The 111,601-nt window shown below is 64.4% G+C and carries 103 protein-coding genes and 2 pseudogenes (1 of these 105 running past the window's edge); 42 read left to right on the forward strand and 63 right to left on the reverse strand.

Features of this window, described 5'->3' with window-relative positions:
* Positions 1-118: the 5' portion of a response regulator gene (locus ACQKPS_RS19660; protein ID WP_427605412.1), read on the reverse strand. Its footprint begins 599 nt before the window's first position; the window shows 118 of its 717 coding nt (coding positions 1-118); the start codon lies at positions 116-118; the stop codon falls past the left edge of the window.
* 76 nt (positions 119-194) lie between these two features.
* On the reverse strand, positions 195-842 hold the full coding sequence (locus ACQKPS_RS19665; RefSeq protein WP_254480212.1) for a TetR family transcriptional regulator C-terminal domain-containing protein: 648 nt from the start codon (positions 840-842) through the stop codon (positions 195-197).
* Positions 843-948: 106 nt separating this feature from the next.
* Here ACQKPS_RS19665 and ACQKPS_RS19670 point away from each other — a divergent pair, with 106 nt between their 5' ends.
* From ACQKPS_RS19670 to ACQKPS_RS19685, 4 genes and pseudogenes are all read left to right on the forward strand, one after another.
* Complete coding sequence (locus ACQKPS_RS19670; protein ID WP_427605413.1) at positions 949-1,704, forward strand: enoyl-CoA hydratase-related protein; 756 nt, start codon at positions 949-951, stop codon at positions 1,702-1,704.
* 149 nt (positions 1,705-1,853) lie between these two features.
* Entirely contained in the window at positions 1,854-2,039 is a 186-nt protein-coding gene (locus ACQKPS_RS19675; protein WP_313202192.1) for a hypothetical protein, read from the forward strand.
* A 129-nt stretch (positions 2,040-2,168) separates the two neighbouring features.
* Positions 2,169-2,843: a cysteine hydrolase family protein gene (locus tag ACQKPS_RS19680; protein WP_313202193.1), complete on the forward strand. Its 675-nt coding sequence runs from the start codon at positions 2,169-2,171 to the stop codon at positions 2,841-2,843.
* A 12-nt stretch (positions 2,844-2,855) separates the two neighbouring features.
* Positions 2,856-4,217, forward strand: a pseudogene (locus tag ACQKPS_RS19685) (purine-cytosine permease family protein).
* Between the two features lie 42 nt (positions 4,218-4,259).
* Here ACQKPS_RS19685 and ACQKPS_RS19690 read toward each other — a convergent pair.
* The 7 genes and pseudogenes from ACQKPS_RS19690 to ACQKPS_RS19720 all read right to left on the reverse strand — a co-directional run.
* Positions 4,260-5,657: pseudogene (locus tag ACQKPS_RS19690) on the reverse strand (MFS transporter); the annotation flags it as partial.
* 47 nt (positions 5,658-5,704) lie between these two features.
* Positions 5,705-6,142, reverse strand: coding sequence for a type II 3-dehydroquinate dehydratase (gene aroQ, locus ACQKPS_RS19695; protein ID WP_283722927.1), 438 nt, complete (start codon positions 6,140-6,142; stop codon positions 5,705-5,707).
* A 3-nt stretch (positions 6,143-6,145) separates the two neighbouring features.
* Positions 6,146-6,964: a shikimate dehydrogenase gene (gene aroE / locus ACQKPS_RS19700; RefSeq protein WP_427605414.1), complete on the reverse strand. Its 819-nt coding sequence runs from the start codon at positions 6,962-6,964 to the stop codon at positions 6,146-6,148.
* Entirely contained in the window at positions 6,961-8,193 is a 1,233-nt protein-coding gene (locus tag ACQKPS_RS19705) for a CaiB/BaiF CoA transferase family protein (RefSeq protein ID WP_427605415.1), read from the reverse strand. The genes aroE and ACQKPS_RS19705 overlap by 4 nt, the downstream gene beginning before the upstream one ends.
* Positions 8,190-8,645, reverse strand: a complete 456-nt coding sequence (locus ACQKPS_RS19710; protein ID WP_099813535.1) for a MaoC family dehydratase — start codon at positions 8,643-8,645, stop codon at positions 8,190-8,192. The genes ACQKPS_RS19705 and ACQKPS_RS19710 overlap by 4 nt, the downstream gene beginning before the upstream one ends.
* Positions 8,642-9,040, reverse strand: coding sequence for a VOC family protein (locus ACQKPS_RS19715; RefSeq protein WP_176509352.1), 399 nt, complete (start codon positions 9,038-9,040; stop codon positions 8,642-8,644). Before ACQKPS_RS19715 ends, ACQKPS_RS19710 begins: the two co-directional genes overlap by 4 nt.
* A complete protein-coding gene (locus tag ACQKPS_RS19720) occupies positions 9,037-9,984 on the reverse strand; it encodes a ketopantoate reductase family protein (protein ID WP_427605416.1) in 948 nt (315 codons plus the stop codon). The genes ACQKPS_RS19715 and ACQKPS_RS19720 overlap by 4 nt, the downstream gene beginning before the upstream one ends.
* A gap of 93 nt (positions 9,985-10,077) precedes the next feature.
* Between ACQKPS_RS19720 and ACQKPS_RS19725 the strand changes: the two genes are divergently transcribed.
* Positions 10,078-10,989: a LysR family transcriptional regulator gene (locus ACQKPS_RS19725; protein ID WP_254480218.1), complete on the forward strand. Its 912-nt coding sequence runs from the start codon at positions 10,078-10,080 to the stop codon at positions 10,987-10,989.
* Positions 10,990-10,998: 9 nt separating this feature from the next.
* On the opposite strand, the gene ACQKPS_RS19730 is transcribed toward ACQKPS_RS19725, so the two are convergent.
* Together ACQKPS_RS19730 and ACQKPS_RS19735 are read right to left on the reverse strand one after the other, a co-directional pair.
* Positions 10,999-12,183, reverse strand: a complete 1,185-nt coding sequence (locus ACQKPS_RS19730) for a M20 aminoacylase family protein (RefSeq protein ID WP_254480219.1) — start codon at positions 12,181-12,183, stop codon at positions 10,999-11,001.
* Between the two features lies 1 nt (position 12,184).
* Positions 12,185-13,489: an MFS transporter gene (locus tag ACQKPS_RS19735; RefSeq protein ID WP_283722932.1), complete on the reverse strand. Its 1,305-nt coding sequence runs from the start codon at positions 13,487-13,489 to the stop codon at positions 12,185-12,187.
* Between the two features lie 373 nt (positions 13,490-13,862).
* On the opposite strand from ACQKPS_RS19735, the gene ACQKPS_RS19740 reads away from it, so the two are divergent.
* Positions 13,863-14,993, forward strand: coding sequence for a porin (locus tag ACQKPS_RS19740; protein WP_427605417.1), 1,131 nt, complete (start codon positions 13,863-13,865; stop codon positions 14,991-14,993).
* Here the strand turns inward: ACQKPS_RS19740 and ACQKPS_RS19745 are convergent.
* Positions 14,970-15,908, reverse strand: a complete 939-nt coding sequence (locus ACQKPS_RS19745) for a LysR family transcriptional regulator (protein WP_254480222.1) — start codon at positions 15,906-15,908, stop codon at positions 14,970-14,972. The two genes, ACQKPS_RS19740 and ACQKPS_RS19745, sit on opposite strands and share 24 nt — an antisense overlap.
* A 128-nt stretch (positions 15,909-16,036) precedes the next feature.
* On the opposite strand from ACQKPS_RS19745, the gene ACQKPS_RS19750 reads away from it, so the two are divergent.
* Complete coding sequence (locus ACQKPS_RS19750) at positions 16,037-16,750, forward strand: GntR family transcriptional regulator (RefSeq protein ID WP_427605418.1); 714 nt, start codon at positions 16,037-16,039, stop codon at positions 16,748-16,750.
* A gap of 7 nt (positions 16,751-16,757) precedes the next feature.
* Here ACQKPS_RS19750 and ACQKPS_RS19755 read toward each other — a convergent pair whose 3' ends face one another.
* From ACQKPS_RS19755 to ACQKPS_RS19770, 4 genes are all read right to left on the reverse strand, one after another.
* Entirely contained in the window at positions 16,758-17,708 is a 951-nt protein-coding gene (locus tag ACQKPS_RS19755; RefSeq protein ID WP_283722935.1) for a PDR/VanB family oxidoreductase, read from the reverse strand.
* Between the two features lie 57 nt (positions 17,709-17,765).
* Positions 17,766-18,827 carry a Rieske 2Fe-2S domain-containing protein gene (locus ACQKPS_RS19760; RefSeq protein ID WP_427605419.1) on the reverse strand — a complete coding sequence of 354 codons (1,062 nt, stop codon included), beginning with the start codon at positions 18,825-18,827 and terminating at the stop codon, positions 17,766-17,768.
* Between the two features lie 116 nt (positions 18,828-18,943).
* Entirely contained in the window at positions 18,944-19,654 is a 711-nt protein-coding gene (locus ACQKPS_RS19765; RefSeq protein WP_427605490.1) for a murein L,D-transpeptidase catalytic domain family protein, read from the reverse strand.
* A gap of 92 nt (positions 19,655-19,746) precedes the next feature.
* Positions 19,747-20,781: a L,D-transpeptidase gene (locus ACQKPS_RS19770; protein WP_427605420.1), complete on the reverse strand. Its 1,035-nt coding sequence runs from the start codon at positions 20,779-20,781 to the stop codon at positions 19,747-19,749.
* 200 nt (positions 20,782-20,981) lie between these two features.
* Here ACQKPS_RS19770 and ACQKPS_RS19775 point away from each other — a divergent pair, with 200 nt between their 5' ends.
* Positions 20,982-22,502 carry an NCS1 family nucleobase:cation symporter-1 gene (locus ACQKPS_RS19775; RefSeq protein ID WP_254480228.1) on the forward strand — a complete coding sequence of 507 codons (1,521 nt, stop codon included), beginning with the start codon at positions 20,982-20,984 and terminating at the stop codon, positions 22,500-22,502.
* Between the two features lie 322 nt (positions 22,503-22,824).
* On the opposite strand, the gene ACQKPS_RS19780 is transcribed toward ACQKPS_RS19775, so the two are convergent.
* The 9 genes from ACQKPS_RS19780 to ACQKPS_RS19820 all read right to left on the reverse strand — a co-directional run bounded on the left by ACQKPS_RS19780 (position 22,825) and on the right by ACQKPS_RS19820 (position 29,702).
* On the reverse strand, positions 22,825-23,445 hold the full coding sequence (locus tag ACQKPS_RS19780) for a hypothetical protein (protein ID WP_254480229.1): 621 nt from the start codon (positions 23,443-23,445) through the stop codon (positions 22,825-22,827).
* A complete protein-coding gene (locus ACQKPS_RS19785) occupies positions 23,445-24,143 on the reverse strand; it encodes a hypothetical protein (RefSeq protein WP_254480230.1) in 699 nt (232 codons plus the stop codon). Before ACQKPS_RS19785 ends, ACQKPS_RS19780 begins: the two co-directional genes overlap by 1 nt.
* A 1-nt stretch (position 24,144) precedes the next feature.
* Entirely contained in the window at positions 24,145-24,906 is a 762-nt protein-coding gene (gene pstB, locus ACQKPS_RS19790; RefSeq protein WP_050437214.1) for a phosphate ABC transporter ATP-binding protein PstB, read from the reverse strand.
* 75 nt (positions 24,907-24,981) lie between these two features.
* The gene (gene pstA, locus ACQKPS_RS19795) at positions 24,982-25,875 is read right to left on the reverse strand and encodes a phosphate ABC transporter permease PstA (protein WP_427605421.1); all 894 of its coding nucleotides are present in this window, start codon (positions 25,873-25,875) and stop codon (positions 24,982-24,984) included.
* Positions 25,875-26,840: a phosphate ABC transporter permease subunit PstC gene (pstC, locus tag ACQKPS_RS19800; RefSeq protein ID WP_054883790.1), complete on the reverse strand. Its 966-nt coding sequence runs from the start codon at positions 26,838-26,840 to the stop codon at positions 25,875-25,877. Before pstC ends, pstA begins: the two co-directional genes overlap by 1 nt.
* Before the next feature lie 73 nt (positions 26,841-26,913).
* Positions 26,914-27,942, reverse strand: coding sequence for a phosphate ABC transporter substrate-binding protein PstS (gene pstS / locus ACQKPS_RS19805; RefSeq protein WP_254480232.1), 1,029 nt, complete (start codon positions 27,940-27,942; stop codon positions 26,914-26,916).
* Positions 27,943-28,146: 204 nt separating this feature from the next.
* Positions 28,147-28,638 carry a GNAT family N-acetyltransferase gene (locus tag ACQKPS_RS19810; RefSeq protein WP_254480233.1) on the reverse strand — a complete coding sequence of 164 codons (492 nt, stop codon included), beginning with the start codon at positions 28,636-28,638 and terminating at the stop codon, positions 28,147-28,149.
* 358 nt (positions 28,639-28,996) lie between these two features.
* Positions 28,997-29,410: an alternative ribosome rescue aminoacyl-tRNA hydrolase ArfB gene (gene arfB, locus ACQKPS_RS19815; RefSeq protein ID WP_313202209.1), complete on the reverse strand. Its 414-nt coding sequence runs from the start codon at positions 29,408-29,410 to the stop codon at positions 28,997-28,999.
* Between the two features lie 67 nt (positions 29,411-29,477).
* On the reverse strand, positions 29,478-29,702 hold the full coding sequence (locus ACQKPS_RS19820; RefSeq protein WP_254480235.1) for a hypothetical protein: 225 nt from the start codon (positions 29,700-29,702) through the stop codon (positions 29,478-29,480).
* Between the two features lie 171 nt (positions 29,703-29,873).
* On the opposite strand from ACQKPS_RS19820, the gene ACQKPS_RS19825 reads away from it, so the two are divergent.
* From ACQKPS_RS19825 to ACQKPS_RS19860, 8 genes are all read left to right on the forward strand, one after another.
* On the forward strand, positions 29,874-30,023 hold the full coding sequence (locus ACQKPS_RS19825) for a hypothetical protein (RefSeq protein ID WP_254480236.1): 150 nt from the start codon (positions 29,874-29,876) through the stop codon (positions 30,021-30,023).
* A 14-nt stretch (positions 30,024-30,037) separates the two neighbouring features.
* Positions 30,038-31,501, forward strand: coding sequence for an MFS transporter (locus ACQKPS_RS19830; RefSeq protein WP_254480237.1), 1,464 nt, complete (start codon positions 30,038-30,040; stop codon positions 31,499-31,501).
* 81 nt (positions 31,502-31,582) lie between these two features.
* Positions 31,583-31,963 (forward strand): termination factor Rho, encoded by a 381-nt coding sequence (locus ACQKPS_RS19835; protein WP_254480238.1) that lies wholly within the window; start codon positions 31,583-31,585, stop codon positions 31,961-31,963.
* Between the two features lie 153 nt (positions 31,964-32,116).
* Positions 32,117-33,340, forward strand: a complete 1,224-nt coding sequence (locus ACQKPS_RS19840; protein WP_254480239.1) for an SfnB family sulfur acquisition oxidoreductase — start codon at positions 32,117-32,119, stop codon at positions 33,338-33,340.
* A gap of 12 nt (positions 33,341-33,352) precedes the next feature.
* Positions 33,353-34,723 carry an LLM class flavin-dependent oxidoreductase gene (locus ACQKPS_RS19845; protein WP_254480240.1) on the forward strand — a complete coding sequence of 457 codons (1,371 nt, stop codon included), beginning with the start codon at positions 33,353-33,355 and terminating at the stop codon, positions 34,721-34,723.
* Complete coding sequence (locus ACQKPS_RS19850; RefSeq protein ID WP_254480241.1) at positions 34,720-35,385, forward strand: methionine ABC transporter permease; 666 nt, start codon at positions 34,720-34,722, stop codon at positions 35,383-35,385. The genes ACQKPS_RS19845 and ACQKPS_RS19850 overlap by 4 nt, the downstream gene beginning before the upstream one ends.
* 22 nt (positions 35,386-35,407) lie before the next feature.
* On the forward strand, positions 35,408-36,178 hold the full coding sequence (locus tag ACQKPS_RS19855; RefSeq protein WP_176509326.1) for a MetQ/NlpA family ABC transporter substrate-binding protein: 771 nt from the start codon (positions 35,408-35,410) through the stop codon (positions 36,176-36,178).
* Between the two features lie 3 nt (positions 36,179-36,181).
* Positions 36,182-37,195 carry a methionine ABC transporter ATP-binding protein gene (locus ACQKPS_RS19860; RefSeq protein ID WP_254480242.1) on the forward strand — a complete coding sequence of 338 codons (1,014 nt, stop codon included), beginning with the start codon at positions 36,182-36,184 and terminating at the stop codon, positions 37,193-37,195.
* A 22-nt stretch (positions 37,196-37,217) separates the two neighbouring features.
* Here the strand turns inward: ACQKPS_RS19860 and ACQKPS_RS19865 are convergent, their stop codons facing one another.
* Positions 37,218-37,751: a cupin domain-containing protein gene (locus tag ACQKPS_RS19865; RefSeq protein WP_283722945.1), complete on the reverse strand. Its 534-nt coding sequence runs from the start codon at positions 37,749-37,751 to the stop codon at positions 37,218-37,220.
* Positions 37,752-37,900: 149 nt separating this feature from the next.
* Here ACQKPS_RS19865 and ACQKPS_RS19870 point away from each other — a divergent pair, with 149 nt between their 5' ends.
* From ACQKPS_RS19870 to ACQKPS_RS19885, 4 genes are read left to right on the forward strand one after another with little or no spacing between them, the layout of a single operon-like run.
* Entirely contained in the window at positions 37,901-39,688 is a 1,788-nt protein-coding gene (locus tag ACQKPS_RS19870) for a thiamine pyrophosphate-requiring protein (RefSeq protein WP_313202217.1), read from the forward strand.
* 19 nt (positions 39,689-39,707) lie between these two features.
* Positions 39,708-40,214: a (2Fe-2S)-binding protein gene (locus tag ACQKPS_RS19875; protein ID WP_254480245.1), complete on the forward strand. Its 507-nt coding sequence runs from the start codon at positions 39,708-39,710 to the stop codon at positions 40,212-40,214.
* Positions 40,211-41,212, forward strand: coding sequence for an FAD binding domain-containing protein (locus ACQKPS_RS19880; protein WP_427605422.1), 1,002 nt, complete (start codon positions 40,211-40,213; stop codon positions 41,210-41,212). The genes ACQKPS_RS19875 and ACQKPS_RS19880 overlap by 4 nt, the downstream gene beginning before the upstream one ends.
* On the forward strand, positions 41,209-43,410 hold the full coding sequence (locus tag ACQKPS_RS19885) for a xanthine dehydrogenase family protein molybdopterin-binding subunit (protein WP_427605423.1): 2,202 nt from the start codon (positions 41,209-41,211) through the stop codon (positions 43,408-43,410). Before ACQKPS_RS19880 ends, ACQKPS_RS19885 begins: the two co-directional genes overlap by 4 nt.
* A 1-nt stretch (position 43,411) precedes the next feature.
* Here ACQKPS_RS19885 and xth read toward each other — a convergent pair whose 3' ends face one another.
* The 3 genes from xth to ACQKPS_RS19900 all read right to left on the reverse strand — a co-directional run bounded on the left by xth (position 43,412) and on the right by ACQKPS_RS19900 (position 44,899).
* Positions 43,412-44,203 (reverse strand): exodeoxyribonuclease III, encoded by a 792-nt coding sequence (gene xth / locus ACQKPS_RS19890; RefSeq protein WP_427605424.1) that lies wholly within the window; start codon positions 44,201-44,203, stop codon positions 43,412-43,414.
* The gene (locus tag ACQKPS_RS19895; protein ID WP_060512040.1) at positions 44,200-44,442 is read right to left on the reverse strand and encodes a hypothetical protein; all 243 of its coding nucleotides are present in this window, start codon (positions 44,440-44,442) and stop codon (positions 44,200-44,202) included. Before ACQKPS_RS19895 ends, xth begins: the two co-directional genes overlap by 4 nt.
* A gap of 199 nt (positions 44,443-44,641) precedes the next feature.
* Positions 44,642-44,899, reverse strand: a complete 258-nt coding sequence (locus tag ACQKPS_RS19900; RefSeq protein ID WP_054883808.1) for a hypothetical protein — start codon at positions 44,897-44,899, stop codon at positions 44,642-44,644.
* Between the two features lie 250 nt (positions 44,900-45,149).
* On the opposite strand from ACQKPS_RS19900, the gene ACQKPS_RS19905 reads away from it, so the two are divergent.
* The 5 genes from ACQKPS_RS19905 to ACQKPS_RS19925 are packed head-to-tail and all read left to right on the forward strand — an operon-like array spanning position 45,150 to position 50,907.
* Positions 45,150-46,691 carry an ABC transporter ATP-binding protein gene (locus ACQKPS_RS19905; RefSeq protein ID WP_427605425.1) on the forward strand — a complete coding sequence of 514 codons (1,542 nt, stop codon included), beginning with the start codon at positions 45,150-45,152 and terminating at the stop codon, positions 46,689-46,691.
* Positions 46,692-46,703: 12 nt separating this feature from the next.
* Positions 46,704-47,804, forward strand: a complete 1,101-nt coding sequence (locus ACQKPS_RS19910; protein WP_427605426.1) for an ABC transporter permease — start codon at positions 46,704-46,706, stop codon at positions 47,802-47,804.
* Between the two features lie 25 nt (positions 47,805-47,829).
* The gene (locus ACQKPS_RS19915; RefSeq protein WP_427605427.1) at positions 47,830-48,756 is read left to right on the forward strand and encodes an ABC transporter permease; all 927 of its coding nucleotides are present in this window, start codon (positions 47,830-47,832) and stop codon (positions 48,754-48,756) included.
* Between the two features lie 52 nt (positions 48,757-48,808).
* A complete protein-coding gene (locus ACQKPS_RS19920) occupies positions 48,809-49,891 on the forward strand; it encodes a BMP family ABC transporter substrate-binding protein (RefSeq protein WP_427605428.1) in 1,083 nt (360 codons plus the stop codon).
* 50 nt (positions 49,892-49,941) lie between these two features.
* Positions 49,942-50,907, forward strand: coding sequence for a 2-oxoglutarate and iron-dependent oxygenase domain-containing protein (locus ACQKPS_RS19925; RefSeq protein ID WP_427605429.1), 966 nt, complete (start codon positions 49,942-49,944; stop codon positions 50,905-50,907).
* Between the two features lie 6 nt (positions 50,908-50,913).
* Here ACQKPS_RS19925 and ACQKPS_RS19930 read toward each other — a convergent pair whose 3' ends face one another.
* From ACQKPS_RS19930 to ACQKPS_RS19975, 10 genes are all read right to left on the reverse strand, one after another.
* Positions 50,914-52,200 (reverse strand): M24 family metallopeptidase, encoded by a 1,287-nt coding sequence (locus tag ACQKPS_RS19930; protein ID WP_427605430.1) that lies wholly within the window; start codon positions 52,198-52,200, stop codon positions 50,914-50,916.
* Between the two features lie 126 nt (positions 52,201-52,326).
* Entirely contained in the window at positions 52,327-53,745 is a 1,419-nt protein-coding gene (locus ACQKPS_RS19935) for an aldehyde dehydrogenase family protein (protein WP_427605431.1), read from the reverse strand.
* Positions 53,746-53,759: 14 nt separating this feature from the next.
* Positions 53,760-54,854: a quaternary amine ABC transporter ATP-binding protein gene (locus tag ACQKPS_RS19940; RefSeq protein ID WP_427605432.1), complete on the reverse strand. Its 1,095-nt coding sequence runs from the start codon at positions 54,852-54,854 to the stop codon at positions 53,760-53,762.
* Positions 54,851-55,891 carry an ABC transporter permease subunit gene (locus tag ACQKPS_RS19945; protein ID WP_283722958.1) on the reverse strand — a complete coding sequence of 347 codons (1,041 nt, stop codon included), beginning with the start codon at positions 55,889-55,891 and terminating at the stop codon, positions 54,851-54,853. Before ACQKPS_RS19945 ends, ACQKPS_RS19940 begins: the two co-directional genes overlap by 4 nt.
* Positions 55,892-55,947: 56 nt before the next feature.
* Complete coding sequence (locus tag ACQKPS_RS19950) at positions 55,948-56,919, reverse strand: ABC transporter substrate-binding protein (RefSeq protein WP_283722959.1); 972 nt, start codon at positions 56,917-56,919, stop codon at positions 55,948-55,950.
* Positions 56,920-57,084: 165 nt separating this feature from the next.
* On the reverse strand, positions 57,085-58,746 hold the full coding sequence (locus ACQKPS_RS19955) for a GMC family oxidoreductase (RefSeq protein WP_427605433.1): 1,662 nt from the start codon (positions 58,744-58,746) through the stop codon (positions 57,085-57,087).
* 63 nt (positions 58,747-58,809) lie between these two features.
* Complete coding sequence (locus ACQKPS_RS19960; RefSeq protein ID WP_254480259.1) at positions 58,810-59,802, reverse strand: flavin reductase; 993 nt, start codon at positions 59,800-59,802, stop codon at positions 58,810-58,812.
* A 22-nt stretch (positions 59,803-59,824) separates the two neighbouring features.
* Positions 59,825-61,153 (reverse strand): LLM class flavin-dependent oxidoreductase, encoded by a 1,329-nt coding sequence (locus tag ACQKPS_RS19965; protein ID WP_254480260.1) that lies wholly within the window; start codon positions 61,151-61,153, stop codon positions 59,825-59,827.
* A gap of 319 nt (positions 61,154-61,472) precedes the next feature.
* The gene (locus tag ACQKPS_RS19970; protein WP_186603088.1) at positions 61,473-62,381 is read right to left on the reverse strand and encodes a LysR substrate-binding domain-containing protein; all 909 of its coding nucleotides are present in this window, start codon (positions 62,379-62,381) and stop codon (positions 61,473-61,475) included.
* Between the two features lie 119 nt (positions 62,382-62,500).
* Positions 62,501-64,342: a potassium transporter Kup gene (locus tag ACQKPS_RS19975; RefSeq protein ID WP_427605491.1), complete on the reverse strand. Its 1,842-nt coding sequence runs from the start codon at positions 64,340-64,342 to the stop codon at positions 62,501-62,503.
* Between the two features lie 506 nt (positions 64,343-64,848).
* On the opposite strand from ACQKPS_RS19975, the gene ACQKPS_RS19980 reads away from it, so the two are divergent.
* From ACQKPS_RS19980 to ACQKPS_RS20000, 5 genes are all read left to right on the forward strand, one after another.
* Positions 64,849-66,702, forward strand: coding sequence for an ABC transporter ATP-binding protein (locus ACQKPS_RS19980; RefSeq protein ID WP_254480261.1), 1,854 nt, complete (start codon positions 64,849-64,851; stop codon positions 66,700-66,702).
* Between the two features lie 297 nt (positions 66,703-66,999).
* Positions 67,000-68,226 carry an MFS transporter gene (locus ACQKPS_RS19985; RefSeq protein ID WP_254480262.1) on the forward strand — a complete coding sequence of 409 codons (1,227 nt, stop codon included), beginning with the start codon at positions 67,000-67,002 and terminating at the stop codon, positions 68,224-68,226.
* Positions 68,227-68,437: 211 nt separating this feature from the next.
* A complete protein-coding gene (locus ACQKPS_RS19990) occupies positions 68,438-68,986 on the forward strand; it encodes a winged helix-turn-helix transcriptional regulator (protein WP_254480263.1) in 549 nt (182 codons plus the stop codon).
* A complete protein-coding gene (locus ACQKPS_RS19995) occupies positions 68,983-70,131 on the forward strand; it encodes an HlyD family secretion protein (RefSeq protein WP_254480264.1) in 1,149 nt (382 codons plus the stop codon). The genes ACQKPS_RS19990 and ACQKPS_RS19995 overlap by 4 nt, the downstream gene beginning before the upstream one ends.
* Positions 70,132-70,184: 53 nt before the next feature.
* Positions 70,185-71,690: a DHA2 family efflux MFS transporter permease subunit gene (locus tag ACQKPS_RS20000; protein WP_254485578.1), complete on the forward strand. Its 1,506-nt coding sequence runs from the start codon at positions 70,185-70,187 to the stop codon at positions 71,688-71,690.
* A 25-nt stretch (positions 71,691-71,715) separates the two neighbouring features.
* On the opposite strand, the gene ACQKPS_RS20005 is transcribed toward ACQKPS_RS20000, so the two are convergent.
* The gene (locus ACQKPS_RS20005; RefSeq protein ID WP_254480265.1) at positions 71,716-72,129 is read right to left on the reverse strand and encodes a winged helix-turn-helix transcriptional regulator; all 414 of its coding nucleotides are present in this window, start codon (positions 72,127-72,129) and stop codon (positions 71,716-71,718) included.
* A gap of 79 nt (positions 72,130-72,208) precedes the next feature.
* Between ACQKPS_RS20005 and ACQKPS_RS20010 the strand changes: the two genes are divergently transcribed.
* Positions 72,209-73,285, forward strand: a complete 1,077-nt coding sequence (locus tag ACQKPS_RS20010) for a catalase family peroxidase (protein WP_427605434.1) — start codon at positions 72,209-72,211, stop codon at positions 73,283-73,285.
* Positions 73,285-73,884, forward strand: a complete 600-nt coding sequence (locus tag ACQKPS_RS20015; RefSeq protein ID WP_427605435.1) for a cytochrome b — start codon at positions 73,285-73,287, stop codon at positions 73,882-73,884. The genes ACQKPS_RS20010 and ACQKPS_RS20015 overlap by 1 nt, the downstream gene beginning before the upstream one ends.
* A 51-nt stretch (positions 73,885-73,935) precedes the next feature.
* On the opposite strand, the gene ACQKPS_RS20020 is transcribed toward ACQKPS_RS20015, so the two are convergent.
* The 15 genes from ACQKPS_RS20020 to ACQKPS_RS20090 all read right to left on the reverse strand — a co-directional run bounded on the left by ACQKPS_RS20020 (position 73,936) and on the right by ACQKPS_RS20090 (position 89,169).
* Positions 73,936-74,922, reverse strand: coding sequence for an amidohydrolase family protein (locus ACQKPS_RS20020; RefSeq protein WP_427605436.1), 987 nt, complete (start codon positions 74,920-74,922; stop codon positions 73,936-73,938).
* A complete protein-coding gene (locus ACQKPS_RS20025; protein WP_254480269.1) occupies positions 74,919-75,491 on the reverse strand; it encodes a 3-hydroxyanthranilate 3,4-dioxygenase in 573 nt (190 codons plus the stop codon). Before ACQKPS_RS20025 ends, ACQKPS_RS20020 begins: the two co-directional genes overlap by 4 nt.
* Positions 75,492-75,511: 20 nt before the next feature.
* Positions 75,512-75,937 carry a RidA family protein gene (locus ACQKPS_RS20030; RefSeq protein WP_027609336.1) on the reverse strand — a complete coding sequence of 142 codons (426 nt, stop codon included), beginning with the start codon at positions 75,935-75,937 and terminating at the stop codon, positions 75,512-75,514.
* The gene (locus ACQKPS_RS20035) at positions 75,930-76,724 is read right to left on the reverse strand and encodes a 2-keto-4-pentenoate hydratase (protein ID WP_427605437.1); all 795 of its coding nucleotides are present in this window, start codon (positions 76,722-76,724) and stop codon (positions 75,930-75,932) included. The genes ACQKPS_RS20030 and ACQKPS_RS20035 overlap by 8 nt, the downstream gene beginning before the upstream one ends.
* Entirely contained in the window at positions 76,721-77,749 is a 1,029-nt protein-coding gene (mhpE, locus tag ACQKPS_RS20040; RefSeq protein WP_427605438.1) for a 4-hydroxy-2-oxovalerate aldolase, read from the reverse strand. The genes ACQKPS_RS20035 and mhpE overlap by 4 nt, the downstream gene beginning before the upstream one ends.
* Entirely contained in the window at positions 77,746-78,678 is a 933-nt protein-coding gene (locus tag ACQKPS_RS20045; protein WP_427605439.1) for an acetaldehyde dehydrogenase (acetylating), read from the reverse strand. Before ACQKPS_RS20045 ends, mhpE begins: the two co-directional genes overlap by 4 nt.
* Positions 78,679-78,688: 10 nt before the next feature.
* The gene (locus tag ACQKPS_RS20050) at positions 78,689-79,498 is read right to left on the reverse strand and encodes a 2-keto-4-pentenoate hydratase (protein ID WP_427605440.1); all 810 of its coding nucleotides are present in this window, start codon (positions 79,496-79,498) and stop codon (positions 78,689-78,691) included.
* 15 nt (positions 79,499-79,513) lie between these two features.
* A complete protein-coding gene (locus ACQKPS_RS20055; protein ID WP_427605441.1) occupies positions 79,514-80,974 on the reverse strand; it encodes a 2-hydroxymuconic semialdehyde dehydrogenase in 1,461 nt (486 codons plus the stop codon).
* 127 nt (positions 80,975-81,101) lie between these two features.
* Positions 81,102-81,821: an SDR family NAD(P)-dependent oxidoreductase gene (locus ACQKPS_RS20060; protein ID WP_427605442.1), complete on the reverse strand. Its 720-nt coding sequence runs from the start codon at positions 81,819-81,821 to the stop codon at positions 81,102-81,104.
* Positions 81,818-83,053: a dienelactone hydrolase family protein gene (locus ACQKPS_RS20065; RefSeq protein ID WP_254480276.1), complete on the reverse strand. Its 1,236-nt coding sequence runs from the start codon at positions 83,051-83,053 to the stop codon at positions 81,818-81,820. The genes ACQKPS_RS20060 and ACQKPS_RS20065 overlap by 4 nt, the downstream gene beginning before the upstream one ends.
* Before the next feature lie 94 nt (positions 83,054-83,147).
* Positions 83,148-84,491 carry an OprD family outer membrane porin gene (locus tag ACQKPS_RS20070; protein ID WP_427605443.1) on the reverse strand — a complete coding sequence of 448 codons (1,344 nt, stop codon included), beginning with the start codon at positions 84,489-84,491 and terminating at the stop codon, positions 83,148-83,150.
* A 129-nt stretch (positions 84,492-84,620) separates the two neighbouring features.
* Positions 84,621-84,935, reverse strand: coding sequence for a Zn-ribbon domain-containing OB-fold protein (locus tag ACQKPS_RS20075; RefSeq protein WP_027609345.1), 315 nt, complete (start codon positions 84,933-84,935; stop codon positions 84,621-84,623).
* Positions 84,923-86,104, reverse strand: a complete 1,182-nt coding sequence (locus ACQKPS_RS20080; RefSeq protein WP_254480279.1) for a thiolase family protein — start codon at positions 86,102-86,104, stop codon at positions 84,923-84,925. Before ACQKPS_RS20080 ends, ACQKPS_RS20075 begins: the two co-directional genes overlap by 13 nt.
* Positions 86,101-87,465 (reverse strand): MFS transporter, encoded by a 1,365-nt coding sequence (locus ACQKPS_RS20085; protein WP_254480280.1) that lies wholly within the window; start codon positions 87,463-87,465, stop codon positions 86,101-86,103. Before ACQKPS_RS20085 ends, ACQKPS_RS20080 begins: the two co-directional genes overlap by 4 nt.
* Before the next feature lie 90 nt (positions 87,466-87,555).
* Positions 87,556-89,169, reverse strand: coding sequence for an ATP-dependent acyl-CoA ligase (locus ACQKPS_RS20090; RefSeq protein ID WP_427605444.1), 1,614 nt, complete (start codon positions 89,167-89,169; stop codon positions 87,556-87,558).
* 114 nt (positions 89,170-89,283) lie between these two features.
* Here ACQKPS_RS20090 and ACQKPS_RS20095 point away from each other — a divergent pair, with 114 nt between their 5' ends.
* Positions 89,284-90,189 carry a LysR family transcriptional regulator gene (locus ACQKPS_RS20095; RefSeq protein WP_427605445.1) on the forward strand — a complete coding sequence of 302 codons (906 nt, stop codon included), beginning with the start codon at positions 89,284-89,286 and terminating at the stop codon, positions 90,187-90,189.
* Between the two features lie 34 nt (positions 90,190-90,223).
* Here ACQKPS_RS20095 and ACQKPS_RS20100 read toward each other — a convergent pair whose 3' ends face one another.
* Positions 90,224-91,234 carry a zinc-dependent alcohol dehydrogenase family protein gene (locus ACQKPS_RS20100; RefSeq protein ID WP_427605446.1) on the reverse strand — a complete coding sequence of 337 codons (1,011 nt, stop codon included), beginning with the start codon at positions 91,232-91,234 and terminating at the stop codon, positions 90,224-90,226.
* Positions 91,235-91,394: 160 nt separating this feature from the next.
* Between ACQKPS_RS20100 and ACQKPS_RS20105 the strand changes: the two genes are divergently transcribed.
* Both ACQKPS_RS20105 and ACQKPS_RS20110 read left to right on the forward strand, forming a co-directional pair.
* Positions 91,395-92,309, forward strand: a complete 915-nt coding sequence (locus ACQKPS_RS20105) for a LysR family transcriptional regulator (protein ID WP_283722977.1) — start codon at positions 91,395-91,397, stop codon at positions 92,307-92,309.
* A 152-nt stretch (positions 92,310-92,461) separates the two neighbouring features.
* Positions 92,462-93,961, forward strand: a complete 1,500-nt coding sequence (locus ACQKPS_RS20110) for a sensor domain-containing diguanylate cyclase (RefSeq protein WP_427605447.1) — start codon at positions 92,462-92,464, stop codon at positions 93,959-93,961.
* Positions 93,962-94,026: 65 nt separating this feature from the next.
* Here ACQKPS_RS20110 and chrA read toward each other — a convergent pair whose 3' ends face one another.
* Positions 94,027-95,397, reverse strand: coding sequence for a chromate efflux transporter (gene chrA, locus ACQKPS_RS20115; RefSeq protein WP_427605448.1), 1,371 nt, complete (start codon positions 95,395-95,397; stop codon positions 94,027-94,029).
* Positions 95,390-96,331 (reverse strand): chromate resistance protein ChrB domain-containing protein, encoded by a 942-nt coding sequence (locus ACQKPS_RS20120; RefSeq protein WP_427605449.1) that lies wholly within the window; start codon positions 96,329-96,331, stop codon positions 95,390-95,392. Before ACQKPS_RS20120 ends, chrA begins: the two co-directional genes overlap by 8 nt.
* Positions 96,332-96,542: 211 nt before the next feature.
* Between ACQKPS_RS20120 and ACQKPS_RS20125 the strand changes: the two genes are divergently transcribed.
* Positions 96,543-97,403 carry a CAP domain-containing protein gene (locus tag ACQKPS_RS20125; RefSeq protein ID WP_254480288.1) on the forward strand — a complete coding sequence of 287 codons (861 nt, stop codon included), beginning with the start codon at positions 96,543-96,545 and terminating at the stop codon, positions 97,401-97,403.
* 24 nt (positions 97,404-97,427) lie between these two features.
* Here the strand turns inward: ACQKPS_RS20125 and ACQKPS_RS20130 are convergent, their stop codons facing one another.
* The 4 genes from ACQKPS_RS20130 to ACQKPS_RS20145 form a co-directional block, all read right to left on the reverse strand.
* Positions 97,428-97,931: a glycine zipper domain-containing protein gene (locus ACQKPS_RS20130; protein ID WP_283722981.1), complete on the reverse strand. Its 504-nt coding sequence runs from the start codon at positions 97,929-97,931 to the stop codon at positions 97,428-97,430.
* 132 nt (positions 97,932-98,063) lie between these two features.
* Positions 98,064-99,476 carry an efflux transporter outer membrane subunit gene (locus ACQKPS_RS20135; RefSeq protein ID WP_427605450.1) on the reverse strand — a complete coding sequence of 471 codons (1,413 nt, stop codon included), beginning with the start codon at positions 99,474-99,476 and terminating at the stop codon, positions 98,064-98,066.
* Positions 99,460-100,626: an efflux RND transporter periplasmic adaptor subunit gene (locus ACQKPS_RS20140; protein WP_427605451.1), complete on the reverse strand. Its 1,167-nt coding sequence runs from the start codon at positions 100,624-100,626 to the stop codon at positions 99,460-99,462. Before ACQKPS_RS20140 ends, ACQKPS_RS20135 begins: the two co-directional genes overlap by 17 nt.
* Positions 100,619-103,816 (reverse strand): efflux RND transporter permease subunit, encoded by a 3,198-nt coding sequence (locus ACQKPS_RS20145; protein WP_427605452.1) that lies wholly within the window; start codon positions 103,814-103,816, stop codon positions 100,619-100,621. Before ACQKPS_RS20145 ends, ACQKPS_RS20140 begins: the two co-directional genes overlap by 8 nt.
* Positions 103,817-104,089: 273 nt before the next feature.
* On the opposite strand from ACQKPS_RS20145, the gene ACQKPS_RS20150 reads away from it, so the two are divergent.
* Positions 104,090-104,398, forward strand: a complete 309-nt coding sequence (locus tag ACQKPS_RS20150; protein WP_254480293.1) for a hypothetical protein — start codon at positions 104,090-104,092, stop codon at positions 104,396-104,398.
* A 35-nt stretch (positions 104,399-104,433) separates the two neighbouring features.
* Here the strand turns inward: ACQKPS_RS20150 and ACQKPS_RS20155 are convergent, their stop codons facing one another.
* Positions 104,434-105,204, reverse strand: coding sequence for an IclR family transcriptional regulator domain-containing protein (locus ACQKPS_RS20155; RefSeq protein WP_427605453.1), 771 nt, complete (start codon positions 105,202-105,204; stop codon positions 104,434-104,436).
* A gap of 146 nt (positions 105,205-105,350) precedes the next feature.
* Here ACQKPS_RS20155 and ACQKPS_RS20160 point away from each other — a divergent pair, with 146 nt between their 5' ends.
* The 5 genes from ACQKPS_RS20160 to ACQKPS_RS20180 all read left to right on the forward strand — a co-directional run bounded on the left by ACQKPS_RS20160 (position 105,351) and on the right by ACQKPS_RS20180 (position 111,392).
* Positions 105,351-106,160, forward strand: coding sequence for a shikimate dehydrogenase family protein (locus ACQKPS_RS20160; protein WP_427605454.1), 810 nt, complete (start codon positions 105,351-105,353; stop codon positions 106,158-106,160).
* Between the two features lie 4 nt (positions 106,161-106,164).
* A complete protein-coding gene (locus tag ACQKPS_RS20165; RefSeq protein ID WP_427605455.1) occupies positions 106,165-107,892 on the forward strand; it encodes an FAD-dependent oxidoreductase in 1,728 nt (575 codons plus the stop codon).
* The gene (locus ACQKPS_RS20170; RefSeq protein WP_283722989.1) at positions 107,877-108,197 is read left to right on the forward strand and encodes an NIPSNAP family protein; all 321 of its coding nucleotides are present in this window, start codon (positions 107,877-107,879) and stop codon (positions 108,195-108,197) included. Before ACQKPS_RS20165 ends, ACQKPS_RS20170 begins: the two co-directional genes overlap by 16 nt.
* A 34-nt stretch (positions 108,198-108,231) precedes the next feature.
* Positions 108,232-109,902 carry an FAD-dependent oxidoreductase gene (locus ACQKPS_RS20175; protein WP_427605456.1) on the forward strand — a complete coding sequence of 557 codons (1,671 nt, stop codon included), beginning with the start codon at positions 108,232-108,234 and terminating at the stop codon, positions 109,900-109,902.
* A gap of 164 nt (positions 109,903-110,066) precedes the next feature.
* Positions 110,067-111,392, forward strand: coding sequence for an MFS transporter (locus ACQKPS_RS20180; RefSeq protein WP_427605457.1), 1,326 nt, complete (start codon positions 110,067-110,069; stop codon positions 111,390-111,392).
* Positions 111,393-111,601 lie beyond the last annotated feature (209 nt).

A 111,601-nucleotide genomic window follows, 5' to 3' on the forward strand; every position in this document is an offset into this window, starting at 1 on the left:
TTTCGGCCTGTTCCGCCGTAGCGGCACAGTGGACGGTATAGCCTTCCTGGGACAGGTAAGCCTGGAGCAAGTCACGAATCAGCGGATCGTCATCGACGACCAGTACCTGAGAGGTCATTGCGGTGAGTCCTGAAGCGCCCGCAGGCGATATTTTTATTAGAGTGAGCCAAGACTAGCGATTGCTGAACGGTCGATCAACAGCCCTCGCTGGCAGTACTGAAGCGTTGCCGACCGCCGGCCTGCAGGCCATCGACCCAGGCCTCGCAGATCTGCACGCCCTGGGCCGGGGTAAAGGTGCCCGGGTTCAGCCCGGACTCCAGCCACAGGCCATCGAGCAAGGCGCTGAGGCTGATGGCGGCGAGGTCGGCATCGAAGTGTTGCCAGCCCTCCTCCCGCGCAAGCTCGGCAAGCAGCGTGCGCAGTTCGCGGCGGTATTCGCCATAGGAGTGGTCGTGCACCTGGTTGATCGCCTCGGCGGTCTTCACAGCGCCCCAGAACGCCAGCCACGCATCGAGCAGCTGCGGGTCGAGCAGTTCGGCGCTGAACGAGCCCCGGAAGAACGCCGACAAGCGCTCGCGGGCGTTGGGCGCGGCCTGGGCCATGGCCTCGCGCAGCAGGTGCATGACCCGGCCGGTGACCGCCATGTAGGCTTCGGCGACCAGCTCGTCCTTGCCCGAGTAATGGTGGCTGATCAGGCCTACCGAGACCCCGGCTTCGGCGCAGATCTTGCGGATCGATGCGCCCTGGAAACCATGGCGCTTCAGGCAGGCCAGGGTGGCCTCGACCAGATTGGCCTTGCGCAGTTCGGGCAGCATACGGCTGAAGCGGGCTTCCTGGGTCATCGGGGGGCTCTCGTGGATCGCACAGTTGAACGACTGTATAGCAACTCGCCTCGGTCGCGATACCCTGTTTATACTCGGCCACCCGGACAAGAACAGAGGCACTGCGATGACCGACCTGATCCAGCAGCAGCTCGACGAAGGCCTGCTGACCGTGCGCCTGAACCGTGCGGACAAGCTCAACGCCCTGACCAACGCCATGTACACGCGGCTGGCAGAGCTGTTCGAGGCCGCCAACAGCGACCCGCAGGTCGAGGTGATACTCATCACCGGCAGCACCGAGTGCTTCACCGCTGGCAACGACCTGCCGGACTTTCTCGACCAGCCCCCGACCGACCTGCAAAGCCCGGTGTTCCGCATGATGTGGGCGGTGCTGGCGCTGGACAAGCCGCTGATCGCGGCGGTTGCAGGGCCGGCGATCGGCATCGGCACCACGCTGTTGTTGCACTGCGACCAGGTGCTGGTCAGCCGTGACGCCAAGCTGCGCACGCCGTTCGTGGCACTGGGGGTATGCCCGGAGTTTGGCGCGAGCCTGCTGCTGCCGCAGATGCTGGGGCATGCGCGGGCGGCGCAGCTGTTGCTGTGCAACCAGGCGCTGAATGGTGAGCAGGCGGTGCAGTGGGGCCTGGCGAGCGAACTGTTCGACGATGGCGCGCAATGCCTGGCCGCCGCGGTCAGGCTGGCGCGGCGCCTGCAGCAGTTGCCGGCCGATGCACTGCGCATCAGCAGGCGTTTGCTCAAGGATGGGCAGCGCGACGCGCTGGCCGCCACGGTGGCCAAGGAAGGCCTGCTGTTCATCGAGCGGCTCAACAGCGATGAAGCCAGGGCAGCCTTGACTGCGATGGTATCGCGCAAGACGGGTTGATACGCTTGGTAGCACAGTATTACGGCATACCACATGCCACTCGGTAACACTGCCAAGCCGACCGTTCAAAGTCGCTGCTCCTGGCGCATCTGCGGTGATGGCCCGAATTTTGCTGCCATGGCTGAACGATTAACGCGAGTGTTCTGCTCATGGCCAGCCTCCCCTCCATCATTGCCAAGTTTCGCCCCCGCCGCCCTGGCCGGGTGCGCGCTTTGCCATGCGGGGCCATGAACGGCTACCTGCGCCGAGCGGCGGCACCGTTGCAGATCACGCTGCAACGCCTTCCCGCCGCTGTCGCCGCCAAGCAGAACGGTTTCTGGCAGATAGTCGGCTGATTTCTTCCACGAGCGTTGCGCTCGACCCTCGCAGGCACCGTTGTCACGGCGCCCGCGCACCTGCATCCGCAGCACCGCCTGGCGAGCCCTTTGTGGCGCGCCCGGGGTGCTGCACCTGGAAGAAACCCTATGACTCAAGACACCGCTATTCTCGTGATCGACCTGCAGCAGGAGGACAGCTTCCCCCTGCCGCGCCTCGACAGTGTGATCGACAACGCGGCCGCGCTGATTGACGGCGCCCGCAGCCGCAACCTGCCGCTGTTCTACACCCGCCACATCAACGATGCGCTCGGCCGCGACCTGGCATTCGGCGAGCCGGTCGACGCACAAGGCCGGCCAACCACCTACCGTGCCGGCACCCCGGCCATCGAGATCATCGACGCCCTGGCACCGCAGGCCGGTGACACGGTGATCGACAAACAGCGCTACAGCGCCTTTCACGGCACGCGCCTGGCCCAGAGTTTGAAAAGCCGCGGCATCAAACGACTGGTGGTGATCGGTGTACTGACCGACGTGTGCGTGATGAGCAGCCTGTTCGATGCCTACCAGCACGACTTCCAGCTGGTGCTGGTCGCCGACGCCTGCACGGCGACCACGCTTGCCGCCCACTACTCGGCGCTGTTCATTCTCTCCAACTGGCTCTACGGGCTGGAAATCTTTTCCACCGAGCAGTTGCTGCGCAGCTGGAACAACCAGCCGGCCGCCTCTGTGCTCAGCGCAGAACCCGACCATCTCGCCTTTGCGCCAGAAGCGTTCGTGCAGACGATTGCGCGCTTCGAACGCCAACTGACTACCCAGCACTGAGCGGAGAACGACATGAAAGTAGAGAAAAGAAGCATCGACTTCATCCCGGAAGCCGAACGCCATGGCGAGCCGCGCTCGCTGTTCTTCGTCTGGTTCGGCGCCAACGCCAACATCACCACGGTGGCCGCCGGAGTGCTGCCGATCAGCCTGGGGCTCAACCTGTTCTGGAGTGCGCTGTCGATAGTGCTCGGCGCGTTGATCGGCGCAATCTTCATGGCGTCGCATTCCGCCCAGGGCCCGCGCCTGGGGATCCCGCAGATGATCCAGAGCCGCGCGCAGTTCGGCGTGTTCGGCGCCATCGTGCCGTTGCTGTTCGTGATGCTCATCTACCTGGGCTTCTTCGTCAGCAACACGCTGCTGGCCGCCCAGGCCATCGCCAGCGCCAGCCCGCTCGGCAACGGCGGCAACATTGCCCTGCTCGGCGCCCTGTGCTTCCTGGTGGCGTTGTTCGGCTACCAGCTCATCCACCGCCTGCAGAAGCTGCTGTCGCTGCTGTCGATCGCGGTCTTCGGCATTGCCACCCTGCTCGCCCTGGCGCTGCCGATGGAAGCAGGCCAATGGTCTGCGCAAGGCTTCAACCTGGCCACCTTCCTGGCCTCGGTGAGCATCGCGGTCACCTGGCAGCTGTCCTACGCCCCTTACGTAGCCGACTACTCGCGCTATTTGCCGACCCGCACGTCCACCCGCCAGGTGTTCTGGTACAGCTACGCGGGCACCGTCATCGGCGGTAGCTGGATGATGCTGCTGGGCGCCGTGCTGGCCAAGGCCGTTGCCGGCTTTTCCGACAACGTCGGCCTGCAGCTGCTCGGCGTGCTCGGTGGCGGGACGTTGCTGGCGGTGGCGTTCGTGCTCTACGGGCAGATCGCGATCAACGTGTTCAACCTGTATGGCGCGTTCATGTCGACGGTGACGGTGATCGAACCGTTCGCGGCGCTGAAAGTCACCCCCGGGGTGCGCGCGGGCTTCATGCTGGTGATCTGTGCCCTGGCGACAGCGTTGTGCACCCTGGCCTAGGACGACTTCATCCAGTTCTTCCTGAACTTCATCTTCTTCATGAGCTACTTTTTGATCCCCTGGACCGCGATCAACCTGGTGGACTACTACGCGCTGCGCAAAGGGCAATACCTGATAGCCGACATCTTCGACCCCTCGGGCATCTATGGCCGGGTCAACTGGATTGCGGTGGGCGTGTTCCTCGCCACCATCGCCCTGGAGATCCCGTTCATGAACACCTCCCTCTACGTTGGGCCGGTCGCCGCCTCGTTGCAGGGCATCGACCTGGCCTGGGTGGTGGGGCTGCTGTTCCCGGCAGCCTGCTATTACCGCCTGATGAGCAGGCGCAGGAGCCTGGCAGGCGGCACTGTGAAGTCCTGACAAGCGCTGTTGTTGCGGCCACCTGGGTGGCCGCAATGCCCGTCAGGTGCGCAAGACCTGCTCACCGGCATTGCCCGGCACGCGCATGGCATCGACCAGTGCGAGGCAGGCAATCAGCGCCACCCCGAGCAACGCCCAGTGGAAGTCGCTGACCGTCATCCCGCCCTCGCCGCCGCGCACCATCATCGCTAACCGCAACAACAGCGCCACCACGGCAACCCCCAGCGCCATCGCCAGCTGGAAGAACATGCTGAACAGCGTCGACGCCTCGCCCATCAGTGGTTTGGGCACCTCGGAGAAACCGACGGCATTGTAGGTGGTGAACTGCATCGAACGTGACAGCCCGCCAATGAATAGCACCAGCGCCATCCAGTACCACGGCATGCCCTGCTGCAAGCCCAGGCAGGCCAGAATGCTGCACACACCGATCATGCCATTGGCCAGCAATACGCGGCGGAAACCATAGCGGCGCAGCAAACCGGTGGTGAACGGCTTCATCGTCAGGTTGCCAGCGAAGATCGCCAGCACCAGCCAGCCGGCTTCCACCGGTGACAGGCCGAAGCCGACCTGCAGCATCAGCGGAATGAGGAACGGCAAGGCGCTGATCGACAGGCGGAACAGCGTACCGCCGACGATGCTGGCCCTGAACGTGGCGATGCCCATGGCTGCCAATGGCAACAGCGGCGCCGGGTGGCGCTGGCAATGGCGCATCGCCAGCCAGCTCAGCACGCCGCCCACTGCCACCAGTGCTGCCCCGCCAGGCAGGCTGCCGGCGGCCAGCGAACCGAGCATTTCCAGGCCGATCAGCCATGCCGCGCAGGCCGAGGCGAGCAAGCCGAAGCCGAGCAGGTCGAAGCGGCGTGCTTCGCTGGGGCGGCCAGCGGGAATCAGCCACCACGCTGCCGCAATGGCCAGCACGCCAAGCGGTATGTTCAGGTAAAAGATCCACGGCCACGACAGGTGGGTGACGATAAGACCGCCGATGGGCGGCCCCAGTACCGGCGCTACCAGCCCGGGCCAGGTGATCACCGCGAGCATTTTTACCAGGTCCTGCTTCTCGGTGGTGCGCAACACCACCAGGCGGCCGACCGGCACCATCAGCGCCCCGCCGATGCCCTGCAGCACCCGTGCGACGACGAAGGTTTCCAGGTCGGTCGCCAGGCCGCAGAGCCACGACGCCAGGGTGAACAGGCCGATGGCCCCGGCAAACACCTGCCGCGCGCCAAAGCGGTCGGCCACCCAACCGCTGAGCGGGATGAACACCGCCACCGCCAGCAGGTAGGCGCTGATGCCGATGTTCAGGCTGACCGGGTGCTCGGCGAAGTCATGGGCCATCTGCGGCAACGCCGTGGCGATGACGGTGGCGTCGAGGTTCTCCATGAAGAAGGTAATGGCGACCAGCAAGGCGATGAAGGTGGTGTGCCGAGGCGCGTTCACAAGTCCCTCCGGTGATTGATGGGTCCGCTACAGACACTCCGCGCAGGCCATCAGATCATGTCAAGCGCCGCACGCAATGCAAGCAGGTAGGTGTCGACGCCAAACCCGCAGATCTGTCCGCGCACCACCTCGGCAAATACCGAGTGATGGCGGAACGGCTCTCTGGCATGGATGTTCGACATATGCACTTCGACCACCGGCGCCTCGACAATCGCCAGTGCGTCACGAATGCCGTAGCTGTAATGGGTCCAGGCCCCGGCATTGATCAGCACGGCGTCCACCCCGTCCTCATGGGCCCGATGGATGCGTTCGCACATGGCGCCTTCGTAGTTGGTCTGGAAGCACTCTACCCGTGCGCCAAGTTCCTCGCCCAGGGCCTGCAGGGCCTGATCGATGTCGGCCAGGGTGGCCGTGCCGTACTGGCGCGGGTCGCGCTTGCCGAACATGTTGTGGTTGATGCCGTGCAGCATCAGGACATTGGCGGCCATGGCTCACTCCAGGGGGATGGTCAGGCGGTCGATCACGGCACGGGTTTCAGGCCGTACCCCGCGCCACCAGGCAAATGCCTCTGCCGCCTGCTCCACCAGCATGCCGACGCCATCGGCCAAGCGCGCCACACCTTCTTCCTGCGCCATGCGCAGGAAGGGTGTCAGGCCTTTGCCATAGGCCAGCTCATAGGCCAGGCACGCGCCGCCCAGCACGCCAGCAGGCAGCGGCGGCAACTCGCCGGTCAGGCTCGCGGACGTGGCGTTGACGACGATATCGAAGGCTTGCCCGTCGAGTTCTTCATAACGGCTGATGCGCAGCCGGGGGTGATCCAGTTCGTTGCGCAAGGCCAGTGCCTTGGCCATGTCGCGGTTGGCGATCACCAGCTCACGCGGCCCGGCCTGCAGGAACGGCAGCAAGGCGCCGCGCACCGCGCCGCCGGCCCCGAGCAACAGCACCCGGCGCTGGCGCAGCGGCTCACCGAGGTTCTGCTCGATATCCCGCAGCAGGCCTATGCCATCGAAGTTCTCGGCGTAGATGCTGCCATCCTCGAACTTCAGCGCATTGGCCGCCCGTGCCAGCTGCGCACGCTCGCTGCGCCGGTCGGCCAGTTCGAAGGCGCGCAGCTTGAACGGCGCGGTGATGTTCATGCCCAGCCCGCCCTCGCTGCGCAATTGCAGCACCTGGGTCTCGAAGCCCTCCAGCTCGCCCTCGATGGCGCCGTACTCCAGGGCCTGGCCAGTGGCCTCGGCGAACAGGCCATGGATCAAGGGGGACTTGGTGTGGTTGATCGGCCGGCCGATCACTGCATAGCGGTCGCTCATCGTGCATCTCCGTGGGTGAACAGCACACCGTCTGCCTGCATGGCGGTGATTTCTTCTGGGCTGAAGCCAAGTGCCGCGGCCACTTCAGCGTTGTGCTGGCCAAGGTCCGGAGCCACCTGGTGGATCGTGGTGTCGCAGTCGGAAAAGCGAAACGGCAGGTTGGGCAGGCGCAAGGTGCCGTAGCGCGGGTGCTGCTGTTCGATGACCATGTTGCGGGCCTGGATCTGCGGGTCGGCCAGCACCTCGTCGATGCGCTGCACCTTGGCGCTGGGGATGTCGATGCCATCCAGCAGCTGCAGGATATCGGCCACCCGGCGCGCGCCGACCCAGTCGCGGACCACGGCCAGGATCGCCTGGCGGTGGGCGTTGCGACCGTTGAGGCTGTGGTAGCGCGTGTCGCTGCCAAACCCGCTCGGGCCGCCGTTGGCTTCGAGCATGGCGGCAAAGCGTTGCCAGGCATCGTCGACCTGGGCGGCGATCACCAGGTCGCCATCGGCAGCGCGGAACACGCCGTACAGGGTCGAGGTGGGCATGTCATGGCCGGTCTGCTCGGGCAACACGGTGCCATCGGACAATGTGTAGCACTGCACCGCGTACTCATGCATCGACACCAGCGTGTCGTACAGGGCCATGTCGATGTGCTGGCCGCGGCCGCTGCTGACCCGGCCCAGCAGCGCCGCGTTGATCGCCGCCACGGCATGGATGCCGGTGTACATGTCGCCCAGCGAAATGCGCAGCAGCGGCGGTGCTTCGCCGGGCACGCCGACCATCTGCATGATCCCGCTCTTGGCCTCGGCGATCAGCCCGAAGCCGGCGCGGTGGGCGTCCGGCCCGGTATGGCCGTAGGCGGAAATCGAGCAGTACACCAGGCGCGGGTTGCGCGCCGCGAGTTCGGCATAGCCCAGGCCCAGCTTGTCCAGGGCGCCGGGGCGGTAGTTCTCGATGAACACGTCGGCCGAGTCAGTCAGGCGCTGCATGAAGGCTTTGCCGCGCGGGTCCTTCATGTTCACGCTGACGCCCTGCTTGCCCATGTTCAGCTGCAGGAAGTAACCGCTCTGCTGGTCGTCCAGGGTGAATGCATGCTGGCGACCGGCATCGCCGCTGCCCGGCCGCTCGACCTTGATCACCTCTGCGCCCAGGGCTGCCAGGCAGCGCCCGACATAAGGCCCGGCGAGGAAGTGGCTGTAGTCGATGACGCGGATACCCGCCAATGGCAATGCCTGGCTCATGCTTCGGCCCTCCGCGGCACCATCAGCCGGTGCTCGCCGCGCTGCACGACTTCGCCGTGCTGGTTGATCAGTTCCGAGGGCAGCACCACGATGCCCCAGCCCGGGCGGCTTTTGCTCGGGCGCATCGCCCCCACGCGCATGCGCACATGCAGCACATCGTTGACCTTGATCGGCAGCACGAAGTCCCAGGTCCAGCCCAGCGACATGCCCGGCAGGAATCGGTAGTCGCACTGGGTCTTCAGGCCATCGGCAATCGACAGCCCGAACAGGCCGTGGGCGACCAGGCAGCCGAAGTGGCTGGCGTTGGCGTACGCCTCGTCGACGTGCACCGGGGTGTGGTCACCGGTCAGGTCGGCGTAGGCCAGGATGCGTTCGCGGGTCACGGTGTAGGTGGGGCTGATGCATTCATCGCCTTCGCGGGCGTCGTCCCAGTATTTTTCCACCACGCTCATGCCTGAACCTCCGCACGGGGGTCGATGGCCAAGGCCTGGGCGACGCAGGCCGCTGGCAACGCCTGGATGAACTCCACGGCCAGGCCGTCGGGCAGGCGCAACCAGTTACGCCCCTGGGGCATCTCGCTGACGCCGAAACGCTGGGCCGCCGCCAGGGCGGCTTCGAGGTCCTCGCACATGATGCCCAGGTGGGCCATGCGCCCTTCCGGGCCGGCGAAGTCCGGCTGGTGGATGAACTGCAGGCCACCCAGCGTCCAGTACTGCGCGGGCCGCTCGACGTCGCCCTGCACTTCGCGCATGGTCATGCCGCACACTTCGCTGAAGAAACGGATATGCCACTGGATGTCGCGCACCCAGAACGCGACATGTTCGAGGTAGGCTTTTGGCTGGCTCATGGGTTTTCCCTCTTCTGATGATCGGCCATGGCGCGTTCGATGCCCTTGATGCAGGCCACCAGGGTCGCGTTGACCGGCGTGGCCACGCCATGGCGCTGGCCCCAGCGCACGACGGAGCCGTTGATGAAGTCGATTTCGGTGATCGAGCCTTTTTCCAGGCTTTGCAGCATCGAGGTGCGGAAACTCGCCGGCAGGCCTTCGGCGGCCAGCGTCCAGGCAGCCTCGGGGCTGGTCAGGCTCAGGCGGATACCGGCGCGCTCGGCCACGGCGATGGCCTCGGCCACGGCGGCCTTGGCGGTGCTCTCCAGCAGCGGTTCGCTGTACAGCTGGCCGTAGCTGAGCATGGTGATGCCGCTCAGCGCGCCGGTGGCGACGTTGACCAGAAGCTTGTCCCACATGGTGCCGAGGATGTTGTCGCTGACCGTGGTGGCCAGCCCGGCACCGTTGAAGGCTGCGGCAATGGCCTGCACACGGGGCGTGAGCTGGCCGTCCAGCTCGCCGATGAAGGTCTGCTTGCCCGCCACACCGGCACGGATCGAACCCGGCGCCAGCAGCACGCCGCCGACGTAGGTCTTGCCCGCCAGCACCCGCTCGCGCCCTACCGCCTCTGCCAGGATGTCCTCATGACCCAGGCCGTTCTGCAGCGACAGCACCAGCGTCTGCGGCCCGATCAGCGCGCTGGCACCGGCAATCGCCTCGGCGGTGTGGAACGATTTGACCAGCACCACCACCAGGTCCGCCACGCCGACGTCTTCGGCATCCATTGCGGCGTTGACCCGCACCTGGCGCTCGCCGCGTTCGTCCTGCACCTGCAACCCGTGCAGGTTCATGGCCTCGACATGCGCACGGCCACGGTTCAACAGCCAGGTTTCATGCCCCGCCTCGCTCAAGGCCGCGCCAATGGCGCAACCCAGGGCACCGGCACCGAGAATGCAGATTTTCACGTCGCAGACCTCCTGTGGTTTGCGACTACCTTATGCAGCGAGGCTTATTTGGGCTATACAATGGCCTCAATAGCACTATTGAGATTCGCAATAATGACCCCGCTCGAGCCCTTGCCGGAACCCAAGCTGCTGCAGTTGTTCGAGGTGCTCTACCAGTGCCGTAGCGTCACCCGCGCCGCCGAGCAGCTCGGCCAGAGCCAACCGACCCTGAGCATCTGGCTGGCGCGCCTGCGCGAGCAGTTGCACGACCCGTTGTTCGTGCGCACGCCGGGCGGCATGGCCCCTACCCCGCGGGCCGACCAGCTGATAGGGCCGTGCCGGGAAGTGCTGGAGTCGCTGCGCCGCCTCAGCGACTGGGCGCCGCAGTTCATGCCGGCCACCGCACAACGGCGCTTTCGCCTGTGTGTCAGCGATGCCAGCCATATCACCTTGCTGCCCAGCATCCTCAACCATTTGCGCAGCCATGCGCCGGGCATTCGCCTGGAAGCGGCGCGGATCGATGGCAATACCGAGAGCGCGCTGGAATCCGGTGAAGCGGACCTGGCCATCGGCTTCGTACCCGGGCTTGGCGCGGGCATGTATCAACAGGTGCTGTTCGAACAGGACTGGGTGTGCCTGAGCAGCGCCCAGCATCCGCGGTTGGGCGATGGCATGAGCGTGGCGCGCTACCGTGCCGAGGGGCACGTGCAGATCAGTGCCGGGACCGGGCAGAAGCTGCTCGAAACCGGCCTGGCGCGGGCCGGGATCGAGCGCAGGACCATGCTCGAACTGCCCGGCTTTCTCGGCTTGGGCATGATCGTCGGGACCACCGACCTGGTCGCCACGCTGCCGCGGCACATCGGCCAGACGCTTGCCGACATGCACGGGCTGCGGCTGCATGACTGCCCGTTTGCCGTGGAGCGCTTTAGCGTCAAGCAACATTGGCATGCGCGCTACCACCAGGACGCTGGCAATCGCTGGATCAGAGGGGTGATCCGCGAGTTGTTTCAACAGCCTCAAGCCTGATGCTGAACCTCAGCGCAGGTAGTCCCGTACCCATTTCACCCAGCAATCGGCGCCTATCTTCACCAGCGCATCGTTGAAATCGTAGTGCGGGTTGTGCACCGAGCAGCCGTGGTACTCGCCGGTACCGTTGCCCAGCATGAAGTAGCAGCCTGGCCGCGCCTGCAGCATGTAGGCGAAGTCCTCGGTGCCCATGACTTTTTTCGGCATCGTGTCCAGCAGCGCACCGTCGGCGAACAACGGCCTCAGGCTTTCACGCAGCAACGCGCTCTCCTGGTCGCTGTTGCACAGCGCCGGCGCCAGTTGGGTGAAGTGCACATCGATCTGCACGCCGAAACTTTCCGCGTGGCCTTTGACCAGGGCGTCGATGCGGCGGTTGATCTTCTGCTGCGTCTCGGCCGTGTCGGTGCGCACGCTCAGCAGCATGCACGCTTCATCGGGGATGATGTTGTAAACGGTGCCGGCCTGGATCATGCCAATGCTGATGACCGCGTATTCCTCGACGCTCAGGTTGCGCGACTTGATGGTCTGGATGGCGCTGATCAGGCTGTTCAGCGCCATCACCGGGTCGACCGACAGTTCCGGCATCGCACCGTGGCCCCCCTTGCCGGTGATGCGAATGCTGACACGCTGCGAAGACGCCATGGTTGGCCCGGCCTGGACCACGCAGGTGCCCACCGGCAAGCCGGGCATGTTGTGCAGGGCGTACACCGAATCACACGGAAAACGCTCGAACAGGCCATCGTCGAGCATGGCCTTGGCCCCGGCCAGGCCTTCTTCATCCGGCTGGAAGATCACATTCAGCGTGCCATCGAAATCGCGCGTGGCAGCCAGTTGCGAAGCGGCGGCCAGGAGGATTGCGGTATGCCCGTCATGGCCACAGGCATGCATGCGACCGGGGATCTTGCTGGCATGGGCGAAGGGGTTTTTCTCGGTCATGGGCAAGGCGTCCATGTCGGCGCGCAAACCGATGCTGCGCGGGCCATTGCCCACCTTCAACACGCCGACCACACCATGCCCGCCCACGTTGCGATGGACCTCGTAGCCCCACGCCTGGAGCCTGTCGGCCACCAGCGCGGCGGTGTCGGGGGTGTCGCCGCCCAGTTCCGGCGCGGCGTGGATCTGTCGGCGCAGCGTGACGAACTCATCCAGTGCCGCGGCCTCGCACTGAGGCGGTTTGCTCGGGAACGTACCCATGTCACTCGCATCCTTTGTTTTCAGGGAAATAGCGGAGGCAGGCCAGGCTGACCACGCCGCCAGCCAGGAGGAAATAGGCCGGCGCCATCGGGGTCTGCAGCGCGGCGATCAGCCAGGTGGCCACCAGTGGCGCGAAGCCGCCGAAAAGGGTCACACCGAGGCTGTAACTGACCGAGGTGCCGAAGGAGCGCCGGGCTTTCGGGAAGCCCTCCATGATCAGTGCGAAGAACGCGCCCGCACCGATGCAGGTCGGCAAGATCAGCACCGCGACGCACATCATGGCCAGGCCCATGTCGCGTACCTGCCCAAGCAGGTGGAACACTGGCAGGATCAGCACCACCGGCGTGGCCACCGTCCAGGCCAGCAGGCGCTTGCGCAGCTGGTACCGGTCGGCGAACTTGCCCGCCAGCGGGCAGATGACCGCCATGCAACCGCTGCTGATGCAGGCGATGGCCATGGCGCTGCCAGGCGGATACTGCAACGTGGTGGTGAGGTAGGTGGGCATGTAGAACACCAGCAGGTACATGCCGATGGTCGAACTGGCCATCAGGCCGATGCCCAGGGCGATGCGCTTGAGCAGTTCGGCATCGAGCCCTTGTCCGCCATGCGCCACTGGCGTCGCCTCGTGGGTTTCTGGCAGGCGCGTACGAATGTACCAACCGACCGGGCCGATCAGCAGCCCGACGATGAAGGGTAGCCGCCAGCCCCAGCTTTCCAGGGCCACGGGGTCAAGCGACTGGTGCAGCGCAAAACCGAAGGCGGCGCCCACCAGGGCGGCATACCCCTGGCTGGCGGCCTGCCAGCTGACATTCCGGCAACGGTTGCTGACCGCACTCGATTCCATGAGGAACACCGATGCCGTCCCGACCTCCCCGCCCGCCGACAGGCCTTGAATCAGTCGACCGAGCACCAGCAACAGCGTGGCGAAAATGCCAATTTGCGAATAGGTGGGCGCAAAGGCGATCAACGCGGTGCCCAGGGTCATCAGGCCGATGGTGAGGCTCAAGGCGGCCTTGCGCCCATGCCGGTCGGCATAGCGGCCGATGACCATTGCCCCGATGGGGCGCATGAGGAAACCCACACCAAAGGTGGCCAGCGACATCAATAGCGACGCCGTCGCCGATTCGGCGGGGAAGAAATGCTTGCCGATCAGCACGGCGAAGAAGCTGTAGATCGTGAAGTCGTACATTTCCAGCGCATTGCCCAGCGAACAGGCGACCAAGGTCTTGCGCGAAGCACGGCCCCCTTGTGCGGCGCTATGCGCGCCGGGCTGCACGGCGGTCGATGCGGGTAGCGGTGTTGTCATTGTGTTCTCCGATGGCAAAACGCGGCGTGCAACGACTATCGGCCAATCGGGCACGCAACACACTTGCAGTTTCGGCATACACCTAACCGAGGGTTAATCGCCCTGCGCAGGCGTCGGCCAATATGCCCTGAAGTGGCGCACCGTTCGGCCTGCCTGTACCCGCTGCCCCGTTAACGCACACTGACCGGCACAGCGCACGGCACCTGGTCGGGTGTTCCCAGCCGCTCTGCAGCCGGCGTCGCCGCCGGACGTGGGCTGCGCCAGTAGCTGATTAACCAGGCGGCATAGGGTTGCCGAATAAGCAATCGCACTGAAACGATCTGTTCACCGACGCTACGGGCCACCCCATCAGTGAGTTGGCCTGGAGTCGTGAATGAACACTCGCACTACCTCGATGCTGTTGATGATTCAATGTGCCGGCCTTGCCGTGCAGGCGCACGCCGAGGGCTTCCCGAGCCTGGGCCGGATTGCGCCAGGCTTCGGTTACTACGGGGTGGATAACGGCTTCGATGACAAGCTCAAGGTCTACGGCACCGTGGACGCCTTCACCAGCTATCACGATTCGCAGCACCATTCGGGTTTTCGTCTGGCCGGTGGCGGCGCATGGACCAACAAGCTCGGGCTGTATGCCAGGAAGGCGGTGGGCACCGATACGGTCCTGGAACTGGATGTCGAAGAGGGCTTCAACGTCAACGGCAAAGCCTTGGAAGGCACCTGGGACACGATCGGCAGCCTGCGCCTGGCCACACTGGCCTTGCGCTCGAGAACCTTGGGCAAGCTTGAGTTCGGCAAGACCTACAGCATGGGCACCCCGACCTACGCCGACCCGTTCCTCGCCACGTATGGCTCGCCCTACACCTTCCTGGCCCTGCCTGCCGCCGGCAAAGGTGCCTACAACCTGGACCTGCGGCCGAAACATACCCTGGCCTACACCAGCCCGACCCTGAACGGTTTCAGCCTTGGCACCGCGGTGACCTTCGGCTTCGATGATGCCGCCAGCCAGGGGCGTACCGTGCGCGGTGGCGGCGCCAGGCTGCAATACCGCACCAGCACGCTGATGCTGCTGGCCTCCTACAACCTGTATTACAGCGACCCTTGGGACGACGCAGGCACCTCACGCCAGACCGCCAACCATTACAAGAGCCTGTCGACGTTCTACGATTTCGGCCCGCTGGCCACCAGCCTGACCTGGCAACACCAGGCCGTCGACCAGCCCGGCACCCCCAGTACCACGCTGTACACCTTCGGCATAATGGCACCGGTTGGCCAACGGGACGTGCTGCGCCTGGCCGTGATGCAGCGCCAGGTCACGGCGCGCGACAAGAATGCCCAAGGGGTGATGCTCGGCTACGATCATTTCATCACCCCGCGCTGGGCTGTTTATGGACGGGTTGGCAAGATCTTCAACCAGCCTGCGTCCTCGGTCACCTACGCTGGCACCCCGCTGGACCAGGTGGGCGACGACCCCGGCAACCTCGCCCTAGGCATGTACTATCACTTCTGACGGCGCCGGGCGGGTTTGCCTGAGCACCTGCCCGCGCAAGCTGTGGAACAGTTCCTGGGCGGGTGCGGTCAGGCTGTGGCGGTCGATGCACACCAGGTTGACGGGGTAATCGGGAATCAGCTCCTGCACTGCCACGGCCAGGTACTCGCCATCGACGCCAAAGGCAAACCCCCGGTCCACGGCCAGCTCACTGATGGTCATCAACGATTCGGTGTTCTTCAACAGCTTCAGCGCCATCATCACCGACGTGCATTCAACCGTGTTCTGCGGCACCCTCAGGCCGTTGCTCTCGAACAGCTGGTGAAACTGCGATGCCTGGTCCGAGAGCTCATCCAGGCTGATCCACGGGGCGTACTGCAAGGTGCGCAGTGACTTGGCGAACTTCTGCTGGTTCGACGCATGGCAGATCACCCGGCCCTTGATGCTGCCAAGCGCTTCCCAATCCAGGTTGAGCCGGCTCAACGGCTGCTGCGAGGTGATGGCGAAATCCAGGCTGCCATCGCGCAGCCGCTGCAGAATCTGACTGGGGCGCAGGTCGGTGATGGTGATCTTGACCCGCGGGTACTTGCGCCGGAACGCCAGGATGCTGTCATCGACCCCGTCCAGCATCGCCGTCAGCGACGTCACCCCGATGGACACTGCGCCCACCGCGGCGTCCTGGATGCTGGCCGCTTCGATCTGCAGGCGGCGGATGCTTTCCACCACCAGGTTGGCATGGCGGATGACGCGCTTGCCTTCCTCGGTCAGGGCCATGCCTTTGGATGAGCGCTGCAACAGGGTGAAACCGACCTCGCGCTCCAGCTCCTTGATCGAACGGCTCAGGGCAGGCTGGGTGACGTGCATGAGCTTGGAAGCTTCGAGAATGCTGCCTGCGTTATGGATGGCGACCAGCGCCTTGAGTTGGTGAAGTTTCAAACGTCTTTACCTTGTTGTCAGCGGGCCAGTTCCATGCCGCGCACAGATTACCGCAAGCACCACCTGCGCAGTGCAACGTCCGTGCCGCTTGCGCTACCATGGCGGCCCCTTCGATGAGGTCGCGTGCAATGAGCAAACACGGCCAGACCATCCTGGTCGCCCTGCGCAAGATGATCGCCTCCGGCGAGCTGGCCGGCGGTGAACGGTTGATGGAAGTCCCGACCGCAGAACGTTTCGGCGTTTCCCGCATGCCGGTGCGTATGGCATTCCGCACCCTGGAACAGGAAGGCCTGCTGGTGCGCCATGGCGGCAAGGGCTTCCAGGTGCGTACGCTGAGCGTCGATGACCTCACCGGCGCCGTGGAAGTCCGCGGCGTGCTTGAAGGGCTGGCGGCACGGCTGTGCGCCGAACGTGGCCTGGACGCACAGGCCATGGCCACCTTGGTGCAATGCCTCGAAGAGGGCGACGCCCTGTTCGACAAGGGCTACATCACCGAACAGGACCTGGCGGCCTATCATGACCTCAACGTGCGCTTGCACCAGGTGATCGTGGCCGGCAGCGGCAACCCGGCCATTGCCGAGGCACTGGCGCGCAATGACCATCGCCCGTTCGCCTCGGTGTCGGCGCTGGCCTTCGACCGCGACGACATGGCCCGCGAGTACCGGCGCTTCAATTACGCCCATATGCAGCACCACTCACTGGTCGATGCACTGCGCAACCGCCAGGGCGCCCGCGCCGAAAACATCATGCGCGAACACGCCAATGCCACGCTGCGCTATGCCGAAGTGTTCGGCGCGTCCAGCATGGCAAGTGGCGTCCAGGTGATTTCCAGGGGCGACTAGGCGCACGCTACAGGTCCAGCACCAGCATGGGCGTCCTGGCCCGTGAACAGCACGGGGTGAACTGGTCATTGGCGGCCTGCTCGGCTTCGGTCAGGTACAGATCGCGATGCTCCGGCACGCCTTCCAGCACCCGGGTCAGGCAGGTACCGCACACCCCCTGCTCGCACGACACCGCCACCGGCACGCCGTGGCTCTCCAAAACCTGAACCACCGTCTTGTCCGCGGGTATCTCGAACACCTGGCCGGTGCTGGCGAGCCTGACCGAGAACACCACGTCAGCCGCGGTATCGACTGGCGCAGCGGCGAAGTATTCGCGGTGCAGCTGGCTGTCCTGCCAACCCTGACTGCGGGCACTGTCCAGTACCTGCTGCATGAAGCCAGCCGGGCCGCAGACATACAGGTGGTCCTGCGCGCCGGGCACTGCCAGTACCTGGGCCAGGTCGAGCCGGGTCTGCGGGAGCGCGTCGAAATGCAGATGGACCCGGCCGGCGAACGGTGTCGCCGCCAGGCGCTGGAGAAATGCCGCACGCTCGCTGGAGCGGGCGCAGTAGTGCAACTCGAAGTGATCGCCTTGCAGCCACAGTTGCTCCGCCATGCACAGGATCGGGGTGATCCCGATGCCGCCGGCAAACAGCACGCTGCGGCGGGCGCCGGGCGCCAGGGCAAAGAGATTGCGCGGCTCGCTGATCAGCAGCCGCTGCCCCGCTTCGACCTGCTCGTGCAGGCAGCGGGAGCCGCCGCGTGATGCAGCATCGTTGAGCACGCCGATCAGGTAGCGGTGACGTTCCTGCGGGTGATTGCACAAGGAGTACTGGCGCACCAGGCCGCCGGGCAAGTGCACATCGATGTGCGCCCCGGCACTGAATGCGGGTAGCGGCTGGCCTCGGGCGCAGCGCAATTCGTAGCTGCAGATACCTTCGGCTTCACGGGTTCGGGCTGTAACGACGACTTCAATCATGGCTCACCTTGCATGGACGGCCACCGCGATGGCCGGTCGGGGCATCGACGGGGACGGTTACTGCGCGGTTGCGATCAGCGCTGCAGCGGCGCCGGCCTGCTCTTGGGCGACCAGCCGCTCGAGCAGGCGTCGCGCCTGCACGCCGCCCGCATCGATATTGAGCTTGAGCAGGTTGCGCTGCGGGTTCGCCAGCAGGTTGGCCTGTTGCTGTTCAAGCATGTCGAGGTCTTCGCTGAAGATCTTCCCCTGCCCTTCGCGAATGCTGGCGGTCAGCGCCTGATCCTGAGGGTTGAAGTTGCGCGCCATGCCCCAGAAGTACCAGATCGAGGTCTCGGTCTCCGGGGTGATGAAGTCGACCACGATGCTCGACGCTTTGTCCTGGGCCGCCGCGTGGTAGCCACCCTTGCCGGCGAGTGCCACGCCCACTTCGATCAGGACATGGCTGGGCGGGGTGAAACGGCAGATCTGCCAGCGGTCGACCGGCTGGTCGTCGGGCAGCTGGTTGCCCCGCAGCGCCATGCGCCAGAACGGTGGCGCCATGATGTTCTGCATGTGGCGGGCAGTGACCACCTCGTCGCCGTTGACCGTGGTGACCGGCGGCGCTTCGTCGATTTCCTTCTGGCCGATGCTGGAGGCGTGGACGTAGGTTTCGTGGGTCAGGTCCATCAGGTTGTCGATCATCAGGCGATAATCGCAGTTGATGTGGAACAGCCCGCCGCCGTAAGCCCACTCGTCACTCTCTGCCCACGGCAGGTGGCACAGGCTGGCGGGGTCGGCCAGTGCCTGATCGCCGGGCCAGACCCAGACAAAGCCATAACGCTCGACCGTTGCATAGGCCTTGTTGCATGGGAAGCCCCGTACCCGCTGGCCTGGCATCTCGACGGCCTTGCCATCGCCGCCCATGACCAGGCCATGGTAACCGCAGACGAGGTTGCCATCCTCGACATAGCCCAGGGACAGCGGTGCCCCACGGTGCGGGCAGAAATCCTCGACGGCGCGGATCAGGTTTTGCTGACCGCGGTAGAACACCATCTTCTCCCCGCAGATCTGCCGGCCCAGGGGTTTTTCGGTGATTTCGTCAGGGGTGCAGGCGACGTACCAGGCGTTTTTCGGGAACATCCGATTCTCCGATTGATTGTTTTTGTGGATCCATTAACAACCAGAAACCGGAAATCAGTCAACAGAAAAGTGGCTTATGGATATTTATGGATCCACAAGCCACTTAAAAAGCGTGATTACTTGCTGGCGATCGACGGGTTTGCCAGCGGGCAGCTCCGGGCGTTGAGAAACCGCGACTGCTTCAGCCACTCCTGCTGCGGGTAGTAGGCAAACACGTAGCTGCCGCGTTGCAGCGTGTCGATCAGCTTGCCGGCGATTGCCGGCCGAACGGCCGGGCAGCCCTGGCTGCGCCCCAGGCGACCGAGGCCGGGTACCACCTTGGGGTCGGCATAGGCGGCTGCATGCATGACAATCGCCCGCGACATGCTGTTGTCGTTGAACCCAGGCTCGAGCCCCTGCAGGCGCAGCGAGCGGCCGTGCTTGCCGCTGTAGGTCTGGCCGGTTTCATACAGGCCGAGGGAGGACTGGTAGCTGTTGGGGGCGTTGGAGAACGTCGTCGGCACATCGGCGCCGCTGTTCTTGCCGTGGGCCACCCACTCCTCGAACAACAGCTTGCGCGCGCGCAGGTCGAACACCCACAGGCGCTTGTCTCGCGATGCCTTGGAGTAATCGATCACGGTCAGCAACTTGTCCCCCTCGCTGTGGCTGGCACAGGCATAGGCGGTGAGTGCCAAGTCCAGGGTCGACAGGCTGGCATTGGGCGCCAGTTGCTGCAGTTCGGCGGCGCTGGGCAGGGGTTGCGCGTGGGCAGCTTGCCAGGCGCTGAAGAAAAACAGGCCGATACTGGCCATGGAGAGCCGAACGGCTCCCCGCAAGGGATCGAACATCGACATGGTTACCCCGGTAACGGCCGGTCAGCAAGAAGCGCTGGCTTGCGGCCAAAAGCCACCACTTTGCTTGAATTCTTTGGGCTTGCCGATCATTTCTTGACCAATGGCTTGAGTTTTTCACTCTCATCGGTGCTGATCACCGTGAAATTGCCATCGCTGCGGGTATCCCGGGTCGACGCCCAATCCGTGATCACCAGCATCGTGCCAACATCCATCGCCGCGCGCAGGTGATGGCGGAACTCCGGGTTTATGTCCAGTTGCCCCAGCTGTTCATAGGGGGTATCGCCATACTCGGGGTTGCTCAAGCCCACGACCGACCAACGCAAGGGTAGCGCACCGTCGAGCGCCAGGGCGGACGGTTTTTGCAGCAGCGAATACACCGCCATGCCACTGCGGTGCTGGCCGTTGGCAAGCGAGAGTGCTGGCGCCGAGCCGATCAGCTGGCCACCGCGATAGACATAGGCGCGCAGGTCGGCGCGGCTGATCAGGATCGACAACGGCCCCGACGTCGGGTCCGGGTCGTTCCAGAACTGCTGGTTACTCAACATCAGCGGGCCCTGGGGCTTGCCTGCGCTGACCGTTGGCGCCAGCACGCCAGGGTGGTTGACCTCCACCGGAGCACTGTGGGTATCGGAGACGATGACGGTGGTCGAGCTGAAGCCGGTGACCTCGTACAGCTTCTTGGCAAACTCCAGCGGCAGGCGCACGCAGCCATGGGAAGCCGGGTAACCCGGCAGATGGCCCGCATGCAAGGCGATACCGTCCCAGGTCAGCCGCTCCATGTACGGCATCGGTGCGCTGTTGTAGAGGCTGGATTTGTGCTCGACCTTCTTCTGCAGAATGCTGAACACCCCGGTCGGAGTCTCCCGCCCCGCCTTGCCGGTGCTCACGGTGCTGACGCCAATGGCAATGCCATTGCGATAGACGTAGGCGCGTTGCTCGGTGAGGCTGACCACTACGGTCACCGGCCCTGCCGGCGAGACCTGCGGGTACCAGAGAAACTGGCCGGGCTTGAGGCTTTCGAGCTGGCTCTTGAGTGCAGCCGGGGTAGGTACCTGGAGCGGCGCCGCCTCGACCACGGTGGCGGCAAGCAACAGACCCAGCGCGAGCGGTAAATGCAACATCGAACTGACCCTCATGGCATCCTGCGGTAACAACAGTGCACGAAAACGTGCACAAATTTCCCACCTCGAAGCGTAATCCACAACACGAATAACGGCGAGAACGCTCAGAGGGCGCGCAATCCAGCAGGTTCATGGGTTGGTACGAATCTTGTTTGTATACAAATACAAACATAAAAGTACACAACCATCATGGAGTCCCGATGGCGTCGATTTCCCGTTCCGATGTTGGCCAGCTTGCCGATCTCCCCGCCGAAACGGCCGGCGCCAGTGCGTCGCAGCTGAGCCCGCGGCTGTACAGTAACGACCTTGCACCGACCCGGGCGGCCAATCGCACCTGGGGGCGCTACAGCCTGTTCGCGCTGTGGACCAACGATGTGCACAACATCGCCAACTACTCCTTCGCCATCGGCCTGTTCGCCCTGGGCATGAGCGGTGCGCAGATCCTCGCCGCCTTCGCGCTCGGTGCGCTGGTGATCTACGGCCTGATGAACCTGTCCGGCTACATGGGGCAGAAGACCGGCCTGCCCTACCCCGTCATGTGCCGGATCAGCTTCGGCATCCATGGCGCGCAGATCCCGGCCCTGATCCGCGCGGTGATCGCCATCGCCTGGTTCGGCATCCAGACCTACCTCGCCTCGGTCGTCCTGCGCGTGCTGCTCACCGCCATCGCGCCAGACCTCAGGCCCTACGACCAGAACTCGATCCTCGGCCTGTCGACCCTGGGCTGGGTCACCTTCGTGGCCATCTGGTGCGTGCAGGTCGCAATCTTCGCCTATGGCATGGAGATGGTGCGCCGGTTCGAATCGCTCGCCGGGCCGATCATCCTGGTCGCCTTCAGTGCCCTGGCGGCCTGGATGTACTGGCGCAGCGGCCTGTCGATCGCCTGGTCCAGTGGTCACGCGCCGACCGGCGCCGGCATGTGGCTGAAGGTGTTCGGTGCTGCCGCGCTATGGGTGTCGCTGTACGGCACCATGATCCTCAACTTCTGCGATTTCACGCGTAACTGCCCGGATCGGCGGACCATCAGCGTTGGCAACTTCTGGGGCCTGCCAGTCAACATGCTGGGGTTCGCGCTGATCGCCGTGGTGCTTGCAGGTGCGCAATTCAGCATCGACGGCAAGCTGGTGCAAAGCCCCAGCGAAATCGTCGCCGCCATCCCCAACACCGCCGGCCTGGTGCTGGCCTGCCTGGCCTTCCTGCTGGTCACCGTGGCGGTGAACATCATGGCCAACTTCGTCGCCCCGGCCTTCGTCCTCACCAACCTGGCGCCGAAGGTGCTGAACTTCCGCCGCGCAGGCTTGCTCAGCGCCACCCTCGCGGTGGTGATCCTGCCTTGGCACCTGTACAACAGCCCTGCGGTGATCGTGTACTTCCTCGGCGGCCTGGGCGCCCTGCTCGGCCCGCTGTACGGCATCATGGTCACGGACTACTACCTGGTGCGCCGTAGCCGGGTGAACCTGCCGCAGCTCTACAGTGAAAACCCTGAGGGCGACTATCACTACCGCAGTGGGGTCAACCTGCGTGCCGTGGCAGCGTTCATCCCGGCCGCGCTGATCGCCATCCTGCTGGCGCTGGTGCCAGCGTTCGAGACGCTGTCGCAGTTCTCCTGGTTCTTCGGCGCCGGGCTGGGTGGGCTGATCTACTACGCCATTGCCGAGCGCGGTGCGACGTTTGTGGAGGTTTCTGGCGAAAGCATTGCCGTGGACGCCGCGCAGCACTGAGCAGGGCTGGTAAAGCAGGCGCCTGCCTTGAGTTCAGAGGTGAGGCATAGATCGAGCGCCGCCCGCGCGGCGCATCGCGAGCTGCGCTCGCTCCTACGTTTGTTTCGGGCCAATTATTCCTGCGGGATTTGCGCGCGTACGCCTTGGCGCATGGCGCGATATCGTGTCGTATCAACAAGGCGGCCGCGCGCGTCTGTCACAGGCGTTACTGGCCCGAAACAAACGTAGGAGCGAGCGCAGCTCGCGATGCGCCGCGCGGGCGGCGCTCGATCTCACCAGCGCTAAAAATGCTGCGGCGAACACAAAAAGGCCCCAGAGACGATCAGGATGCCAGCGCCTGCTCACGCCGCCGTACCGGAGCCGCAAACCGCTGCGGTTGCTGCCAGGCCAGCTGCGCCTGCACCTGCTCCGCCGCATCCAGCACCTTCTGCGCCCAGCTGCCGTCTTGCGGGTCGACCACGACCACCCGGAAACCGTGGTCGAAGCCCTCGATCCCGACCCCTTCGGAATCGTCGACGTGCAGGTCGATGTCGAACGCCGGCGGGTACTTCGAAGGGGCATTCTCAAGCCGGTGCTGCGCCAGCACATGTTGATGGCGGTCACTGTTGACCACGCCGTCGACGTGAATACCGTAAAGCATCAGCCAGCGGCGGATATAGGCCGGTGTGCGGCCCGACGAGGTGTAGATCCAGATGCTGCAGCCCTGGCGGCGCAGGTCGCGCATCAGCGACCGCGTACCGCGGCGCAGCGGCTCGCCCAACCAGCGGTGGACGAACGCCGGCAGCTTGCTGTGTTCTTCATCGGCGTGGTGCGGCAGGCAGGCGAGCGTGTCATCGATATCGAAGGAAATACGCATCTGCGGGCGCCTGAATGTGCGCCCGATGGCTTGCCACGCGCGTCGGCCACCGGCCTTGCCTTGCTCCAGCATCGAATACCTTTCCATCATCGGCTCCCCTGGCGGGCCGGCACACAGGTGCCGGGCAGGAAGAACTTTTCGGGTTCAGGCGCCTTCGCTTCGAGGAAGGCGGCGTACTTTTTCTTGATCTTGGGCAATTCGTACAAAGCTTTCACACCATGCTTGGCGGAGTTGCGAATGACCGAGGACGGGTTGAAGTAACCCTCGGCGTTATCCAGCGTCAGCACGAACGGCGGCAGCCCGGCGCGCATCAGCAGATAACTGACGAGGAGCGACCCGGTGCGATTGTTGCCTTCGATGAACAGCTGCGGCTTGCTGAGGATGCGTACATAGACACCGGCAGCGCGCTTCCAGATCGACTCGCTGCGGTACGCCCAATACCAGTTGTACAGGTCCTTGATGCCGCCTTCCACGTTGTTGAAAAAGCGTGCCTCGGTGGCCGCCAGGTGCGGGCCGAACTCGCGGCGGCGCGCCGGGTCGCTGCCGCACAGCACGGTGGCGTTGATCTCCAGCATCAGGTTCAGCTGCTGCAGGTCGAACAGGTCAACGCCCCGTGCGACATAGTCGTCAATCAAGGCATAGCCTTCAAGCACATTGAGCAGCACCTCGTCGGTGAACGGATCACGCGGTTCGGTGAAATGCTGGCTGAGTTCGCCAAAGCGGCCCTGCACTTCGCGCAGTGCGCGCTCTACCGCTGGCAGGTCAAGACGACAGGTCGCACCCATTTCAGCTGAACTTGCCGCTGATGTAGTCACTGGTCAGCTGTTCACGCGGATTCTGGAAGATCTGCGTGGTCGGGCCCATCTCCACCAGGTATCCGGTACGGGTGCCTTGGGAGATGTCGACCGAGAAGAACGCCGTGGTGTCGGCGACACGGATCGCCTGCTGCATGTTGTGCGTCACCAGGGCGATGGTGTAGTCCTTCTTCAGCTCGACCATCAGCTCTTCCACGCGGCGGGTGGCGATCGGGTCGAGTGCCGAACAGGGCTCATCGAGCAACAGCACCTCCGGCTCGGTGGCAATGGCACGGGCGATGCACAAGCGCTGCTGCTGGCCGCCAGACAACGACAGGCCGCTGACCTTGAGCTTGTCCTTGACCTCGTCCCACAGCGCGGCGCCTTGCAGGGCGTGCTTGACGCGGTCGCCGATGTCGCCCTTGTAGCGGTTCAGGCGCAGGCCGAAGGCGACGTTGTCGAAAATGCTCATGGAGAACGGGTTCGGCTGCTGGAACACCATGCCGATGTAGCGGCGCACCACCACCGGGTCCACGCCCTTGCCGTAGACATCCTGGCCAAGGAAGTGCACATGGCCTTCGAAGCGGAAGCCTTTGACCAGGTCATTCATGCGGTTGAGGCTACGCAGTACGGTACTCTTGCCGCAGCCCGACGGGCCGATGAAGCCGGTGATTTCGTTCTTGCGGATCGGTACATGGCTGTCACGCACTGCCATGAAGTTGCCGTAGAAGATCTTGTCCAGCTTGCAGTCCATGACGATTGGCGCTTCGCTGACCATGGGAGCGGCTCTCTGTGCAGTTGATACGTTCACGGTCGAATGCTCCCTTTCTCAGTACTTGGGCTTGCCGAAAATGCGGCTAAGAATATTGACCACCAGCACGATCATCACCAACACCAGCGAGGCCGCCCAGGCGAGCTCCAGCTGGTTGTCGAACGGCATGCCGGAGAAGTTGTAGATCAGTACGGCAAGCGAGGCCGTGGGGTTCATGACGGCCAGGCTGCCATCGTGGTAGATCCAGTAGTTGCTGAACAGCGCGGTGAACAGCAGCGGCGCGGTTTCGCCTGCGGCGCGGGCCACGGCCAGCATGACGCCGGTAAGGATGGCCGGCATGCCGGTCGGCAGGGCGATCTTCCAGATCACCTGGGCGCGGGTGCAGCCCATGCCGTAGGCGGCGTCCTTCATGATCTTGGGCACCATCTTCATGGCTTCTTCAGCGGTCAGCACGACGATCGGCAGCATCAGCACCGCCAGCGCCACACCACCGGCCGGGGCCGAGTAGGTGCCGGTGGTCATCACCACCAGCGCATAGGCGAACACACCGGCAAGGATCGACGGCAGGCCGGTGAGCATCTTCGCAGCAAAGCGCGAGGCGTTGGCCAGCTTGCTCTCAGGCCCGAGCTCGGCGAGGAACACCGCCGCCAGGATACCCACCGGCACCGCGATGGCGGCGGCGATGCCGACCATGACGAAGGTACCGGCCAGGGCGTTACCGAAGCCCCCGCCCATCTCGAAACCGGTGGGTGGCAGTTCGGTGAACACTTCCAGGCTCAGGCGCGCACCGCCGCGGGTGATCAGCATGTACAGCACGGAAATCAAAGGCACACTGGCCAGCAGGGCCACGCACCAGACCATGCTGGTCAGCACCAGGCTGCGCAGGGCGCGGCCCTCGAAGCGGCGCTGCAGGCTGGGCAATGCGGCAGTCGCTGCAGTGAGGTCAGTCATTATTTGTTACCCCGCTGGGCGTAGAGCATGATCAGCGACCCGAACACGTTCACCAGCAAGGTGATGAACATCAGGACCAGTGCGGCATACATCAGTACTTCGATCTCGTTCGGCCCGGCTTCCGGGAAGTTCAGCGCCAGCAAGGCTGCCAGCGTGTTGGCCGGGGCAAACAGGGACAGGGTGATGGTGTTGGCGTTACCCACCAGCATCGCCAGGGCCATGGTTTCGCCCAGTGCGCGACCAAGGCCCAGCACCAGGGAGCCGAAGATGCCGGTGGCGGCCGACGGCACCATGACCTTGAGGATGGCCTCCCAATGGGTAGTGCCCATGCCGTAGGCAGCCTGCTTGGTCTTCATCGGTACGCTGGTCAGCGCATCCTGGGAAACCGCGGCGATGGTCGGCAGGATCATGATCGCCAGCACCAACGCCGCCGGCAGCAGGCCGGGGCCACTCAGGGAGGTGCCGAAGAACGGGATCCAGCCCAGCTCGCTGTTCAGCCAGGCGGTCAGCGGCCGGATGGCCGGAATCACAACGTAGATACCCCACAGGCCGTAGACGACGCTGGGGATGGCGGCGAGCAGCTCGACGATGGTGCGAAACACCGCGGCGAGCCTCGCCGGCAGGAAATCCTGGGTAAGGAAAATGGCCATGCTGACGCCGAAGAAACCGGCGATCAACAAGGCGATCAGGGCGCTGTAAAGCGTGCCCCAGATGGCGGGCAGAATGCCGTATTTGCCCTGGTTGACGTCCCACACACTGCCGAACAGCACGTCGAAACCGTGCTTTTCCATGCCTGGAAGTGCTTTGCGTCCTACTTCGTATACCAATGCGAATACCAGCGCGAGAATCAGCACCACACCGATGCGCGCAAGGGCACGGAAGGTGCGATCGACCAGGAAGTCCTTGGTGGACGGCGGCTGGCACGCGGAGTCTGGGTTATCCGGTATGGCAAAAGGTGTGTTCATTTAGCGGGTTCCGGGACTGAGGGCAGCCACCCCCGGCATGGTCGACACACCACGCCGGGAGCGCCTGGAGGTATTACTGGATGCTTTGCGAGGCTTTGCGCACTTCGTCGACCACCGATGGCGGCAGCGGGATGTAGCCCATCGAGTCGGCGATCTGCTGGCCTTTGGTCAGGCCGTACTCGACCATGTCACGCATGGCCTTGGCCTTTTCCGGGCTGCCGTTGTCCTTGCGGAAGATCATCCAGGTGTAGGAAGTGATCGGGTAGGACTTGGCACCTTCCGGGTCTGGCAGGTGGGCGATCAGGTTTTCCGGCATCTTCACCGCCGCCAGCGCCTCGGCACCGCTTTCGGCATTCGGCACGACGTATTGGCCAGCCTTGTTCTGCAGCGAGGCGAAATCGACCTTGGCCAGCTTGGCGAAGCCGTATTCGATGTAGCCGATGGCGCCCGGGGTCTGGCGAACGGTGGCGGTCACGCCGTCGTTCTTCGGCGACTTGATGAACTTGTCGGTGGCCGGCCAGTTGACGGTGTTGCCTTCGCCCAGGTCTTTCTTGAAGTCAGCATTGATGGCCGACAGGTGCTTGGTGAAGACCGCGTTGGTGCCGCTGGAGTCGGCACGCACGACCACGGTGATCGGCATGTCAGGCAGTTTCAGCTCAGGGTTGGCCGCGACGATCTTTGGGTCGTTCCACTGGGTGATCTTGCCGAGGAAGATGTTGGAGTACACATCGCGTGGCAGCTTCAGGCCTTTCGGGTTGCCTGGCAGGTTGTAGGCCAGGACGATTTCACCGGCGGTCATCGGCAGCAGCTGCACGCCTTCGCCGACCTTGGCAATGTCTGCTTCGCTCATGGCCGAGTCGCTGGCGGCGAAGTCGACGGTCTTGTTCAGGAAGTCCTGAACGCCTGCCCCGCTGCCCTTGGACTGGTAGTCGACGGTGACGCCAGCCGTGTTCTTGCTGAAGTCCTTGAACCAGGTCAGGTAGATAGGTGCAGGGAAACTGGCGCCGGAACCGGTCAGGCGAACGTTGTCTGCGGCAAAGGCCGAAGTGGCGCTGAGCGAGACGGCAACGGCGAGTGCAGCAGACTTCATCAGGCGTATCATGGAAAAAGCGCTCCGTGTGATGGCCGACACACTTTGCAGCAGCTGTGTTACAGCTTTGTGACTGTTGAATGGCAGTGAACCCTTCAACCCCCTCTAGAACGGGGGACACAGTCAACGGGCTGTCATTGCTTGGTAACCAAATGTGACTTGATACCTTGCCATCAGCTGCCTGCGCTGATCATGAAGCCGTGCAACTGACCGAGGTCAGAGCACCATGACCATTTCATGCCAGGCCATGCCACCGTGCTCCGATGGCGAAGGCCGCACATACTGGTAGCCCATCTTGCGGTACAGCTCGACGTGCTGTTCCTTGCACATCAGGTGGATGGTCTGCTTGCCCTGGGCCTGCATGCGGTTGATGAACTCGCGCATGAGCCGCTTGGCGTAGCCCTTGCCCTGGTGGGCCGTGTCCACCACCACCGACATGATCACCACGTTCGGCGCTTGCGGGTCGTGGCCGACCAGTTCCTTGAATGCCTCGTCGGACATCACCACCTCGTGGGCGCAGCCACTGTTGATGAAGCCGACGATGCCGTGGGGGTCCTGGAGCAGCAGGAAGCCTTCGGGGTATTGGCTGATACGCGTGCGGATCTTCTCCAGCGTGGCCGCTTCGTCGCCCTCGTAGGCACCGATTTCGATCGCGTAGCAGCGCTCGGCGTCAGCGATGACGGGTTGGCGGAATGAGGTGTTGCTCATGGGAAGGCTCCGGCATGTGAGGTGATGGGGTCGCCATGGTAATGCACGTTGGGGCTGGCAGGTGGCTGGCGGGCGACTTTCAGCGCCTGTGAGATCGAGCGCCGCCCGCGCGGCGCATCGCGGATGAATCCGCTCCTACATCTGTTTCGGGCCAGTCATTCCTGTAGGGTCACCGCTGTACGCCTTGTTTGCAGGGCTCAGGACATGCGCCATGGCGGGCAACCATGGCGTAACAGGTTCGGCACGTTGCAACAAATGTAGGAGCGGATTCATCCGCGATGCGCCGCGCGGGCGGCGCTCGATCTCACAGGCGCTGAAGATCTCAAGGCATGCATCTCTCAGTTACAACGGGTTCACTCTAGAACTCCACCTTGCCCCGCCCCGCCTTGACAGTACTCCGCCTGGCTTTTCCTTCCAGCCGGCGGGTCTTCGAACCGAGTGTCGGCTTGGTAGGCCGGCGTTTCTTCTCGACTTTGCCCGCAGTGATGATCAACTCGGCAAGGCGCGCCAATGCGTCAGCGCGGTTCTGTTCCTGGGTGCGGTATTGCTGTGCCTTGATGATCAACACGCCATCGCCAGTGATGCGGCTGTCACGCAGCGCCAGCAGCCGCTCCTTGTAGAACTCGGGCAGCGACGAGGCTCGAATGTCGAAGCGCAGGTGCACGGCGCTGGACACCTTGTTGACATTCTGCCCACCCGCGCCTTGCGCGCGGATGTAGGTCAGTTCGATGTCGGTGTCTGGCAGATGCACGTTGTTGGAGATGGTCAGCATGGCATGGCCCTAGTGATTGCCCTCCATTATCACAGCCTTCGCCGCCTGCCCAAAGAACAAATCAAACTCAATGCCGGGCCTTTTCATCAACCTCAGCCAAGCGCTTTTTGGTCTGGCGGGTCAGCTCTTCCTGCTCCTTGACCGATGTCGGCGTAATCACCTTGTCCACGGCCTCGGTATCGGGGTCCGGGTTTTCAAGCACCGGGTCCGGCGCCCTCTCGCCGCGCTGCGCCTCTTCAGAGGAAATCGGCCGGGGGACTTTGTCGCCGGTCTTGCCGTCGGTGTGCTTCATGGGTTGCTCCTCATGGCAGTGGTGTCTTCTAAGAAGAGCCCTGCGGCACGCAAAAGTTTGATCCAATCGCGCCCGGGCAAACGCCCCCCCGCAGCCATTGGCGAATCGGATTGAACAGCAGCGCACCTGCGCGCCCTAACGGTAGGCAAACATGCTTTCAGGAGACAGGCCATGATCGACCCCAACCACCCTGACCCGTATGTCGACGAAGTGCCGCACAATCCGGGCGAGCCCGTACCCAAGCCGCAACCCGAACCGCACCAGGAGGCGCCAGACTGGCCGGAGGGGCAGGTGCCGCCAGAAGAGCAATCGGACGGCTGATCAAAGGCATTGCAGTGACGACCCAAGCCTTGCAGGAGCGCGGCGCTGCCGCGCTGTACAGCACCGACATCCCCGCCCGCCTCGACCGCCTGCCGTGGACACGCTTTCATACCTTGCTGGTGCTGGCGCTGGGCATCACCTGGCTGCTCGACGGCCTGGAAGTCACCCTGGCGGGCTCGGTGGCGGGTGCGCTCAGGGACAGCCCGGCGCTGCACCTGAGCAACACCGACATCGGCCTGGCAGGCGCCACCTACATCGCCGGCGCGGTCATCGGTGCGCTGTTCTTCGGCTGGCTGACCGACCGCCTGGGGCGGCGCAGGCTGTTCTTCATCACCTTGTTCCTGTACATCGGCGCCACGGCGGCAACGGCGTTCTCGTGGAACCTGGGGAGCTTCCTGCTGTTCCGCTTTCTTACCGGCGCCGGTATCGGCGGTGAGTACACGGCAATCAATTCGACCATCCAGGAGTTCACCCCGGCGCGGTACCGCGGCTGGGTCGACCTGACCATCAACGGCACCTTCTGGATCGGTGCAGCGCTCGGCGCGGCCGGTGCAGTGTTCCTGCTCGACCCGGCCGTTGCCGGAGGTGACCTTGGCTGGCGCCTGTGTTTCGGCATCGGCGCAGTGCTGGGATTACTGATCATGCTGATGCGCCTGTGGGTGCCGGAGAGCCCGCGCTGGCTGATGATCCACAACCAGCCGCAACACGCCGAGCGCATCGTTGCCGACATCGAGCGGCATTACCATGAGCGCGGGATCGCCATCCCACCGCTGCAAGGCCCGCCCCTGAAGCTGCGCGCCCGCAACCACACGCCTTTGCGCGAGGTGTTCCACAGCCTGTTCGTCGAGCATCGGCGCCGCGCAGTGGTAGGCCTGACCTTGCTCACCGCGCAAGCATTCTTCTACAACGCGATCTTCTTCACCTATGCGCTGGTGCTGACCGACTTCTACCAGGTGCCGACAGCCAAGGTGGGCTGGTACATCCTGCCCTTCGCGCTGGGCAACTTCTGCGGCCCGCTGTTGCTGGGCAGGCTGTTCGACATGGTCGGCAGGCGCATCATGATCAGTTCGACCTATCTGGTTTCAGGGCTGCTGCTGGCCATCAGCGGCTACCTGTTCCAGCAGCAGCTGCTCGACCTGACCCAACAGACCCTGGCCTGGATGGTGATTTTCTTCTTCGCTTCGGCGGCGGCCAGTTCGGCCTACCTCACCGTGGCAGAAACCTTCCCGCTGGAAATCCGCGCCCTGGCCATTGCCGTGTTCTATGCCTTCGGCACCGGTCTGGGTGGCCTGGTCGGGCCGACCCTGTTCGGCGCGCTGATCGAAACCGGTGAACGCGCCTGCGTGCTGTACGGCTACCTGATCGGCGCGGCGCTGATGATCATAGCCGCCCTTACCCAGGCGCTGTGGGGCGTGGCCGCCGAGCGGTGTTCGCTTGAACAGGTGGCCAGGCCGCTGTCACAGATCAGCGAACCCTGAGCGCACCGTCCGTCCATTCAATGGCACTCCGGGCGCCCCAGGCCTTCAACCGTTCAAGTACACCACGCAGGAGTCAATGCCATGCCACGGGGCGACAAGGACAAATACACCGACAAGCAGAAGCGCAAGGCTGAGCATATCGAAGAGAGCTACGAGCACAAGGGCGTTTCGAAGGATGAGGCCGAGGCGCGCGCCTGGGCCACCGTCAACAAGCAGTCCGGGGGTGGCGAGAAGTCAGGCGGCTCGGGCAGCAAGACCTCCGCTGGCGAGAAGAAGACCGCCCGTTCGGACTCGGCCAGGCGTGCAGCGAAGTCACGCGAAGGGCACGCCCGGTCATCCAACAGCTCGCTGGAAAGCCAGACCAAGGCAAGCCTGCTCAAGGAGGCGCGCAGCAAGGACATCAAAGGTCGCTCGACCATGACCAAGGCCGAACTGGTAGCAGCCCTGCGCAAGCAGGCCTGACACTGTTGCACAGGCAACAGCCGGCCAACAGTTGGCGGCGATCCACACAGGAACGCTCGCCCTCGGCTGGCGGCGAGGCCTTGGTTTGCGGCACTCCCGGGGCTGGCACAACAGCTGCAATGTGAAGTCGTCCGACTACACATCGAGTTGTCCATGCCTAGCGAAATCCTCTCTGCAGCCTACGAAATCCGCCGCCCTGCAGCCCACATCATCGAAAACGACGGCGAGGCGATCGCCGTCGCCCATCAGGTCGCTGCGCTGCTGCGCGAAGGCGCGGCCGAACGCGATCGACAGCGGCAAGTACCGGCAGACATTGTCGACGCCTTCTCCAACAGCGGGCTGTGGGGCATCACCGTGCCACGGGCCTATGGCGGTGCCGAGGTCTCGTACGCCACGCTCGCGCGCGTCATCGCCATCGTTTCGGCCGCCGACCCTTCGTTGGGGCAAATTCCGCAGAATCATTACTGCCTGCTCGAAGACATCCGCCTGCAAGGCACCGCCGAACAACAACGCCACTTCTTCGGCCTGGTGCTGCAGGGCCATCGCTTTGCCAATGCCCTGTCGGAAACCGGCGGCAAGACCGTCCAGGACATTCGCACCCGCCTGGTGGCCGAAGGCGACGGTTTTCGCATCGACGGGCGCAAAGGCTACTGCACCGGCTCCTTGTACGCCCACTGGATCGGAGTATTGGCGCTGGATGAGCAGGACCGTGCACAGCTGGCGTTCGTCGAACGCGACACCCCCGGCCTGGTGATCGTCGACGACTGGAGCAGCATGGGCCAGCGCACCACCTCCAGCGGCACCGTGCTGCTCGACGGCCTGCGGGTGCCGGCGTTCAACCTGTTCCCCAGCTACCGCTCCTACGAAAGCCCGACCCTGGCTGGCCCCTTCGCCCAACTCACCACCGCCGCCATCGATGCCGGCATCGGCCGTGCGGCGCTGGACGACACCATCGCCTTCGTGCGCCAGCACGCCCGCCCGTGGATCGACGCCAAGGTCGAAAAGGCCAGCGAAGACCCGCTGACCATCATTCAGGTCGGCTCTCTGGAAATCCGCCAGGAAGCGGCCGAGGCGCTGCTTGAGCGTGCCGGCCTGGCCCTGGATGCGGCCAGGCCGGCGCCGGATGAAGACAACGTGGCCCTGGCCTCGGTGGCCGTGGCCAAGGCCAAGGTGCTCACCACCGAGGTGGCCATCGAGGCCAGCAACCGCCTGTTCGAACTGGGCGGCACGCGCTCGTCGCTGACCCGGCACAACTTCGACCGCCACTGGCGCAACGCCCGGGTGCATACCCTGCACGACCCGGTGCGCTGGAAATACCACCTGGTCGGCAACTGGGCCTTGAACGGCATCAAGCCTGCCCGCCATGACTGGAACTGAGGCAGCGCGACCATGACCAAGCAGATCCGCCTCAACGCCTTTGCCATGAACACCGTCGGCCACCTTTCGCCAGGGCTCTGGCGCCACCCGCGGGACCAGGCCACCCGCTATACCGATATCCACTATTGGGTCGAGCTGGCCAGGACCCTGGAGCGGGGCTGCATCGACGGGCTGTTCATCGCCGATGTGCTGGGCGTCTATGACGTGTATGGCGGCAATGCCGACGCGGCCTTGCGCAGCGCTGCCCAAGTGCCGGTCAATGACCCGTTGCAGTTGGTACCGGCCATGGCCGCCGCCACCCGCCACCTGGGTTTCGGCGTGACCGCGTCGGTGTCGTTCGAGCACCCCTACCCGTTCGCCCGGCGCATGAGCACCCTCGATCACCTGACCCAGGGACGCGCCGGCTGGAACATCGTCACCTCTTACCTGGCCAGTGGCGCACGCAACCTGGGGCAACCGCCACTCAGCCACGATCAGCGTTATGCACTGGCCGAGGAATACCTGCAGGTCTGCTACAAGCTCTGGGAAACCAGTTGGGAAGACGATGCGGTCCAGGCCGACCGGGCAACCGGGGTATATGCCGACCCGCGCAAGGTCCACGGCATCGACCACCAGGGCACCTGGTTCAAGGTGCCAGGTTTTCACCTGAGCGAACCTTCGCCGCAACGCTCGCCGGTGATCTACCAGGCCGGCGCCTCGAGCCGCGGCCGTGCCTTCGCCGCCGCCCATGCCGAGTGCGTGTTCGTCGCAGCCCCCAGCAAGGCGGTGCTGCGCAAGCAGGTGGCCGAACTGCGTGCGGCAGTGGCTGCCGCCGGCCGCGCGGCCGATGAGGTACAGATCCTCGAACAACTGACCGTGATCGTCGCGCCGACCGACCAGCAGGCGCTGGCCCTGCTCGACGAGTATCGCCAGTACGCCAGCGCCAGCGGCGCCTTGACCCTGATGGCCGGCTGGACCGGTATCGACTTCGCCGAATACGCCCCTGACCAGGTGCTGCGCGAAGTGCCCAGCGACGCCATCCAGTCCGCCGTGGAAGCCTTCACCCGCGCCGACCCGACACGCACCTGGACCACCGCCGAAATTGCCGATTACTGCGCCATCGGTGGTGACGGCCCAGTGCTGGTGGGCTCGGCACAGACGGTGGCCGATCAATTGCAGGAATGGGTGGAGGAAACCGGCGTCGACGGTTTCAACCTGGCCAGCGTGGTCGCGCCGGAAACCTTCACGGCCGTGGTCGACCTGCTGGTGCCGGAGCTGCAGGCCCGCGGGCTGTTCAAGCGGGCCTACCAACCCGGCACTTTGCGCAACAAGCTGTTCGGCCGCGGCGACCGCCTGGATGGATCGCACCCGGTCGCCGCCCTGCGCCGTGAGGCTCGCCGATGAACGAGCTGCTGAGCAACCTCGATTGGGGCGAAATCGCCCAGGCCTGCCTCGACACCCTGAGCATGCTGGGCGCGGCACTGGGCTTCACGGTGCTGCTCGGCCTGCCACTGGGGGTGTTGCTGTACCTCACCGGGCAACGCCAATTGCTCGCCAACGGGCCGCTCTACCGCAGCCTCTCCGTGGTGGTCAACGTGCTGCGTTCGCTGCCGTTCATCATCCTGCTGATCGTGCTGATCCCGTTGACCACGCTGCTGACCGGCACCTCCCTGGGGGTCAAGGGCACCATTCCGCCGCTGGTGGTCGGTTGCACGCCGTTCTTCGCCCGCCTGGTGGAAACCGCCCTGCGCGAAGTCGACCGTGGCCTGGTGGAAGCCAGCCAGGCCATGGGCGGCAGCATCCCCCAGATCATCCGCTACACCCTGCTGCCCGAAGCGCGCACCGGGCTGATCGCGGCCATCACGGTCACCGCCATCGTGCTGGTCGACTACACCGCCATGGCCGGCGTGATCGGCGGCGGCGGCCTCGGCGACCTGGCGATCCGCTTCGGCTACCAGCGCTTCCAGACCGACGTGATGGTGGTCACCGTGCTGCTGCTGATCCTGCTGGTGCAGGTGTTGCAGATGAGCGGTGACCGCCTGGTAAGACATTTCACCCGACGCTGAATCCCCTCAAGGTATCCCCATCATGAGAAAGACCCTCACTGCCCTCGCCGCCTTCATCGCCTTCAGCGCCCAGGCCGCCGAACATCTGGTGGTCGGCGCCACGCCGGTGCCCCACGCCGAGATCCTCGAATTCGTCAAGCCAGCCCTGGCCAAGGAGGGCGTGGACCTCGACATCAAGGTGTTCAACGACTTCATCCAGCCCAACCTGCAACTGGCGCAAAAGCATCTGGATGCCAATTACTACCAATACCGGCCGTTCCTCAACGACTTCAACCAGACCCGGCATACCGACCTGGTGCCGGTGGTCGGTGTACACATCGAGCCGTTCGGCGCCTACTCGGCCAAGTACAAGACCCTGGCCGAGCTGCCCGATGGCGCCAGCGTGGCCATCCCCAACGACCCGGTGAACACCGGCCGCGCCCTGGTGCTGCTGGCCGAGGCCGGATTGCTCAAGCTCAAGGACCCGGCCAACCCGCAGTCCACCCAGCGTGACATCACCGACAACCCGCGCCACCTGAAGATCCGCGAGCTGGAAGGCGCCATGCTGGCCCGCTCGGTCAAGCAGGTGGACCTGGCCTTCGTTTTCGCCAACTACGCTCTGGAGGCGGGTATCGACACCAACAGCGCGCTGATCGTCGAGAAAGGCAAGGACCTGTATGTCGAGTACCTGGTCGCCCGCCCCGACAACCTGCAGGACCCCGGTATCCAGAAACTGGCCAAGGCGCTCAACTCGCCCGAAGTGCGCAACTTCATCCTGACCCGCTACAAGGGCCAGATCGCCCCGGGGTTCTGAGCCATGAGCCGCTTTCAGCAGCAGCTGCAGCCAGCCCTGGCCCACGTGCAACTGCAGGGCATCCACAAGCGCTACGGCGGGGTCAGCGCGCTGGATGCTATCGACCTGGAAATACGCCGCGGCGAGGTGTTCGGCATCATCGGCCGCAGTGGCGCGGGCAAGTCCTCGCTGCTGCGCCTGCTCAACCGCCTGGAGGCGCCCAGCGCCGGCCAGGTGCTGATCGACGGCCAGGACATTGCCGGCCTGCAGGGCAAGCCGCTGCAGAGCCTGCGGCGCAAGGTGGCGATGATCTTCCAGCACTTCAACCTGCTGGCCAACAGCACCGTCTGGGAGAATGTCGAGCTGCCCCTGCGCATGGCCGGTGTGCCTCACGGGCAGCGCGCCGCCAGGGTGCGGGAACTGTTGCAGCTGGTGGGCCTGGCAGAGCGCGCCGGTAACTACCCGGCGCAACTGTCGGGCGGCCAGAAGCAGCGCGTGGGCATTGCCCGGGCGCTGGTGCTGCAACCGCAGATCCTGCTGTGCGACGAGGCCACCTCGGCACTCGACCCGCAAAGTACCGAGTCGGTGCTTGAGCTGTTGCGCGACATCAACCAGCGGCTGGGCCTGACCATCGTCCTGATCACCCACGAAATGCAGGTTATACGCGACCTGTGTGACCGGGTGGCCGTACTGGAACAAGGCCGTATCGTCGAAGCCGGTGAGGTGTGGCAGGTGTTCGGCAATCCCCAACACCCTGTCAGCCGCATCCTCCTGAGCGACGCCGCCCTGCCGCGCCAGGCCAGTCACCCTGGTCACCGCTATATCGACCTGCATTACACCGGACAGCAACACTTGCAGCCTGACCTGCCGGCTATCAGCGCGGCACTGGGCGAAGGTGTGAGCCTGCATTCGGCTGCCATCGAGCCCATTCAAGGCCGCTATCTCGGGCGCCTGCGCCTGGCGATCAGCAACGCGACACCGGCCGAGGTGCTGATGCAGCGGGCCAGCCGGCTGGCCGACCGGGTCGAGTGGGTTTGACAGCACAGGGCCATGCGCGCCCTCAGTCGTTTGAGGTTCGGTTATGCCAGTGGGTCATCTGCATGCCCGTGGCCGGATCCTGCGCGGGGACGGGGACGGCAGCGATGCGCGCCAACGCCTGTTGGTGCTTCGCCCGATCGGGACGCTGGATGTCGTACTGCTCCTGCCCGTGCGGATAGGCGCCGACCACCAGAAAGTCATCGCTGGCTTCCACACAGCGATGACCAGTACCCGCCGGCAACACCAGCACATCCCCCGCTTTGACACTCAGCGTCTGCCCCGCTTCGCCGCCAAGGGTGACCTGGGCATGCCCCCTGGCGACGCCCAGGGCCTCGTGGGCGTTGGGGTGAAAATGGTGGTAGTCGAAGATGCCGGCACGCCATAGCGGTGCCCACTGGTGGGCCGAGAACAGCGCCTCGAACGCACTGGCATTGTCCTCTGCAGGGTCAAGCTGAAACCGGTACAGCAGTACCGGAAACCGGCTGTTGGGTGTGGCCCCGTCATCGTCGAAAAGCAGGGTCTGCAAGTTGCTGCTGGTGGTGTCGATAGCGCTCATCTGCATGGGTCCTGATCAGTGGGTCGATGTGCCTGGGAAGCTTGCGAGCACGACGAGGTTCCGGTCAGCCGACAGACGCGAACACGGTTGAAACTTTCCCGAAGCCTGCCAAGTCCAGACCCCTATCGAGGACATTCCGGGAGAAGACGATGACTGGCACGGTAGGCGACTTTCTGGTGGAGCGCTTGTATCAATGGGGCGTGCGGCGCATCTTTGGCTACCCGGGCGATGGCATCAATGGCGTGTTCGGCGCGCTGAACCGGGCCAAGGGCAAGATCGAGTTCATCCAGGCCCGCCACGAAGAAATGGCCGCGTTCATGGCCAGCGCCCACGCCAAGTTCACCGGCGAACTGGGCGTGTGCATCGCCACCTCCGGCCCCGGCGCCTCGCACCTGCTCACCGGTCTGTACGATGCGCGCATGGACCACCAGCCGGTGCTGGCCATCGTCGGCCAGCAGGCCCGCGCCGCGCTCGGCGGGCACTACCAGCAAGAGCTCGACCTGCTGTCGATGTTCAAGGATGTGGCCGGCGCCTTCGTCCAGCAAGCATCCACGCCGGAACAGGTCCGCCACTTGCTCGACCGCGCTGTGCGCACCGCGGTCGGTGAGCGCCGGGTCACCGCGATCATCCTGCCCAACGATCTGCAAGACCTGCCCTACAACGAGCCGCCCAAAGCCCACGGCACGGTGCATTCCGGCATCGGCTACAGCAAGCCCAAGGTAGTCCCCTTCGACGAGGACCTGCAGCGCGCCGCCGACGTGCTCAACGCGGGGCGCAAGGTGGCGATACTGGTTGGGGCCGGCGCGCTGCAAGCCACCGAGCAGGTCATTGCGACTGCCGAAAAACTCGGCGCAGGTGTAGCCAAGGCGCTGTTGGGCAAGGCTGTGCTGCCTGACGACCTACCGTGGGTCACCGGTTCCATCGGCCTGCTCGGCACCGAACCCAGCTACCGGCTGATGGCCGAGTGCGACACCCTGCTGATGATCGGCTCGGGCTTCCCCTATTCCGAATTCCTGCCCAAGGAAGGCCAGGCCCGTGGCGTGCAGATCGACCTGCAACCCGACATGCTCAGCCTGCGCTACCCGATGGAGGTGAACCTGGTCGGCGACGCCGCGCAAACCCTGCACGCGCTGCTGCCACTGCTGGAGCACAAGGCGGACCGGCGCTGGCGTGACAAGGTCGAAAGCTGGCGGGCCCACTGGGACAAGACCCTGGAAAAACGCGCACTGGTCAAGGCCGAGCCGATCAACCCGCAACGCGTGGTGCACGAGCTTTCTCCACGCCTGCCTGACAACGCCATCATCACCAGCGATTCCGGCTCCTGCGCCAACTGGTTCGCCCGCGACCTGCAAATCCGCCAGGGCATGCAGTGCTCGTTGTCCGGCGGCCTGGCCAGCATGGGCGCGGCCGTGCCCTACGCGATCGCCGCCAAGTTCGCTCAGCCAGAGCGTGCCGTGGTCGCCCTGGTCGGTGATGGCGCCATGCAGATGAGCAATCTGGCCGAGCTGATCACCGTGGCCAAGTACTGGCAGCAGTGGGACAACCCGCAATGGATCTGCGCCGTGTTCAACAACGAAGACCTCAACCAGGTCACCTGGGAGCAACGGGTGATGGAGGGCGACCCGAAGTTCGAGGCTTCGCAATCGATACCTGACGTGCCCTACCACCTGTTCGCCATCTCCATCGGCCTGCAAGGCATCTACGTCGAGCGCGAAGAAGACATCGCTGGCGCCTGGGAGCGGGCCCTGGCCGCCGACCGGCCGGTATTGATCGAATTCAAGACCGACCCCGACGTGCCGCCGCTGCCGCCGCATATCAAGCTGGAACAAGCGAAGAAGTTCGCCAGCACCCTGCTGCAGGGCGACCCGGACCAGGCCGGCGTCATCGTGCAGACGGCCAAACAAGTGCTCAGCTCGGTATTGCCGGGCAAGAAATGACCCACCGTGAGGACCTCCCATGCGTGCAAACACTCCCGAAGACGCCCAGGCGCACCCGATCAGCCTGACATTGAACGGGCAGGCCCGCTCGCTGCAGGTCCTGCCATGGACGACGCTGCTCGATCTGCTGCGTGAGCAGCTGGACCTGACCGGCACCAAGAAAGGCTGTGACCACGGCCAGTGCGGCGCCTGCACCGTGTTGCGTGACGGCCGGCGGGTGAATGCCTGCCTGACCCTGGCGGTCATGTGCGACGGCGCCGAACTGGTCACCATCGAAGGGCTGGCCAATGGCGACCAGCTGCACCCCATGCAACGTGCGTTCATCAGCCATGACGCTTTCCAGTGCGGCTACTGCACCCCCGGGCAGATCTGCTCGGCTGTCGGCCTGGCCCGCGAAGGGCGGGCCGACAGCCGCGAAGCCATACGCGAGCAGATGAGCGGCAACCTGTGCCGTTGCGGCGCCTACAGCAACATTGTCGCAGCCGTGGAAGAAGCCCTGCCGCTGATGCAGGAGGCAGGCAAATGAACCCCTTCAGCTACCACAAACCCGCCTCCGTCAACGAAGCCATCCACCTCGCCGGCCTGTCGTCCCGGTTCATTGCCGGCGGCACCAACCTGGTCGACCTGATGAAGGAAAACGTCATACGGCCTGAGCGCCTGATCGACATTTCAGGCCTGCCGCTCAGGGCAATCGAAGCCACAGCAAACGGCGGCTTGCGCATCGGCGCACTGGTCAGTAATGCCGAACTGGCCTGGCACCCGCAGGTCGAGCAAGGCTATCCACTGCTGTCCCAGGCCATCCTGGCAGGCGCCTCGCCGCAGTTGCGAAACATGGCGACCACCGGTGGCAACCTGCTGCAACGCACACGCTGCGCTTACTTCTACGACACCGGCACGCCGTGCAACAAACGCCAGCCCGGCAGCGGCTGCCCGGCGCGCACCGGCCTGAACCGGATGCACGCGATCCTCGGTGCCAGCGCCGCCTGCGTCGCCACCCATCCCTCCGACATGTGCGTCGCCCTGGCCGCCCTGGACGCGGTGGTACACGTGCAGGGCGCGCGCGGTGAGCGCCAGATCGCCTTCGCGGACTTCCACCGCCTGCCGGGTAACGCACCCGAGCGCGACAATCACCTGAGCGATGATGAACTGGTCGTCGCCATCGAGCTGCCGCCGCCAGACTTCGCGGCGCATTGCAGCTACCTGAAGATCCGCGACCGGGCGTCGTATGCCTTCGCCCTGGTATCGGTCGCGGCGGGGCTGACTATCAAGGAGGGCCTCATCGAGCAGGCCCGTCTGGCCCTCGGCGGCGTAGCGCACAAGCCTTGGCGCGAAGCCACCGCCGAACAGGCATTGCAGGGCCAGGCGCCTTCCGAGGCACTGTTCACGCAAGCCGCCGACCTGTTGCTGCAAGGTGCCAGGCCGCTGAACCACAACGGTTTCAAGGTGCCCCTCGCACAGCGGGCCATCGTCCGTGCGCTAAGTGAGGCCGCCTTTGGCAAAACCTACCCAGGAGCCACCCCATGAATGGCATTACCCCAGTTGTCGGCCAGCCCATAGACCGTGTCGATGGCCTGGCAAAGGTCACCGGGCAGGCTCGCTATGCCGGCGAATACTCCGACACCGGCCTGCTGCATGGCAGCGTCGTCTGCAGCACCATCGCCCGTGGCCGGGTGCTTCGCATCGACAGCAGCGAGGCGCTCAAGGTACCCGGCGTCATCGCCGTGCTGGACCATGCCCATCGCCCTCGGGTTTCCAGTTACGACGATGACTACAGCGACGCAGACTCGGCCGAAGGCGCGCCTTTTCGCCCATTGTTCAATGACCGCGTACTGTACAGCGGGCAGCCGCTGGCACTGGTGGTGGCGGAGAACCTCGAGCTGGCCCGCTACGCAGGCTCCCTGATCAACATCGAATACAGCCAGGAGGCGCACCAGACCGACTTGCTGGCCGACCTCGATCACAGCCACCCGGCCCCTGCCGAGACACCCGCGCCGCGTGGCGACTTCGCCGGGCAGTTCGCCCAGGCGCCGGTCAAGGTCGATGCGACCTACCAGACCGCCAACGAACATCACAACCCCATGGAGCCTCATGCCTCGACGGTTTTCTACAAACCGGGCGATCGGCTTGAGATCCACGACAAGACCCAAGGCACGCAGAACTGCCAGGACTACCTGCACAAGGTGTTCGGGCTGCCCAAGGACAACGTCCGGGTCCTGGCCGCGTATGTCGGCGGTGCGTTCGGCTCCGGGTTGCGTCCGCAGTACCAGTTACCGCTTGCGGTCATGGCCGCACTGCACCTGAAACGCTCGGTCAGGGTCACCCTCACCCGCCAACAGATGTTCACCTTTGGCTACCGGCCTCGCACGCTGCAGCGCCTGCGCCTGGGGGCCGATACCGACGGTCGGTTGCTGGCGGTTGCCCATGACGCGATCGGCCAGACGTCTCGCTTCGAAGACTTTACCGAGCACCTGGTGGAATGGAGCGGCATGCTGTACCGCTGCGACAACGTTGCGCTGAGTTATCGCCTGACCCCGCTCGACGTCTACACCCCGCTGGACATGCGTGCGCCCGGTGCGGGTTCCGGTGTGCTTGCACTGGAATGCGCGATGGACGAACTCGCCTGTGCGCTCGATATCGACCCAGTGCAATTGCGTCGGGTCAATTTCGCCGACCATAACGGCAACGAAGGCAAGCCTTACTCCAGCAAGGCATTGCTGGCCTGCTATGACCAGGGCGCCAGGCGCTTCGGCTGGAGCGGCCGTACTGCCGTACCACGTAGTATGCGCAAAGGTCGGCAACTGATCGGTTGGGGCATGGCGGGTGGCGTGTGGGAAGCCATGCAGATGAAGGCCAGCGCCAAGGCGCGGCTGGATGCACAAGGCCACTTGACGGTCAGCAGCGCGACCACCGATATCGGTACCGGCACCTACACGGTCATGACCCAGATCGCCGCCGACGCGCTGGGCCTGCCGGTGGCGGACGTGACCTTCATGCTGGGTGACTCCTCACTGCCGACCGCGCCCTTGCAGGGCGGCTCGTTCACCGTCTCGTCCGTCGGAGCGGCAGTCTCGCAAGCCTGCCAGGTCCTGCGCAGCAAGGTGCTGGAACAGGCACGCGCGACCTACCCGGCCCTCGCCAGTCTGCCCGTGGAGGCGATCCGCTTTGCCGATAGCCACCTGCATTTCGGCAACCAGCGCATCGCGCTCGCGGACATCGCCGCCACTGCGGAAAAAGGCTGCTTCGAGGTACAGATCGATGCAGAGCCGAGCGCGAAGCGTGAGGCGTTTTCCACCGCAACGCACTCGGCGGTGTTCGTCGAAGTCCAGGTGGATGAGGCACTGGGCACGATAAAGGTCACCCGCGTGGTCAGCGCCATCGCGGCCGGGCGTGTGGTCAACCCGAAAACCGCTCGCAGCCAGATCCTCGGGGGTGTCGTGTGGGGGCTTGGCATGGCCCTGCAGGAACAGAGCCAGACTGACCATGCGCTGGGCCGGATACTCAACCACAACCTGGCCGAGTACCACATTCCGGTCAATGCCGACGTCGCCGATGTCGAGGTGATATTTGTCGACGAGCAGGACGACATCGTCAACGAGCTGGGTTCCAAAGGCGTGGGTGAAATCGGCGTGGTCGGGGTGGCGGCGGCAGTCGCCAACGCGGTCTACCACGCCACGGGCAAGCGCATCAGGGCGTTTCCGATCACCCTGGACACGCTGCTGTGAGCTACTGCTTGCGCCCACCCACCTCGATCCACACCGGCGCGTGGTCACTGGCCTTGGCTTCGTTACGCACCCAGGCGTCGACGCCGGCCCGTTTCAGGTAAGGCGCAAGGTCCGGGTTGAGCAGCAGGTGGTCGATGCGCAGCCCGGCGTTGCGTGCCCAGTGATTACGGAAGTAGTCCCAGAAGGTGTACACGCGCTCGTCGGGGTGCAGGTGGCGAATGGCATCGACCCAGCCCTGGTCCAGCAGCCGCTGATAGCACGCACGCGACTCGGGCTGCAGCAGCGCATCCTTGAGCCATGAGCGGGGGTTGTAGATGTCCAGGTCGGTCGGCACCACGTTGAAATCGCCGGCCAGCAGCGTCGGGTGGCCGCTTGCGTACAGCCCTTTGGCATGCTTGATCAGGCATTCGAACCAGCGCAGCTTGTAGTCGAACTTCGGCCCCGGCTGCGGGTTGCCGTTGGGCAGGTACAGGCAGGCCACCAGCACGCCATGCACTGCTGCCTCCAGATAGCGGCTCTGACTGTCATCCTCCATGCCAGGCAAGCCGCGGCGGACCTCCAGCGGTTCGCTGCCGCGGGCCAGGATCGCCACACCGTTCCACGACGGCTGCCCCTGGTAAAGGCAGCCGTAGCCTGCCGCCTCCAGGTCCTGCCGTGGGAACTGCACATCCGGCGCCTTGAGTTCCTGCAGGCAGGCGATATCCGGCTGCTCCCGCTCCAGCCAGGCCAGCAGCGCCGGCAAGCGGCTGCGGATGCCGTTGATGTTGAAGGTGGCGATCTTCAGTGCTTTCATGCGTCCGGGTCACTCACGTGGGCCTGCACGGCATCTTCCAGCGCATGGACATGGGCGTCATCGGCCAGCGCTTTGAGTGCCAGCCAGTCATCCCAGTCGATGGCACCATCGTCGCGCAAGGCCTCGGCCGTGCGAACCAGTTCATGATGGTAGGCGTCCGGCGACTCGCGGCGGTAGCTGATGTCATCGTACTGGGCGTACCAGGCCTCAAGCTCGGGGATGCTGCGTTCGATGCTCATGGGTGACCCTCCTCGCTATGCCCTTTGCATGTATGAGCCCTGCGCCCTGGCAACGTTCAACCGCAACGTGGGCGGTGGCCTCTGAGCAGCGGGTAGTACAGCAGCGAAGCGGCGAGGAAAATGTGGCTACGGGCGCAGTAACGCCAGGATCGTTGATATCAGCCGGCTTGCGCCGGGATGGCGAAGCTGCCCTGACGCGTCAGGTTTCGGCGGCACACCACCCTGAGTGCCCGCCGCAGGCGTCTTCATCTGGCGCGCTCAGCAGACCGTTACGGCAGGCACACGCGTAATCCGCTTCAGCCCGCGTAGGAAAATTTAGCGTCAGCCTGAGCTTGTCGCGCGTGTCGTAGAGGTCGTAGCCCCTGCCCAAGGACGTGGGAAAGCCAGCCCCTCTCGGTAGGTATTCCTTTTCCAGCGGTAGCGCGGGTACCACAACGAAGCGCGTCTGCATGACCATCCCTCTTCTCGGCAGCTCTTTAGTATTAGTCGCATTATGTGAATGCATCAAGGCAGCTCATGCTTGAATTTCGCCCCACTTTGGCGCCCGCAACGCCCCAAAACCACCCACCCCGCCTACCGCTGCACCTGCCCGGCACCCTGCCCTGACTGGCCGTGGCCCTGTCTGCAACGGACGTCGAACGGGAATCTGACCACCTGGCCATGTTTTTGCTTTGCAAGCTGCTCACCTCCAGCACATCGAGCAGCCCATGTCCGAAACCCCTGCGCACCTGCGCCTCGAGCTACGTGCCATTACCAAGCGTTACCCAGGCACGCTGGCCAACGACCGCGTCGACCTGCGCATCGCCGCCGGTGAAATCCATGCCCTGCTTGGCGAGAACGGCGCGGGCAAGAGCACCCTGATGAAGATCATCTACGGCGTCACCCGGCCGGACGCCGGCCAGTTGTGGTGGGAAGGCCGGCCACTGCAAGTGGATGAGCCAGGCCAGGCCCGCAGGCTGGGAATCGGCATGGTGTTCCAGCATTTTTCGCTGTTCGAAACCCTGACCGTGGCGCAGAACATCGCCTTGGCACTGGGCCGCGAGGCGGGCTCGCCGAAGCAGCTGGCGCCGCGTATCCGCGAGGTCTCGCAGCGCTATGGCATGGCGCTGGAGCCGGAGCGCCTGGTGCACAGCCTGTCGATCGGCGAACGCCAGCGGGTGGAAATCGTGCGCTGCCTGATGCAGGACATCAAATTGCTGATCCTGGATGAACCGACCTCGGTGCTGACGCCCCATGAAGTCGAGCAACTGTTCGTCACCCTGCGCACGCTGGCCGCTGAAGGCTGCAGCATCCTGTTCATCAGCCACAAGCTCAATGAAGTGCGCGCCCTTTGCCACAATGCCACCGTGCTGCGTGCGGGCCGGGTTTCCGGCGCCTGCGTACCTGCCGACTGCAGCGACCTGCAGCTGGCACGGCTGATGGTCGGCGATGCCGAAGGGCTTGAAGCCAGCTACCCGAAGCGCGCCGGCGGCCTGCCGCGGCTGCGGGTAGACGACCTCAGCTGGCGCAACCAGGACCCGTTCGGCACCTCGTTCGAGCACCTGCGCCTGGAAGTACGCAGCGGTGAAATCGTCGGAATCGCCGGGGTTGCCGGCAACGGCCAGGACGAATTGCTGGCCTTGCTCAGCGGCGAAACGCGCCTCCCCGCCAGCGAGCGCGAACGCATCAGCCTCGACAACCAGCCCATGGCCCACCTGCATCCGGACGCCCGTCGCGCCCTGGGCCTGGCCTTCGTCCCGGCCGAGCGCCTGGGCCACGGCGCAGTGCCGGACATGAGCCTGGCCGACAATGCCCTGCTCACGGCCTTCCAGCAAGGCCTGGTCGAACGTGGCCTGGTCCGCTCGGGCAAGGTGCGGGCGCTGGCCGAGCAGATCATCCAGCGCTTCGCGGTCAAGGCGCCGGATGCGCAAACCACGGCACGCAGCCTGTCTGGCGGCAACCTGCAGAAGTTCATCCTTGGCCGGGAAATCCTGCAGAACCCCAGGCTGCTGGTCGCTGCCCACCCGACCTGGGGCGTCGATGTCGGCGCCGCCGCAGCGATCCACCGCGCCCTGATCGCCCTGCGCGATGCCGGCGCGGCGATCCTGGTGATTTCCGAAGACCTCGATGAGCTATTGCAGATCAGCGACCGCATCGGCGCCCTGTGCAGTGGGCGCCTGTCGCCGCTCAAGGCCACCGCCGACACCCACAGCGTGGAGGTCGGCAGCTGGATGGCCGGCCAGTTCGATACCGCGCACGCCGCCACCTGACGAGAACCCGCCATGTTGCTATCCCTCCAACCCCGTACCCAGCAGTCGCGCGCCATGCTGGTGCTGTCACCGCTGCTCGCCGGCCTGCTGACCCTGGTCAGCGGGGCGATCCTGTTCAGCGCCCTGGGGCATGACCCGCTGCCGACCTTGCACACCTTGCTGATCGAACCGCTCAGCGACCTCTACGGCCTCAGCGAGCTGCTGCTCAAGGCCCTGCCGATTCTGCTCTGCGCCCTGGGCCTGGCGGTGGCCTACCAGGCGCGCATCTGGAACATCGGCGCCGAAGGCCAGCTGCTGATCGGTGCCCTGGCCGGCAGTGCCGTGGCGATCCACATCATCGGCTGGGAAAGCCGCTGGGCCCTGCTCTGGGTGCTGCTGGCCGGCACCCTCGCTGGCGCACTGTGGGGCGCATTGGCGGCGTGGCTGCGTACGCACTTCAATGCCAACGAGATCCTCACCACCATCATGCTCAACTACATCGCCCTGAACCTGCTGCTGTATTGCGTGCACGGCCCGCTCAAGGACCCCGAAGGCTTCAGCTTCCCGCAGTCGGCGATGTTCGGCGATGCCAGCCGCCTGCCAGCGCTGTTCGCGGATGGCCGCCTGCATGTCGGCCTGTACTTCGTGCTGCTGGCGCTGGTGGCCGTGTGGGTGCTGCTGCACAAGAGCTTCCTGGGCTTCCAGATCAAAGTGCTCGGCCTCGACCCGCGGGCCGCCGGCTTCGTCGGCTTTCGCGAAAAGCGCCTGGTGTGGCTGGCGTTGCTGATCAGCGGTGGCCTGGCGGGCCTGGCCGGGGTCAGTGAAGTCAGCGGGCCGATCGGCCAGCTGGTGCCGCAAGTGTCGCCGGGCTACGGCTATGCGGCGATCACCGTGGCCTTTCTTGGCCGGCTCAACCCGCTCGGCATTCTGGTTGCCGGCCTGCTGATGGCCCTGCTCTACCTGGGCGGCGAGAACGCGCAAATGACCCTCAACCTGCCGCAGGCGCTGACCGGGCTGTTCCAGGGACTGATGCTGTTCTACCTGCTTGCTTGCGACGTGCTGATCCTCTACCGGCCGCGGCTGACGCTGAAGTGGCGGCGGCGTACACCGGTGGCCGAAACGGCCAGTGCCTGACCTCCCCTGACCTGAGGCTTCGACTATGGATCTCGATCTGCTTGGCAACATCCTCTACGCCATGGTGCGCTGCGGTACCCCGCTGCTGCTGGTGGCCCTGGGCGAACTGGTGTGCGAGAAGAGCGGCGTGCTCAACCTCGGCCAGGAGGGCATGATGCTGTTCGGCGCGGTGGTGGGCTTCATCGTCGCCTACGCCAGCGGCAGCCTGTGGCTCGGCGTGCTGCTGGCGTGCCTGGCCGGCATGCTGCTGGCCGCGCTGTTCGCCATGGTCGCCCTGGGCTGCCAGGCCAACCAGGTGGCGACCGGCCTGGCCCTGACCATCTTCGGCGTCGGCCTGTCGGCGTTCGTTGGCAGCGCCTGGGTCGGCAAGCCGCTGAGCGGCTTCGAACCGCTGGCGATTCCGCTGCTGGCCGACCTGCCGATCATCGGCCACATGCTGTTCAACCAGGACGTGCTGGTGTACCTGTCCTTCGCCCTCTTCGCCCTGGTCGCCTGGGTGCTGCTGAAAAGCCGTACCGGCCTGATCCTCCAGGCCGTAGGCGAAAACCCCGACGCGGCCAGCGCCATGGGCCTGCCGGTGCTGCGCGTGCGCACCCTGGCGGTGCTGTTCGGCGGCGCCATGGCGGGCCTTGCCGGCGCCTACCTGTCACTGGCCTACACCCCGATGTGGGCAGAAAACATGACCGCCGGCCGCGGCTGGATCGCCCTGGCGCTGGTGGTGTTCGCCAGCTGGCGGGTGCAGCGGGTGCTGCTCGGCGCCTACCTGTTCGGCCTGGCCAGCATCCTGCACCTGGTCGCCCAGGGCATCGGCGTGAGCTTCCCGGCCAACCTGCTGGCGATGCTGCCCTATGTGGCGACGATCCTGGTGCTGGTGGTGCTGTCACGCGATGCGATCAAGACCCGGCTGTATGCACCGGTTTCGCTCGGCCAGCCCTGGAAAGCAGGACGCTGACGCCACACCGCAAACAAGAAAACAACACAAGACCCACAGGAGTGAACCCTCGATGCATCTGAAGAAAAGCACCAAGCTGCTGCGCACCCTGGCCGCCGCGATCGGCCTTGGTACCGCACTGTCCGCCTCCGCCGCCGACCCGCTGAAAGTCGGCTTCGTCTACATCGGCCCGGTCGGCGACCACGGCTGGACCTACCAGCACGAACAGGGCCGCCAGGCGCTGATCAAGCAGTTCGGCGACAAGGTCGACACCAGCTTCGTCGAGAACGTGCCGGAAGGTGCCGACGCCGAGCGGGTCATCCGCAACATGGCCAAGGGCGGCTACGACCTGGTGTTTGCCACCTCGTTCGGCTACATGAACCCCACCGCCAAGGTTGCAAAGCAGTTCCCCAAGGTCACCTTCGAACACGCCACCGGCTACAAGCAGGACAAGAACCTCGGCACCTACCTGGCCACCTCCTATGAAGGCCGCTACGTCGGCGGTTATCTCGCCGCGAAGATGACCAAGAGCAAGAAGGTCGGCTACGTCGCCTCCTTCCCGATCCCGGAGGTGCTGCGTGACATCAACGCCATCCAGCTGGCGCTGGACAAGTACAACCCCGGCACCGAGATCAAGGTGGTGTGGGTCAATTCGTGGTTCGACCCGGGCAAGGAAGCCGATGCGGCCAACGCCCTGATCGACCAGGGTGTCGATGTGCTGTTCCAGCACACCGACAGCCCGGCGCCGATCCAGACCGCCGAGCGCCGTGGCATCTACGCGGTGGGCTACGCCTCGGACATGGCCCACTTCGGGCCCAAGGCCGTGCTGACCTCGATCGTCAACAACTGGGGCCCGCATTACATCAAGAGCACCCAGGCGGTCATGGACGGTAACTGGAAGCCGCAGGACTACTGGGGTGGTTTGGCTGACGGCACCGTAGAGCTGCCAATCAGCGACCTGGTGCCAGCCGATGTGAAAAGCGGCGCCGAGCAGATCATCGCCAGCATCAAGAATGGTTCGTTCCACCCGTTCACCGGGCCGATCTTCGACCAGAGCGGTGCGCTGAAGATTGCCGAGGGCGCCGTGGCCAGCAATGCCGAACTGGCGGGCATGAACTACTACGTCAAGGGCATCACTGCACAGCTGCCCAAGTAAGGCCAGCGCTCCCACAAGAGCCGTCTGCAACTCACTTTACCGGAGGCCGGATGAACACACTGCCCATCATCGACATCGCCCCGCTGTACCAGCACGACCCCGCCGCCCGCCTGGCGGTGGCCCGGCAGATCGACGCCGCTTGCCGGCAATGGGGCTTCTACTACATCAAAGGGCACCCGATCCCGGCGGCGCGCATCGCGGCACTGAAAGCCGCCGCCGAAGATTTCTTTGCCCGCCCGATCGAGGAAAAGCTGCGCATCGACATCACTCGCAGCACGCACCACCGCGGTTATGGCGCCATCGCCACCGAGCAGCTCGACCCGAGCCGGCCGAGTGACCTCAAGGAAACCTTCGACATGGGTTTGCACATGAGCGCCGACCACCCTGAGGTACTGGCGGGCAAACCGCTGCGCGGCCCCAACCGCCACCCGGCCATCCCCGGCTGGGAAGCGCTGCTGCAACAGCATTACCAGGACATGCACGCCCTGTCCCTGACCCTGCTGCGGGCCATGGCCGAGGCGCTGGGCATCGAAGAGGACTTTTTCGACCGACGCTTTGCCGAGCCGATCAGCGTGTTCCGCATGATCCACTACCCGCCCCGCCAGACCGCCAGCAGCGCCGACCAGCAAGGCGCCGGCGCACACACCGACTACGGCTGCGTGACCTTGCTGTACCAGGACGACGCCGGCGGCCTGCAGGTGCAGAACGTGAACGGCGAATGGATCGACGCCCCACCCATCGAAGGCACCTATGTCGTGAACATCGGCGACATGATGGCGCGCTGGAGCAACGACCGTTACACGTCCACACCGCACCGGGTGATCAGCCCGCTGGGCGTGGACCGCTATTCGATGCCGTTCTTCGCCGAACCGCACCCGGACACCGAAATCAGCTGCCTGCCCAACTGCTCCAGCGCGGACAACCCGGCCAGGTACCCGGCAGTGTCGTGCAGCGCCTACATGCTGTCGCGCTTTGCCGAGACCTATGCCTATCGCCGCGAAGCGGCCGAGGCCTGAGCGGCCTCAGTCGGGCACGTCCATCAGCGGCGTGCTCGACAGCTTTACCGCGCCGTCTGCGGTGATCAGCAACTGCTCCTCCAGCTTGACGCCCTCGGCGCCGCCCTGCTCGCCGATGTAGCTCTCGACCGAGATCACCATGTTCTCCTGGAACACCCCGTCGTAGCCCCACGCCTCGAAGTCGACGGCATAGGCCACGCTGGGGTATTCATCGGCCAGGCCACAACCGTGCACCATCATCATGTAGCGGTTGTGCTCGTACTGCTTGGGCACCGGCCAGCAGCGCTCGGCGAACTCGCGGAAGGTCAGGCCCGGGCGGATCAGGTCGATGTTGTGGCACAACTGGTCGGACGCTGTCTGCAGCAGGTCGCGCTGGTAGGCGGTCGGTGCCTTGCCCGGGCAGATGAAGCTGCGCGAGATGTCCGAGAGGTAACCGCCCGGGCCGATCATGTCGGTGTCGAAGCCGACCATCTCGCCCGCCTGGATCACCTTGTCGGTGGCGTCCTGGAACCACGGGTTGGTGCGCTGCCCGGAGGTCAGCAGGCGCGCCTCGGCCCACTCGCCGCCGTGGGCCACGTTGGTCGAGTGCATGATGCTCCACAGCTGATTCTCGCTGATGCCCGGCACCAGGTTCTGGCGCATGCGCGCCACGCCCAGGTCGCACACCGCCATCGACACGCGATGGCTGGCGATTTCCTCGGCGGACTTGATCAGCCGCGCCTGCTCCATCAACGGCTGGGCGTCGAACAGCGAGATGCCCTGGGCCTTGAGCCGGTCGGCGCCCCACGGGTCGCAGCGGTCGACCGCCAGGCGGGTATTGGCACCGCCATGGGTCTTGATCAGGTCAGCCATCTCCCGCGCCCACAGCTCGGCCTTTTCATCGACCCGGGGGCCGGCCAGGAAGTAGATCCACGGCGTGGTCGGGCGAATCTCGTCGATGGTCTCGACATGCTCGCTGTTGTGCTTGCTGCTGGTGAAGTCGAACAGCACCACCGGCCCGTCCGTGGCGATGTACACGTAGCGGCTGGGGGCATGCATCACCCAGACGCCCAGGCTCAGGGTGTCGGTGGCGTAGCGGATGTTCAGCGGGTCGGCCAGCAGGATGCCGGCGTAGTCATGCTGGCGCAGCTGCTCGCGGATGCGGGCCAGGCGATAGGCCCGCAGGGCCTTGCGGTCGATGGCCGCATAGGCCTGGATGATACTGGCGTCCACCGGGACCAGCGGGTGGGCGCGCACGGCCTCGTCGGCCCTGTAGTTGAGATGGACCTCATCATCGAGCCGGAATTTCTGCATCGGTGCTTGCTGTGTGGCTACTGTCGCACTCGCCATGACGGTTCCTCGAATGGCTTGCTGTTATGAACGAAGCAGTGAACGAAGCAGTGAACGAAGCAATGAACGAAGACAAACCTCGCAACGCCCTCAACCCAGTACGGCCTTGACCTCCAGATACGCCTCGAAGCCGAACTCGCCGCACTCCCGGCCGTTGCCCGACTGCTTGTAACCGCCGAACGGCGCACTGGCGACCCAGGCCGGCTGGTTGATCTGCACCTGCCCCACGCGCAACTCGCCGGCCATGCGCAGCAGCGCCTGGCGGTCGCTGCCTTGCAGGTAGGCAGCCAGGCCATAGGGGGTGTCGTTGGCCATGGCCACGGCGTGCTCAGGGGTCTGGTACGGGATCAGGCACACCACCGGGGCGAAGATCTCTTCGCGGGCGATACGCATGTGCTCGGTAACGTTGGCCAGCACCGTGGGTTTTATGAAGAAGCCCTGCCCCACGCCGTCGGGCAAGCCCAGGCCGCCAGTGACCAGCTGGGCACCGTCGGCCAGCGCTTCGGCGATCAACGCCTGGGCGCGGTCATGCTGGGCCTTGTTCATCACCGGGCCGAGGGTGGTACGCGCATCGAACACATCGCCAACCACCACGCTCTGCGCCGCCTCACGGGCAATCGCCACGGCCTGGTCGTGCAGGTGCGCCGGCACCAGCATGCGCCCTGGCGCCGTGCAGGACTGCCCGGCATTGCGGTAGGCGGCGTGCACGCCGTTGGCCACAGCGCTCGCCAGGTCCGCATCCGCCAGCAGGATATTGGCCGAGTTGCCGCCCAGCTCCTGATGCACGCGCTTGACCGTCGGCGCAGCCAGTTGCGCGACGCTGACCCCGGCCCGGGTGGAGCCTGTGAAAGAGACCATGTCGATATCGGGATGGCTGGACAGTGCCTGCCCTACCCCGGCGCCGTCGCCATTGACCAGGTTGAACACCCCGGCGGGCAGTTCGGCCTGGTGCAGCAGCTCGGCCAGCAGCATCGTGCTCAGGGGTGAGTATTCGCTGGGCTTGAGGACCACGGTGCAGCCGGTGGCCAGCGCCGGAATCAGCTTGGTAATGACTTGCAGCACCGGGAAGTTCCACGGCGTGATCAGCCCGCACACGCCGACCGGCTCGAAGCGTAGCTGCACGCCGTCGGACTCGCGCTCGAAGGCAAAGCCCTCGAGAATTTCGATGCCGTTGCGGATATGCGCCAGCGAGCCGGCCACCTGGGCCTGGCGCGAGAAGCTGATCGGCGTGCCCATCTCCAGGGTCATGCGTTGGGCGAGCGCCTCCTGGTGCTCGATGCACAAGGCCTCGAAGCGCTTGAGCACGGCCAGGCGCTGTTCGCGCGGGGTGCGCGACCATGGCCCGAAGGCACGCCGGGCGGCGGCGACCGCCGCGTCCACGTCTTCGGCAGTACCCAGGGCGATGCTGCCCACCGCCTTGAGGGTGGCGGGGTTGATGACCGGGCGCCGGGTCCGGCCGCTGGCTTCGACGAAACGGCCATCGATGTAGAAGTGATCGAGGTAGTTCAAAGTCTGGCTCCTGGTTACGCTTGGTGAATGTTGAGCCCTGCGCGGACGGCCGCTGCAGGTGGCTGGACCTGGGGTTTGCCGGGCTGGCCGGGGAGCATCGCCCTGATCACGTCACGCAGGTGCAGGACCCCTGCCGGGTGGCCCTCGCGCATCACCGCAAAGGCCCGGTCCGGGTCGCCTCCGGCCTGAGTCAGGGCATGCTCCAGGGTCTGTGTCGCGTCGATGCGCTCGAGGCGGCGCAACTCCTCGACCGACGCTGGCTGCGCCAGGCTTTCCACACGCAGCAGGCGGGCGCGGTTGATGTCGTTGACGAAGCGCTCGACGTACTCGTTGGCCGGGTGCAGCACGATGCTCTGCGGGTCCCCCTGCTGCACCACCTCACCATCCTTGAGCATCACGATGTGGTCGGCGATGCGCAGCGCCTCGTCGAGGTCGTGGGTGATGAACACGATGGTCTTGAACAGCTCGCGCTGCAGTTCCAGCAGCAGGTCCTGCATGTCCTTGCGGGTCAGCGGGTCGAGCGCCGAGAACGCCTCATCCATCAGCAGCACGTCGGCATCGGACGACAGCGCGCGGGCGATGCCCACCCGTTGCTGCATGCCGCCGGAGAGCTGGTGCGGGTAACGGTCCTCGAAACCGGCCAGGCCCAGCCGCGCCAGCCAGCGCCGGGCATCGGCCTCCACCTGCGCAGCCGGCTCGCCACGTACGCGCTTGGCCAGGCCGACGTTCTGCAGCACGGTCTGGTGCGGCATCAGCGCGAAATTCTGGAACACCATCGAGATGCTCGACCGGCGCACTTCGCGCAGTTCGTTTGCCGACAGCGCCGTGAGGTCGACGCCATCGAGCAGGATTTCCCCCGCGGTCGGCGCGATCAGGCCATTGAGGTGGCGGATCAGCGTCGACTTGCCAGAGCCGGACAGGCCCATGATCACGGTGATCTGCCCGGCACGCATGTCGACGTTGATGTCGCGCAGCCCGCACACATGGGCGTGTTGCTGCAGCAGCTCGGTCTTGCTCATGCCGGCACGCACCCGTTCGACCATCTGCTCTGGCGCACTGCCGAAGATCTTGTAGCAGCCGCGCACGGCCATCTTTATTGCCTGGTTCATGGGTTGTACCCCTTGCTCTGTGCGCTCAGCCGGGCCATGGAGGCCTTGGTCACGCGGTCGAAGGCAATCGCCAGCAGGACGATGGCGAGGCCAGCCACCAGGCCGACGCCCAATTCGAGGTTGTTGATCCCGCGCAGCACCAGCACGCCGAGCCCCGGCGCCGACACCAGCGAGGCGATCACCACCATCGACAGCGCCATCATGATGGTCTGGTTGACCCCGGCCATGATGCTCGGCAGCGCCAAGGGCAGCTCGACGCTGGTCAGGCGCTGCCAGCCGCTCATGCCGAACGATTCGGCGGCCTCGCCGACGCTGCCATCGACCTGGCGGATGCCCAGGTCGGTCAGGCGCACCACCGGGACGATGGCGTAGAGGATGATGGCGATGCCGTAAAGCTTCGGCTCGGTGACGCTGAACAGGAAGATCAGCGGGATCAGGTAAACGAACGATGGCAAGGTCTGCAGCATGTCCAGCACCGGCAAGGCGGCGCTCTTGAAGCGCTCGCTCCTGGACATGAGGATGCCGATAGGCAGCCCGGCGAATATGCAGATCAAGGTGCAGGTGAACACGATGGCCATGGTCTGCAGCGCGTAATGCAGGTGATCGACCAGGCCCAGGGCCAGCAGGATCGAGCCCGCCAGCGCGGTGATGCGCAGCGACCGCGACAACCACCAGGTCAGCGCCAGCAATGCCAGGATCATCAGCCACCAGGGCACCAGGTCGACGACTTTCAGCGACAGCTCCAGCAGCCAGGACAGCGGCTGGGTCAGGGGGTCGAGCACCACCTTCAGGCCGTCACGCACCGTCAGGAAGCCATGTTCGATGGCTGACGTCATGTCGCGTGTGCGGGGGATGGCCGGGCAGGCGCTGTTCAGCGCATCCAGCGACGGGAACGGCAGGCTGCCCTCCCCCGCGCCTGCCTGGTTGGCCTTGGCCTTGGCCAGCAGTTGCGCCAGCGTCACCGGCCCGCCCTGCGTGCCTGCACTGCACCAGCCCTGCAGGCCGAGGCTCTCGAATACGGCGTTGTATCCACTCATGGCAATGTCCTCGGCGAAGGCCCGCGCACAGGCGGGGCGCTTCGCCACGCAGCGGGTTACTGAATGATGGCGTCCAGCTTGCGACCGGCCTCGTCCGAGACCCAGGCTTGCCAGACGCTCTTGTGCCGGGTCAGGAAGTAGGCTGCGGTTTCATCCGCGGTGGCCTTGTTGCTCTCCTGCCAGGCCAGCAGCTCGCCCATCTGCGTGTTGGTGAAACTGACCTTGCTCATCAAGGCGACGATGTCCGGGTGGCTGTCGTGGAAGGCACGGGACATGGTGGTCAGCACGGTCGCCGTCGGCCAGCTGGTCTTGCCCGGGGTTGCGCAGTCGATGCGCGCATTGCACTTGGCCTTGTCGGCATCCAGCGGCCCCATGTCGACGCTGACCATCGGGTATTTGCCCAGCAGGCCGGTGGGTGCCCAGTAGTAGCCGAACCAGGGCTTCTTGCTTTCGTAGGCCGAGGCCAACGACGCGGCCAGGGTCTCGCCAGAACCATGGTTGAACACCTTGATGCCATGCTGTTCCAGCTCGAAGGCCTTGATCAGGTTGTCGCTGGACACGCGCCCGCCCCAGCCGCTGGGGCCGTTGTTGAACTGGCCGCCCACCCATTCCGGATGGGCCATGATGCCCGCCAGGGTGGCGGCCTCGGGGTGCTGCTCGACCAGGTACTTCGGCACCCACCAGCCATCCTGGCCGCCGTCGGACAGCACATTGCCGACCCTGACCAGCTTGCCCTGCTTTTCCAGGGTGAAGTAGACGTCCGCCACCGCCGGCCAGATTTCCGTGAGGATGTCGGGTTTGCCGGTTTCGGCCAGTGAGGTCAGGGCCGGCACCGTGGAGGTCGGCACCTTCTGTACCTGGCAGCCGTAGCCTTGCTCCAGCAGGAAGCTGGACACTGCGGTGACCACTGCGCCGGAAGCCCAGTTCATCTCGGTAATGGTGACCTGGCCGCAGTCTGCCTGGGCCGAAGCGTTCAGCGATATCAATGCAGCGGTAACAGCGCCAGCAAGGGACACACGCAATCTCATGAGGTTATTCCTTCTTATGACAACGGGTCAGTGAGTCGAATCGGCAGCGAAAAGCGCGTAATGCCAGGATCACCTCCCGGTCCTTCAGCGGTCATTGCGGCGCCTTGCGGCCACCTCGACTCTTGTTGTAACGCACACGCAAGTGTGGGCAATCGCCCGGTACCGCTACTTTGCAGATGCGACCTCGACACGCTTGGCCGGCGCCTGGTGCACCGCCCGCGACACGCCCTGTGCGCGCTGGGCATGGCTGGTAAGGATCATTTCTGCGCCTTTCTCGCCGATGGCCAGGCTGATCGCGTTGAGGTTGCCGCTGGGGATCTGCGGAATGATCGACGAGTCCACCACCCGCAGGCGCTGCACGCCGATCACCTGCAGCTGCGGGGTGACCACGGCGGTGGCGTCGATGCCCATCTTGCAGGTACCGCAGGGGTGGTAGCTCTGGCTGGCGTTCTCCTTGAGGTAGGCATGCCATTCGTCGTCGCTCTGCACGTCCTTGCCGGGTTTGCATTCGCCCAGCACATAGGGCGCGAACGCCTTAGACTGCAACGCCCGACGGGCCATGCGCCCGCCACGGATCAGGGTGGCGACGTCGTAAGGGTCGCTGAGCATGTTGAACTGGATGCGCGGCGGCGCCAGCGGGTCGGCCGAGCGCAATTGCAGGTAACCGCGGCTGCGCGACTGGTTGACGTTCGGTTGCAGGTTGATCGAGGCTTCGTCGAGCAGGCTGATGCCCTGCGGGGTGTAGGCGGACGAGAAGGCGCCGAAGTGGTACTGGATGTCCGGGTACTCAAGCTCGGGCAGCGTGCGCACCAGGCCGAGGCCGCAATAGGTGAAGGTGGCCTGCCCGGTACGGGTGAGCAGGAACTGCAGGCCATGCTTGAGCATGCCCGGCAGGTTGAACTCCTGATTGGCAGTGCGCACGTTGACGAACGCCTTGACCTGGCAGCTGGGGTGTTCCTGCAAGTTACGCCCCACGCCAGGGCTGTCCTTGACCACCGGGATGCCCATGGCCTGCAGGTGTTCGGCCGGGCCGATGCCCGAGAGCATCAACAGTTTCGGCGAGTTGATGGCGCTGGCACTGAGGATCACCTCACCGTGGCAGCGTTCGCTGCGGGTGACGCCGCGGTGGTCGAATTCCACGCCCACGGCGGTATCGCCTTCGAACAGCACACGGCGCACCAAGGCCCCGGTGAGGATGGTCAGGTTGCGGCGCTTCTTTATCGGGTCCAGATAACCCTTGGCGGCGCTGAAGCGCAGCCCGCGGTGCTGGGTGGAGTGGAAGATCGCCGCCCCTTCGGTGTCCTCGGCGTTGTAGGAAGGGTTGCGCGGAACGCCGATCTCCTCCATCGCGTCGAGGTAGACGTGGGCCAGTTTCGGCACACCGCGGATCTCGGTGATGATGATGGCGCCGTCCTTGCCGTAGGTGTCTGACACGCCATCACGGTTGCTTTCGACCTTGCGAAAGTAAGGTAGCAGTTCGTCGTACGACCAGCCGACGTTGCCCAGTTCCGCCCAGTGGTCGTAGTCGCCGCGGTTACCGCGCACGTACCAGGTGGCATTGATCGAACTCGAACCACCGAGCAAGCGGCCACGTGGCACCACTTCGGCGCGGTTGTTGCGGGTCGGGTCGGGCTCGGCCTGGAACATCCAGTCGGTCTTCGGGTTGCTCATGGCTTTCATCGCCAAGGCCGGGATCTGGATCACCGGGTGCTTGTCGCTGCCGCCGGCCTCCAGCAGCAATACCGTGTGCCGCGGGTTGGCGCTTAGCCGGTTGGCCAGCACGCAGCCCGCCGATCCCGCGCCGATGATGATGAAATCCCAACTCATGCTCCGACCTCTCTTGTCATACGGCCATCTCGCGCAAGGCTTGCCTGTTGTCACGCCATTCGATCATGCATGGGCCACGCCAGCTACGGCCTGGCGACCGAGCAAGCGGTCCAGGGTGGCCAGGGTGATCTTCAGCTCATGGGCCGAGGTGCCGGCCAGCTGGGCCTTCTGGAAGGCGTGCCAGCGGTCGCGGATGGCGATGCGGGAACGCTCGCCCAACGCGGTCAGGCGCAAGCCGCCGTCGCTGTCGCGCAACAGCATGGCCCTGCGCTGCAACTCGGCCAGGGCATCCTCGACATCGCGCTGGCCCAGGTAGGTTTCCCTGGCCAGTGCCTCGACGCCGATCCCGGGGCGGGCATACAGCGAGGCCAGTACTCGCGCTACCGCGACGCTCACGCCCTCGGCCCGGCGATGCTCCTCGAACGCTTCCGACAGCGCATGGTGGGCATCGAAGATCGACGACAGCAGGTTGTGTTCGGGGCGCGGCAGGCTCCCCGCCGACTCCGGTTCCCCGGACAGGTCCGGGTGCACGTCGGCGATGCTGTACTGGCCCTGGCTGAACAGCAACGGCGTGCCGGCATAGCGGGCAATGCGGGTGACGCGCCCGACCAGTACCAGGTGGTCGCCGCCCTCGAAGGTCTGCTCCAGGGTGCATTCCAGGTGCGCGATGCAGCCGGCCAGCAACGGCGAGCCGTGCATGCCGGGCTGCCATTGCGCGGCGCTGAAGCGGTCTTCCTGCTTGCTGGAAAACAGCTGCGACAGGTGCATCTGGTCGGCGCCCAGCACGTTGATCGCAAAGCTCTGGCACTGGCTGAAGAAGGCGAAGCTGCGCGAGGTGCGGGCAATCGACCAGAGTACCAGTGCCGGCTCCAGCGACAGCGAGGCGAACGAGTTGATGGTCATGCCATTGAGCTGTGCCCCGCTGCTCGCGGTGACCACCGCCACGCCCGTGGCGTACTGGCCCAGGCAACGGCGGAACAGGCGCGGGTCGGCGGCCGGATCACCGGCTTCCAGTGCTACCGGGGTGGGTTCGGGTTGAATCTGGGTCTGCGACATGATGACGACTCTCCAGGCAGGATCAGGCGAAGCGGCTTTTCGGCACGGTCAGGCCAAGGTTCTCGCGCAGCGTGTTGCCTTCGTATTCCTCGCGGAAGCGCCCGCGGCGGCGCAACTCGGGCAGCACGTACTCGACGAAGTCATCGATGCCGTGGGGCAGGTGCGTGGGTGCGATATTGAAGCCGTCGGCGGCTTCTTCATCGACCCAGGCCTCCATCTGGTCGGCCACGTCCTGGCCGGTCCCGACCACGGTCAGGTGCTCCTGGGCCATGCCGATGCGCTTGTACAGCTGGCGAATGCTCAGGCCTTCGCGCTGGGCGGTTTCGTAGTACATCTGCGCGCTGCTGCGCAGCCCGACGTTCTCCAGGTTCGGCGCCGGAACCGGGCCGTCCAGGTCCATGGCGGAAAGGTCGCCGAACGAGCGCTTGAGCATCGCCAGCCCCACCAGCGGGTTGATCAGTTCCTGCAACTGTTCGTACTTCTCCTGGGCGTGGGCCCGGCTGGAGCCGACGATGGGGGTCAGGCCGACCATCATCAGCAAGTCTTCGCGGCGCCGCCCAAAGCCGGCCAGGCGGTCCTTGACCGAGGCGTAGTACTGCTGGGCCGAGCCAATGTGCTGCTTGGCGGCGAAGACGATGTCGCAATGCTGCGCGGCAATCTGCTGGCCGACTTCGGAGGTACCGGCCTGAACCAGGATCGGCCGGCCCTGGGGCGAGCGCTTGACCGACAGCGGGCCACGCACCGAGAAGTGCTTGCCCACGTGGTTGAGCACATGCAGCTTGCCCTCGTCATAGAACACGCTGCTGTGCTTGTCATGGACGAAGGCATCCTGGTCCCAGCTGTCCCACAGGCCAGTCACCACATCGACGAACTCCTCGGCGCGCTCGTAGCGGGTGTCGTAGTCCAGGTGCTTGGCCCGGTTGAAGTTCCAGGCCTCCTGCTCCGACCACGAAGTCACCACGTTCCAGCCGGCGCGCCCGGCGCTGATCATGTCCAGCGAACCGTACTTGCGGGCGATATGGTAAGGCTCGTTGTAGGTGGTCGAGGCAGTGGCGACCAGGCCGATGCGCTGGGTGCAGGCGGCGATGGCCGAGAGCAGGGTCAGCGGTTCGAGCTCGGCATTGTGGCTGGAGCGGCACAGCGAACCGGCCGGTACGTCATCGGCGCGGATGCCGATGCCGTCGGCAAGAAACAGCAGGTCGAACTTGTTGCGCTCGGCGGTGCGGGCCACCTCCAGGAACGACTGGAAGTCCGACGCCGCGTCGACCTTGAGCTCCGGGTGGCGCCAGGCCCCCACGTGGTAACCCATGTAACGCATGGAAAGGCCGAGTTTGATCTGTTTCTTGCTCATCCGGTGTGCCCCTGCTGGTCTGTTGCAAAATCCAGGCTGAACGGGCCCGCGCAAGGCCACGGATGGCTCACGGGGAAGGTTCGGTGTACTGGACATTGATTGGGTAACTTCACCCCGGCGCGGACGGCCGGGTGGCTGCGTTTTCAGGTCAAGGGCCGGCGTTGTTCTTTTCCTGATTCGGCATTTCCTGTGAAGGCAGGCTCATCCTGCCGCGATCCTACAAGCCTGTAAACGTAGGATTTTCAGTGCTGTTTGCGTAAGAAAAACTTAACCAAAAATGCGTAATGCACCCTTACGGTGCATGCCCGGCAACACGGCTTCAATGGGGTTCGCCGAAGGTCTGCTTGATCCACTCGCCGACCTGCACGGCAGCCGTGCTTTCGCGGGCCCGAGCGGGTTTTACCAGGTGAAAGCCGTGACACAGCACCGGGTCGGTGTGCAGCGGCTGGACCAGCAGGCGGTTGGACAGGAAGCGCTCCATCAGCGGCGGGCCGATCAGGCCGAAACCCTGGCCGTCGAGCACGGCCTGGACCAGGTTGGTGTAGGTGTCCACGGTGATGCTGGCTTTCGGCTTGGCCATCGCCACCTGCTTGGAGGCGAACCAGGTCGACCAGCGCGTGAGACGGTCGTAGGGCCCTTCCAGGTGAATCAGCGGGTGGTCGAACAGGTCCTCGATGCTGCGCGGCGGCTCACGGTGCTCCAGGTACGCCGCCGAACAGGTCGGGGCGATGCTCTGGCGCACCAGCAGGGTCGACTGCCCACCGGCGAACGGCGGGTTGCCGTACGCCACCACCAGGTCGGCGTCGACCTCGTCGACCGAGGTGCGGTCGAGCACGATCAGGCGCAGTTCGACGTGCGGGTGCCGGGCCCTGAGCGTGCCCATGTTGGGCATCAGCCAATAGGTGATGACCCCGGCCGTGGCGCTGACGGTCACCACATGGCTTTCGGGGCGACGGGTCAGGGCCACCGTGGCTTCCAGGGCCATTTCCAGCGAAGCGGCGATGGCCGCGTGGTAGCGGGCGCCCTCGGGGGTAAAGCGGATGGTGCGGTCGAGGCGCTGGAACAGCTTGACCCCGAGGAACCGCTCCAGCCCGTTGATCTGCTGGCTGACCGCGACCCGGGTGACATGCAGTTCGAGCGCTGCGCGGGTGAAGCTCAGGTGCCGCCCCGCCGCTTCGAAGGCGATCAGCATGTTGGGCGGTGGCAACGTGGTCTTGAGCGTGCTCATCGGGTCGGGTCCTGGGCAGCGACAGGCGCTATCGGACCCGCAGTGTCCCAACGGCGGGCTGTGGAATCAAGCGCGCCGCGCCGCCCGCGACGCCATCAACTGTGCCTGCGTCGCAACCTTCACATCTCGACCTGGGTACCCAGTTCGATCACCCGGTTAAGCGGCAGCTGGAAGTACTTGAGGCTGCTGTTGGCGTTGCGCAGCAGGAAGGCGAACAGGTGCTCGCGCCAGCGGGCCATACCCTTCTGCTTGCCGGCGATGACCGTCTCGCGGCTGAGGAAGTAGGTGGTGCGCATCGGGCCGAATTCCAGGTCCGGGTACGGGCAACGGCTCAAGGCCAGCGGCACGTCTGGCTCTTCCATGAAACCGAAGTGCAGGCTCACCCGGTAGAAGCCGTCGCCGAAGGCCTCGACTGCAAAGCGCTTGCCGGCATTGCCCCGCGGCTCGTCCTCGAACACCACGGTCAGCAGCACCACCTGCTCATGCAGCACCTGGTTGTGCAGCAGGTTGTGCAGCAGCGCGTGGGGCACGGCTTCAGGCCGGGCGGACAGGAACACCGCCGTGCCATTGACCCGGTATGGCGGTTGCGCCTGCAGGCTGGCGATGAACAATTCAAGCGGTAGCGCGCTTTCGTCCAGCCGCTCGACGATGATCGTGCGCCCGCGCTTCCAGGTGGTCATCAGCGCGAACAGCGCGACCCCGGCAATCACCGGGAAAGCGCCGCCCTGGAAGATCTTCGGGGCGTTGGCGGCAAAGTACAGGCTGTCCACCAGCAGAAACGCCAGCAACATCGGCACTGCCAGCCAGCGGGGTGCCTTCCACAGCAACAGCACCACCGCCGAAGCCAGCAAGGTGGTGATCAGCATGGTGCCGGTCACCGCCACGCCATAGGCTGCCGCCAGTGCCCCGGACGACTCGAAGCCGACCACCAGCAGCACCACGCCGACCATCAGCGCCCAATTGACCATGCCGATGTAGATCTGCCCCTGCTCCTCGCTGGAGGTGTGCTGGATGAACATGCGCGGCACATAGCCCAGCTGAATGGCCTGGCGGGTCAGGGAGAATGCACCGGATATCACCGCCTGGGAGGCGATGATGGTCGCCAGCGTGGCCAGCCCGACCATGGGCAGCAGGGCCCAGTCCGGCGCCAGCAGGTAGAACGGGTTGCGCACCGCCTCCGGGTTGCCGAGGATCAACGCGCCCTGGCCGAAGTAGTTGAGCACCAGCCCCGGCAGCACCAGCAGGAACCAGGCGCGGGCAATCGGCTTGCGGCCGAAATGCCCCATGTCGGCGTACAGCGCTTCGGCGCCGGTCAGCGCCAGCACCACGGCACCGAGAATGGCCACGCCCATGCCGGGGTGGTAGACGAAGAACTTCACCGCCCAGGCCGGGTTCAGCGCCTGCAGCACCTGCGGCTGCTGCACGATGCCATGCACGCCCAGCGCACCGATCACTACGAACCACAGCACCATGATCGGCCCAAACAGAATGCCGATGCGCGCGGTGCCGTGCTTCTGGATCAGGAACAGCGCCACCAGCAACAGGACCGCCAGTGGCACGACCCAATGCTCGATGCCGTCGAAGGCCAGCTGCAGCCCCTCGACGGCCGACAGCACCGAAACCGCCGGGGTGATCATGCTGTCGCCGTAGAACAGCGCAGCGCCGAACAGGCCGAGCAGCACCAGCATCCTGCTCAGCCGCTTGTAGGGTGCCGCCGCCCGGTGTGCCAGCGCGGTCAGGGCCATGATCCCGCCCTCGCCCTGGTTATCGGCGCGCAGGATGAACAGCACGTACTTGAGCGATACCACCCATAGCAGCGACCAGAACACCAGTGACAGCACGCCGAGCACCCCGGCGGTGTTGGCCTGGACCCCGTAGTGCCCGGCGAAGACTTCCTTGAGGGTGTACAGCGGGCTGGTGCCGATATCGCCATAGACCACGCCGACGGCGGCGACGAGCATGCCGATGGCAGCGGGCTTGCGGGAATGGGGTGGGTTTGCTGCGACGGCGGACTGGCTCACGAAAGGGCTACTCTGGACTGGCGGGTGGAGGTGCATGCCATCCTTGAGCATCGCGCGGTAAGTATCCCTGTAGGGCAGTCGTTCAGTCGTAAAAAGAGCGTAAAAAAACCAGGGGTTCGCCTTGGGAGATTCAGCGCCTGTGAGACCGAGCGCCGCCCGCGCGGCGCATCGCGGATAAATCCGCTCCTACATTTGTTGCAACGTGCCGAACCTGTACCGCCATGGTTGCCAGCCCTGGCGCATGACTTGAACCGTGCAAACCGGCTGACAACCATGGCCTCACAGACATGGCCACGTTGCAACAAATGTAGGAGCGGATTTATCCGCGATGCGCCGCCCGCGCGGCGCTCGGTCTCACAGGCGCTGCAAATCTCCCGGCCTGCGCGCCGCTACCTACCCGAAATGTGCTGTATGGTTGTCGCAAACGACTAACCCCGGAGACCTTCATGTTCCGTGCCTTTGAACGCTGGCTCGACCCCTTCCCGCCCGACGAAGTGCCGCCGCCCCCGGTCGGCCTGCTGCGCTTCCTGTGGGCCTGCACCCGCGGCGCACGCGGCTATGTCCTGGCTCTGGCGCTGTTCAGTGCCGGGGTCTCGATCTACGAAGCCTGGCTGTTTTCCTTCCTCGGCCAGGTGGTGGACCTGCTCTCCAACTGGCAGGCTGGCGGTGCAGTGAGCCCGGAAGAAAGCCGCGTGCTGTGGGGCGTCGGCCTGCTGCTGATCGCCAGTGTCGTGCTGGTGGCCTTGCGCACACTGATGCAGCACCAGGTGCTGGCGATCAACCTGCCGCTGCGCCTGCGCTGGGACTTCCACCGGCTGATGCTGCGCCAGAGTCTGTCGTTCTTCTCCGACGAGTTTTCCGGGCGGGTCACCACCAAGGTGATGCAAACCGCGCTGGCCGTGCGTGAAGTGCTGTTCACCCTGATCGAGATCGTGCCGGGCATCGGTGTGTACTTCATCGCCATCATTGCCCTGGCCGGTGGTTTTGCCGCCAAGCTGATGCTGCCGTTCATTGCCTGGCTGGTGCTGTTCGGCCTGGCCATGCTGTATTTCGTGCCGCGCCTGGGCAAGGTCGGCCAGGAGCAGGCCCATGCGCGATCGTCGATGACCGGGCGGGTGTCCGACGCCTACACCAACATCACCACCGTGAAGCTGTTTTCCCACTCCAAGCGCGAGGCGCACTTCGCCCGGGCGGCGATGGAAGACTTCAAGCAGACCGGCTTTCGCCAGATGCGCCTGGTCAGCCAGTTCGAGATCGTCAACCAGGCGCTGGTGGTCGGGCTGATCTTCGGCGCTGGCGGCTACGCCCTGTGGCTGTGGCACCAGGGCCAGGTCGGTACCGGTGCGGTGGCCGCGATCACCGCCATGGCCCTGCGTGTCAACGGCATGTCGCACTGGATCATGTGGCAAATGACCTCGTTGTTCGAGAACATCGGCACCGTGCAGGACGGCATGGCCACCCTCACCCGCGGGCCCAAGGTGCAGGACGTGCCGAATGCCGCCGTGCTGGAAACCCGTGGCGGCGCGGTGACCTTCGACAACGTGCGCTTCAACTACAACGGCGAACGCCAGGTGCTCGATGGCCTGAGCCTGAGCATCCGCGCTGGCGAAAAGGTCGGCCTGGTAGGCCGCTCCGGGGCGGGCAAATCGACGCTGATCAACCTGCTGCTGCGCTTCTATGACGTGGACAGCGGCGAGATCCGCATCGACGGGCAGAACATCGCCCACGTCACCCAGGACAGCCTGCGCAGCGCCATTGGCATGGTCACCCAGGACACCTCGCTGCTGCACCGCTCGATCCGCGATAACATCGCCTACGGCCGCCCGGACGCCACCGAGGCGCAGATCCAGCGCGCCGCCGCCAACGCCCAGGCCGATGGCTTCATCCGCCAGCTCAGCGACCGCGACGGCCACAGCGGTTACGACACCCTGGTCGGTGAGCGCGGCATCAAGCTCTCCGGCGGCCAACGGCAACGGATCGCCATCGCCCGCGTGATGCTCAAGAACGCCCCGATCCTGCTGCTGGACGAGGCCACCAGTGCCCTGGACTCGGAAGTCGAAGTCGCCATCCAGGAGAGCCTGGACGAGATGATGCAAGGCAAGACCGTGATCGCCATCGCCCACCGGCTGTCCACCATCGCCGCCATGGACCGGCTGATCGTCATGGATGAAGGGCGCATCATCGAGCAAGGTACGCACAGTGAATTGCTGGCGAAGAACGGCACCTATGCGCGGTTGTGGCAGCACCAGAGCGGTGGTTTTTTGGGGGAAGATCAGGGGGTGGCGGAGGCGCTGGAATAGCCACGTACTGCCCTACCTGAAGGCTGACGCAACCCCCTGTAGGAGCGGCTTCAGCCGCGAACACCGGCATAGCCGGTGCCATCCACCGCGGTGGCTGCTTCGCGGCTAAAGCCGCTCCCACAGGGTCCGTGCCAAATCCACTGCGCAAGCGCTCTACCCGGCGCGTCCCATCGATCATGTTGATGAATACTATCGAGCGGCTCGCCTGTCGACGTCCCACTGCCGGCTTTTATAATCGCCTTCAATTTTCCCTCCCCCTTCGCCTGCAACCGGCGACCTCACCTTGGAATCAGGAACATGCCAAGCGTCAGTCAGGCCTCTCACGGCCGTCCCGAACATGATCAACAAAGCGTCAGGCAACAGTGGCTGGCGATTCTCTCAGTCGCCGTGGGCGCCTTCGCCCTGGTCACCAGCGAGTTTCTGCCGGTGGGCGTGCTCAACGATGTGGCCAGCGACCTGGGCATCAGCGCCGGCCACGCCGGGCTGATGGTGACCCTGCCCGGTATCATGGCGGCCCTCGCCGCGCCGCTGCTGTCGGTGGGCATCGGCGCCCTGGACCGGCGCTACCTGCTGATCGGCCTGACGCTGATCATGATCATCGCCAACGCGGTGGTGGCCTACGCCAGCGACTTCAGCCTGCTGCTGTTCGGTCGCGTACTGCTGGGCATCAGCATCGGTGGCTTCTGGGCGACTGCCATTGCCCTCAGCGGCCGCCTCGCGCCCAAGGGGGTGAGCGTGGCCCGGGCCACCTCGATCATCATGGCCGGCGTAACCCTGGCCACCGTGCTGGGTGTGCCCGTGGGCACCTGGCTGAGCGGCCTGATGGGCTGGCGCATGACCTTCCTGGCCACCGCGCTGCTCGGCGTACCGGTACTGTTGGCGCAGCTGTTGCTGCTGCCGCGGCTCAACCCGGACAAGGCGATCCGTGTCAGTGACCTGCCGGCGCTGTTCATCAACCCGCAAGCCCGGGTCGGCTTGATCGCCGTGCTGCTGATCGGCCTGGCGCACTTTGCCGCGTACACCTATGTCGCGCCGTTCTTCAAGCAGAGTTCCGGCTTCGATGGCTCGACCATCGGTTCCCTCCTGCTGCTCTACGGCGCGGCCGGGGTGATCGGCAACCTGTTCGCCGGCTACGCCGCCAACCAGAGCGTGCGCCACACGCTGTTGCTGGTGGCGGTGATGATTGGCGTCAGCACCGCACTGTTCCCCTACTTCGCCACCGGCCTGACCGGCGCGGCGATGCTGATCGCACTCTGGGGCTTCGCCTTTGGTGCGTTCCCGGCCTGCGCCAGCATCTGGATGTTCGTCGTGGCACCCAAGGATGTCGAGCGCGGCATGCCGCTGTTCGTGGCCATGTTCCAGGTGATCATCGCCCTGGGCTCGTTCTTCGGTGGGCGCATCGTCGACCAGCTGGGCAGCTCGGTGCTGCTGAGCCTGGCCACGGCACTGGTGGGCTGCGGGTTCGTCACGGTGCTGGTGCTGGGGCGCAACGTCAGTAACAGCCTGGCGGCACAGGCTGGCTGACGGGTGTCAGCTGTCCAAAAAGGCCACTTGATGTGGCCTTTTTCATTCGCGTGGACCTCACAACCAGCACTTGTCATCCGTTCCACTCCTGCTCGCGTCGCATATCAGGGCCAAGGTTCTGAAATCGACCCACACTCGACCAAAGTAACTTGCATAATGAAAGTAACAGTGAAATAGTGATTTCAACATCCGGTCACGCTCGGGGCGAATCATGAAAAAAGCCAGCTTCCAGTCGATGCCATGCCCAGTGGCACGCGCACTCGAACTCATCGGCGACGGTTGGAGCCTGTTGCTGCTCAGGGACGCGTTTTATGGTCTGCGGCGCTTCGATGAGTTCCAGCACAGCCTGGGGATTGCCAGCAACACGCTAACCCGCCGATTAAGCGATCTGGTCGCTGCGGGCTTGATGGAGCGCCGGCCTTATCAAAACAATCCACCCCGCTTCGAGTACCTTCTGACAGAAGCGGGGCGTGATCTTCGCCCGGTGATCCTGACCTTGATGGTGTGGGGTGCCAAACATGCCGAGGGTTCGAAAAAGGTCTATCTGGCCGATGTAGAAACCGGCGAACCTGTCGCCCTGACCTTGACCGACAGCAACACGGGCAAGCCGATTACCGTGCAAGACCACCGTCTGCATATTTCGCCCGATGCAGACCCCCTGACGCATTGGCGCGTGGAAGCCGGCGAAGGTTACCGGCACGAGCAACTGTGGGTCAGCCCCTTCCCGCAACCAGACTCGACCAGGAGCGGACAGCAATGAACGCTTCCGTCGACGCCCCGATCGACAGCGCGCAGGCCGCGCCCCCTACTGGCGAGCGCGCAAAAGTCCGCAACAAGCGGCTCAAGCTGGCCGCCTTGGTGTTTTCCATTGCGTTGGCGGTAGCGTTCTTTGGCCACTGGTGGGTGATCGGCCGCTTCCTGCAAAGTACGGACGATGCCTATGTCGGCGCGGACGTGACAGTGATCAGTGCAAAGGTTCCGGGCTACATCCAGGAAGTCGCGGTGGCAGACAACCAGTTCGTCAAAGCCGGGGACCTGCTGGTTCGTATCGAGGCCAGCGATTACCGGGCTGCTCTGGCAAAAGCCGACGGGGCTGTCGCCGCACAGCGTGCCAGCCTGGCCAACCTGAACGCAACGGAACAGCTCCAGCACTCGTTGATCAGCCAGGCCAAGGCGCAGCTTCAGGCGCGTCAGGCGCAAACCGAACGCGCGCTGCAGGATAAAGCCCGGGCCCAAGTGCTGCTGAACAGCCATGCGGTTTCACTGGAGAATGCCCAGCACGCCGATGCCATCTGGAAGACAGCCCAGGCCGAGCAGAACCATGCCGCAGCCGGGGTATTGGCGGCACAGCAGCAACTGGTGGTCATCGAGACTCAGCGCGAGCAAGCCAGAGCCGCTCTGGCACAGGCCGAGGCGGCCCGCGAGCAGGCCGGGCTGGATGTCGGCTACACCGAACTGCGCTCGCCTGTCGATGGTTACATCGGCAATCGCAGGGCCAAGGTGGGGGCCTATGCCGCAGCCGGTAGCCAGGTGGTGTCGGTGGTACCTGCCCGCGGTTTGTGGGTGGATGCAAATTTCAAGGAAGATCAGCTGGCACGTTTGCGTGTGGGGCAGCCGGCACGCATCGAAGCCGATATTCTGCCCGGGCGGGTCTTCCATGGCCGCGTCGGGAGCATCGCCCCCGCCACGGGTGCGCAGTTCAGCATCCTTCCACCCGAGAACGCGACTGGCAACTTCACCAAGATCGTTCAACGTGTACCCGTAAGGATTCTGCTTGAGGGTAGCGATGCAGCGTTCGGTGTACTGCGTCCCGGCTTGTCGGTGATCACCGAGGTCGACACCCACGCCGACAGCCTCGCACCTGCCGCACCTGATGCCGCACGCGAACGCGTAGGCGCCCTGTGAGCAGCGGGCTGCCAGCATCAAGCACGCCACAGAAGGTCGTCGCCTTTGCGTGCATGTGCGTGGGGATGTTCATTGCCTTGATTGACATCCAGATAGTCTCGGCCTCGCTCAAGGACATTGGCGGAGGCCTGTCGGCAGGTGCGGATGACACGGCCTGGTTACAGACGGCTTACCTGATCGCCGAGATCATCGTCATCCCGCTCTCAGGGTGGTTGTCCCAAGTGATGAGCACTCGCTGGCTGTTCGCCGCCTCGGCCGCCGGTTTCACACTTACCAGCCTACTGTGCGCTCTGGCTTGGGACATCCAGAGCATGATCGTCTTCAGAGCCCTGCAAGGTTTCATGGGCGGCTCGATGATCCCGCTGGTGTTCACCACGGCATTCATCTACTTCACAGGCAAGCAGCGCGTAATCGCCGCCTCGGTGATCGGCGCGGTGGCCTCGTTGGCGCCTACCCTCGGGCCTGCGGTGGGAGGCTGGATCACCGACGCTCTCTCGTGGCATTGGCTGTTCTACCTCAATTTGCTCCCGGGCATCTTCGTCACCATTGCCGTGCCCTTGCTGGTCAAGGTGGACCGCCCCAATCCAGGCTTGTTGAAAGGCGCCGATTACCTGGGGATCGTATTGATGGCACTGTTCCTCGGGTGCCTCGAATACACGCTTGAAGAAGGCGCGCGATGGAACTGGTTCAGTGACCGCACCATTGTGTTCACGTCCTGGGTCGCTGGCATCAGCGGTGCCTTGTTTGTGTGGCGTTGCCTGACCATCGAGGCGCCGATCGTTGACCTGCGCGCGCTCCGGGACCGCAACTTCGCACTGGGTTGCCTGTTCTCCTTCATCACAGGGATAGGGATTTTCGCTACGGTCTATCTGACCCCTTTGTTCCTGGGACGGGTCCGCGGCTATGGTGCGCTGGATATCGGAATGGCGATTTTTTCCACGGGGCTGTTTCAGCTGCTGGCCATCCCGGTGTACGCCTTCCTGGCTAACCGAATCGACCTGCGCTGGGTAATGATGCTGGGGCTCGCGCTGTTCGCCATCTCCATGTGGGACTTCTCGCCCATCACCCATGACTGGGGGGCCAAGGAGCTGCTGCTGCCACAAGCCATTCGCGGCTTCGCTCAGCAACTGACGGTGCCGCCCACGGTGACGTTGACGCTTGGAGCATTGCCGCCCGCACGGCTCAAGCTCGCTGCGGGGCTATTCAACCTGATGAGAAACCTGGGAGGCGCGATCGGCATTGCGGCCTGCGCCACCCTGCTCAACGACCGGACCAACCTTCACTTCCTGCGTCTTGCGGAGCACCTGAACGCACGCAATGAAAACCTGAACAACTGGTTGGAGCAACTTCAGCAGAATGCCCAGGCCCATGGCCAGAACAGCGTTGATTCGACCCCGTACGTACTGCATCAACTGTGGGCACTGACCTGGCGTGAAGCGCAAACGCTGTCATACGCCGACGCGTTCCTGGCGATCATGCTTTGCTTCATTGTCGCGGTCGCGCTGGTACCACTCATGCGCAAGATCGCCGCGCCAGCACAACCGTCAGCAGAGCACTGAAGCACCGGTCGGCGTGCCTGTATCGCTAGCGGGCGCCAGGAACCTGGTGGAGATTCAACTCCAGCCAGTCGGCAAGCGCGGCGACATGGGTCGCCGCTTCCTCACCAAGCGGCGTCAGATCGTATTCGACATGCGGCGGTATGACCGGATAAGCAGTCCGGCGCACCAAGCCATCGCCTTCCAGCCGCTGCAGGGTCTGCGACAACATCTTTTCGCTGACGCCGTTCACTTTACGGCGCAGCTCACTGTAGCGCAGCGTGCCATCGAGTAACGCCATGAGGCAGAGCATGCCCCACAGACTCGTCACGTGAGACAGCACTTCCCTGGCCTTGCATTTGCCTGTGAACAAGTCACCGCGCCTGAGCTTGGCCGTCAGTGTGCGCTCGTCAGGCGCTGATGGATTCTTGGTTTGGGCGGCGTTCGAGCGAGTGTGCGGCATGATACTAACCAAAAGGTGCGTACTTCCGTGGGTGGGCGTAGCGAACTTATAGTGCGCCTCGAGAATCGGTCAAGCTCAGGTGAACGACTTGCAACGTCTTACATTCAACAAAAGCTGGATGCCCGTCCTCGCCATCGCGTTCATCGTCGCAGCCTTGGCGCTGTCATTGGCCTGGGCCGCAGGGCTGCTTGGCGGCCGCACGACCACCCGGACATTCCTCGGCGACTCGCTGGACCACTTCGAACCGGGCTATCGCCGGGCGCATGGCAAGGGGATCTGTTTCGTGGGGGTCTTTCGCAGCAGCAAAGCGGCGGCGACGCTCTCGACAGCGCGGGTATTTGCCCAGGAACAAATCCCGGCCGTCGGGCGCTTCTCCATCGGGTCCGCAGACCCTCATGCCGCGGACACGTCTACCACCACCGTGAGCATGGCCTTGTTATTGAGTGCCGATGACCAGTCTCAATGGCGGATGAAGCTGAACAATGCCCCCTACTTCCCTACCCGTGATGCCGAGGGATTCCTCGCGCAAAGGAGCGCTTTCGAGCCGGACCCGGCAACGGGGCAGCCTGATCCCGCGCGTGTCGCTGCGTTCTTCGAAAAATACCCGGAGGCGCGCAAGGCAGTCGAGTACAAGGCGACTGCGCCTGGGCCGAGCAGCTTTGCGCAGGCCCAGTACAACGTCATCAACGCCTTCATCCTGCTCGCGGCAGATGGCAAGCGCCAGCCAGTGCGCTGGTTCATGCGGCCCCATGCCCCGTTTCATGGCCTCTCCGTGGAAGACCGGGCGCGACTCGGCCATGACTTTCTGTTCGACGAGATCCAGCAGCGGGTGGCGCAAGCGCCCGTCTACTGGGACCTGGTACTGCAATTGGCGCAGGCAGGGGACCCAGTCGATGATCCGTCGCAACCCTGGCCCGCCGAGCGACAGCAAGTGGTCGCCGGTACGCTGGAAGTGACGGGTGTTCGCGACCAGGCCGAAGGTGGCTGTCGCGATATCAACTTCGACCCGACCCTGGTGCCGTCCGGTATCGCGCTTTCCAACGATCCTGTGCTGGCAGCGCGGGCGGGTATCTACTCGCACTCCTACAATGCACGCCTGCGCGAAATCGCGTTCGGCAAGGCCACCGACGCCATTGGCAAGAAGGATGACAAGTGATGCAAGACGCACCCACTGCCCGCACGCGCAACCCCCGCCACTTCAACCTGACCGCCAGGCTGCTGCACTGGGTGATGGCGATCGCCATCCTGGCCATGCTGTTCATCGGTGTCACCATGATGAGCTCCCTGGCCCTTCGTCCCGTGTTGATCGATCTGCATCAACCGTTGGGGGTCGCCATCCTCTGCCTGGCACTGGTGCGCCTGGCCAATCGTCTATGCCGACCGGTGCCGGCACTGCCCGCGAGTGTTCCCCGCTGGCAAGCTGCAGCCGCGCATCTGTCGCATGGCTTGCTGTACCTGTTGATGGTCGGGTTGCCCTTGCTCGGCTGGGCAGTGCGTTCGGCAGGCAACTGGCCCGTCATCCTCGTGGGCGACTGGAGCTTGCCTGCGCTCGTCCCGGAAAACCCGGTGCTCTACGCATGGCTTCGGCTGGCGCATGGCGCACTGGCGTGGCTACTTTTTGCGGTCATCCTGGGGCATCTTGGTGCCGCTCTGATGCACGCATGGGTACTCAGGGACGGTGTCTTTTCCAGCATGGCCCGGGGAAGCAGCAAGGAACAAAGCCAACCTGAATCCGGCTCAAGGCCAACGTCCTGAATCGATGGCGGTCAGCTGTCACGGACCGCCATCGGCTTGCGCAAGGCAGCCTCAGATGCCGAAGAAGCCCCGAGCGTTGTCCGCACAGATGCGCGCCTTCTCCTGATCGCTCAACCGAGGATGCTCCAGCACACCGGCGCCAATGGCCTGTTCACCCAGCGGGAAGGGAGAATCGGAACCGAGCATGACGCGATCCGCCCCCATGACATCCACCAGCAAACGCAGCGCACCCGGGTCGAAGACTGCCGAGTCGGCGAAGAAACGTTTGACATAGCTGGACGGCAATTGCGGGCAATCTTCGCGAACAATGTCCCGATGGCGCCAGGCGTTATCGACACGTCCCAGAAGAAAGGCGAAGCCGCCACCACCATGGGCGAAGCAGATGCGCAGGGACGCCGGCAAGCGTTCGAAAGCGCCAGACAGGATCAGCGACAGGATACCCAGCTGGGTTTCCGCCGGCATCGCGACCAGCCAGGGCAACATCCATTTCTTCATGCGCTCGCCGCCCATCATGTCCCACGGGTGCACCAGCAACGGGATATTCTCCACCGCACAGTGGTGCAGGAAGGTGATCAGGCCCGCTTCGTCCAAGTCGTGGTTGCCCACATGATTGCCGATTTGCACGCCGACATGGCCACAGGCCTTGGCCCGGCTGGCCTCGAGGCAGGCTGCATCGATATCTTGCAGGGGTACCTGGGCCAGCACCTTGAGGCGGCCGGGTGACAGGGCCGTCATCTCCAGGGCCCGATCGTTCATCATCTGTGCCCACGGCAGCGCCTGCGCGATGGGTTGGTCATAGCCGAACATCACCGGCGTCGCGCACATCACCTGCACGTCCAGGCCCTGCTCATCCAGGTGTTCGATGCGGCGCTGCGGATCCCACAGCACATCATGTACCGGACGGAACGGTTTATCGCCGAGCATGATTTGCCCCTGGCGCCCCTCGGTCTGCAGCCAAGGGCCACGCTGAGGACTCAGGCGGGCGGCCTCGGCTTGCGTGATGCGGGGGAAAAAGTGCGAATGGATGTCGATTTTCATAAGCCGTGGACCTCACGCAGCGTCGTGTGCCAGGTCTGCCAGTCGCGGCCTGGGTGGATTTCGCCGCAACCGGGGCAACGACGCTCTTCATCGGTGGTGGTATAGAACCGGTCGTATACCGGTGGAAGATCGGCAACGATGCTCTTGAGCCTCAACTCATAGCGCCGGACCACGGTGCCGCAGTGCGCACAGGACCATTGCAAGGCGTCGGACTGCCCTTCCGGGCGGCGATGCTCCACCACCAGGCACAGACTGCCGGGCTCAGGGCGCTGCGGCGAATGGATGACGTGGGGGGCCATCAGGTAGATGTCGCCTTCCTTGAGGTCGACACGCTCGTAGCGCCCTCGGTCCCAGACGTTGAGGTAGGCATTGCCCTTGAACTGGTAGAAAAACTCCTCCACCGGGTCGTCATGGAAGTCGGTGCGCTGATTAGGCCCACCCACCACGGTGACCATGTAATCGCTGTCCTGCCAGATCTGTTGGTTGTTCACCGGCGGCTTGAGCAGGTGCGCGTGCTCCTCGATCCAGCGGTTGAAGTTGAACGGGGCGCTGAAGTGATGCTTGTCCATGGTTGTTTTCTCCCAGCGGTTCAGCGACGACGCGGCGCGTACGCTATGGCCTTGATCTCGATACGTAGATGGGGGTGTGGCAACTGGTGTACGGCTACGGTGGTGCGGGTCGGGCCGCTTTCGTCAAAGTATTCGGCGTAGACGTCGTTGTAGCCGCCGAAGTCGTTCATATCGACGAGAAAGCTGCTGATCTCCACCACGTCTGCAAGGCTTGCACCTTCAGCGGCAAGAATGCCGCGCATGTTCTCGATCACTGCGCGGGTCTGCGCCCGAATGTCCAGCCGGGTGGTGCCCATGGCATCCACTTCGACGCCGACAAAACTGTTGTCCGGGCGCCGTGAGCTGGTGCCGGAGACGAACAGGAAGTCACCTGCTCGCTTGATATGCGGGAAGCGCCCGCGCGGTGTGGCCTTGCCGGCGACGACCGTGGCCTTGACGTCACTCATGGCTGTCTCCTCGGTTGTCGCCGCGAACCCTGAAACTGCTCTGCCCCAGGCCCTGGACTTCAACACTGACATGCACGCCTGGGTACAACGCCACCGCCGCACTGGCGGCGCCTGCCATCACCAGGCTACCGGCCGGCAGTTCGAGTTCGGCGGCATGCAGCAGACGCGAGGCTTGCACCAGGCTGCGCAGCGGATTGCCGAGGATTGCGGCAGTGGAGCTGGCCTGAGCCACACGGCCATCCAGGCGCAGCACCACACCGGCATTGTCCAGCCCGGTGAAATCCCGCGACCAAGGGCCGAGGGTGAGGCCCGCCGAGGAACAGTTGTCCGCCACCACATCCTCCAGGCTGAACTTGAACGCCTGGTAGCGTGAATCAATGATCTCCAGCGCGGGGGCCACGGCCTCGACGTAGTCTGCCGCTTCCAGCAGGGTCAGCGGGCGATCGATCACGCGGCGCGTGAGAAAGCAGACCTCCGGCTCGACGCGCGGGTGAATGTAGCGCGCCAGGTCGACCAGGCCGCCGTCCTCTTCCACCATGGTGTTGCTGAGCCACCCCCAGATCAGGCTGTCGACCCCCATTTGCTCCATCTTCGCGCGGCTGGTGAAGCCGAGCTTGATGCCGATGCTGTGCTCACCATCGGCATAACGACGCTGCATGGAGGCGCGCTGGATGCGGTAGGCGTCAGCCAGGGAAAAGGCGGTGCTGCCACTGAACTGCGCCAGTGGTTCGGCGCTTCGCGCCGCCCGGTCAAGGGCTTCGGCGATACGAGCAATATCGGTATTCATGCACGCTTCTCCAGCGATGGCTTCAATAGGTCGAGTGCGACGTCGACGATCATGTCTTCCTGGCCACCGACCATCCGCCGCTTGCCCAGCTCGACGAGGATGTCCACGGCCTTGATGCCATAGCGGGCAGCAGCCACTTCGGCATGGCGCAGGAAGCTCGAATAGACCCCGGCGTAACCCAGGGCCAGGGTTTCACGGTCCACCCGTACCGGGCGGTCCTGCAGCGGGCGCACCAGGTCGTCGGCGGCATCCATCAGCGCGTACAGGTCGGTACCGTGCTGCCAGCCGAGCTTGTCGGCAGCAGCGATGAACACTTCCAGCGGTGCGTTGCCGGCGCCGGCGCCCATGCCGGCGAGGCTGGCGTCGATGCGGTCGCAGCCCTCCTCCACGGCGGCGATGGAGTTGGCCACGCCCAGGCTGAGGTTATGGTGGGCATGGATACCGGTGTGGGTGGCCGGGTCGAGCACGGCCTTCAGCGCGCGAAAACGCGCACGGATATCGTCCATGTTCATCGCCCCGCCCGAGTCCACCACATAGATGCAGGTGGCGCCGTAGCCCTCCATCAACTTGGCCTGCTGCGCCAGCCCTTCAGGCGTTTGCATGTGGCTCATCATCAGGAAGCCGACGGTGTCCATGCCCAGCGTACGGGCATACTCGATGTGCTGGCGCGAAACGTCCGCCTCGGTGCAGTGGGTGGCCACGCGGACAATGCGGGCGCCGGCGTCGTAGGCGTTCTTCAGGTCATGGAGGGTGCCGATCCCTGGCAGCAGCAGCGTGGCGATCCTGGCGTGGTTGACCGCGTCGGCCGCTGCTTCGATCCATTCGAGGTCGGTGTGGGCACCGAAACCGTAGTTGAAACTGGAACCCTGCAGGCCATCGCCATGGGCGACTTCGATGGAATCGACCTTGGCGCGGTCCAGCGCACTGGCAATGGCGCGCACGTCATCCAGCGAATACTGGTGACGAATGGCGTGCATGCCGTCGCGCAGGGTTACGTCACTGATATAGAGCTTCTTGCCGTTCATGCCGAGGCCCCCATTGCTTGCGCCATGCGCTCGGCGGTGGCCAGCGCGGCGGAGGTCATGATGTCGAGATTGCCGGCGTAGGCCGGCAGGTAATGGGCGGCGCCTTCCACTTCAAGGAACACCGAGGTCTTGAGGCCGCTGAAGTTGCCCTGCCCCGGCAGCTTCAGGTTGCGCACCTGTTCGAACTGCACCTGCTGCTTGAGCCGGTAGCCCGGCACGTAGGCCTGTACCGCGGCAGCCATTTCTTCGATGCTCGCCGCTATTCGCTGTTGGTCGGCGGTTTCGCTCAGCACGTACACCGTGTCGCGCATCATCAGCGGCGGCTCGGCGGGGTTCATGATGATGATCGCCTTGCCCTTGGTCGCGCCGCCGATCACTTCGATGGCCTTGCTGGTGGTCTCGGTGAATTCATCGATGTTGGCGCGGGTGCCGGGGCCGGCGGACTTGCTGGCGATCGAGGCAACGATCTCGGCGTAGTGCACCTTGGCTACCCGCGATACCGCCGCGACCATGGGGATGGTCGCCTGGCCGCCGCAGGTGACCATGTTGACGTTGGTCGCCTGCAGGTGCTGCTCGAGGTTGACCACCGGCACGCAATACGGGCCGATGGCCGCCGGGGTCAGGTCGATCATGCGCAGGTCGGCCTTGTGCTGGCGCAGCAAGGCGTCGTTGGCCACGTGGGCACCGGCGCTGGTGGCGTCGAAGACGAAGTCGATGTCGTTGAACACCGGCAGGCGCGTCAGGCCCTGCACGCCTTCGTGGGTGGTGGCCACGCCCAGCCGGGCGGCACGGGCCAGGCCGTCGGAGGCCGGGTCGATGCCGACCATCGCGGCCATCTCCAGGTGCTTGGCGTTGCGCAGGATCTTGATCATCAGGTCGGTGCCGATGTTGCCGGAACCGATGATGGCAACTTTGCGTTTCTGGCTCATTCAGGCCTCCTTACTCGGCTTGCGCAAAGGACGCTGTGACGCGGCCCAAGCCCTGGATCTCAGCGGTAAACACATCGCCCGGGCTCACCGGCACCATTGGCCCCAGGGCACCGGTCAACACCACGTCACCCGCACGCAGTGGCTCGCCGAGACGGACCATGGTGTTGGCCAGCCACAACGCGGCATTCAGGGGGTTATCCAGGCAGGCTGCGCCGGCGCCGACCGATACGGGTTCGCCGCGCAAGTTCAGGCGCATGCCACAATTGACCAGGTCCAGTTGCCCGAGGGGCACCGGCTGGCTGCCGAGCACGAACAGCCCGGACGACGCATTGTCGGCGACGGTATCGAGCAAACTGATGTCCCAGTTGGCAATACGGCTCCCAACGATTTCGATGGCTGGCAAAGCGAAGGCGGTGGCACGGATGATGTCAGCCAGGGTGTGGTGCTCAAGGCACAGGTCGCGCTCCAGAACCAGGGCGATCTCTGCCTCGGCCTTGGGCTGCTGGCAGTCACTCCAGCAAATGGGCTGGCCATCACCTCGCGCCATCTGCGCGAACAGCCGACCGAAGTCTGGCTGGTCCACCCCCAACTGGCGCTGGACCACGCTGGAGGTCAAGCCGATCTTGTGCCCTACCGGGTTCCAGCCAGCGGCAATGTCGGCCGCGTTGTTGTACTGCTGCACGGCGTAAGCCTGCTGGAGTGCGGGTGCCTCCTGCTCGGCGGCCGCACGCTCGATGAGGTCGCGTACTGGCGCGCAGGGCCTGCCCTGTTCACGCGCCTGGCGCAGACACGCTGCTGCTTCGGCGATTGCTGGATGCATGGCGTACTCCTGTCCTTACGGATTGACACAAATGGTGGTGAGCTCTGAATAGAAATCCAGCGAGTGGCGCCCACCTTCGCGGCCAAGCCCGGACAGGCGTGCGCCACCGAAGGGCGTGCGCAGATCACGCAGGAACCAGGTATTGACCCACACCATGCCAACATGGATACGCCGAGAGAAACGGTGGGCCCGCTTCAGGTCGCGGGTCCACAGCGAGGCGGCCAGGCCATAGGCCGAATCATTGACGCGCTGCAGCACGTCTTCATCGCTGTCGAAGGGGGCGATGTGGCAGACCGGGCCGAACACTTCTTCGCGCATGCAGCGTGCGTCATCGGCAAGCCCGGTCCAGATGGTCGGCTGGACAAAAGCCCCGTGGTCGCGCTCATCACCGAATTCCGGCACACCGCCACCACTGACCACCGTGGCGCCCTCGGTCAGCGCCAACTGGAAGTAGCCCAACACCTTGTCGCGGTGCTTATGGGAAATCAGCGAGCCCATGTTCACTCCGTCTTCGTCGGGATAGCCGACTTTCAGCTGTTCGGCACCTGCTTTGAGCGCCGCGACAAAGCGCTGGTAGATCGACCGCTCGACGTAGACCCGCTCGGTGCACAGGCAGACCTGGCCAGAATTGGTGAAACTGGAACGCAGCACACCGGCAACTGCTGCGTCAAAGTCGCAATCGGCGAAAACCACTGCGGCATTCTTGCCACCCAACTCAAAAGACACCTCGCGTACGCCCTCAGCAGCGGCGCGCATGATGGTCGAGCCGGTGCGCGACTCACCGGTGAAGGTAATCGCATCGACATCAGGATGGCGGGTCAGAAACTCACCGGCAGAGGCAGGACCGAAGCCATGCACAAGGTTGAATACCCCTGCCGGCACACCGGCCTCATGCATGACCTCGGCCAGCAACGTAGCGCTGGAAGGGGTATCTTCCGACGGCTTGACCACCACGCAGTTACCACAGGCCAACGCTGGCGCGACTTTCCAGGTAAGCAGCAACAGCGGTAGGTTCCACGGCGAGATGATGGCCACCACGCCGTGCGGCTTACGCACGGTATAACTGAACACATCCGTGCCATCGCCGGTGCGCATTTCAAAGAGTTCGCTACCGCCTTGTCGCACCAACTCCGCGAAGGTGCGGAAGTTCTGCACGCCCCGTGGAACATCCAGGCTGCGTGCCTGATGCACGGGCCGACCGGTATCAGCGACTTCGGCAGCCACGAAGTCTTCAAATCGACGCTCGATGCCGTCGGCGATACGCCCGAGCAACTCGGCTCGCTGGGCAGCACTGAAGCCACTCCAGGGCCCCGACTGGGCGAGTTTCGCCGCTTCGACGGCAGCATTCACTTCATGTTCGCCAGCTTCACACACCTGGCCCAAGACGCGCCCGTTGACCGGCGAGACATTGTCGAACCTACGCTTACTTTCAACGAAAGTTCCCGCAATATAGTGACGAAATAATAGAGTGGACACAGCAACCTCCTCGTATAAAAAAGCAGGCGCAACTATTGGCAAGTTGCAAACTTGTCAGGCATGTTTTCAGCCATTGCGCGCCAACATGAACTTGGCGCAAACAACGAGTTAATCCGAGCTGAGCCGGTCACAAGTAGCGGGCGAAGTCGGCCTGTACCGTTGCCCGATCAACCGCGAGCTTCTGCGCAACCTGCAGTGCCATGGGGTCTGGATAGACTTCAGCAGCACCGCTGGCCAACCCCGTCACGATCGCGTCGGCCACTTCCCGGGGGCTGGCCTTGGCCCCCGCGACGCCCTGGCTCATCGCCGTATCGATCACACCGGGGAGTACGGCCATCACGTGCACCCGGCCGGCCAGCTCGGCCCGAGCGGCCTCGGTCAGGCGCAACGCGGCCGCCTTCGACGCACACAGCGACCCCATTGCTGGCAAGGCCACCCGCGCCAGGATCGACAGGACGTTGACCATGGCGCCCGCTCGCTCGACAAGTGTCGGAGCAAAGGCACGCATCATCGCCAGCGTGGCGAAATAGTTGACGGCCATCTCCTGGGCGGCAGCTTCGGGTTCGTCGGTGCCTAGCAAGCGCTGCTGGCGATTGACGCCAGCGTTGTTCACCAGGATATCGATCCCTACCCGCCCCGCGACCTGTGCCACCTGCTGCGGCTGCGTCACGTCCAGCGGCACGGCTTCGACCTGCGGGTGATCGAACAGCAGACGTTCAGGGTTGCGGCACGCAGCGTAGACACGCCTTGCCCCGGCGGCCAGAAAGGCCTCGATCAAGGCCAGGCCCAGCCCGCCGTTGGCGCCGGTGATCAGCACCTCCTTGCCCATGGCACTGGTAGCGTTCACAGGTGCTCGCTCGTGGCCCAGCGGGCCATCAGGGTGTTCGAAGGCAGCGATTCATCCAGCAATTTCTTGGCCGTTTCGATACCCGCGACCGGCAACCCTTCGGGATCGAGCAGGCCGATCTGGACCAGCACCGACGCCTGGTCCCAGTAGATATGCTCGTGGTAAAGCTTGTCGCCGCGGAAGTTGACCACCGCCACCATAGGGATTTCTACGTATTTGCCGGTGGGTGCTATCCCGGGCAGCATGTAGTCCATTTCGCAGGTGTGGGTGAAGGACATGATGAATTCATCGACGACCTGGTAGGCGCCGACCGTGCGGGAAATCGGAATCATCTTGGTGTCCTCGGGGTTGGCGTGGACAAAGTGATGCTGATAGAAGCGCCCGAGTTGCTGGCTGCCCACCCCACCGGTCAGGGTCGGAATGTGGTTCACGTAAGGCTCGGCGACCATGGTCGCCAGGGTGGCCGGCACGTCTCGGGTAACGAACTCGTGGTGGATGTGCGCGTCCCACAGGTCGGAGAGGTTGTAGGCCGGCCCGATGTACTTCTTCAACGCTGCGATGGTGCGCCCATGGGCCATCAGGGCCGAGGGTTTGTGGAAGTGGTCGCTGCCCAGCCGGGCGAACGCATGGTCGGCCCCTTCGTAGGTATACAGCTCTACGCCTGGGCGGCCACGCAGCCCCTCGGCGATCTGCGCGCGGGTCGCGGCGTCGCACATGCCATCGAGTTCGCCGTGGTGCAGGACCAGCCCGCCGCTCAGGCCATCGGCTTCATCCAGGAACTTCTCGATGCCCATGCCGTAGTAGCCCACCGCGACAGCGACATCGGTACGGGCGGCGGTGAGGTAGGCCAGCTTGCCCCCCAGGCAGTAACCCACGAAGCCCAGGGCTGGCCCGGTGACCTGGTCCAGGGCCCGCAGCGTGTCGAAGGCGGCTGCGATGTCGTCCACGGCCTTGTTCAGGTCCAGTGCGGTGTAGAGGCCCAAGGCCTTGTCGAAGTCAGCGGGGGTGTAGCCCAGGTCGATACCTGGCTCCAACCGCCAGAACAAGTCCGGCACCAGGACCACATAGCCTTCCTCGGCATACATCTGCGCCACCTCGCGCATGTTGGCGTTGACGCCGAAGATCTCCTGGCCCAACACGATGCCGGGGCCTTTGCCTTCTGGCGGCAGCGCCAGATAACCCTTGAAACTTCCAGCCTGGTCTCGCGCCAGAATATCGATGTATTGGCTCATCTCATTGCTCCTTTTACGGTAAGCGGATCAGGTGTTGCCCTGCAGGAATCTTTTGCCGAAGCAGCCGTTGTCGAAGCGCTGCCAACGGCGCGCTTTACAGCAACTTGAAAGGTAATTCGGTGATCAGGCGAATCTCGTCCATGTCACCGCGTGGCTCGGCCGAGTTACCGCGGTGCACGCCGTAGCGCGCCCTCAGGCTGAGGTTTTTTGCCGGCCCGCTTTGCACCACATATTGCAACTCGATATTGCGCTCCCAGTGGCGCCCGCCATCCTGAAAGCCGAGTGATGAGTAGGAACTCTCCGGCACGATATTGGAGCCTTTGCCACCCTGCCCCTGGATGTAACGAATCATGCACCTCAGGCCAGGAACGCCACGCGCGGTGAAGTCATAGTCGTAGCGAACCTGCCATGAGCGATCGTTGGGCGCGTTGAAGTCACTGAGCTGCACGTTGTTCGCCAGGTGTGCCACGGTGGTTTGCCCGTCACGGAACGCCAGGTAGTCGAAGGGCGTGTCACCCTGCACTTTCTGGTAGGCAAGCATGATGGAGTGAGCGCCGAACTTGACGCCCGGGGCCACGGACCAGGTCAGGTTGTCGATGGGCCCGCCATGGGCGGCACCGATGTCGACCGTGCGGTACAGGCTGAAATTCACGGTCGGGGTCAGCCCCTCGACCAGGGCGGGCAAGTAGCGAAACCCCAGGTAATCCTGGCGCCAAAGGTCTTCGGCACGTTGCGTGCCGAGGTAGCCTCTGACTGCGCCCTGCTCGTAGTTAAGGCTCAGATAATCGACCGTGTCCGTCTGCGTGGCGCCATACAGCGAGCGCAACGTGCTGTCGTTGCGGTTCTCCGACGGCGCCTTGCCGGCAGTGATGTGGGCGGCATCGAAGGTCAGCGGCTGCAGGTCGCGGCTGGTGAGCTGCCATGCCGTCACCGTTTGCGGCAACAGGCGCCCGGAGCCACCGTCGGTCATGAATACCGGGGACGTGCGCAATTCCATGGACCCGTACCTGAGCACCGTTTCAGCGACCTTGAGCTTGAGCGCACCACCGCCCACGCTGTACTCATCCGCCACCTCACCGTCGTTCCTGACGTGCAGCAGGTTGGTGCCAGTCCTGCCACGGCCACTGTCCAGTTTCAGCCCGCCGAACACATGCGCGTCGAACCCCAGGCCGACAAGGCCAGGCGTGAATGCGGAGGTGTAGTCAAGGGTCAAGCCTTGGGCCCACTCGGCGCGATAACCGTTGACGGTGCCGGGCCGGCGGTTGGCCCCGCCATTGCGAAAGTCGCGGTTGAGGTAAAAGTTGCGGGTAACACCGGTCAGGGCACCCTGTTGCAAATACCGTGCGGCATCGGCCCATGGGTCATCCGCCAAGGCCTGCTGGCAGGCCAGTGCCAGCCCCAGGCTGGACGCGAGCCGGTAATCGATTGCTGAAGGCATAACCACACTCCTGGGTACACGTGTACACCACGCGCAAGGCCTTGGGGCCGTGCATGGTCAGTGGTTGAATGGCTGAGCGCTGGCCGACGGCGCCCGCTTCGGCGGACGAAGTCGGCTCGACCGTTTGGGTTACACGTCGCGGCAGGCCGGTTGGGCTACGATTCGCCGGTGCTCATCGATGGCGACGTCGACCAGGGTGCCGGGGGGCAATGGCCCTGCGGTCTGGGCAATGACCACGGGGCCTTCGAGCAGCTCGACACTGGCCAGGTGCAGCTGCTCTGCGCCAGCCATGCCGACCCGCGCGCGCACCACGGTGGCCTGGGCAACCCGACCGACCTGGGCAGAGACTTCCTGCCACTGCGCCTCACCGCAGCGCGGGCAGCTGTAACGCGGCGGGAAACTGGCCTGGCCGCAACCGACACATTGCTGGATCATGAACGCCATGCCACACCCCCTTGCCACCGTTCGAGCACCACCGCGTTGGCGCACATGCCGTAGCGGTACTGGACCATGCCATAGCCGGTCACCACCGCCAGGCGCGCATCGCTGACCTGGCGTTGACCGGCGTCGCCAAGCAGCTGGGTAATGGCTTCGACCAGCCCATGCATGCCCCCCGCCGCACCCGCCTGGCCGACCGAGAGCTGCCCGCCAGAGGTATTGACCGGCAGTTCGAAACGGCCTATCCGCCGCAGCACTCGCCGGTAATCGTCATCGGGGACGAAGCCCAGGTCGGCGAGCTGGATCAGGGCCATGACCGGATAGTCGTCATACACGCACGCCAGGTCCATGGCCTCAGGCCCGGTATTGGCGCGGTCCCACAGCGTGTCGGCAATCTTTGCCAACGGCGTCTGCAAGCCGTCGCCGGCCTGGTGGTCATCGTTGTGCAGCGCCTTTACGGCGCGCACCGCCACGTTGACTGTGTTGCGGGCGAGGTCGGCGCGGGTCAGCAGGATGGCGTTGGCGCCATTGACTACCGGCACACAGTCAAACCGGCACAGCGGGTCGGCCACCAGGGGCGCTTCAAGGTACTGCCCGAGGGTCAGCGGCTCTCGGTAAACCGCCAGCGGGTTACGCTGCGCCCAGGCTCGCTGGGCAATGCACAGCTGTGCATAGTCTTCGCGGCCAAGGCCGGTGCGTTGCGCATGACGCTGGGTGAGCATCGCGAACACCCCATTGGGCCCGCCGTGCTGAAGCGGCTTGAGGTACTCCTCGGTGGTGCGGTTGTAATGGTCGACCAGGGTCCTGAAATCCTCCGGGGTGAACGTGTCACCGGCCACCAGCACGATCACGTTGGCATCACCGTGCTGGATGGCACGCACGGCATGCTGCAGCATATTGATCGCACTGGCCCCGCCATTGCGGTCATCCATGCACCAGGTCAGGGTCAGCCCGAGGCGCCATGCCAGATCGATGGCGTTGTCCGGCCGGTGGGTGAACGATGCCACGCCCAGGCCATCGACCTCATGCGCCGCCACGCCTGCCTGGCGCAGCAATTGCTGCACCGCCCTGCCGAGCAGTTGCGACGTCGACTCGCCCGTGCCGCGCCGGTTGTAAGGTACCTCCAGGGCCCCGGCGATCAGCGCCACGGCGTCATTGCTTGCTGACCGGTTCATGACCGCCCTCCCTTGGCCCGCACGCGGGTCTCCTTGGTGAAACACAGAGAGATGACCGTGACCAGCCCCAACGCCATCATCATCAGCGACACTGGCCAACTGGCCTGGTAATGCGCCAGCAATGCGGTCGCGATCATTGGCGACAGGCCACCGGAGAACACCGAGGCGACTTCGTGCCCCAGCGCCATGCCGGAATAGCGCACTTCAGTGCTGAACAGCTCCCCCATGAGGCTGGGCTGGGTACCGATCATGGCGCCATGGCAGATGGCATTGCCGATCACAAAGGCCAGCCAGATCCAGGCAGGCTCCCGGGTCTCGAGCAACCAGAAGAATGGAAATGCCATCAGCACCATCCCTACCGCGCCCACCATGTACACCGGCTTGCGACCCACGCGGTCCGACAGGCGCCCCCAGAACAACATGGTCACCAGTTCCACGCAGGTGGATACCGTGACCCCCGCCAGCATCACGCTATTGGGCACGCCGAGAAACTTGCCGTAGACCAGGGCGAACGCCAGCATGAGGTAGGAGCCGCCGTTTTCAGCCACCCGCAAGCCCATGGCCATCAGCACTTCGCGCGGATGTTTGCGCAGCACATCCAGCACCGGCATGTGCGACGTCTTGCCGGTGGCCTCGGCGCGCTGGAAATCCTGGCTTTCGGGCAGGGAACGGCGGATGTAAACGCCCAGGCCGAATATGACGATCGAGACAAGGAAGGGAATGCGCCAGCCCCAGCTGTGGAAATCCTGCTCCGGCAACAGCTGGACCACATAGAACGCCCCTGCGGACAAGACAAACCCACCGCCCACTCCGATCTGACTGATCGACGCATAGAAGCCGCGGCGCTCGGGCGGTGCCGACTCGCTGATCATCAGCACGCCACCGCCCCACTCGCCGCCTGCCGCGATGCCCTGCAGGACACGTAACAGCAGCAACAACACAGGTGCCCACACCCCCGCCTGAGCGTAGGTGGGCAGCAGCCCGATCAGGAAGGTTGCGCCGCCCATGATCGAAAGCGTCAATACCAAGGCTTTCTTGCGCCCGTACTTGTCGCCGATATGGCCAAAGATCACCCCACCGAAAGGCCGGGCGAGAAAACCCAGGGCGAACCCGGCCAGGGCTGCGATCGTACCGACCAGCGGATCAGTGCCCTTGGGGAAAAACAGCTCTCCGAAGATGAGCGCCGCCGCGGTGCTGTAGAGAAAGAAGTCGTACCACTCCAGTGCATTGCCTGTGACCGAAGCCAAGACGATCTTGCGAAAGGTTTTGCTGTTGATCGGTGCGCGGTTATCAACCTCTGCGCCAACATGACTCTGCGCTGACTGGGTGTCAGAAAGTTCAAGCGAATGCGTGCCCGTCATGGCGGTCTCCGTCAATGACTGAATAATTATGAACGCTGTTGTTATTGTTGTTGCATCGTTTGTTATTGCACGGCAGTCAAAGCCAAGTAATCAGGCGCGTTTAAGCCTATAACCGGAGCACTCTAGATCCCACGCAGTGGCGGTGATACCGAGTGCCCTCAATTTATATTTCTGCACTTTGCCGTTTTCGGTTTTCGGCAATTCCACAACAAAGTCCAAATAACGCGGCACGGCGAAGTACGCCAGCCGGGATTCACAATATTGCGTCAGTTCCAGTGGGTCGAGCCGCGCGCCTGCCTTGATGACGATCGCAGCCATGACTTCATCTTCGGCCAGCTCCGACTTCACCGCATAGACCGCTGCCAGTTCCACTGCCGGGTGGCTCAACAGCACCTGCTCCACCTCAAAAGACGAGATGTTCTCGCCGCGGCGCCGGATCGTGTCCTTCAAGCGGTCGACAAAGCGGAAATAACCATCGCCATCGCGCACCACACGGTCGCCGGTGTGATACCACAGGTTGCGCCAGGCTTCGACGGTCTTTTCCGGCATACCGAAGTAACCGCAGGCGAAGGCGAAGGGCTGCTCGGCGCGCAGCACCAGCTCTCCCGGCTCGCCATCGGCCACCGGCCGATCCTGGCTGTCCACCACGCGGGCACTGAAGCCTTGGGCCAGTCGGCCCATTAAACCAGGCCGCTGCAGCGCCAGTGGCCCGCCAATAACGGCATTGGTTTCGGTGGCGCCATACCCATCGATCAGGCCGATACCGGTGCGTTGGATAAATGGCGCGTGGAACTGCTCCGGTACCCCTGGCGCCAGCGCGACACGCACGTTGTGGGCGTGCTCTTGCCCATGCTGCGGGCGGCTGAGGAGGATAGGCACCATGGCGCCCAGCAGGTAGGTCACCGTCGCCCCTGTCTGCGCCAGCGCCTGGTAGAAGCCGCTGGCGGAAAAGCGTTTGTCCACCACCAACTGGGCGTCGTGCAGCAATGCCTGGAAAAACGCGTTCAACGCATTGGTATGGAACAACGGCAGGCAGGTGTACAGCACATCGCCGGGCACCACCTGCAGGTCGCCACCGGTATTGATGCCCCACCAGTAGAACTGCGCGTGAGGACAGATCACCCCCTTGGACAGCCCGGAGGTGCCGGACGTGTAGAGGATGACCAGCGGGTCGCCATCCTCCAGCACGGCAGGTGCAGCCTTGGACGCACTGGCAGGCGGCATCGACTGCACGCTCAGACGCCCCTGCCATAGCGCGTCAACAGCGCACCGGGGCGAAACGACCCACAGGGTTTCGACAGCAAGCGTTGTGTAATCCTGTGCCGCGAGCACCTCCAGGTGGGCTTCTTCACTGACCAGCAAGCGCGCCCCGCTATTGGCCAGCACATGATTGAGCTGCATGCCGCGGCAGGCCGTGTTGACAGGCACCGCAATCGCACCCAGCCAGCCGCACGCCAACAGCACCTCAAGGAACTCGGCGCGGTTGGCGCACATCAGCGCGACTCGGTCGCCACGTTGAATGCCATGTTCCACCAACGTTGCCGCACGCCTGGCTATGGCATCGACAAGTTGCGCCGCGGTCCAGGTGCAACTGCGGTCGGAAAAAAGTGCAGTATCAGGGCTGCGTTCAATACGCTTGGACAACAACACCGGAAGTGTAAGTGCGCCGCCACTTGCTAGTTGCTTGCAAAAACTTTCGTCCATTACCCAACGCCTCGAATTGTTGTATCACCTCGTTGTTGTTCCGAAGTCTATGAACCTGTAATCTATAAGTCAAATTCATGACTATTATATAGTTAATAAACGGGATTTATTCGAATGCGCCATTTGAATGACGTTGATCTGAACTTGCTCAGGGTGTTCCAGGCCATCATGGAGGAACGCAGCCTGACCCTCGCGGCGGGTCGCCTGGCGATCACACAACCGGCGGTCAGTTATGCCTTGGGGCGACTTCGCAAGCTGTTCGATGACGCGCTGTTCGTGCGCACGCCGGAAGGCATGATGCCGACCCAGACCGCCGAGCGCATCGCCCTGCCGATCGGGCGGGCACTGACGGCCGTACGCGACGCCCTGAATGAAACCGAACCTTTCGAGCCTGGCACCAGCGACCGAGAGTTTCGTTTGTGCATGTCGGACATTGGCGAACAGGTTTTCCTGCCGGCACTGTGCGAACGGCTTCAGACCCTCGCGCCGCGGATCAAGCTGTCCTCCGAACTGGTACCTGTCGCCCTGGTGGTCGAGCGCATGCGCATGGGGCAGCTGGACTTTGCCATCGGCAACCTGCCAACGCTGAAGACGACCACCCGCTACACATCGCTGTTTCATGAGCAGTACGCCTGCATGACGCGCAAACGCGAGGGGCTTCCAGCAGATAAGATCAGCGTGGAACAGTTCCTTGCCCTCTCCCACGTCAGCATCACCTCCACCGACAGCAGCCACGTGGCCATCGAGGACAACCTGGCTTCCCGCGGCCTGAACCGCCACATCGCGCTGAGGGTTCCGCACTTCACCGTGGTGCCGCAGATCCTCAGGCATACCGGCTGGATGGTCACCCTCCCCGAAGGCGTCGCCCGGGCGCTGAACCACTCCGAAGATTTCGTCATCTACCCCCTGCCGGTGGAGATGCCGGGCGTCGAATCCACGGTTCACTGGCATGCTGCCTACGATGCCGATGCCGGCAATCGGTGGTTCAGGACATTTCTGTTCGAAACCTTGCGCAGGTAAGGTGAGGTTTACCTGCGCGGCGGGGTCCACTGGGTCAGGAGACCTTGATGACGACTTTGCCGAAGGCGCCCCTTGCCAGGTGTTCGAACGCCTGGTGCACCTCGTTGAACGAATAGACCCGATCGATCACTGGGCGAATCGCGTGCTCGTTGAGGAATGCGTTCATGCGGTCAAACGATGAACGCGGCGCCACGGCGATGCCACGGATCGTGGTCTGGCGAAAGATAAGCGGCATGAGGGCCAGTGATGTGGATTGACCGGTCAGAAAACCAATCTGGGCGATTTTGCCCGCGGCCTTGGTTGCCAGAACAGACTGGTTCAGGCCCTCCCCACCTGCCACATCCAGAAGCAAGTCGACGCCTTTGCCAGCGGTGAGCTTGAGGACTTCCTCATGCCAGCGCGGGTAGGTCCGATAGTTGATGCCTGCCACCGCGCCGAGCTTTTTCACCGCCTCCAGGTTCGCATCGCTGCTGGAGGTGACGATCACTTTGGCTCCCAGTGCAGTTGCCAACTGAACAGCAAAGATCGATACCCCGCCCGTGCCCTGCACCAGCACCGTCTGGCCAGGCTGGAGCTGGCCGTAGTCAACCAACGAATACCATGCGGTCAGTGCAGCAATCGGCAGCGTTGACGCTTCTTCGTCGGACAGGTTGTCTGGCGCCCGTACCGCGCTTTGCTCATCAATGATCATGAATTCGGCCAGGCCACCTGGCAGCGGCATGCCGAAGCAGTAGGCCGGTTCATCAGGCCCTGGCTCGCCGTCGATCCAGCGCGAGTAAAGATGCGAATTGACACGGTCGCCCACTTTGAACCTGCTGACGCCTTCCCCTACGGCAACCACTGTGCCCGAGGCATCGCTGACCGGAATCAATGGCTTGGGTACCAGGTGAGGTTCGTAAAAGCCATCGACGATGGCCTTGTCACGATAGTTGAGCGAAACGGCGCCGATCTTGACCAGCAACTCGCCTGCTTTGGGGGTGGGTGTATCGACTTCGCCGAGTGCCAGATTATCCAGCCCGAAATCGTTCAAAAGCCATGCTTTCATGTGCCTGTCTCCAGTTGGTGTGTGCCAATGGCGACATCTTCCCAACGAAGGGAGGCTCAATAAATGCCACGCCAGGCAAAGGATTGTTATTTCAAGAGGCAACAATCATACTTTGCACATCAGCCAAACCGGCAACAAACAATCGACCTGAGAAGACGCGATGGAACTGCTCCAGTCCATGCAAGTGTTCACCCGGCTAGCCGAACTCGGCAGTTTTACCCGCGCAGCGGACGCCATGCAGATTGGCCGCCCGCAAGTCACCCGGGCAATCCAGGCATTGGAAACCTCGCTTGGGGTGAGGCTGTTCCAACGCACCACCCGTGCAGTCAGGCTCACCCCCGAGGGAGAAAAGTACTACGCGCGCGCTACGCAGATTCTCGCAGACGTGGCGGCTGCTTCGACGATGTTCTCGTCGCCCGGTTCGACCTTGCGCGGCCGACTGCGGGTTGATATCCCAACCGCGTTTTCGCAGCCTGCGCTCATAGAGGGATTGAAAGCTTTTTCAGATTTGCATCCTGCCATCGAGTTGGCGCTTGGGGTCACGGACAGGACCGTCGACCTTGTCGCAGAAGGCGTAGACTGCGTGCTGCGAATCGGGCCATTGCCCAGCTCCAGCCTGGTGGCCGCCCGTATCGGCATGGCTACCATGGTGACGTGCGCAGCGCCGCGCTACCTGCGCGAACATGGCGAGCCGAAAAGCCTGGAGGAGCTGAGCGCGCACCTCGGCGTGACCTTTATTTCCGGGCAGAACCAACGCCCACTGGCGTGGCACTTCATGGATGGCGGCCAGGAGCATTCCTACATCAGCCGTCAGGGCGTCACGGTCAACGAATCCAATGCCTATGTTCAATGTGGCGTAGCGGGCTTCGGCTTGCTTCAGGCCCCAGGCATCGTGCTGGACCGCTTTCTGGCGGACGGCACGCTGACAGAGGTGCTGCAAGCCTACCGTCCGCCGCCCAGACCCGTATCAGTGCTGTACCCCAGCCGATCGCACCTGGCGCCGCAGGTCGAGGCGTTTGTTTGCTGGGTGCGTGAACAATTGCCCAGACTGTATGGGCAGTGGCTGGAGAATTAGCCAGCCCATCGAGATGCACCAACACGTTGTATAACTGCTGCGGTTCGCTTCGACTCCACGGTATTCTTGCTCCATGCCAGGAATGGCTATGTGCCATGGCCTTGCGCCATTGAGCGCCAACGTCGAAATCCGGACTTCTCTCAGGTACTAACGTGAAGCGTGACATTCACCTCGTTGTCCTTTTGCTAACGGTCATTGGTTGCTCGCTCGCTTCGTTGACGCTATGGAAGGTCATGGCTTCTCGTGAACAGGCACTGGAAGACATCAACACCCATGGCCTGAACCTCACCCAGGCGCTTTCCACCTATTCCGAAGGCATCGTACGGCAAAGTTCGATGATCCTGCTCGGCCTGGTGGAACGCCTGGAAACCGAAGGCAGCGGGCCGGCGCAGATCGAACGGCTGAGCCAGCTGATCAACCGGCAACAACCGCTGATGCCACAGATGAGCGGCATCACCATCTACGGGCAGGACGGGCGCTGGCTGATGTCGTCCAACCGCCCGATCCCGGTCGGTGCCAACAGCAGTGACCGGGCCTACTTCATCCATCACCGCGACGACCCTTCGCGCGAGTCGTTCATCGGTCCGCCCATCCGCAGCCGCGCCAACCAGGAATGGGTCATTACCATCAGTCGTCGCTTCAATGATGCCAACGGCGATTTTGCCGGCGTGGTGGCAGTCACGCTGGGGATCGAGAACTTTCTGCACCTGTTCGGCCAGATCGACGTCGGCCGGGATGGTGCCATCGGGCTGACCTATACCGACGGCACAATGCTGGTGCGCTACCCGTTTCGCGAGCAAGACATGGGGCGCAACTTCTCCCAGTCGCCGATCTACACCAAGTACCTGGTCGACAAAACGGTCGGTACCGCCTCGTTCACCTCCAGCCTGGACGGTGTCGAGCGCCTGTATGCGTTTCGCAAGAGCGACCAGCTGCCGCTGGTGACCACCGTCGCATTGGGGCAACGCGAGGCACTGGCAGCCTGGCAACTGGAGGCGCAACTGTCGGTGCTGGTGGTGTGCGTACTGCTGGGCCTGACCGGCGCCATCGGCTGGCTGCTGATCCGCGCCATGCGCCGACGCAACCTGGCCGAGGATGATCTGCGGGTGGCCCAGCAACAGCTGCTCGACAGCAATCAGCAGCTTGAACGCCTGGCCATGCACGACCCCTTGACCGGGCTGGCCAACCGCCGCAGTTTCGACCAGGCCCTGGCCCAGGAAGCAGGCAGGGCCCAGCGCAGCGCCGGCCCGCTGAGCCTGCTGATGATCGATATCGACCACTTCAAACGCTACAACGACACCTATGGCCACCCGGCGGGTGATGCCTGCCTGCAACAGGTGGCCAAGCGGCTGGCGGCCTGCATGCGTCGCCCGCCCGATCTGCTGGCCCGTTATGGCGGCGAGGAACTTGCGGCGATCCTGCCTGGCACCGACAGCGCTGGCGCGGCCATTGTCGCCCAGGCCATGCTCGAATGCCTGAGCAAGGAGCCTATCGCTCACCAGCAAAGCCCTTTTGCCCGGGTGACCGTAAGCATTGGCATCGCCTGCACCCAGGGTGGTGAACTGCACAGCTACCAAGACCTGCTCGTGCGCGCCGACCAGGCGCTGTACCAGGCCAAAGGTGCAGGCCGCAATGGTGTGCACATCGGCTGAAACCGGCAGCCGAAGTCAACGGCTCGCCGGTCAGCGAGAGAGCAAGCCTGGCTCGGCTGCCGGTTTCACAGGCGCAACAGGTGCACCGTCAAGCCTGCCAGTGCGCAGGCGAACAGCACCTGGATCACCCCGCGCCTGAACCTGAACAAAGCAATCGCAGCGCTGAGCGCAATCACTGCGGACGGCCAGTCGAACGCTCCATTGAAGCCCGTTGGCCAAAGCACGTGGTAGCCGAAGAACAGGGCGAGGTTGAGGATCACCCCCACAACAGCCGCCGTGATGCCTGTCAGCGGTGCGGTGAACTTCATCTCGTTGTGGGTCGATTCCACCACCGGGCCTCCGGCAAGGATGAAGATGAACGACGGCAGGAAGGTGAACCAGGTGACGAGGCTCGCCGCGACTGCACCGGCAAGGAACGGGTGCTGCGCACCGAACATCGGATGCACGTACCCACCGATGAATCCGACGAAGGCAACCACCATGATCAGTGGCCCTGGCGTCGTTTCTCCCAAGGCGAGGCCATCGATCATCTGGGTTGGGGTCAACCAGCCATAATGCCCAACCGCTCCCTGATAAACATAGGGCAGCACCGCGTAGGCACCGCCAAAGGTCATCAGGGCGGCCTTGGTAAAGAACCAGCCCATCTGCGTCAGGGTGCCATCCCAGCCAAACGACAGCGTCAGCAGCCCCATAGGCACGAACCAGAGCCCGGCCCCCATCAGCAGCAGGCGTACCAGGTGCGCCCATCTGAAACGTGCATGTTCCGGGGTTGGGGTGTCGTCATCGATCAGCGCCGGGCCATAACTGTCTTTTGCCGCACCATGACCGCCACCGATCACGAATTTGCCCGGGGCGAAGCGACCACCCACATAGCCGATGATGCCGGCCACCAGCACGATCAGCGGGAACGGCACGTTGAGCGCGAAGATCGCCACGAACGAGGCGCCGGCCATGGCCCACAGCCAGCCATTCTTCAGGGCTCGTGAACCGATCCGGTGGGCGGCATGGACGACGATCGCGGTGACCGCGGGCTTGATGCCATAGAAGATCCCTGCAACGACCGGCACCTCGCCAAAGGCAACGTAGACCCAGGACAGGCCGATCAAAATGAACAGCGAAGGCAGCACGAACAATGCGCCGGCAATCACCCCGCCCCAGCTACGGTGCATGAGCCAACCGATATAGGTGGCGAGCTGCTGGGCCTCGGGGCCGGGCAACAGCATGCAGTAGTTCAGCGCGTGCAGAAAGCGCTTCTCGCTGATCCAGCGCCTGCGTTCGACCAACTCCTGGTGCATGATCGAGATCTGCCCGGCAGGCCCGCCAAAGCTGATGAAGCCTAACTTGAGCCAGAACAGGAAGGCTTCATACAGGCCGATCGGCTGCCGGGTCGCTTGCGATGGCGGCTGCTCGCTGACTGCTGTAGGGGTGTCAACCATTTTGCGATTCCTCACTTGCAAAAGCCGTCAGCAGGCCATCGAAGATGCCCCCGGCGGCCACGGTCAGTTGATCGTCATCGTCAATGCTCGCTCTCAAGCCTGCGAGGACACGCTCGATACCGGGTGCCTCGGCAGGTTGATTGCCGCCTGCATCCAGGTAGTGAATGACGCCGGCCAGGCGTGCCAGGCCTGGCTGCTGCACGGCAAAGCTCTCGATGAGGGTTTCGAAGGAAACCCGCTGGCCCACGTGGCTGAACCTGGCCCCATCAAAATCGAAGCCCAGTGCATCGCTCGGGCAGTCGCCGGGATGGTTCAACCAGATGAACCGGGCGTCAGCGTCGATGAAGCGACGGATCAGCCAGGCACAGGCCAACCGATCCACCCATGGGCGTTTTCGGGTTGCCCATCGTCGTCCCTGGTAGTCGCTGCGACTGAGTCGAGTGATGACTTCGTCGTGCGCACGCGGCTCATCGGCGGACAGTGCCCGGCTGATGGCGGTCTCTAACTCTTGCAGTGCCGAATCGGCTTGGGCCTTGATCAGGCCCGGGAAGAAATCGATCGCTGCCAGCTGGCCGAAAGCCTTTCTGAGCTTGCGTGCCTGCCGTGTAATGTGAAGCGCATTATCCGCCGTCAGCTCAGCCCGGCTGGCGGCAACGTCTTCCATCAGCCTGGCGTACTCATCGCCCCTGTCGAACAGCCCGCTGAAGCGTTCCTCAGGTTCAGACAGCGAGAACAGGAACGCTGTGCCGTTGCTGGCCAGCACATCACGTTCCACGGCTTCAAAGGTTTCTCGGCCCACGTGACTTTCTGGCAGCAGGTATACGCCATCGCGCAGCACTGCTGCGCCAGAGGCTTTAAGGGTTCTCCAGGCACGCATTCGCTCGGTGGCGTTGGCCGTCGGCAACCCAAGTATCAATAGCGACCACTTGATCATGTAGAGTATTCAACAAAAAATGTATTTACCTCTACAATAATACAGGCTTATCCAAAAGCAACGTTTATTCATGGAGCGTGCTGACCACAGGGACGCTGCTCCTGCCGCCAGATTTGACTCCAGTGTTCGTGAACCAGTATCCAGGCGCGCAGTCATACTCGGGCCCTTTGATCGGCACTCCCGCCATCATCCCTCAAGAGCTGTTTCGCCCATGCGCCAAGCTGCCCGCTGCTCGTCGTTTGTCTCGGTATGCCTCGTTCATTTCTTCCCCCTGTTCATCAGCCCCGCCCTGGCCAGCGGGGAACGCCAGCTGGTGGCGGCCATCAACGATTACCGCGCCCAGCCGCAGCGCTGCGAAGGGCGCAGAGTGCTGGTCTCGACACCGCTGGCGTTGAAGTCGAGCTTGGCATTACCGGTTGGCTACGGCGGCGCTTTGCGAGAAGGCTTGAAGGACGCTGGCTATCAGGCAGTAAAGGTGCGCAGCATCCGTGTAGTCGGCGCAACAGATGCCGAGGAGGCTTTCGACAGGCTGCGCAGCCACTTCTGCGCGGCCTTGCTCGACAACCAGTTTGCCGATATCGGCGTGAGCCGCAGCCGTAGCGAGTGGCAGGTGGTGTTGGCGCGTCCCGTGCTCGACGCACAGCTCGGCGATCAGCGCTCCGCGAGCAACGCGTTACTGGCGCAGGTCAACGCCGCCCGGGCCAAGCCGCGGCTGTGTGGTCGCCAGCGCTTCGCCGCTGCGCGCCCGCTCACTTGGAACACCGCCCTGGGCACGGCAGCGCAGCGCCACAGCCGGGCGATGGCCAACGGCAACTATTTCGCGCACCGCGACCCCAACGGTGATTTGCCCGCAGACCGGGCGTGGGATGCCGGCTACCGGGGGCGTCAGATCGGTGAGAATATTGCCGCCGGCCAAGGGTCCCCGAGCAAGGCCATGGCCGGCTGGCTGGCCAGCCCCGGGCATTGTGCCAACCTGATGAACCCGATGTTCACCCAGGTTGGCGCGGCCTATGTCGCGAATGCGCGCAGCGATGAGGGGGTATATTGGACGATGTTGTTCGGCGCACCTTGAACGGGGCGCCAGCATCGGCGCCGATCAGTCGTCGTCGCGCCAGTCGCGGTGATGCTTGCGCCAGCCGTAGTGATGACCACGGTCGTGGCGATGACGGCGCCAGCCCTGATCGTCGTCGTCATCATCGTCATAGTCACGACCCCCCCCTCGATGACCGCTTTCGTCGTCATATTCGCGGCCCATGTGGTTACCCAGGGCACCGCCCAAGCCGCCTCCTGCTGCCGCACCGATCATGCTGCCCGTAGTGCCGCCCATCTGCCGACCAACCACGTTGCCGCCGGCAGCGCCCAGTGCGCCGCCAATGGCCGCTTCGCCACGGCTGTGCTTGTTGGCCCCCACCGCACCGCCGGCTGCGCCACCCAAGCCTGCGCCGATTGCCGAGCCGGTGCTGCCGCCTATCGACTGACCGACCACCGAGCCCAGTACCCCGCCCAGCGCGCCGCCTATGCCTGCTTCGGTATTGCCGCCTGCCGAAGCGACGCCGCTCAACAGGCCAAGTGACAACAAGAGAATCGAGGAGTACTTCATGGATGAGAGCCTCAAGGGAATGCCGAGGCGATCCTGAGGCTCTGCACGGAGGCTTTCAACGGAAATCCGACCAGTACACGGGTTGAAAAAATTCCCTAAGTTACTGTTTTTCCGGTGAAACTTTGCGCGTTTTTAAGAGTCTTGGGCCCAACCACCCCCCAATGCTGCCATCAACCCTATCCGCGCCTCCAGCTGGCGGGTCTGCAGATCCTGAAGCTTCTGCTTCTCCTGCAACGCATCGAGCTGAGCGGTCAGCACATCCAGCAGGCTGACAGCGCCCTGCCGATAACTGTCCATGGCAATCTGTTCGGCGCTGCCTGCCGCCTGCGCCGCTTGCTGCACATCCTCCGCTTCCCGGGCAAGGTCGTGCACCTGGGCCAGGTTGTCTTCGACCTCGCGCACGGCCAGCAGCACCTTGCCTTGATAAGCCGCTGCCGCCGCCTCGAACTCGGCCTGGGCCCGGCGCTCTTCGGCCGAACGACGGCCGCCGTCGAACAGCGGCAGCTGCAGCACCGGGCCGATGGCCCAGTAGCGATTGGCTGCCGCCAGCAGGTTGCCGCTACCCTGCGTCTGCCCACCCACCAGCCCCACCAGGCTGAAGTCCGGGTACCAGGCGGCACGGGCCACGCCGATCGTGGCGTTGGCGGCAAATACGCGACGCTCGGCGGCGGCCACATCCGGCCTGCGCAATAGCAACGTGCCGGGCAACTGCGCGGGTACTGGCGGTACGTTGAGCGGTGCAGCGTCCGCTGCCAGCGCGAACTCGCCCGGCAAGGCGCCGACCAATTCGGCAATGGCATGTTGCGCCAGGGTGCGCTGGGCGATCACGTCATCCACCGCAGCCTTGGCCTCGGACAGCCTGGCTGCGGCCCGGTCGAGGTCCAGTTGCGAGGCGATATTGCCGTCGTAACGGTGCTGAATCAGCGCCTGCAGCCGGGCGCGGTCGGCCACGGCGCTGTCGAGCAACTGGCGCTGGGCGTCGAGGCCTCGTGCCCGGACGTACAGCACCGCCAGTTGCCGCTGCAGGCTCAGGCGCGCATCGGCCAGGTCGTCGGCCGAAGCCTGCGCCGAGGCGTCCCCCGCAGCCACCTGGTTACGCAGCCGGCCCCACAGGTCAAAATCAAGATTCAGGCTCAGGCCGGCGCTGTCGCTGTCGTAAATCGAGGGCTGGGTAGCACCGCGCAGCGGCCGGCTGTCCGACTGGCGCTGGCGAACCGGTGTGGCACTGGCGCTGACCTGGGGCCACAGCCCGCCATGCAAACCTTGGGCGTAAGCGGCGGCGGCATCGTAATGCGCCACCGCAGCGGCCAGGTTCGGGTTGGATGCCTCAAGCCGTGCCTGCAGCTCGTCGAGACGTTGGTCATCGAACAGCTTCCACCATTGCTCGGGCAACTGCCCTTGCTCACCCACCCTCTGCCAGGCACCTGAGCGCTCGCCGTAATGCGCCGGTAATTGCACCACAGGCGCCTGGTAATGCGGTGCCAGCGAACAGCCTTGCAAGGCCAGGCACAGCAACAACCCGCCACGCTCAAACCGAAGGCGCATGCCCACCTCCCGGCGTTACGCTGCGCACCGCATCATTGTCACGCAGGGCATCGGGCGGGTTGTCCACCACCCTGTCCTTCAGGCTCAGGCCGCCATCGACGACCAGCGTGCTGCCCAGGTCCTGGGCAATATGGATGCTGCGCAGGTGCGCGCGGCTTTGCCCATCGAGTACCGCCACCTGCGGCCCCTGGGCCCTGAAGATCAGCGCACTGGCAGGAATGCTCACGGCCTGGGCATCGCTGCGCAGGGTGATGCGGGCGCTGGCGTAGTCGCCCGGCAGCAACGCCGCGCTGCTGTTATCCACTGCGTACTGCGCAAGCAGCGTGCCCGAACCCTGGTCGACAGCGGTCGAGGTGCCCAGCAACGCGGCCATGAAGTGCTGGCCGGGCCGCTCGGGCACCGACAACTGCACCTGCATGCCGGGCAGAATCTGGCTGGCGTAGTTCTGCGGCACCGGCACGTACAGGCGCAGGCGGCGCGTGTCGGCGATGTCGAACAGCGAGGTGGCACTCTCGCTGTCGGCCTTGATCAACTGGCCGACCTGCGCGTGGCGGGCGGTAATGGTGCCCGTGAACGGTGCCCGGATGACCTTGTAAGCCGCCAGGTCCTTCAGCCGCGCATAATCCGCTTCGGCAGCCTGCGCATCGGCGCTGGCGACCGCAGCAGCAGCCACCTTCTCATCGACTTCCTGGCGCGATACCGAATGGCTGGCCAGCAGGTGCTGCCAACGCACGGCAGTGCTCTGCGCCAGCGCCGCACTGGCCTGGTGCTGCGCCAGCCTGGCCTTGGCCTGGGCCAGTTGCTGGTCGAGTTCGGGACTGTCGATTTCCGCGAGCGGCTGGCCGGCCTTGACTGCCGTGCCGATATCCACCTGCCAGTTCTTCAGGTAGCCGCTGACCCGGGCGTTGACCCGCGCCATGTTCCAGGCCTGCAGGTGGGCCGGCAGGCTCAGTACCTGGCTGGCGGCATTCATCGAAGGGGTACAGGTGACCACCGCGGGCGTTGCCCGGCTCTCGGTCCACGCCTGCACCGCAGCAGCCTGGTGCTGCCGGGCATACACCCCCAGTGCAACCACCAGGGCAGCGAGGCCGAGGCCGGCGCCCCCCAGGCGTTTCAAGCGCCGGCGATCAGTGATGGAACGGCTAGGCATGCAGGTTTTCTCCAACGACAGCGTGAGGGGTTGAGCGGCGGTGGGCCAGGCTGAACACGACAGGGACGAACAACAGAGTCGCGCACGTGGCGACCACCAGGCCGCCAATCACCGCCCGGCCCAGTGGTGCGTTCTGCTCTTGGGACAAGGCCAGTGGCAGCATGCCGATGATCATCGCCAAGGCGGTCATCAGCACTGGCCGGAAGCGGGTGAAACCGGCTTCCATGGCAGCCTTCACGGCATCGCCGTGCACCGCCAGGCGCTCGCGGCAGAAGCTCACCACCAGCACCGAGTTGGCCGTGGCGACGCCCATGCACAGGATCGCTCCGGTGAGCGCCGGTACCGACAGCGTGGTGCCGGTGACGAACAGCATCCAGACGATCCCGGCCAGCGCGGCGGGCAAGGCGGTAATGATCACCAACGGGTCGATCCAGGACTGGAAGTTGACCACGATCAGCAGGTAGATCAGCACTATGGCCCCCAGCAGGCCCAGGCTCAGGCCGTGGAAGGCCTCATGCAACGCGGTGACCTGGCCGTGCAGGCTCACGGTCGCGCCCTTGGGGCGCAACGGGGCGGTGTCGTCGATGACGTGCTGGATGTCTGCGGCGATGCCGCCCAGGTCACGGCCCTGGACGTTGGCATACAGGTCCAGGGTCGGGGTGATGTTGTAGTGGCTGACCACGTCGGCGGTGTTGCTCCGCGCCAGGCTGGCGATGCCGCCGAGCACGGCGGTATGCCCATTGCTGCCGGTGATTGGCAGAGCCTCCAGTTGGGCGATGCTGCTCATCTTGTACTGCGGGGTGGCGCCAACCACGGAATAGGACACACCGTTGGCCGGGTTGAGCCAGTAGGTCGGCGCCGTCTGCGAGGTGCCGGCCAGCGAAGCGCCCAGGCTGGCAGTGACATCACGCTCGGTGATGCCCAGCTCGGCGGCGCGCTCGCGGTCGACGTTGACCTGCAGCGACGGGTAGCTTTCCGACTGTTGCAGACGCAGGTCGGCGATGCCCGCAATGTGCTGCAGGCGGCGCATCACTTCGGCGGCGTAGGCGCGGTTGGCAGCGTCGTCGGGGCCTGAAATCTTCACGTCGAGCGGTGCTGGCGAACCGAAGTTGAGGATCTGGCTGCTGATGTCAGCCGGCAGGAAGGCAAAGGTGGTGCCGGGGAAGCTGTCTGGCAGTACCTCGCGCAGGCGCTTCACGTACTCGGCGGTCGGGCCATGGCCGGCCTTGAGCGCAATCTGGATGTCACCGTCCTGCGGCCCGACCGTGCCGCTGGTGTTGTAGGCCATGTCGATGCCGCTGATGGGCAGGCCGATGTTGTCGATGATCGACGCCACCGCCTCTGCCGGCAGCACTTCGCGGATGCGGCTTTCGATGCGGTCGAAGGCCGCCGCGCTTTCTTCGATGCGCGTACCCAGCGGCAGGCGCACATGCAGTGCCATCGCCCCGGCATCGGTCTCGGGGAAGAAGTCTTCACCTAACGTCGGCAGCAGGGCAAAGCTGGCCAGCACGCAGCCGAGGAAGCCGAGCAGGAAGCGCTTGCGGTTGGCGAGTGCCAGTTCGAGCCACCCTTGATAGCCGTCGCGCAGTCGCGAAAAGCCCACTTCGAAACCGGCCTGCAGGCGCACCAGCGGGTTGGCCGCCTGGTCGCCTTCGTGGTGATTGAGATACGCGTCCTCGGGGTGCCGCCCTTCGCCCTGCTCCACCCGGTGCGGTTTCAGCAGGAACATGGCCAGGGTCGGCACCAAGGTGCGCGACAGAATAAAAGAGCTCCCCATGGCGAACATCACTGCCAATGCCATGGGCCGGAACAGGTATCCGGCGATGCCCTGGAGCATGAACATCGGAACAAATACAACGCAGATGCACAACAAGGCCACGAAGGCAGGGCCGACGATCTGCCTGGCGCCATCGAGAATGGCCTGGCGGACCGACTTGCCCTGCTCCAGGTGCCAGTTGATGTTTTCGATGGTCACCGTCGCGTCGTCGACCAGAATGCCCACGGCCAGCGCCAGGCCGCCGAGGGTCATCACGTTGAGGGTCTGCCCGCTGACCGCCAGCAAGGCGATGGCCGACAGCACCGCCAACGGGATCGACGCGGCGATGATCAGGGTCGAGCGCCAGCTGCCGAGAAACAGCAGGATCATCGCGCTGGTCAGCAAGGCGGCGATGAGGCCTTCACGGGCGACGCTGCCGACCGCTTGCTTGACCACCGTGGAGGCATCGCCGAGCAGCGAGGTCTTGAGCTCCGGCGGCAGGGTTTCATCGATGCGCGGCAGCATGCTGCGGATGCCGTCGACGATCGACAGAGTCGAGTTGTTGCCGTTCTTCAATGCCGGCATCAACACCGCGCGACGGCCATCGACGCGCACGATGTTGGTCTGCGGCGGCGCCCCGTCACGCACGTGGGCCACCTGGCCGATGGTGATCTGCGCGCCGTCGACGACCTTGACCGGCAACGCGTTGAGCTGGTCGATGGCCGTCGGGCTGTTGTTCAGCAGCACGGTGAATTCGTTGCGGCCGATCTTCGCCGTGCCCACCGGGATGATCTGGTTCTGCGCGGCCAGCGCATTGGCCACGTCCTCGGCGGACAAGCCCTTGGCTGCCAGGGCCTGAGGGTCGAGGTCAAGGGTGATCTGGCGCTGCTTGCCTCCCATCGGGGTCGGCATCGACAGGCCGGGTACCGAAGTCAACGGCAGGCGGATGCTGTTCTGCACCAGGTCGCGAATGCGCGCTTCGGACAGTGTCGGGCTGGAGAATGCCATCTGCAGGATCGGCACGGTCGAGGCGCTGTAGTTGAGGATCAGCGGCGGCGTGATGCCCGCCGGCATCTGCTTGAGCACGGTCTGCGAAACCGCGGTGACCTGCGCATTGGCAGTACGGATGTCGACGCTGGGCTGGAAGAAGATCTTGACGATACCCATGCCCGGCAATGACTGCGACTCGATGTGTTCGATGTCGTTGACCGTGGTGCTCAGTGCCCGCTCGTAGGTGTAGACGACCCGCCCCGACATGGCGTCCGGGGCCAGCCCAGCGTATTGCCACACCACGGCAATTACGGGTATGCCGATATCAGGGAAAACATCACTTGGCGTGCGCACTGCCGCCAACGGACCGACGATGCAGATCACAATTGCCAACACCAGAAACGTGTAGGGTTTGTGAAGTGCCGTTTTGACCAGACCGAGCATACCCTGCCCCCGAAAGTTGAACGGGGCGCAGTCTTCCACGGACTTTCCGGCGCGTCGGTTAAACCTGCATTAACGTTTTTTAAGCAAAATCCAAGGGCATATTCATTTGCAGCGAAGCGGCTTGGCGACCATCCTGTGCGAATCATTCGCAGCTGCAATCAGAGGTCGTAGATGGGTACAAGATGGCGGGTAGTGATACCTCTACTGGGAGCTCTCGGGGTGCTGGGTGGCTGTGCCGGGCCGATGCCCAAGGCCGCCCCGGACGAGGCATGGGTGAGCCTGCGCGAAGAGCCGACGACCACCCTCATGGCCGAGACACTGGATGGCAAACGGCTCTCTGACGGGCGCTTTTTCGAGGTCCCCAAGGGCCAGCATACGCTAGGCAGCACTCTGTATGTCGAGGGTGACGGGGACAGTAACGGTAGTGCCTGCAATGCAAACATTACCTATAAGGACTTTAAAGCCGGCAAGCACTACACCTTGGTGGAAAGTAGCCTTGGGCAACAATACATGCTGACACTTTACAGCAGCACCCATCGTCCATTGGCCCAAACTTCGGATATAGAATGCATGGCCGGATAGTTGATCGGTCTCAAACTTTCAGCGCCCGTGAATGTTCAATCCAGCACTGGTTTGAGCAATCCCTGCGCCTCATACAACGTTGCCAGGTAGCGCAGGCGCATCTCGTCAATGCTCAACCGCGACGCATGGGTGGTGATCGTCAAGGTCGCCTTCAATTGGCCGCTGCGGTCGAGCAGCGGCACGCCCAGCACACGCATGCCGATTTCATATTCCTGATCGACGATGCTGTGGCCCTGCGCCCTCACCCGCTGCAACTCCGCCTCCAGCAACGCCCTGTCGGTCTGGGTGTAAGGCGTCAGCGCCTGCAGCGGGTTGCGCGCGAAGTATTCCTCGCGTTGCTGCTCCTCCAGCCACGCCAGCCAGACCCTGCCACTTGCCGTGCAATACATCGGCACCCGCGACCCGGGGCGGATCGACAACGAAGCGATGTGGCTGTAGCGGCTGCGCACCAGGTGAATGATCTCGTCGCCATCACGGCTACCCACCGACACATGTTCCTGGGTCTGCCGCGCCACCTGCTCGACGATCGGCCGCAGCATGCGCGGCAACTGCGCCGAGTCGACATAGGCCTGGCCTATGCGCAGGGCCTTGGGTGTCAGCCAGTAATGGCGGTTGTCGGTCTCGGCAAAGCCTTCGTGCACCAAGGTCAGCAGAAAGCGCCGGGCGGCACTGGGGGTCAAGCCGGACAGCCTGGCCGCCTGGGGCACGCTCAGGCGTGGTTGTTCGGCGCTGAACAGCTGCATCAGCGCCAGGCCTTTCTGCAGGCCGGCGATCAGGTCGCGGGGGTGGATCACGGTCTGGGACATTGAGTTAGGCTCGTGGAAAGTCGCTGTTAATGCGATTACCGATAGATGGCTGCGATTATCGCATCAGATGCCCGATAAGCGCATTGTCGATGAAATCGCCTCGCTACAAGCTTGCCTCCACAACAACAGTCATGACGGAGGTCAGCATGATCCGAGGTTCAACCGAACTGGTCGCCATCGTCGGTTCGCCTGTCGCTCAGGTGAAGTCGCCGGAAAATTTCAATACCTGGTTCGCCAACAACGCCCGCGACCTGGCGATGCTGCCCATCGACCTGCAGGAAACCGCGCTGGACGCCTTTGTCGACACCCTGCGCGGTTGGCGCAACATGCGCGGCTGCGTGGTCACCGTGCCGTACAAGCAAGCCCTGGCCACGCTACTGGACAGGCTCAGCGCACGTGCACAGGCACTGGGTTCGGTCAACGTGATCCGCCGCGAAGGTGACGGGCGCCTGGTTGGCGACAACGTCGATGGCGCGGGTTTCCTTGGCGCCGCCCGCCTGCAAGGCTTCGTGGCCAGCGGCAAGCATGCGCTGGTGGTGGGCTGTGGCGGGGTTGGCAGTGCGATCGCCTATGCGCTGGGTGAAGCGGGCCTTGGCCGGATCACCCTCAGCGACCCCAGCGCCGAACGCGTCGGGGCGCTGGGCGAAGTGCTCGGCAGGGCCTTCCCGCATCTGCAAATCGCCACGCTTTACCCCTCGTTGGAGGACTTTGACCTGGTCGTCAATGCCTCCCCCGTCGGCATGGGCAACAGCGGCGAACTGCCGTTGCCGCTGGCACTGCTGGAGACCCTTAAAGCCAGCACGCTGGTGGCCGACGTGGTCACTTCGCCAGAGATTACCCCGCTGCTGCACAAGGCGCGTGAACGCGGCTGCCCGATCCAGACCGGCGCCCAGATGGCCTTCGCCCAACTGGGCCACCTCGGCGCCTTCATGGGCGTCACCCCGCTGGAGATCTGAAACCATGAACGCTAGCGAACAAGCTGTGTTCGACCTGGTGGTGCTCGGCAGCGGTGCCGGAGGGTTCGCCACGGCCGCCACGGCTGCCCGCCACGGGCTCAAGGTACTGGTGGTGGAAAAGGCCGAGCACTTCGGCGGCACCTCGGCAATCTCCGGCGGTGCGGTGTGGATCTACGGCAGCGATCAGGCACAGGCCGCCGGGGCCGAGGACTCCCCCGAGGCAGTGCGCACCTACCTGAAGGCCATCATCGGCGCAGGTTACAACCCGGCGTTGGTGGAAGCCTTCATCGACCGAGGTCACCAGGCCCTGCGCTGGCTGGAGCAGCACACCGAACTGCGTTACAGCCTGCGCCCGCACTCGCCCGACTACTACCCGGCCGAGCCCGGCGCCACCGAGTTCGGCCGCGCCCTGGAAATGGTCGAGTACGACGGGCGCCATCTCGGTCCGCGCTTCAAGGACCTGAAAATGCCGCCGCCGGGCATGCTGTTGTTCGGTGGCATGATGGTCAACCGCGTCGACATCCAGCACTTCCTCAACCTGCGCCGCTCGCCCGCCTCGCTGTGGCACTGCCTGAAACTGATGGCGCGTTATGCGCGGGATCGCCTGAAGCACCCGCGGGGGACCCGCCTGACCACCGGCAACGCCCTGATCGCCCGCCTGGCCAGCAGTGCCTTCGCCGACGGCACGACACTCTGGTTGCGCAGCGAAGCACAAGCGCTGATCGTCGAACGCGGCGCGGTAACCGGCGTCATCGTACAGCGCGAGGGCCGACGCATACGGGTGCAGGCTCGCGGTGGCGTGGTCTGTGCCATGGGTGGTTTTGCTGCCGGGCAGCTGGCGGCAAGTTATCGTCCGCCTACCTCAGCGCCACACCTGAGCATGTCGCCACCCACCAACGACGGCGCCGCACTGCGCCTTGGCGAAGCGGTGGCGGCAGCCCAGGGCGAAGGCCTGGCGGCCAATTTCTTCTGGGCGCCGGTGTCCGAGCTGCAGCATGCCAATGGCCACCGCGAGCGCTTTCCGCACTTGGTCACCGACCGTGCCAAGCCTGGGGTGATCGCGGTCGACCCGGCCGGGCGGCGCTTCGTCAACGAAGCCAATTCCTACCACCACTTCGTGCAGACCATGTTCGCCAACGGCATCGGCCATTGCTGGCTGCTCTGCGACGCCGAGGCAATGAACCGTTACGGCCTGGGCCTGGCGCGGCCCAAGCCGGTGGACAATTCGCCACTGATCGCCGCCGGCTACCTGCTGCGCGCCGACAGCGTGCGCGACCTGGCTGCGGCCATCAGCGTCGATGCGCAAGCGTTGCAGCAGACGCTCGAGCACTTCAATGCCGACGCCCGCAACGGCATCGACCGTGCATTCGGCAAGGGCGGCAACAGCTACAACCGCTACATGGGCGACCCTCAGCACCAGCCCAACCCGTGCCTGGCTCCGCTGACCAAGGCGCCGTACTACGCCATCCGCCTCCATACCGGCGACCTCGGCTCGGCGCGCGGCCTGGTGACCGACGCCAATGCCAACGTGCTGAATCGCAGCGGCGCACCGATTGCCGGGCTGTATGCAGTGGGCAACGACATGAATTCAATGATGAACGGCACCTACCCCGGCCCCGGAATCACCCTGGGCCCCGCCCTGACCTTTGGCTGGATCGCGGCCAGCCATATCGCCGAGCGCCTGCAGGCGCCAGCCAGCCACCAGGAGAAACCCGCATGTACTACGAACTGAGAACCTACACCCTCGACCCACTGAAGATGGCTGACTGGCTGGCCTTGTACCAAAGCCATGCGCTGGCGGTGCAGCGCGAGCACCTCGGCAACCTGGTGGGCTTCTTCACCAGCGAATTCGGCGAGGTCAACCAGGTGGTGCATATGTGGGCCTACGCCAGCCTCGACGAGCGCATGGCGCGCCGTGCCGCAATGGCCGCCGACCCGCGCTGGGCGGAGTTCTCGCGGCGCAATCGGGAGCTGGGCGCGGTGCTGCAACTGCACTCGCGGCTGCTGCGGCCCACGGGCTTTTCGCCGCTGCAATGACTGACCATTTCATTAACCTGAGCGGGACCCCGGCATGCAACCCCTCGAATGTGACGTACTTGTCATCGGCTCCGGTGCCTCTGGCCTGGCGGCCGCCGTTACCGCCGCGCATCACGGCCTGCAGGTGATCGTCGCGGAAAAGGCCAGCCAGCTTGGCGGCACCAGCGCCTGGTCGGGGGGCTGGCTGTGGATTCCACGCAACCCGCTGGCGGTTGCCGAAGGCATCGTCGAAGGCGACGACGCCCCGGAACGCTACCTGCGTGCCCAGACCCACGTCACCGAACTGGACCCACGCCAGCAAGCCTTCCTGCGCCATGGCCCGGAAATGGTGGCGTTCTTCCAGCAGCACACTGCCGTGCAGTTCCAGTCCGGCAGCAGGATGCCCGACATGCATGACGGCGATGGCAGCGCACACGGCGGGCGCTCGCTGTGTGCGCTGCCGTTCGACGGTCGGTTGCTCGGCCCATGGCTGCACACGCTGCGCCCGCCGCTGGACATCGTCAGCCTGGCGGGCATGGGCATCGCCGGGGGGGCCGACATGGCAGCCTTCTTCAATGCCCGCCGCTCGCCGCAAGCGGCCTTGCACGTTGCCAAGCGCCTGCTGCGCCATGGCCGCGACCTGCTGCTGCATCGGCGCGGCCTGCAACTGGTCAACGGCAACGCCCTGGTTGCCCGCCTGTTGCGCAGCGCTCTGGACCTTGGCGTGATCCTGCTCACCGACAAAGCAGCTGTGCGCTTGCTCGGCGATGGGCGCATCGACGGCGCGCAGTTCGCCGATGGCCAGGTGGTCCGGGCACGCCGTGGCGTGGTCCTGGCCTGTGGCGGATTTGCCCATGATCGCCAACGCATCGCCCGGCTGATGCCCCACGCGCCCGATGGCACCCAGCATCACTCGGCGGCGCCGCCAGAGAACAGCGGTGATGGCCTGAACCTCGGCGAACAGGCCGGTGCCCAGCTCGGCACACTGGTGCAGGCAGGCGCCTGGGCACCGGTTTCCCGAGTGCCGCGCCGTGACGGCAGCGTTGGCCACTTTCCGCACCTGATCGACCGCGCCAAGCCTGGCTTCATCGCCGTGCGCCGCGATGGCCGACGCTTCACCAATGAAGCGGACTGCTATCACGATTTCATGAATGCACTATTCGCCGCCACGCCACCGGGCGAAGCCCACGAAGCCTGGCTGATCTGCGACCATGCCGCACAGCGACGCTACGGTATCGGCTGGGCCAAGCCGTGGCCTTTTTCGACCGGCTTCTATCGGCGCCGCGGCTACCTGTTCAGTGGCCAGTCCCTGGCAGAACTGGCGCAGCGCTGCGGCATCGATGCCGCACAGCTGCAGCGCACCGTGGCCGACTTCAATCGGCATGCCGCGCTCGGCGAAGACCCGGCCTTCCAGCGCGGCGCCTCGGCCTACAACAAAGCCCAGGGCGAACCGCTGCATGGGCCAAACCCTTCGCTGCGCCCCTTGCTGAACGGCCCTTTTCATGCAGTGAAACTGCTGCCTGGCAGCCTCGGCACCTTTGTCGGCCTGTGCACCGATGCCTCGGCACGGGTGCTCGATCATACGCAACAGCCGATACCCGGCCTGTTCGCGGTCGGCAACGACATGCACAGCGTGATGGCCGGGCATTATCCTAGTGGCGGTATCACCTTGGGGCCGGGCATGACCTTCGGCTACCTGGCCGGCAAGGCGCTGAGCTGCCCGTGAGCACGCGCGCTATTGTTCGGTTATCGAACAATAGCCCCCTCCCCCGAATTGACGCTCGCCGATTCACTGCTCACCATGCACCGGCCTTGCGTGTACCCCCTGCCTGGGGCCAGGTCACGTTCGAGAAAAAGCCGTCCATTACAATTTCAAGAAACGACCCGGATATGAATCACTCCAAGCTCACAACCGCCAGCCCACGGCTGCCCTGCGCCGGCATCGGCGACAAGATCCGTGGCGCCTTCGCCGTCGGCAAGACCCGTTGGGGCATGCTCGCCCTGGTGTTCTTCGCTACCACCCTGAACTACATCGACCGCGCCGCGCTCGGCATCATGCAGCCGGAACTGGCCAAGGCCATGAACTGGACGGCGATGGACTATGCCAACATCAATTTCTGGTTCCAGGTCGGCTATGCCGTCGGCTTCGTGCTGCAGGGCCGGCTGATCGACAAGGTCGGCGTCAAGCGTGCCTTCTTCGCCGCCGTGCTGCTGTGGAGCCTGGCCACCGGTGCCCACGGCCTGGCCACCTCGGCGGCCGGTTTCATGGTCTGCCGCTTCATCCTCGGCCTGACCGAGGCGGCCAACTACCCGGCCTGCGTGAAGACCGTGCGCCTGTGGTTCCCTGCCGGCGAACGCGCCATCGCCACCGGCCTGTTCAACGCCGGCACCAACGTCGGCGCCATGGTCACCCCGGCCCTGCTGCCACTGATCCTCACCGTGTGGGGCTGGCAGGCCGCGTTCATCGCCATGGGCTGCCTGGGCCTGGTCTGGCTGGTGTTCTGGGGCCTGAAGTACTTCAACCCGGAAGAGCACCCGCATGTGCGCCAGAGCGAACTCGACTACATCCTGCAAGACGTCGAGCCGCCAGTAGCGCGCCTGCCCTTCAGCCGTATCCTCGGTATGCGTGGCACCTGGGCCTTCGCCGTGGCTTATGCGATCACCGCGCCGGTGTTCTGGTTCTACCTGTACTGGCTGCCACCGTTTCTCAACCAGCAGTACAGCCTGGGCATCAGCGTCACCCAGATGGGCATCCCGCTGATGCTGATCTGGCTGACTGCGGACTTCGGCAGCATCGGCGGTGGCATCCTTTCCTCGTGGCTGATCGGCCGCGGCGTGCGCGCGACCACCGCACGCCTGGTGTCGATGCTGATCTTTGCCTGCACCATGGTCAGCGTGACCTTTGCCGCCCATGCCAGCGGCCTGTGGATCGCGGTGCTGGCCATCGCCCTGGCAGTCGGCGCGCACCAGGCCTGGACCGCCAACATCTGGAGCCTGGTGATGGACTACACACCCAAGCACCTGATCAGCACGGTGTTCGGCTTCGCCAGCATGTGCGCAGCGATTGGCGGGATGTTCATGACGCAGATCGTCGGCAGCGTGCTGATGGCGACGAACAATAACTATGCCGTGCTGTTCACCATGATCCCGGCCATGTACTTCCTGGCGCTGATCTGGATGTACTTCATGGCACCGCGCAAGATCGAAGCCCGGTAAGCGCGGGTTGCAGTGACCTCGAAGGGGCCTTGGCAGGCCCCTTTTTCATGCCTGCCCGGTTTGCGCAGGTATCGAGCCCGGGCGAACCGGTACCCGGCCCTGAACCGGGCAAGCGGCGTGAGGCCGCCGTTCGTCGTGATTACGTGAATTACATACAACCTTCATGCGCGGGTTCTCCTTCTAAACCAGCACAACAACATATTCAGCAA

Source organism: Pseudomonas sp. NPDC086566 (assembly GCF_050280885.1).
GTDB classification, from domain to species: Bacteria; Pseudomonadota; Gammaproteobacteria; order Pseudomonadales; family Pseudomonadaceae; genus Aquipseudomonas; species Aquipseudomonas vlassakiae.

What these genes read in the sequence shown, in the direction of transcription:
- ACQKPS_RS19665 (WP_254480212.1), bottom strand. Translation starts at nt 842, where the DNA reads ATGACCCAGGAAGCCCGCTTCAGCCGTATGCTGCCCGAACTGCGCAAG.
- ACQKPS_RS19670 (WP_427605413.1), top strand. Translation starts at nt 949, where the DNA reads ATGACCGACCTGATCCAGCAGCAGCTCGACGAAGGCCTGCTGACCGTG.
- ACQKPS_RS19675 (WP_313202192.1), top strand. Translation starts at nt 1,854, where the DNA reads ATGGCCAGCCTCCCCTCCATCATTGCCAAGTTTCGCCCCCGCCGCCCT.
- ACQKPS_RS19680 (WP_313202193.1), top strand. Translation starts at nt 2,169, where the DNA reads ATGACTCAAGACACCGCTATTCTCGTGATCGACCTGCAGCAGGAGGAC.
- aroQ (WP_283722927.1), bottom strand. Translation starts at nt 6,142, where the DNA reads ATGGCCGCCAATGTCCTGATGCTGCACGGCATCAACCACAACATGTTC.
- aroE (WP_427605414.1), bottom strand. Translation starts at nt 6,964, where the DNA reads ATGAGCGACCGCTATGCAGTGATCGGCCGGCCGATCAACCACACCAAG.
- ACQKPS_RS19705 (WP_427605415.1), bottom strand. Translation starts at nt 8,193, where the DNA reads ATGAGCCAGGCATTGCCATTGGCGGGTATCCGCGTCATCGACTACAGC.
- ACQKPS_RS19710 (WP_099813535.1), bottom strand. Translation starts at nt 8,645, where the DNA reads ATGAGCGTGGTGGAAAAATACTGGGACGACGCCCGCGAAGGCGATGAA.
- ACQKPS_RS19715 (WP_176509352.1), bottom strand. Translation starts at nt 9,040, where the DNA reads ATGAGCCAGCCAAAAGCCTACCTCGAACATGTCGCGTTCTGGGTGCGC.
- ACQKPS_RS19725 (WP_254480218.1), top strand. Translation starts at nt 10,078, where the DNA reads ATGACCCCGCTCGAGCCCTTGCCGGAACCCAAGCTGCTGCAGTTGTTC.
- ACQKPS_RS19730 (WP_254480219.1), bottom strand. Translation starts at nt 12,183, where the DNA reads ATGGGTACGTTCCCGAGCAAACCGCCTCAGTGCGAGGCCGCGGCACTG.
- ACQKPS_RS19735 (WP_283722932.1), bottom strand. Translation starts at nt 13,489, where the DNA reads ATGACAACACCGCTACCCGCATCGACCGCCGTGCAGCCCGGCGCGCAT.
- ACQKPS_RS19740 (WP_427605417.1), top strand. Translation starts at nt 13,863, where the DNA reads ATGAACACTCGCACTACCTCGATGCTGTTGATGATTCAATGTGCCGGC.
- ACQKPS_RS19750 (WP_427605418.1), top strand. Translation starts at nt 16,037, where the DNA reads ATGAGCAAACACGGCCAGACCATCCTGGTCGCCCTGCGCAAGATGATC.
- ACQKPS_RS19755 (WP_283722935.1), bottom strand. Translation starts at nt 17,708, where the DNA reads ATGATTGAAGTCGTCGTTACAGCCCGAACCCGTGAAGCCGAAGGTATC.
- ACQKPS_RS19760 (WP_427605419.1), bottom strand. Translation starts at nt 18,827, where the DNA reads ATGTTCCCGAAAAACGCCTGGTACGTCGCCTGCACCCCTGACGAAATC.
- ACQKPS_RS19765 (WP_427605490.1), bottom strand. Translation starts at nt 19,654, where the DNA reads ATGTTCGATCCCTTGCGGGGAGCCGTTCGGCTCTCCATGGCCAGTATC.
- ACQKPS_RS19770 (WP_427605420.1), bottom strand. Translation starts at nt 20,781, where the DNA reads ATGTTGCATTTACCGCTCGCGCTGGGTCTGTTGCTTGCCGCCACCGTG.
- ACQKPS_RS19775 (WP_254480228.1), top strand. Translation starts at nt 20,982, where the DNA reads ATGGCGTCGATTTCCCGTTCCGATGTTGGCCAGCTTGCCGATCTCCCC.
- ACQKPS_RS19780 (WP_254480229.1), bottom strand. Translation starts at nt 23,445, where the DNA reads ATGGAAAGGTATTCGATGCTGGAGCAAGGCAAGGCCGGTGGCCGACGC.
- ACQKPS_RS19785 (WP_254480230.1), bottom strand. Translation starts at nt 24,143, where the DNA reads ATGGGTGCGACCTGTCGTCTTGACCTGCCAGCGGTAGAGCGCGCACTG.
- pstB (WP_050437214.1), bottom strand. Translation starts at nt 24,906, where the DNA reads ATGGACTGCAAGCTGGACAAGATCTTCTACGGCAACTTCATGGCAGTG.
- pstA (WP_427605421.1), bottom strand. Translation starts at nt 25,875, where the DNA reads ATGACTGACCTCACTGCAGCGACTGCCGCATTGCCCAGCCTGCAGCGC.
- pstC (WP_054883790.1), bottom strand. Translation starts at nt 26,840, where the DNA reads ATGAACACACCTTTTGCCATACCGGATAACCCAGACTCCGCGTGCCAG.
- pstS (WP_254480232.1), bottom strand. Translation starts at nt 27,942, where the DNA reads ATGATACGCCTGATGAAGTCTGCTGCACTCGCCGTTGCCGTCTCGCTC.
- ACQKPS_RS19810 (WP_254480233.1), bottom strand. Translation starts at nt 28,638, where the DNA reads ATGAGCAACACCTCATTCCGCCAACCCGTCATCGCTGACGCCGAGCGC.
- arfB (WP_313202209.1), bottom strand. Translation starts at nt 29,410, where the DNA reads ATGCTGACCATCTCCAACAACGTGCATCTGCCAGACACCGACATCGAA.
- ACQKPS_RS19820 (WP_254480235.1), bottom strand. Translation starts at nt 29,702, where the DNA reads ATGAAGCACACCGACGGCAAGACCGGCGACAAAGTCCCCCGGCCGATT.
- ACQKPS_RS19825 (WP_254480236.1), top strand. Translation starts at nt 29,874, where the DNA reads ATGATCGACCCCAACCACCCTGACCCGTATGTCGACGAAGTGCCGCAC.
- ACQKPS_RS19835 (WP_254480238.1), top strand. Translation starts at nt 31,583, where the DNA reads ATGCCACGGGGCGACAAGGACAAATACACCGACAAGCAGAAGCGCAAG.
- ACQKPS_RS19840 (WP_254480239.1), top strand. Translation starts at nt 32,117, where the DNA reads ATGCCTAGCGAAATCCTCTCTGCAGCCTACGAAATCCGCCGCCCTGCA.
- ACQKPS_RS19845 (WP_254480240.1), top strand. Translation starts at nt 33,353, where the DNA reads ATGACCAAGCAGATCCGCCTCAACGCCTTTGCCATGAACACCGTCGGC.
- ACQKPS_RS19850 (WP_254480241.1), top strand. Translation starts at nt 34,720, where the DNA reads ATGAACGAGCTGCTGAGCAACCTCGATTGGGGCGAAATCGCCCAGGCC.
- ACQKPS_RS19855 (WP_176509326.1), top strand. Translation starts at nt 35,408, where the DNA reads ATGAGAAAGACCCTCACTGCCCTCGCCGCCTTCATCGCCTTCAGCGCC.
- ACQKPS_RS19860 (WP_254480242.1), top strand. Translation starts at nt 36,182, where the DNA reads ATGAGCCGCTTTCAGCAGCAGCTGCAGCCAGCCCTGGCCCACGTGCAA.
- ACQKPS_RS19865 (WP_283722945.1), bottom strand. Translation starts at nt 37,751, where the DNA reads ATGAGCGCTATCGACACCACCAGCAGCAACTTGCAGACCCTGCTTTTC.
- ACQKPS_RS19870 (WP_313202217.1), top strand. Translation starts at nt 37,901, where the DNA reads ATGACTGGCACGGTAGGCGACTTTCTGGTGGAGCGCTTGTATCAATGG.
- ACQKPS_RS19875 (WP_254480245.1), top strand. Translation starts at nt 39,708, where the DNA reads ATGCGTGCAAACACTCCCGAAGACGCCCAGGCGCACCCGATCAGCCTG.
- ACQKPS_RS19880 (WP_427605422.1), top strand. Translation starts at nt 40,211, where the DNA reads ATGAACCCCTTCAGCTACCACAAACCCGCCTCCGTCAACGAAGCCATC.
- ACQKPS_RS19885 (WP_427605423.1), top strand. Translation starts at nt 41,209, where the DNA reads ATGAATGGCATTACCCCAGTTGTCGGCCAGCCCATAGACCGTGTCGAT.
- xth (WP_427605424.1), bottom strand. Translation starts at nt 44,203, where the DNA reads ATGAAAGCACTGAAGATCGCCACCTTCAACATCAACGGCATCCGCAGC.
- ACQKPS_RS19895 (WP_060512040.1), bottom strand. Translation starts at nt 44,442, where the DNA reads ATGAGCATCGAACGCAGCATCCCCGAGCTTGAGGCCTGGTACGCCCAG.
- ACQKPS_RS19900 (WP_054883808.1), bottom strand. Translation starts at nt 44,899, where the DNA reads ATGGTCATGCAGACGCGCTTCGTTGTGGTACCCGCGCTACCGCTGGAA.
- ACQKPS_RS19905 (WP_427605425.1), top strand. Translation starts at nt 45,150, where the DNA reads ATGTCCGAAACCCCTGCGCACCTGCGCCTCGAGCTACGTGCCATTACC.
- ACQKPS_RS19910 (WP_427605426.1), top strand. Translation starts at nt 46,704, where the DNA reads ATGTTGCTATCCCTCCAACCCCGTACCCAGCAGTCGCGCGCCATGCTG.
- ACQKPS_RS19915 (WP_427605427.1), top strand. Translation starts at nt 47,830, where the DNA reads ATGGATCTCGATCTGCTTGGCAACATCCTCTACGCCATGGTGCGCTGC.
- ACQKPS_RS19920 (WP_427605428.1), top strand. Translation starts at nt 48,809, where the DNA reads ATGCATCTGAAGAAAAGCACCAAGCTGCTGCGCACCCTGGCCGCCGCG.
- ACQKPS_RS19925 (WP_427605429.1), top strand. Translation starts at nt 49,942, where the DNA reads ATGAACACACTGCCCATCATCGACATCGCCCCGCTGTACCAGCACGAC.
- ACQKPS_RS19930 (WP_427605430.1), bottom strand. Translation starts at nt 52,200, where the DNA reads ATGCAGAAATTCCGGCTCGATGATGAGGTCCATCTCAACTACAGGGCC.
- ACQKPS_RS19940 (WP_427605432.1), bottom strand. Translation starts at nt 54,854, where the DNA reads ATGAACCAGGCAATAAAGATGGCCGTGCGCGGCTGCTACAAGATCTTC.
- ACQKPS_RS19945 (WP_283722958.1), bottom strand. Translation starts at nt 55,891, where the DNA reads ATGAGTGGATACAACGCCGTATTCGAGAGCCTCGGCCTGCAGGGCTGG.
- ACQKPS_RS19950 (WP_283722959.1), bottom strand. Translation starts at nt 56,919, where the DNA reads ATGAGATTGCGTGTGTCCCTTGCTGGCGCTGTTACCGCTGCATTGATA.
- ACQKPS_RS19955 (WP_427605433.1), bottom strand. Translation starts at nt 58,746, where the DNA reads ATGAGTTGGGATTTCATCATCATCGGCGCGGGATCGGCGGGCTGCGTG.
- ACQKPS_RS19960 (WP_254480259.1), bottom strand. Translation starts at nt 59,802, where the DNA reads ATGTCGCAGACCCAGATTCAACCCGAACCCACCCCGGTAGCACTGGAA.
- ACQKPS_RS19965 (WP_254480260.1), bottom strand. Translation starts at nt 61,153, where the DNA reads ATGAGCAAGAAACAGATCAAACTCGGCCTTTCCATGCGTTACATGGGT.
- ACQKPS_RS19970 (WP_186603088.1), bottom strand. Translation starts at nt 62,381, where the DNA reads ATGAGCACGCTCAAGACCACGTTGCCACCGCCCAACATGCTGATCGCC.
- ACQKPS_RS19975 (WP_427605491.1), bottom strand. Translation starts at nt 64,342, where the DNA reads ATGCTCGTCGCCGCCGTCGGCGTGGTCTATGGCGATATCGGCACCAGC.
- ACQKPS_RS19980 (WP_254480261.1), top strand. Translation starts at nt 64,849, where the DNA reads ATGTTCCGTGCCTTTGAACGCTGGCTCGACCCCTTCCCGCCCGACGAA.
- ACQKPS_RS19985 (WP_254480262.1), top strand. Translation starts at nt 67,000, where the DNA reads ATGCCAAGCGTCAGTCAGGCCTCTCACGGCCGTCCCGAACATGATCAA.
- ACQKPS_RS19990 (WP_254480263.1), top strand. Translation starts at nt 68,438, where the DNA reads ATGAAAAAAGCCAGCTTCCAGTCGATGCCATGCCCAGTGGCACGCGCA.
- ACQKPS_RS19995 (WP_254480264.1), top strand. Translation starts at nt 68,983, where the DNA reads ATGAACGCTTCCGTCGACGCCCCGATCGACAGCGCGCAGGCCGCGCCC.
- ACQKPS_RS20000 (WP_254485578.1), top strand. Translation starts at nt 70,185, where the DNA reads ATGTGCGTGGGGATGTTCATTGCCTTGATTGACATCCAGATAGTCTCG.
- ACQKPS_RS20005 (WP_254480265.1), bottom strand. Translation starts at nt 72,129, where the DNA reads ATGCCGCACACTCGCTCGAACGCCGCCCAAACCAAGAATCCATCAGCG.
- ACQKPS_RS20015 (WP_427605435.1), top strand. Translation starts at nt 73,285, where the DNA reads ATGCAAGACGCACCCACTGCCCGCACGCGCAACCCCCGCCACTTCAAC.
- ACQKPS_RS20020 (WP_427605436.1), bottom strand. Translation starts at nt 74,922, where the DNA reads ATGAAAATCGACATCCATTCGCACTTTTTCCCCCGCATCACGCAAGCC.
- ACQKPS_RS20025 (WP_254480269.1), bottom strand. Translation starts at nt 75,491, where the DNA reads ATGGACAAGCATCACTTCAGCGCCCCGTTCAACTTCAACCGCTGGATC.
- ACQKPS_RS20030 (WP_027609336.1), bottom strand. Translation starts at nt 75,937, where the DNA reads ATGAGTGACGTCAAGGCCACGGTCGTCGCCGGCAAGGCCACACCGCGC.
- ACQKPS_RS20035 (WP_427605437.1), bottom strand. Translation starts at nt 76,724, where the DNA reads ATGAATACCGATATTGCTCGTATCGCCGAAGCCCTTGACCGGGCGGCG.
- mhpE (WP_427605438.1), bottom strand. Translation starts at nt 77,749, where the DNA reads ATGAACGGCAAGAAGCTCTATATCAGTGACGTAACCCTGCGCGACGGC.
- ACQKPS_RS20045 (WP_427605439.1), bottom strand. Translation starts at nt 78,678, where the DNA reads ATGAGCCAGAAACGCAAAGTTGCCATCATCGGTTCCGGCAACATCGGC.
- ACQKPS_RS20050 (WP_427605440.1), bottom strand. Translation starts at nt 79,498, where the DNA reads ATGCATCCAGCAATCGCCGAAGCAGCAGCGTGTCTGCGCCAGGCGCGT.
- ACQKPS_RS20065 (WP_254480276.1), bottom strand. Translation starts at nt 83,053, where the DNA reads ATGAGCCAATACATCGATATTCTGGCGCGAGACCAGGCTGGAAGTTTC.
- ACQKPS_RS20070 (WP_427605443.1), bottom strand. Translation starts at nt 84,491, where the DNA reads ATGCCTTCAGCAATCGATTACCGGCTCGCGTCCAGCCTGGGGCTGGCA.
- ACQKPS_RS20075 (WP_027609345.1), bottom strand. Translation starts at nt 84,935, where the DNA reads ATGGCGTTCATGATCCAGCAATGTGTCGGTTGCGGCCAGGCCAGTTTC.
- ACQKPS_RS20080 (WP_254480279.1), bottom strand. Translation starts at nt 86,104, where the DNA reads ATGAACCGGTCAGCAAGCAATGACGCCGTGGCGCTGATCGCCGGGGCC.
- ACQKPS_RS20085 (WP_254480280.1), bottom strand. Translation starts at nt 87,465, where the DNA reads ATGACGGGCACGCATTCGCTTGAACTTTCTGACACCCAGTCAGCGCAG.
- ACQKPS_RS20090 (WP_427605444.1), bottom strand. Translation starts at nt 89,169, where the DNA reads ATGGACGAAAGTTTTTGCAAGCAACTAGCAAGTGGCGGCGCACTTACA.
- ACQKPS_RS20095 (WP_427605445.1), top strand. Translation starts at nt 89,284, where the DNA reads ATGCGCCATTTGAATGACGTTGATCTGAACTTGCTCAGGGTGTTCCAG.
- ACQKPS_RS20100 (WP_427605446.1), bottom strand. Translation starts at nt 91,234, where the DNA reads ATGAAAGCATGGCTTTTGAACGATTTCGGGCTGGATAATCTGGCACTC.
- ACQKPS_RS20105 (WP_283722977.1), top strand. Translation starts at nt 91,395, where the DNA reads ATGGAACTGCTCCAGTCCATGCAAGTGTTCACCCGGCTAGCCGAACTC.
- chrA (WP_427605448.1), bottom strand. Translation starts at nt 95,397, where the DNA reads ATGGTTGACACCCCTACAGCAGTCAGCGAGCAGCCGCCATCGCAAGCG.
- ACQKPS_RS20120 (WP_427605449.1), bottom strand. Translation starts at nt 96,331, where the DNA reads ATGATCAAGTGGTCGCTATTGATACTTGGGTTGCCGACGGCCAACGCC.
- ACQKPS_RS20125 (WP_254480288.1), top strand. Translation starts at nt 96,543, where the DNA reads ATGCGCCAAGCTGCCCGCTGCTCGTCGTTTGTCTCGGTATGCCTCGTT.
- ACQKPS_RS20130 (WP_283722981.1), bottom strand. Translation starts at nt 97,931, where the DNA reads ATGAAGTACTCCTCGATTCTCTTGTTGTCACTTGGCCTGTTGAGCGGC.
- ACQKPS_RS20135 (WP_427605450.1), bottom strand. Translation starts at nt 99,476, where the DNA reads ATGCGCCTTCGGTTTGAGCGTGGCGGGTTGTTGCTGTGCCTGGCCTTG.
- ACQKPS_RS20140 (WP_427605451.1), bottom strand. Translation starts at nt 100,626, where the DNA reads ATGCCTAGCCGTTCCATCACTGATCGCCGGCGCTTGAAACGCCTGGGG.
- ACQKPS_RS20145 (WP_427605452.1), bottom strand. Translation starts at nt 103,816, where the DNA reads ATGCTCGGTCTGGTCAAAACGGCACTTCACAAACCCTACACGTTTCTG.
- ACQKPS_RS20155 (WP_427605453.1), bottom strand. Translation starts at nt 105,204, where the DNA reads ATGTCCCAGACCGTGATCCACCCCCGCGACCTGATCGCCGGCCTGCAG.
- ACQKPS_RS20160 (WP_427605454.1), top strand. Translation starts at nt 105,351, where the DNA reads ATGATCCGAGGTTCAACCGAACTGGTCGCCATCGTCGGTTCGCCTGTC.
- ACQKPS_RS20165 (WP_427605455.1), top strand. Translation starts at nt 106,165, where the DNA reads ATGAACGCTAGCGAACAAGCTGTGTTCGACCTGGTGGTGCTCGGCAGC.
- ACQKPS_RS20170 (WP_283722989.1), top strand. Translation starts at nt 107,877, where the DNA reads ATGTACTACGAACTGAGAACCTACACCCTCGACCCACTGAAGATGGCT.
- ACQKPS_RS20175 (WP_427605456.1), top strand. Translation starts at nt 108,232, where the DNA reads ATGCAACCCCTCGAATGTGACGTACTTGTCATCGGCTCCGGTGCCTCT.
- ACQKPS_RS20180 (WP_427605457.1), top strand. Translation starts at nt 110,067, where the DNA reads ATGAATCACTCCAAGCTCACAACCGCCAGCCCACGGCTGCCCTGCGCC.